Here is a 115,343-nt window from a genome sequence, read left to right as displayed (position 1 = left end):
TCCGATCTCCCCATCAGTCAGCCTTGGACGAGGCCACGATGCGTTATCAAGATCCGTCGACCCGCTCCGCTGGGCTCCCTGCCGATGCGGCCGTTCGCGAGCCAGCGAGCGCTTCGCCGAATCCGATCCGGGTCTCTTCCTGGGCCGAAATCCAGGACGTGCTCTTCGCCGATTCCTGGGTGCCGGAGATTGGCCGTTATCGCTCGCGCTATGCCTTTCGGGGTCTGTCCGACGCGAACTATCCGCTGGAGACGACCCTGATGCGCCTCGGCGGCGGCTACGCCCAACTCGAACGGCACCTGCTGCGCAATTTCCGCAAGTATGCCCATCGGCGGGTGGTGGAGCGGGATTCGGTCTGGCACTGGCTCTCGGTCGCCCAGCATTATGGCCTGCCGACCCGGCTCCTGGACTGGACCTATTCGCCCTTCGCCGCGCTGCACTTCGCCACGTCCAATATCGACAAGTTCGACCGGGATGGCGCCATCTGGGGCGTCAACTATATCGCCGCCCATCGCATGGCCCCGGAGCTGCTGCGCTCGCGGCTCGAATACGAAGGCGCCAATGTCTTCACCGTCGAGATGCTCTCCGAGAGCGTCAAGACCCTGGCCGAACTGGATCAGCTCCGCGACGAGCCCTTCACGCTGTTTTTCGAGCCGCCGTCCATCGACGACCGCATCGTCAATCAGTTCGCGTTTTTCTCGATGAGTTCGGACCCGACGCTGGCCATCGACCGCTGGCTGGCCGACTATCCGGATATCTGGATGCGAATCGTCATCCCCGCCGAGTTGAAATGGGAGATCCGCGATAAGCTCGACCAGTCGAACGTCACCGAACGGGTGTTCTTTCCTGGTCTGGAAGGACTGACCGCCTGGCTCACGCGCCACTACAGCCCGCGGGGCTGATCGCCCCTTGGGATTGACGCTCACGGATGTTGCGCTGCATCATTGTAGGGGCGAATGAATTCGCCCCTACTGGCTTGCATCCTGCTCAAGGGATGGAGATCCCCTTGATCTCCATGCTCGTCCCACACAACGAGAATTGATGAACAGGCTCTAGAACAGTTGTGCGACATGCGCCTTCAGCGCAGCCGCATCCTCGCGGGTGAGATCCTTCGTGACCTCTTTCTTCACCGCGCGTCCCAGCGCGTCGCTCATCCGCTCACGTAGCAGACCGAGAAAATGCGGCGAGGCCACCACGTTCAGCGCCTCGAAGCGGTGCTCGTGCAGGCCCGACTCCAACTCGTCGACCACCCGTCTGGCAAAGCGGATGGAACTTTGCTCCTTCGGATCCACCGGCGTCTGGGTGGCGTGACGCTGACCGCCCAGCGAGTCGAACGCCCGCCCAGGCTTGTCGGTCTTGAGATCCTTGCCTTGCAGCCGGTTTTCAGGGTTCACCAGATCCAGCACCTCATTCAGGGGTGCGTTCCGGTTGGCAACCTCGAACAGTCGCGCGCGCGCATCGCTTGCCACGAGCATCCAGGTCTTCATAGGAAACCTCCCGCTGTCGACTCACGAGGGTCTCCGCATGCGAACGGCGCCCGCCGTTCGACGGGAAACTCCTGATTTAACTGTAGTCAAGATCCGCCAATCATCCAATCTCCGCCGGACTCGATGGATCGAGCCACACCCGCCCCTCGTCGACCGCCAATCGATAGGTGCGGATCGGTTCGTCCGCGGGCTCGTCGAGCGGCGCGCCGGTCGCCAGGCTGAAACGGCTCCCGTGCAGCGAACACTTGATCCGGTCGCCGTCCAGACAGCCATAGGACAGCGGATAGTCCTCATGGCTACAACGGTCCTCGACGGCATAAAAGTGTCCGTCCACATTGGCGACAAGGTAGGGTCGGTCCTCGATCACGACTTTGATGAATTTTCCGGGCGGAATGGCGTCCGTAGCGGCGACGGCAACGAATGGCTGGTCCATGATCAACGCACCCGTTGCGCGGCCTTGCCGGAGTCCAGAATGTCGCGCAGCCGGTCGGCGGCGACCGCGAGCGACGCCTCGCGTCCAAGATGCCAGAGGATAACCGAGCCGGCGAACACGAGGCTGTCGTAGGTCGGCCCTTGGACGCCATTCAGCGCGGCCATGCCCGCCTCGGCGGCGGCGCTGGCTGTCGCCGGGACATCCACGGCGACGGCGATTTCGTCGCCAGGGCGGGTCGTCTGCGGCAGATTCTCGGGCAGCGGAACGGCGCGGACCGATTGCGCGATCCCGAGTTCGGTGGGATCGATCTCGAAGGATTGCTCCTCGGAGTGATGCTGATAATTGAAGCTGGTGCCTTTCTGTCGCAGCGAGGGAATCACGCCGCCCTCGACGCCGCGCACCAGCAGGGCGGAGTCGAATCCGGCATGACGGGCAAGCAGGGCATAGATGCGCGGATAGGGCTTATGGACATAGCCCGTGACCAGATGCGTATGTTTGCGACCGTGAATCGGTCGGGCCATGACCTCCACCGTCGTCACCGCCTGCCGCTTGACGATGGCCGAGCGCAGGTCGACCAGATTGTGCAGCGGGGCGCAGAAGGCGCGCTGATCGACATAGCTCCAACCGAGCGTCGGATCGGCCAGACGGTCGGCGGCTTCCACCGGGGTCAGATCCACCGGCGCGCCGGCGGCCTCCAGCACATGACGATGGGTGACGCCGAATTTCGGCCCCACGGCATGCGCGCCCTGACTGATCGCCGCCACGCCGTATTCGGCGAGCAGCGGCATCAGGAAGGGCGCGGCGGGCAGACAGCGATTGTAGCCATCGTAAGGGTCGGCGATATCGACGACATCGTCGACATCCGCCACCACATGGCCCGTCACCTCGCGGATCGCGTCCAGAATGCCTTTAAACTCCTCGTCGGTCTCGCGCTTCATGCGAAGCGCGATGAAGAAGATGCCGGCCTGGACCGGATCGACCGCATTGTCGAGGATCGCGCGCATGCCGATGCGCGCCTCTTCCATCGAGATGTCCTTGGACAGCTCGGGGCCGGTCGCGATGCGCTGAATGATGGAGCGCATCTGAAGTCGTGCCTCGTCGGTGGCGGTCGTGGTGCTGCTCATGGCTGTCCTCCGGGACGGTCGTTTTTGTGAAGACTGGAGAGTGAAACGTGGGATCGAACCCCAATAAAAAACCCCATTGAGAATCCTATCGGGATTCTCAATCGCGGTAACGCAGGTTCAGATCGGTATAGGCGTCGATGCGCCGATCGCGCAAAAAGGGCCAGACGCGCCGGACCTGTTCGGTGCGCGACAGATCGACCTTGACGATCAGCAGCTTGGGCGCCTGATCGTCGGCTTGCGCAAGAATTTCGCCCTGGGGTCCGCAGACGAACGAATGGCCCCAGAAGCGGGCGCCGGCGCTGACGCCGCTGGGATCGGGCTCGAAGCCGACCCGATTGCAGGCCGCGACCGGGAGACCGTTGGCGATCGCGTGGCTGCGCTGGATCGTCATCCAGGCATCGAGCTGACGGGCCTGTTCCGCTGGCGGATCGTTCGGATCCCAGCCGATCGCGGTGGGATAGAGCAGCAGTTGCGCGCCGGACAACGCCATGGCGCGGGCCGCCTCCGGAAACCACTGATCCCAGCACACCAGCACGCCCAGGCGCCCGACGGCGGTATCCACCGGATTGAAACCCAGATCGCCCGGCGTGAAATAGTATTTTTCGTAATAGCCCGGATCGTCGGGGATGTGCATCTTACGATAGATACCCGCCAGCGAACCGTCCGAGTCCAGCACGACCGCCGTGTTGTGATAGAGCCCAGGGGCGCGGCGCTCGAACAGCGAGCCGACGATCACCAGTTCCAGTTCGCGTGCCAGCGCGCTCAGGCGCTCGGTGGTCGGGCCGGGGATCGGCTCGGCAAGATCGAAGACCGCAGGATCCTCGGTCTGGCAGAAATAGGGATCGTTATGGAGTTCCTGGAGCAGAATCAGCCCGCAGCCGCGAATCGCCGCCGTGCGGATGGAGGTTTCGCAATCGTCCAGGTTCGCCGCGGTGCTGCCCTGGTCGGACTGCTGAACGAGTGCGATGGTCAAGGATGGCCGGGGCATGAAACTGAACCTCAGGGTAAGGAGTTGGCGCTGTATTATCCGCGCAAATCGCCGTTCGTCCTAGAAAGCGGGTTTCAGTCGGCAGTTGGCAGATACCGAGTCTTCCGAATTCCTGACGGTCCAACTGGAGGCGATGTTCGCGGCAAGTCACGGTTTGCGATCCCGCGACTGCAAACACGTCCGTCAAACGCGAACAGGTTAAACTGCTCTATGCCCGCGCCCGAACGAATGCCGACACCTGACATCTGAAAACCGCCCCCGCTACTCAACTCTGAATTTTCAGCATGGCCAATTTCCAAACACATCTGAATGTCTGCATCGTCGTGAGTGCCGCTGTCACGCTTGGCTTGCACACGGCCGGTCTGATCCAGGGCGATCAGGCGCTGCCGTATTTCGTGCTCGGCGTCCTCGGCGGCATGCTGCCGGATATCGACTCGGATCGCTCCAAGCCGGTCAATGCACTCTTTAGCGTGCTCGGCGCGGGGTTGGCATTCGTCATGACATTGCCCCTGATCGAGCGCTTTCCGCCGCTGGAGCTGACCCTGATCTGGGGTGGGGTGTATCTGTGCGTGCGCTACGGGTTCTTCGAGATTTTCTCCCGCCTCACGGTGCACCGCGGCATCTGGCATTCCTGGCTCGCGATCGCGGCCGTGACGCTCGCGACCGTCAACATCGCCTCCTGGCTGTGGCGACTGCCGCCCGAGCCGGCCTGGCTTGCGGGTCTGATGGCGGGCATCGGCTATCTGACCCATTTGAGCCTGGACGAGATCTACAGTGTCGATCTTTTCAACGCCCGACTGAAACGCTCCTTCGGGACGGCGCTCAAGCCTTTCAGTTTCAACAATCCCTGGAGCAGCCTGGCGATGCTGGCAACGGTCCTGGCGCTGGCATGGCTGGCGCCACCGGCCGATTCCTGGTCGGGGAGGTTCAGTCTGGAAATGCCCGTGGATCTGGACGCCGTGCCAGGTATGATCCAGGATGCCGTCGAGCAGGTTCGTATCCAGGCGACTGTCTGGTGGACACGCTTGACGGGTTGACGCGGACTCCGATTCCAGGCGGCGCTCGCCCTTCGCGGGTTGCGTCGAACTGTACTCGAAGCTTGGGCTGCGCTAGATTGCAGCGTTCGCCGAGCTTCGCCGACGCACCGCAAGCCACTTGAGGAAAGCGCCCATGTCGATGGCCCAACCGCTGTTTTCAGATCCCGACTGGCCGGCGGGCGATCCGCCGGAGGGGATGCCGCCGGTTCCGCCCACACAGGATGAACTCCCTTGCGACGATGGAGAACCCATGGAGACGCAACGGCACAAGTGGCAGATGGATCTCCTGATCGATGCGCTCGATCTCTGGTTGCAGGAAAAGGGCGAGGGCTACACGAACGGCAACATGTTCGTCTATTTCAGCCTGGAGCAGACGCGGGGTCGGCATTTTCGTGGGCCGGATGTCTTTGTCGTCCTCGGCGTGCCGCGCGGCGAACGTAAGAGTTGGGTGGTGTGGGAGCAGGGCAAGGCGCCGGACGTGGTCATCGAATTGCTTTCGCGGAGCACGGCGGCCAGCGATAAAGGCGAGAAGAAAGAGATCTATCAGGACCGGATGCGGGTGCCCGAGTATTTCTGGTTCGATCCCTTCAATCCGGAAGACCGCGCCGGGTTTCAACTGACCGATGGCGTCTACCAGCCGATCGAGCGCGATGGGCAGGGTCGTCTCCATAGCCCGCTGCTGGGTCTGACGCTGGTTCTGTGGCAGGGCGACTATCTTGGCATCGAGGGCACCTGGCTGCGCTGGGCGACGCCCGATGGCGTACCGTTGCCAACCCATGCCGAGGCGGCCTGGAATGCCGCCGAGGACGCGCGCCAGCGTGCCGAAACCCAAACGCAACTGGCGCAAGAACAGATGCGACTGGCCGAGAAACAACGTCGCTTCGCCCAAGCGCAACAGGTTCTGGCCAGGACCGAAAGAGAGCGTGCCGAGCGCGCGGAGACCGAGCTTGCGCGCCTCAAGGCGCTGCTTGAGGGAGATAAACCGCGCTAACGCGCGGCGATGCTTGATTTCAGGCTCATTGCAGCCATAAAACAACAACGATGTAAGGGTTATGGACCTGAATTTGAATTTTCTCGATTTTGAACAACCCATTGCCGAGCTTGAGGCGAAGATCGAAGAGTTGCGTCTGGTGGGCCACGATAACGAACTCAACATCCAGGAAGAGATCGAGAGACTCCATACCAAATGCGTGGCGCTCACCGAATCAATCTTCTCCGCGCTGACCCCCTGGCAGATCTCGCAGTTATCGCGCCACCCGCAGCGGCCCTATCTGCTCGACTACGCGCGACGGCTGTTCGACGACTTCCATGAACTCCACGGCGATCGGGCCTTTGCCGACGACCGCGCGATCGTCGGCGGACTCGCGCGGATCGACGGTCGGCCGGTCATGGTCATCGGACATCAAAAGGGCCGGGATACCAAGGAAAAGATCCTGCGCAACTTCGGCATGCCGCGCCCCGAGGGTTATCGCAAGGCGTTGCGTCTGATGGAGATGGCCGAGCGGTTCGGGCTGCCGATCCTCACCTTCATCGACACCCCCGGCGCCTATCCAGGCGTCGGCGCGGAAGAACGGGGTCAGAGCGAGGCGATCGCCCGTAACCTGCGCGAGATGTCGCGGCTGCGCACCCCGATCCTCTGTACCGTAGTGGGGGAGGGCGGTTCGGGCGGCGCGCTCGCGATCGGTGTGGGCGACTGGCTGGGGATGTTGCAGTTCAGCACCTATTCGGTGATCTCTCCCGAGGGCTGTGCATCCATCCTCTGGAAGAGCGCCGACAAGGCTCAACTCGCCGCCGAGGCGATGGCGATCACCTCCGACAAGCTGCTGGAACAGGGGCTGGTCGACCAGGTCATCAAGGAACCGCTCGGCGGCGCCCACCGCGACCCGGACGCGGTCGCCAAATCGCTCAAGGCTGTGCTGGTGGAACGCCTGGACGCGCTCACCGGAATCCCGCCAGAGACGCTGATCGCGGCACGCTACAAGCGGCTAATGGGGTACGGACGGTTCAAGGAGGCATGACGGGACGTTGTCCACAGATGCTCGGTTTGCCAGACCTCACGAGGTAACGGCATGGCGATCAGTCACGAAGAGATCCTGGAGTTGTTTCGGGAGGTTGCGGAAGCGCAGAAAGAGACCCAACGGATATCCCGGGAGACGAAGCGGATGTTTCAGGAAACCGAGCGTCTGTTTCCGCAGTACGCCGGCTATCGGCTGATGGGTGCGGTCGCGGCGATGGTGCTGCCCGATGAAGTGGCGCGTTTTGCCTACCGCCAGAGCCTTTTCGTGCTGACCCAAAGCGGGGACGCCATCCTCATCCGCAACGACGACCGTTTCACGCCGAAGGAGTGGTAAGGTTTCGGGCGTCCGCGCTATGCGCCGGCACCTCGCCGTCGCCGTTTCAACCACTGCCAACAGCCAACCGTATGACCCCCTTCGATCCAGGCAACCTGGCGGCGTTGCTCGCCCGCTTCCAAAACGTCTCTCGCTGCTGGATCGGCTTCAGCGGCGGCCTGGATTCCAGCGTACTCCTGTCCGCTGCCGCCAGCGTTCGCGAGCGTCTGCCCGGCGCGTTGCAGGCCGTCCATCTCGATCACGGACTCCATCCGGACTCGGCCACCTGGGCCGCCCACTGTCAATCCCAATGCGATGCCCTGGTCATCCCTCTCACCATTCGATGTCTGCATCTGCAACCCCATCCCGGCGAGAGCATCGAGGCCGTTGCCCGCGAGGCGCGCTATCGGGCCTTCTCCAGCCTGCTTGGCCCCGGCGATCTGCTGCTGGCCGCCCACAACCGTGACGACCAGGCCGAGACCCTGCTGCTTGCGCTGTTGCGCGGGAGTGGCGTTCAGGGTCTGGCCGCCATGCCCTTCGAGATGCCCTGCGGCCCCGGCCGTCTGATCCGTCCGCTGCTCGATACGACGCGGGAGACGCTGACCGCCTATGCCCAAACTCAGGGGCTCGACTGGATCGACGACCCCAGCAATCGGGTGACGTCGCTGGATCGCAACTATCTCCGGCATCGGGTACTGCCCGTCCTGCGCGAACGCTGGCCGGCGCTCGCGACGACGCTCTCGCGCAGCGCCAGCCATTGCGCCGAGGCGGCCGAACTAACCGACCGACTCGCCGCCCAAACTCTGGACGGTCTCGGCGGCGCGCATCCCGGCACGCTCGACATCCCCGGCCTTGTGCGCATCGACCGCGTGCTTCAGAAGTCGGTCCTGCGGCTGTGGCTCAGGCGTCGTGGCTTCGTCGTGCCGGACACCCGGCACCTTCGGCGCATCCTGGATGAAATCCTGACGGCCCGCGCGGACGCCAATCCGCTGGTCGCCTGGTCCGGCTGCGAGATCCGACGTTACCGCCGGGATCTGTTCGCCCTGCCGCCGCTGCCCGCTCCGCCGTCACCGGCCAGCGCCATCAACTGGTCCGTCGGCGAGGAAATGACGACCCTGGAACTGCCGTCCGGTCTGGGCCGGCTGGAATGGCATCCAACGGCCAAAGGTGATCGTCTCTCGGTCATAAAAGGCGACGAGACCGGGCAAAAGACGCTCAAGGTACGCTTCGGTCTGACCGGATTGAACTGCCGGAGACCCGCCGACAGTCATACCCGTTCGTTAAAAAAGCTGTATCAGACGCTCGGCATTCCGGTCTGGTGGCGACCCTACATCCCGCTGGTGTTCGACGGCGATACACTGATCGCCATCGCCGATGTCTGCCATTGCCGGGAGCGGGACGCGGGCGTCGAAACGATGGGCGAACTGCGTTGGCGGGGGACTTTCCGCGAGAAATCCGCATCGCTGGACGCGGTTACTCTGTCGGGAAAAATGCCGGATCCAGGGTTTCTTCCAGCGTGAAGGGGGCCTCCGACGGAAACGTCGACTCATCGAATCGCGTCTCGTCGGTGGCCAGAATGCGCGCCTTGGCATACGCCCTGACGCACAACTCCGCCAATTCAGGCTTGAGTCCGGGGTTATCGCCGAGCAGGTCGGCCACTTCGATGCGCTGGATTCGGATGGTTCGCCGCCAACTGTTTCCCTGTCGTTCCGGTTGATAACGCCACTTCAGCAGATGCGCTAACAGCACCGCCAGCCGGTTGACGAGTTCGCGCCGCTCCCTTGCCCCCATGCTGTCGAGTTCTCCAATCAGGTTGGCGGTATCCAATTCGCCGAACTGACCGGCTCGGAGCAACTCGGCCTGCCGGCGCGTCCAGGTATAGAAATCCGATTCGTGCAATGGCATGGGCATGTCGGACCACTTTTTTGAAATTCGGGAGAACTGAAATCGCTTAAACCGCGCCCCCTCCGTCAGTCGCAGAGGCTGCCGAGGTTGTTCCAATCCAAAAACAGTGCTTGCCCCGCTGGGCGCGGTTTAATAGAGGATATTCATCATCCTGGCCCGATACCGGGCAACCAGATCGCCGCTGCCGCCAAGCAGATCGAACACCGCCAGCATGCCCCGGCGCCCGGCGTCATCCTCGAAGGCGCGGTCGCGCTTCATCAATTCCAGCAGATGTTCGAGCGCGCCCGCATAGTCGCCGCGCAGCACCTGATGGGCGGCGAGCTGATAACGGGCTTCGCTATCTTTGGGATCGGTGGTGAGTCGGGCCGTCAGCTCCGCCTCGGGCGGGGCGTTTTCGAGGGCGTCGACAAACCGCAATTGTCCACGCAGCGCGAGCGCCTCCGGATCATTGGCCAACTCGATCGGAAGTCCGGCGAGCAGGGTTCGGGCCTTCGCAATCTCGCCCTGCGCGACGGCGAGCTGTAACTCGGCGAGCGGAAGACGGAGATTATTGGGATCCTCGGCGCGGGCTTCCTCGATCAGCGAGCGAGCCTCGGCGAATTCGCCGACGGCCATCCGATCCAGTGCCAACGTCAACAATCCATTCGACGCCTGCGGGAGGTGACGGTCGAGAAACTCACGGACCTGCGACTCCGGCAGGGCGCCCATGAACTGATCCACCGCGCGTCCGGACTGGAACAACTGCACCGTCGGCAGGCTACGGATGCCGAATTGGGCCGCCAGCGCCTGTTCTTCCTCGGTATTGACCTTCGCCAGGAGAAACCGGCCGCCATACTCCTCGGCCAGCTTGGCGAGCATGGGCATCAGCATGCGGCAGGGCGCGCACCAGTCGGCCCAGAAATCGACCAGCACCGGGCGCTCGAACGAGCCGTCGAGGACGACGGACTGAAAATTTTGCGCGGTGACGGTCACAACAAAGGCGGATTGAGTCATGATTGAGAAACTTCGATGCTTGGAAAGCGGATACGTCGACCGAAAATAGCCATCGAGTCAAGTCGATTCAAGTTTTTCTTCGCCAATGCCGCGCGATTTCAGCGAGCGTTGGCATGGCGCCGGGGAATTTTCGTGATGTCCGATGATGTGCATGTTGTTTGTCCCGCCTGCGATGCGGTCAACCGGGTTGCCAGCCATCGTCTGGGTGCGGGCGCCAAGTGCGGCAAGTGCCATGGGCCGTTGTTCACTGGAAAACCGCTGGCGCTCGACGAGGCCCGCTTCGCCCGTCATCTCGCGCGCAGCGATCTTCCGTTGCTGGTCGATTTCTGGGCGCCCTGGTGTGGCCCCTGCCGCATGATGGCGCCGGCCTTCGAGTCCGCCGCCGCCAAACTGGAGCCGGCGATGCGGCTGATCAAGATCAACACCGAGGAGGCTCAAAGTCTGTCGGCGCGGCTGGGGATTCGCAGCATTCCGACCCTGGCCCTGTTCCGCGGCGGCGCCGAGGTCGCGCGTCAGGCTGGCGCACTGGACGCGAACGGCATTGTTGCTTGGGCGCGGCGGGGGTAGCAAGGGGCAAGGGGCAAAAGGGGCAAGGGGCAAGGGGCAAGGGGGGCCGAAGGATTTCCCGTTCGTCCTGAGTTTATCGAAGGACGAACGGGAAATCCTTCGGCCCCGGGCCTGAATCTGCTCATGACCCACCCCGAACGCCTTCAAACTCACTCCGAACGCCTTTATGCCACCTTTGCCCTGATTTCTCGGCAGAGAAGGCGAAACGATCAGGCTCAAACCGAGAATGGCGACGCGGAATTTCAGGGGTCAGAGACGATGACACGGAAACGATACTTCGACGGCTGTGTCGGGGTCGCGGTTTGCCTCCTTGCGACGGCCGGGGCGTGGGCGGACGATCCGCCACCAGTGCCCACCGTCGCGCCTCCGGTGGACGAACGTCCGTTCGAGGACGCGCTGGCGGCCTATCGGAATCTCTCCGCGAGCCAATCCCGCAACCATGACCGCGCGCAGGACATTACGCCCCGCCAGATGCTCATTCTGCTGGAAGTCTGCGAGCGCACCGGGGCCAGCCTGGGGCAGGCGCTCGCCACCGGAGAGCACGAAAGCGCCCACACCTGGAACGATTACATCCGCCCCCCCTTGCGCAACGGTACTCTGGGGGCGGCGACCGGAGTCTGGCAGTTCATGCCCGGCACCTTCCATCGTATCGTCCAGCGGTTCGGCGCGCGACTGCTGACCGCGAGCGAGGCCGAGACGACGACCGGCCGCGAGCGTCTGGATCTGGGGGATGGCCCTTTCTCCGATGAGCAGGTGCGCCGTTTGATTCAGGAAACCGTGGACGGTCGGCGCGGCGCGAACGACGAGGAACTCCAACTCCTGCGTCACAATTTCGCGGTGCTGGCCTTCGCGAAATACTATTTGAGCCTGGACTCGGGGGCCACCACCCCGGAAGAAGACTATCTCTATCACTTTCTCGGGGCCGGAGAGGGGCGGCGGGTGTTGGCACTGGCACGAGGGGATGCACGCGATACCCTGTGCGTGAAACCGGTCGAGGAGCCGACTCCGCTGGTCGATACTCCGCCAGCGCTGGTCACGACCGACGCCCGCGAGCCTGAGCTGATTGCCGCGGCGATTCTCCGGGCCAGGTCGCTGGCGGCTGCCGAACCCAGTCTGCAAGCGGACTTCGCTCCACTGGCACCATCGCGCCCGTTGCCCCAGTGGCGATTCGACGCACCATTGCAGCGACCCGAATACGGCCCTTCGGTGACGGTGCGCGAACGGAACGCGGACCCTTTGGGAGTCCCGCGGCCCTCCATCGAACCCGCGATCTGGTTCCCCGTGGAGCCCGTGGAACCCGAGATGCCACCGCCGGTGTCGTCGCAGTGGGGATTGCCCGCCGACTCTCCCGTCGTGACCGGCAATCTTGGAATGTTCTACCGCGACGGCAAGGGCCAGAGCCAGCCCTATACCTGGGCCGAGTTCATGGAGCATCTGGCCCGTCGTGTCCGGGCCAAAGACCAGCCAGCGCTGGTGCGGGCCAAATACGGCGTCGGTTTCGCGCTGCCGGGAGGCGATCTGCCGGAACGGACCTTCGACCCCGAGCAGACGTCGCCGGCCGCCGCGTTTTACCACGCGATCAGTGGCGACCTCTTACTCCCCGAGGCACTGGCGCTCGGCCCGCTCGATCCGGCGGAAACCCGGCAGTACAAGCGCCGCCTCGCCGCTCTGCTGAACCAGGGTGAGGACCAGCCGCTGGAGACGCTGCCGCCGGAGGCGGTGTCCGCGCTGCGTCACCTGACGCTGCTGCCCCCGAACGGACCCGATCTTGGCGCCACTCCTTTCGAGGTAGAGCGGGCGCTGCGTGCGTTCCGCGCGCGGGTCGGCAAGCAGGAGCCGGACGACCCGGCGCATCGCAACCGTCTGATGCCCGCCGAGCGGATCGCACTGGAAATCTACGAGCAGCGCCTTGCCCGATACGCCGCCTTGCAGGCCGGTCAACAGGCGGCGCTGAACGACGCCGCCGACCTGAACCGTCTCCGAGAGATGCCGACCGGGTGGCGCAAGACCGCCGCCCCGCGCATTGCGATCCTGCAAACCACGCTCGCCGAGCAGGGACTGCTCAAGCCGCTGACCCGGAAAGTCGTCTGGCGCGACAAGAAGCGCAAAAAGCATGTGAGCCATCAGACAGTCCCGTTCACGGGCTTTCCGGGCCAGGCAACGGAGGCGGCGCTCGACGCCTTTCAGTGGCGCAATGGCCTGCGCAAAACGCAGGGTGTGCTCGACGGCGTCACCTTAGCCATGCTCGGTCTGCCGCCGATGGGTCTGGACCTCTTTCTTCCTCCCGCCGGTCCTCAGTGCGCCATCGACGTATCGACCGAGACCGCGCCCCTGTGCGAGCGCCCGATCCAGAAACGCCCAGGCGAGATCGACGCTCTCCGCGCGCGTGGGGCGCGTGCGCTTCCGGCATGGTGGTAGAGCGTGTTTTTCGGATGAGGTGAAACGCGACCTGGCACGGTTGGCGGGCGTTTTCTTTTTTGGGTTGAAGACGTTCGTGTTGAGCCTTTCGTCCTTTCCTGAAGCCGTTCGTGGTGAGGCACTCGCCCTTCCTGAAGCCGTTCGTGGTGAGGCACTCGCCCTTCCTGAAGCCGTTCGTGGTGAGGCACTCGAACCATGAACGGCTTCACGCGCCGAGTTCCGGATTTCCCGTCCATCTCATTCGACTAGGCTCATGACAGGCTTCGAGAGCCTCAGGACGAACGGGAAATCCTCCGGCCCATCCCTTGTCCCTTGCTCCTTATCCCTCCTCAACCCCTTGCCCCTTCGACAAGCCTGTTCGCCCCTCGCAGGGAGCGAAACTGAAACACTCGCGGCTCGAAACACTGTCGAACTCGCTCCCCAAGGTGTTATCCTGATCCGCGCCATGGCGTGGCGATCGATCAAATTTCCCGCGCCGAAAGGGTAGGGTAGCAATGGAGACTACGTCGTTTACGGAGAAAGTACCATCAGATGCTTCCGCCGGAAACCATCGCCGCCATCGGGTAGCAATGGAGACTACGTCGTTTACGGAGAAAGTACGTCGTGATGCAAAAGGCAGGAACCGGATTCAGGCCATGCCAAGCATTTTTCATGCGGGAGGAGTGGCCTTGAACGTTCCCCCTAACCCACTGTATTTCGATACCGCCGCCAGCACGCCCATCGCGCCGGAGGTGCTGGCGCGCATGGTCGAGTACCTGCAGGGCGTTGACGCAAATCCCTCGTCAACGGCTCACAGGCCCGGACAGGCCGCCGCTGCGGTCGTGTCCGCCGCCCGCGCCGAGATCGCCGCCGAACTCGGCTGCGAACCCGACGAGGTGATATTTACCTCCGGCGCCACCGAAGCCAACAATCTGGCCCTGCAGGGCGTGGCGCGCGCCCATGCCGACCAGGGCCGGCATTTGATAACCTCGGCCATCGAGCACAAATCCGTCCTGGCCTGCTGCGCCGCCCTCGAATGCGACGGCTTCGAGATCACCCGTCTTCCGCCCAACCGCGCCGGCTGGATCGAACCCGAGACGGTGCGGCAGGTTGTGCGGCCCGACACCCTGCTCATCTCCATCCAGCACATCAACAACGAAACCGGCGTCCTGCAGCCCATCGAGGAGATCGCGGCGCTGGCGTCCGAGGTCGGCGTGCTGCTGCATGTCGACGCCGCGCAATCCGCCGGAAAATTCGCCATCGATCTTGATAAGACTCCCATCGATCTGCTCGCACTCTCGGCCCATAAATTCCACGGACCCAAGGGGATCGGTTGTCTGATCGTCCGTAACCGTCGTCAGCTCCGGCTACAACCCCTGATGTATGGCGGCGGGCAGGAATTCGGCCTGCGCCCCGGCACACTCCCGACGCATCAGATCATCGGCCTGAGTCGCGCACTGACATTGGCGGCTCGCCGTCGGCAGACCGATCTGACGTGGGTTGCGGAATTGAAGCGCCAGTTTCTGGAACAGCTCGCCGCCCATCTGACGTATCGGGTACACGGCGATCCCGCGCGGAGTTCGCCCTACATCGTTAATAAAATGAGAAATCCCCCGGCTTTGCCGGGGTGACAGTAGCAGTTTGACATTTCCGGGAGTCCATCGGGGACACTCCGCAGCGTGAGCCGCCAAGCACACGACTGAGGAGAGTCCGATGGACGCATTTGAAAGCCTAAGCCACTCCAAGTGGGAGTGTAAATATCCTGTTGTCTTCATTCCGAAGTGCCGTCGCCGCGTGTTGTATGGGCAGTTGCGCACGCATCTTGGGGAGGTCTTCCACAAGCTGGCGAGGCAGCGCGAAAGCGTGATCGAGGAAGGGCATTTGATGGCGGATCATGTGCATATGCTGATTGCGATTCCGCCCAAGTACGCCGTGTCCCAGGTGGTGGGCTACATCAAGGGTAAGAGTGCCATCCACCTGGCGCGGGTCTACGGAGAGCGTCAGCGCAACTTTCGGGGACAGCATTTCTGGGCACGCGGGTATTTTGTGTCGACGGTCGGTCGGGATGAAGCAACGATCCGTGCGTACATTCAGCACCAAGAGCGCGAGGACAAGCGACTCGACCAGCTCAATCTGTGGGACTGATTTGCCGCCTTTAGGCGGCCCAAGAACCGTGGGGCCGCGTTAGAGGGTGTAGACAAAATCAAACCGTTGTGGTCAACCGCCGCAGCAGGATGCGCGCCTCCGCCAGCCAAACCCAGGTTTCGGAGACCGCTGGCAGACGGTCATGATGCATGATCAATCGACGGGCACGCTCATTCCACGCATGGGTGCGCTCGACAACCCAGCGCTTCGGCAGCGGAACGAAGCCGTCGGCGTTGGCGATCACCACTCGGTCAGGCGCCCCGTCCACGTGCCAGGAGCCAACGCTTTTTGTTGGCTGGATGGCGCACGACTTCCACGCGGATCGCGTGGGTCTGCTCGGTGGTTTGGGCAAATTGACCGGCGTAGGCGCTATCGACAAACAGCGTGTTGATCTGGGGGTACTTGGCGGCCGCGTCAGCGACGGCGCCCGAGGCGGCATCGCGGTCCTGAAGATTGGCCGCGACCACGCTCACCGCCAACACGAACCCCAAGGTATCGACCACCAGGCTGCGCTTGCGCCCCTTGACCTGCTTGCCCGCATCAAAGCCGCTCGGTCCACCCTGCGGCGAGCCGCGGGTCGATTGCGCATCCAGCACCGCCGCCGTCGGCGCGATCTCACGCCCCTCGCGTTCGCGCCATTGCCCCCGCAGTCGATCATGCATCTGCTCAAACTTCCCAGCCGCACTCCAACGGCGAAACGTCTTGTAGACATTCTGCCAAGGCGCGAAATCGTGCGGCAGCATCCGCCACGCGCACCCCGTGCGCACCACGTAGCAACACGCCTCCAGGATGCTCCGGCGCGACACGCGGGGCGGTTGACCCCGCCCGCCCGGCATCTCAAAGAGAGCGGCGACCAAGTCCCACTCCGCATCGGTCAGACAACTTGGGTAGCTTTGGTCGGGGTCGTGGCGACGATGCGCATCCGTATACCCATACCGACGCGGCGTTGCGCGCGCTTGCGCCTCGAGACCACTCTCGCCCCGGAGGCGCGTGACGCCCGCCTCCCGCAAGGACTTGCGAATCGTTGCTTCATGAGCCTCGATTCCCGTCCGTGCCGCGAGTTCCCGGGCAATCTCTGACAGCGTGGAGGTCGGGCGATCCGTGACAATTTGACGCAATACCGCTTGCTCCGCCTCGTGAATCTTGGGGGGACGACCAGCTTTCGACATCAGCGCACACCAGCTCAGTTGTAGACTGGTATACAAATAGCAGCTCAATTATTTTTGTCTACACCCTCTTAGCGACCCCTTGCCGCTTTGAGCGGCTCACGAATTCAAAGCCCCCGGCTCTGCCGGGGGATGGTTACTCTCTCCATCGATGGGATCGGCAGCGATGCATTGATTAATCAGCTTGCGCCCGACCTCGCTATCGCCTCCGGGTCCGCCTGTGCCTCCGGCACCGTCGAATCGTCCTCCGTTTTGCGGGCGATGGGCGTGAACGGCGCCGCTTTAAATGGCGCGGTTCGCGTCAGTTTTAGCCGTCATCAGACCGACGATGAAGTCTCCGCCGTAGTCAACCGCATGGTCGCGGCGGTGCAGCGCATGCGCGCGCTGGCGTAGAGCACACGTTCGTGGTGACATGGCCGCCGTTCGTGGCGACATGGCCTCCGTTCGTCCTTCGATAAACTCAGGACGAACGGAAACTCGGTCAAGGCTGCGACAAGGCTCTCCTGGGCGAAGCCGAAGAGATCAGGACGAACGGAAACTCGGTCAAGGCTGCGACAAGGCTCTCCTGGGCGAAGTCGAAGGGCTCAGGACGAACGGAAACTCGGTCAAGGCTGCGACAAGGCTCTCCTGAGCGAAGCCGAAGAGATCAGGACGAACGGAAACTCGGTCAAGGCTGCGACAAGGCTCTTCTGAGCGAAGCCGAAGGGCTCAGGACGAACGGAACATCGCTCAAATCTTTCCCGAAAATCGCCTAATGACAGTCGATCCCAGACGGCGATTCCAGACAATTCCAGGGCGCAAGGCAGCCCCCCATGCACCGACAACCCCCAGCGCACTGGACGCCATTTCATTGAAGCTCAATCGCGATAAGACCGCCTTCGGGCGCCACGAGACCTTTCCACTGCGCTACGGCTGGTTGACCAAGGGATTCGAGACCATCCAGAAAACCCCGGACCTGTTCACCCGTCCCGAGCAGGCCATGGTGGATCTGGGCGTTGGCCGCAACATGGCGAACGCCATTCAGTATTGGCTGCAAGTCACCGGCATCGTCGAATTCGCCGACGGCATCGGCACGCCCACCGAACTCGGCGAGGTCTTGCTGGGCGAGACGGGCGATCGTTATCTCGAAGACGAGGCCACGCTCTGGATCATCCACTGGCTGATTGCCTCCAACCCCGAGATGGCGACCGGCTTTTTCTGGTTCTTCGACCGCTTCGCCATGCCGCGCTTTCAGGAGCAGGAGGCGCTGCAAGCCTTGAGCGAATTCGTCGCGAAAGAACTCAAGGCGCGCCGCTCGCACAGCACCCTGAAATCCGACATCTCCACCCTGCTGCGCATGTATGCGCCCCAGGTCGAGCGCGGCGACGATCACCTGGATTCCCCGCTCGCGCATCTGCAACTCATCGAGGTCGACGCCGGGCGCCAGTACCGCAGTCCGCGCCTGCTCCGCGCCTTTCTGCCGCCCGTCGCCCTGCATTTCGCCCTCGCGCAACGCTTCCGGGCCGATCCCGATCAGCCGGCGCTGCCCATCCGATCCCTGCTCCAGGGCGGCGACCAATGGGCCGCGCCGGGGGCGATCTTTCGGCTCAGCGAGGAAGGGCTGATGCACAGCCTTGGACAGCTCATGGAGCTTTACCCTCAGAGTTACGAACTGCGCGATACCGCCGGCGTCCATCAGCTCTACCGCCCCGACGTGCTCGCAGACCCGCTCGACCTGCTCCGCGCGCACTACGGGAGCCAGACGGCATGACAACCCTGGACCAACGCATTCGTATTCAGGGCGCCTATACCCGCTCGATCAACCTGCCGCGCGACTGCGACCGCCTGGAACTGATTCAAGCCTATCTGCCCACCTCGCGGGCGCTTCAGGCGCTCGCCCAGATTCTCGACGGACTGGAGCAGGAGACCGGCGGACGCGCCCAGGCGCTCATCGGCCCCTACGGCACGGGGAAATCCGCGTTCGGACTCTTCCTGTCCGCGCTCGTGAACACGGAGCAGACGCCCACCCATCAGGCTGCGCTCGCCATCCTGCGCACGCATAGCCCGCCGTTGGCCGACCGCTTTCAGCACGCATTGAAAGGCGCGCGCGGATTTTTGACGATCCAAATCAACGGCATCCCCGACTCGCTGACGCGCCAGTTTCTGCTGGCGCTCGGCGCGGCGGCCCAAAAACGCAGCTTGGGCTCGCTGCTGATCAAGGAGATTTTCGACGCCGCCGAACCGGGCCATCCGATGGATCGCGTGCTGACCCTGATCCGGCGCGTGCAGCGCGTGTGGTCGCAGCAAGGCGGCGACGGACTCCTGATCGAGATCGACGAACTCGGCAAATTTCTCGAATACGAGTCCTATCACCCCCAGCACCGCGAGATCCATCTGCTGCAATTGCTGGCCGAGCAGGCGCAGGAACCGAGCGCCGCGCCGCTGCATCTGGTGGTCATGCTCCATCAAGCCTTCGAGCACTACAGCCACCGCCTGAGCAAAACGCTGCGCGAGGAGTGGCAAAAGATCCAGGGTCGCTTTGGCGCGATCGCCTTTCTCGAACCCGCCGAGCAGGCCCTGCGCATCGTCGCCGCCGCCTTCGCGCGCGAGGGCGACCTGACCGCCGACCTGACCGACCAACTGGCGAGCGCGACCGCCACGCTCGACGCCGAGGGCGCGCTCCCGCTGGGGCTCGAACCGGCGCAGGCGCGGCGGCTGTTCGCGCGCTGTTATCCGCTGCACCCCTTGACCCTGCTGATCCTGCCGGTCCTCTGTCAAAAAGTGGCGCAGAACGAGCGCACCCTGTTTTCCTACCTGGGCAGCCGCGAGCCCTTCGGACTGACCGAACGACTCGGCACGCTTTCCATGGGCGACTGGATCGAGCCCTGGGAGCTGTACGACTATTTCATCCTCAACCAGACCGCCGGCTTCTCCGACCCGCTCACCGCTCATCGCTGGGTCGAAGTCATCACCGCGCTCGAACGCTTCGACGCCACGCCCGACGATGCCGCCGTCAAGCTCCTGAAAACCCTCGGCCTGCTCAACCTGATCGGCGCGCAACGCGGACTCAAGGCCAGCCCGCCGCTGCTCGCCAACCTCTTCGGCGACGCGCTCGACAGTCTGCTGGCACGGCTCGAAGCCGCCTCGATCATCCAGTTCCGCCACTACAGCCAGGAATACCGCGTCTGGGCCGGCAGCGATTTCGACCTGCGAGGCGCGCTCCAGGAAGCCATCGCCGAACAGATCAACCTGCCGCTGGTCGACATCCTCAATCGCATCGCGCCCTTCAAGCCCATCGTCGCGCGCCGCTCCACCATCCTCACCGGCGCACTGCGCAGCTTCCTCCCGACCTTTATCGCCCGCGACCGCTGGCCGCCCACGGCGGAGGAGGGCGGCGAATTGCGTCTCTGGTTCTATCTGGCCGAGGAGCACGAAGATGCGCCGCTGGACGACATGCCCGCCCGCGCGGTCGTCGCGCGCTGCGGGTTCACCGACAGCCTCCGCGAAGCCGTCGTCGAATGGATGGCCTTGCAGGAACTGCCCAAGCGACACGCCGCGCTCCATCAAGACCCCGTCGCCCAGCGCGAGCATCGCGCCTGGCTCGCGCATGCCGAGCGAGAAACCGCCCAACTCATTCGCACCCTGTTGGACGCGCCCGAGACCCTGACCTGGTTCTGGGGCGGCGACGAACGCCCGGTGCGCGACCGGCGCGATCTCCAGCGCCAGCTCTCGCAGTGGGTCGACACCCGCTGTTATCCGCAAGCGCCGCGCCTGCGCAACGAGCTGATCAACCGCGATCAGCCCTCGGCCAGCGCCAATACCGGACGCAAACGACTGCTCGCGGCCATGCTGAACGCCGCCGACCAGCCCGATCTCGGGATCGCCAAGACCCCGGCGGAAAAGAGCCTCTATCTCTCGGTCTTGAAAGAAAGCGGCCTGCATCGCGAGGTGGACGGACGTTTCGGCTTCCATCCGCCGCCGGCGTCCGATCCCTGCCGGTTGCGCCCGCTGTGGCAGGCGATTACCGACATGCTCGGCGAATCGGGCGGCGCTCACGTCGCCCTGACCGCGCTCCATGACCGGCTGCAACGCCCGCCCTATGGCGCCAAACTGGGACCGCTGCCGGTGCTGATCGTCGCCTATCTGCTGGCCAGCCGGCGCGAGGTCGCGCTCTATCAGGAAGGCGTCTTCTGCGACGCACTGACCATCGAGCAGGTCGAACTGCTGTGCCGCCGACCGGCGTTGTTCGCGCTCGAACGCTTCGCGATCACCGGCCTGCGCGGCGAACTCTTCGACCGCTACATCCGCTCGGTCGTCGGTCAGGTGCGCCCGGATGCCACGCTGCTCGCCCGCTTGTGCGCTTTATCGCCGATCTGCCCGACTACAGCCTGCATTGCGCCGGACTCAGCCCGGAGTCCGAGCGCGTGCGCGCCGCCTTCCGGCAGGCCCGCAGCCCCGGCGTCCTACTGTTCGACGCCTTGCCCGCCGCCTGCGGCTTCACAGCGGAAACCTTCGCCACTGACGATCCCACGCTCGCCGAGCGCTTCATCCAGACCTTGGTCAAGGCGCTCCACGAGCTGAAAAACGCCTATCCCGCGCTGCTCGACGGCTGGCGGCAACAACTCGGCACCGCCTTACTGGAAACCGACACCGTCAGCCTGAGCGATCTGCGCCTCGCCGTGATCGAACGCTATCGCGGCCTGGACCGCTATACCCCCGACCGCATGGGACTGGGCGCGCTGATCCGGCGTCTCAGCGATCCGGCGCAGCGGACCGATGACGCCTGGCTGGAATCGGTCGCGACCCTGATCGGCAAGTCGCCGCCGGCCAAATGGCGCGAGGAAACGCGGCTCGCCGCCGAATTGCGACTGCATGAACTCAGCGCCCAACTCCGGGATCTCGAAAAGCTACGGCTCGCCATGCCCGACGCCACGCGCCTGCAACCAACTTCAGGACGCCCGGTGTGTCATGCTCGCTCGGGCTGATGAGATTTTTTCAATCTTGGTGCGACAACACGCCAGGAGACAGCAAGACATTGAGCCACTGCTCATCGGATCGACCTGGTCGCCGGTCATGGGTAATCCAAATTTCGATTGGCGCCAAAACGCCAGTATCATGCAACAGGCTCTTCAGACTGGCTGCGTTAAAATCCGAGAAATGCCGCCCATGATGGAAACGCTCGCCCTGCCCGTACTTGAACGAGGCATAGAGGACGCCGCCTGCTCGGAGCGCCCGCGCCATCCGGCGCAGAACGTCGGGTAGTTCAGTCATCTTGACGTGTAGCAGGCTTGCACAAGCCCAGATGGCATCGAATTCACATCGCCAGTCCAACGCCTGAAAGCTCAGGCAGTGAACGGACTGCCCAAGCTCAAGGCTTGCCAGATGCACCATCCGGGGCGAGGCATCGAACGCCGTCACGCGAAAGCCCAGATCGAGGAAGGCGCGCGAATCCCGTCCCGAACCGCATCCCGCATCGAGGATGTGCCCGTCAGCGGGAATCCGTGCCAGGAAAGGCGCATACAGCGAATGCATGTCGATTGCTCGCGTTTCGGTCACGAACGTCTCGGCGTTGACTTCATAAAACTGCCGCGTGGGATCGGGGTTTGCTGTCATATACTGAACGCTCCGGCGCGCTCGCAACCGCAATCAGGATGGGAATGAACCTTCAAAACGACCGCAGCGCCCAGTCCAGCGGTGCCGAGGATCTCTTCGTCGACCTCTTCGCGCAGGTCTTTGGTTTCGAGAAAACGCAACTCCTGGTCCCTGAATATCCCGTGCGTGACTTGCTGGGCAACTCACGCTTCATCGATTTTGCGATCAAAAGCGCCGCGCGCAAGATCGCTTTCGAGATCGATGGACCGTCGCACTATGGGGGAATGGAATTCTCCGTCTTGACCTATGAGGATGACCTGCTGCGGCAGAACAGTCTGATTCATGACGAATGGCAAGTGTACCGCTGGACGGATCGTCAGCTCGCCCACGAACCTGATGCCGTCAAGGAGCAACTGGCGTTCTTTCTGGCCGGCATTCCCGGCCTGCTGAGTCTCGACGATTTTCTACCCAAGCAATCCGGGGCGGCTTCGAGTCTCGATCTGCGCACCCACCAGCAGGAGGCGCTGGACTGGCTGGCGACGATTCGGGTCCAGGGACACACCCTCGCGCTTCTGGACCATGCCACAGGATCCGGCAAGACGTTCGCGGCCATCCGCGATGCGCAACGCTTCGGTCCGCGTGTGCTCTACGTCGCGCATACCCGGGATCTGATCGAGCAGACGGCTGCCGAATTCCGCGCGCACTGGCCCGAAGTCACGCACGGACGTCTGTTGGGGGGCATCGAGGAAACCGATTGCGACGTGTTGTGCGCAACCATTCAATCGATTTCCAGACGTCTGAGCGACTTCGCCCCCGATGCCTTCCGTTATCTCATCATCGACGAAGCGCATCATGCCGCTGCCGAAAGTTACCGCACGCTGTTGGGATACTTTCAGCCGTCGTTTACTCTTGGCTTGACCGCGACCCCGGAGCGCCCGGACGGTAAGCCGATCCTGGAACTGTTTCGCGATGCGGCTCACCGGCTGTCGTTGCAGGAGGCGATCCAGCGCGGCGAATTGGTGCCGATCCGTTGTGTCCGGGTCAAGACCAACGTCGATCTGTCGCGCGTGCGCTTCAACGAGGTCCAGTACAACCGCCGCGATCTGGAGCAGACGCTGTTGGTTCCAGCGCGCGATCAACTCATCGTCGATACCTATCTGGAGCATGTCAAGGGACGCAAAGGCGTGGCCTTCTGCGTGAATGTGCGTCATGGCGAGGAGTTGGCGGCCCTGTTTCGTCAGCATGGCGTCGCCGCGCGCGCGGTTTCCGGCGTCATGCCCAACGCCGAACGCGAAAAGGTGCTCAAGCAATACGCGCTCGGGCAACTTCGGATGCTCTGCGCCTGCGACATCCTGAACGAAGGTTGGGATTGTCCGGACGTGGAAGTGTTGCTGATGGCGCGTCCGACTCTTTCCCGGATCATCTATATGCAACAGTTAGGACGCGGGACGCGGAAATCGCCCGGCAAGGAAAGTTTGCTCGTGTTCGATTTCGTCGACAATCCAGGACGTTACAACGCCTCGTTCAACATTCATCGTCTGACCGGAACCAAGCACTATCGAAAGGGTGGCCTGGTCGTGGCGCCCGACGCGGATCTGGAGCGGGAGCGAGCGCTCTTCGAGCGTGGCGAAGCGCCACCCATTGTGCTCAATCTGGGGCTCTGGGCGGAAGACTATGAAGAAGTCGACCTGTTCAACTGGCAGACGGCGGCTCGGGACATGCTCACCGTGAGCGAACTGGAAAGTCGGCTTGGGGTCGCCGAGACCTTTTTTTGGCGCAAGGTCCAGACCGGCGAACTGCAACCCGATCACCGGCTTGAGATTGGCCAGCGGACTTATAGCTATTTCCGCAAGGACCGCCTTGACGAGATCCGCCAACAGTTTGGCATCGAGCCGGTCACGGCCGATACGATCCACAAGCGTTTCATGGACTTCTGCGAGGATATGGACATGAATGCCTCCTATAAGCCGGTCTTTCTGCGGGCACTGTTCGCTTCCGTTGACGCAGAGGGAACCGCCGACATCGAAAGTTTGTCGCGATCCTTTCGCGATTTCTATGCCGCACGTTCCGCCGATGGCCAATTCGTCGAACGGGCGAAGATGCGCATGTCTCGCATACAGGATCTCTCGGATGCCGATGTGCAACTCCTCATGCTGCAAAAGCCCTTTCGTCAGTTCGCGCAGCGCGGCTACCTGTCTTATGGGCGGGACGTTGCCCGCGTGCGTTTCGACAAACGTTTGTGGCGATGCTTGAGCGACGACGACCGTCGGCGGCTTGGGGACATCGCAGACGCAAATATTTGGAGCTATTACACAAAGCATGACCCGGATGCAGGGGGTACGCCCTCATCATAATTCATGGCATGCCTTGTCGATGTCGAGCCGATCCGTCGCTATCCGTTTACGGGAGCAGTGGGAAAAGAAGGTTCCGCTGACGCTCGCGTTCGACCCCGATACCATCAAACTCGGTCGGAGCAAGGCCCGGCCCTATGTGCGCTTTGACGTGACCGTCAGCGCCGAGGCTGGAGAACGCACGCTTACCAAGCCGTATCAATGGGCGTTCGAGTCGACCCATCCGGAGCGGGTCCGCTATCAGAGCGCGATGGCCGTGCGGAAGTGTTGGGATGAGTGCGCCACCGCGCCGAACCTGCTCCCGGTCTTCCAGTTGCCGACGGTCAATATGACCGCGCTCTATTATGCCGCCGATGAAGAAGAGGCGAATCGTCTCGTCAACCAGGCACTGTCCGAGTTGAAGCTGGTCAATCTGCTGGATGGTCTGGCACCCAATTTACTGGATCCAAGCTTGTGGCTGGCGACTAAGCAGTTGGCCGAGGCTTATCGAAAGTGGCTGGGGGCTTGTGTCGATCTGGGGTTTTATCATGCCAATCGAGACGGTTTTTTACCGCTGCTGACCGTCTATGTGGCGTTGGCCGAGCGGGTGCTGGATGTCAAGGTGAGCGGAAGCGCCGAACTGCTGCGCCGGTTTTATAAGGCATTTCTGCTCGTTGACGAGAGTCTCGCGCCGAATCATGGTTTTCTGCGTTCGGCGGTTGCCTGGGGAATCGGTCCGTCCGTGCTGGAGTTGACGCATGCGCGGACGCGGTTTTTATGCGACGGCTTTCCGGAGGTCGCGGCGGATCTGGCATTGGGACGGGACGCCGATGCATCATTCCAGAAGTTGCTGAATCTGGCGGAAATCCACCGTCCGCTGGCGGGTCTGGTGGTGGATGCGCAGGCCAATCTATCGGCCAAGATCAAGTCGTTCGGTCTGCTGCATTATCTCGGCGAAGCGCCCAATGTGGAAAAAAGCCTGGCGGTGCAGACCCTGCTGCGCGAGGACGCCAGCGATGCCGACGAAAAGGTCAACGAGCTGGTCCGTCCGCGCGACGAGAGCGTGATCGTGGCGCAGATACTGAACGATTATTTGCGGCTTTTTCCCTTTGCCGAGGATGGTTTGCGTCTTCTCGCGCTGCATGTCGAGGAGTTGAGCATCATCCTGTCCGGCGTCGATCGCTTTCTGCGCGACTATCTGAAGCGAACCTCCGCGGACTGGCCGGCATTTCATTGCGAACTGATGGTGTATACGACATCCGCGTCTCCCATGGCGATGGAAAACCGCCTGATGGCCTGGCGCGACGATCTCATGACGCGCTATCGCGAGCGCGGGCGTCCGCTGGTGCTGGCGGTGGGTCATCGTTTTGCGCCGACGCGCGCCACGATGCTCGACTTGGTGCAACAGGAACCGCGCCGGTATGACATCGCCTTTCTGTTCCGTTTCCTGGCGGGCGAGCTGACTGGCGATGTGGAGCCGGCGTCGCCCTTCGAGTTCGATTTAAACTCGAACAATCTCAGTCCCTTTCCGATCTGCGAATACCCGCGCCCGATTCAGCCTGGCGCCGCCTTGCTGCGCCAGAGTCTGTTGAGCAATCGGCGCCTGCATATCCAGACCCGGCATGCCGATCTGTCGGCGCGGTTGCGCCATCCGCAAGATACCCATGCCGATCATCTGATTTTCGGCCGCATCAATTTCGAGCCCTGGTGTCCGCTGATCGAGTGTCTGCACCAAAAGGCCCATTGGGTGGCCTGTATCGATCCCTTTGTCGATCAGCGGCTGTTACGCACCGCCGAACGGCAGACGCGGCGGAAGATCGTCGGATTCACGTCTGGATTGGGCGCCTCCGGCGAGTTGAATCTGTCGATCTCGACCGAGCAGGATACCTTGGCGCAACTCGCCGAACTGGTGCGCGGCGAGTTGATCGAACTGCTGCCGTTTCAGCCCGCGAGCGGTTTTGCGACGATGGCGGCCAGCGTGGTCGAAGAATCCGAGGAGATTATCGGGCTGTCCGCGTTGCGAGCGGCGGTCGGAGAGGGCGAGCGGATTCGGGAACTGGTCGGATTCGCGGCCATTCGCCGTCTTCTGGCGACGCCGGACGCCCAGATGTCGCAGTTGCTGCCGGTGGATTCATTGCTGCATTGGTTTGCCGGAAGCGACACGGTGCATCGCCCGGATCTGTTGCAGTTGTCGTTGAGTCTGCGCGAAGGCGACGTGCCGCTGATCCGGGCGATGGTGATCGAGTGCAAGCTGGCGCAACAAAACTCCGAGCATCTGTCGAAGGCGGTCTTGCAGGTGCAGGATGGCTTGAGTCATCTGACGCAGCTTCTGGCGCCGAATCGCCGCGATCTTGCGCGGGTGAGTTTTGACCGGCGCTACTGGTGGGCGCAGTTGCAGCGCGCGATGACCTCGCGAACCGTTGTCAACCTGTCTGAATATGAGTGGCGCAAGCTCGACAAGGCGCTTGAGCAGATCACCGAGGGTTATTTCGAGATCGCCTGGCAGGCCGCCATCTTTACCTTCTGGACCAATGCCGAGGGGCCAGCGCCGGTATTAACGCCGATGGCGCTGCCGGCTGGCGTGGTTGCGGAGCCGTTGCGGGTGCCGGAGGGATTCGCGATCTGGCATGTGGCCTTGGGACATGATGGGCTGGTGAGTGTGTTCGATGAGACCAAGGCGCCGGCGGCTTTGGTATTGGATGAGACGGCGATTCATGTGCGGCCGGGGGGCGTCAATGGGCCTGAGATCATTGACCGGATCGAGCCAGAGCCTGTCGATCCTTCGCCTTCTCCTGATCCAGGGAAGATGGATCCGGTGCCGCCGGTTGTTGTGCCGCTACCAGTGATCGAGCCACCGCCCACGCCGATTGTTGTGTTACCGCCGGTTGTCGATCCGACACCGATTGTCGTGCCTCCGGTACCGACGGTTCCGGAGAAACTGCTGATTGGGACGCGCGCGAATGGCGATCCTGTGTATTGGCATTATGGGCATCCCAACCTGCCGAATCGGCATCTGCTGATTTTTGGTGCTTCCGGCTCCGGCAAGACCTACGGCATTCAGTGTCTACTGGCTGAAATGGCGGCGCAGCGGCTCCATTCGCTGATTCTCGACTACACCGACGGGTTTCTGCCGAAGCAAATCGAAGCGCGCTTCGATGTCGTCGCGAAGCCGAAAAATCATTTTGTCGTGACGGATAAATTGCCGCTGAATCCCTTCCGCCAGCAGGAATATACGATCGATCCGTCGATTCCACGAATCAAGGAAAGTCCCTATCAAGTCGCGTCGCGGGTGGCGAGCATCTTCATTTCGGTCTACGAGAGTATCGGCGATCAGCAAAAAGCGGCCTTGATGCGGGTGCTGGAGGAAGGGATTGCCGAGGATGTTCAATTCACGTTCGATAAGCTGCTGTCGCGTCTGCGTGAGGACAGTCAGTATGGCGAGAGTCTGGCGAGCAAGCTGGAGCCATTGATCAAGTCGCAACCCTTCCGCGAGGGCGCGGAATCGGCATGGGAGGGGATGCTGTCGGCGACCGATCATTGGGTGGACGTGCTTCAGCTCAAGGGTTTGGGGCGCGATGTGCAGAAGCTCGTGACCGAATTCGCGCTGTGGGATCTCTATGATTTTGCGTGCAATAACGGCAGCAAGAATCGCCCGATTCCAGTCGTGTTGGACGAGATTCAGAATCTCGACCATAGCAGCGATTCGCCGATCGACAAGATGTTGAGCGAGGGGCGCAAATTCGGGCTGTCGTTGCTGCTGGCGACCCAGACGACGAGCCAGTTCGATCAAGAGGGTCGGGATCGTCTCTTTCAGGCCGGGCACAAGCTCTTTTTCAAGCCCGCCGATACCGAGGTCGACCGATTCGCCACGCTCCTGAGCCAGTCGACCGGCGAGTCCAAGGCGGAGTGGCGGCAACGCCTGACGGCCTTGCAAAAGGGTCAATGCTGGTCGCTGGGGCCAGTGCTGACATCGGCCGGAAAACTTCAGGAAAAACCTATTTTGGTCTCGGTGACGCCGCTGGAACAGCGTCAGCTTGGGCCGGGTGTTTGATCATGCGGGGACGGGAGGATAGTCACAACGGACGCAATCTGGGTACGCGCTTTTCCAACAGTCACCTAAAACATCAGTCAAGACGGGCTGAACCCCATGACTATCGCCGAACGTATTTATGAAATCGTGAAGAAAATGCCGGAAGATCAAGCCGCCGAAGTGCTCGATTTCGTGGAGTTTTTACAGGCGAAACGCGCGACGCCACCGCCAAGGATGCCTGCGGAACAAGCCAGAATACTGCGTGCCGAATGGCAAGCCCTCGTCGCGTCACAGCCCCTGCAAACGGAGAGCGCCGAAGACATGGCGAATCGGGGCGTGTGACCATTCCAACCGATTGCTCGCGCGACACGAGAACTCCGCCATGCCCATCGACTTTGATCAGGACAAGCTGCAAGACCGACCCATTGATGACGATCTGCTAGGTCAGCGCCCGATTGGTTTGGCCAAGGGGATGTTCGAGGTTCCCGCGAGCTTTTTCGAGCCGCTGCCGGATGATTTGCTGGATGCCGTTCGAGGGGTATCGCCTTTCTGGGCAATTGTTGAACGGAAAATGAAGCAATGACACACGTCACCATCACGCTGGAAGATCAGGTTGTCCAAGACCTGCACGCGCGCGCCCGGACGGAAGGTCTGAATGTCGAGGAATGGATCGAACGCCTGGTGCGTCGGCATGTTCACCCGGAGTGGCCAGAGAGTGTGCGGACATTGGTTGGCGCTTGGCCCGATGCGCCCACGGTGGAAGAACTGCGTCAGAGTCACGGACAGGATCTTGCGCGGGAGCCTTGGTAAATCAGCAAACGTGCGGGAATGCGGGAATGCGCCCGACCGCTACGCCGCCAAATGGCGTCTGGCCCGCCTGCTCTATGAGCACGACTGGGACCGGCAACGCATCATCGACCTGTTCAGCGTGATCGATTGGATGATGGCGCTGCCCGACGAGTTGCAACGCACGCTGTGGAATGAACTTGAGGAACTGGAGAGGACAAAACGCATGCCTTACATCACTTCAGTCGAACGCTTCGGGATCGAGAAGGGGATCCGAATTGGCGAACAGCGCGGCGAACAGCGCGGCGAGCAGCGCGGCGCGGCAAATCTGTTGCTCCGGTTGATCGAACGCCGTTTCGGACCACCGGACGCGGCGACGCGCGAACGCATCCGCGCGAGCGATCCCGACACCTTGCTCAATTGGTCCGAGCGCATCCTGGATGCCAAAACCCTCGACGAGGTGCTGCATTGAGACGATGCGCGACGACCCCGCCACGCCAATCGATGACTACGACAGCCCCTGGAAAGCGGCGGTCACGCACGCCTTTCCCGAGTTCATGGGGTTCTACTTTCCGCGCGCCGCCGCCGAGATCGACTGGGCGCGGGGCTATGACTTTCTCGACCAGGAACTCGCGCAGGTGGTGCGCGACGGCGAATTGGGCCGGCGTCTGCTCGACCGGCTGGTACGAGTGCAAACCCGCGACGGCGACGAGCAATGGGTCTACGTCCATATCGAGATTCAGGGCCAGCGGGATCCCGACTTTGCCGAGCGGCTGTTTGTCTACAATTATCGTTTGTACGACCGCTATCGTCGGCCCGTGGCCACGTTGGCGCTGCTGGCCGACGCCAGCCCCGGCTGGAAGCCGCGCGGTTTCCGCTACCGGCGTTTCGGCTGTCATGTCGCCATCCGTTTTCCGGTCGCCAAGCTGATGGACTACCGCACGCGTCTCGACGACCTGTTGACCGGGGCGAATCCCTTCGCCCTGGTCACCGCCGCGCACCTGCTGACCCAGCAAACGCGCGGGAACGCACCGGACCGCTACGCCGCCAAATGGCGTCTGGCCCGTCTGCTCTATGAGCGCGACTGGGACCGGCAACGCATCATCGACCTGTTCAGCGTGATCGATTGGATGATGGCGCTGCCCGACGAGTTGCAACGCACGCTGTGGAATGAACTTGAGGAACTGGAGAGGAAACAACACATGCCCTACATCACTTCGGTGGAACGCTTCGGGATTGAAAAGGGAGTCCAGATTGGCGAGCAGCGCGGCGCGGCAAATCTGTTGCTCCGGTTGATCGAACGCCGTTTCGGACCACCGGACGAGGCGACGCGCGAACGCATCCGCGCGAGCGATCCCGACACCCTACTCAATTGGTCCGAGCGCATTCTGGATGCCAAAACCCTCGACGAGGTGCTGCATTGAGACACCAGCCAGAGGCGCCCCCAGGTTTGTCCCCCGACGTTCGGGCCGGGGACAGCCGGCGGTGTTCTGATGTGTCCAGCGCCAGCGGACTCGACGGCGATCCGCTGCCGTTGAATTTCCCGCAAACCTTTCTCCCTGATCGGCGCTTGCTGGGGCGGTTGATGGCCTTCGCCGCCGCCGATGGGCGCGGCGATAAGGAGACGATCGGCGCCGCGACCGGCATTCCGACCGGCAAGAGCACGGGTAAGGTCGAGCCGATGATCCGCTATGCCCAGGGCATGGGGCTGATCCGGGCCGCGAAAACCGATGGGGTCTGGCGCTTGAGTCCGACCCTGTTGGGGCAGGTGGTGCGGCGGGAGGATCCCTTTCTCAGCGAGCCGGTGAGTCTCTGGATGCTGCATCTGCTGCTGTCGCGACGGTGCGGACGCACGCTGCCGGCGGTGGGCGTGGCCGATGCCTGGTTCGCGCTCTTTGCCGAGGGTCGGTTTCGGCCCGAGCAGCGGTTCGCGTACTCGGATTATCTCGATTTCCTCATCGCCCGCCATGGCGAGAAGGGCTATCTCAAGCCGCTGTCGACGCTGGCGCCACGGATGTATCTGGAAGACAGCAGCTTCGAGGCGATCGGCGCGCTCACGGTGGAAGGGACGGCGTCGGAACCCCGACTAGCGCGGGCGGCGGCTCCTGTCGAGACGCGCTTTTTCCCAGCCTATGCCGCCTATCTTTTTCTCGTGTGGGACGATCAATTTGGCGGCGACCGGCAATTGATCTTCCAGGAATTCGCGCGCGAGACCCGTTTGCTCGCCGTGCTGGGCTGGAGCAATGTGCAGGCACGGCGCTGGCTGGAGTGGATGGTCGACCGGGGGCTGGTGCAGATCGATCGCTATACGGGCGATCCGGTGCTGCTGCGGTTGAAGGAGACGGGGGAGGTGGTGAATGCGCTTTATCGCGAATTGGTTTGATGCAAACTTTGTACGAGGAGACGCCATGCTTACCAGCAAACTCACCGATCAGGCCCAGACGACAATCCCTCAGCCCGTGCGGGCCGCGCTTCACTTGGCTGAAGGCGACGAAATCGCCTACGTCATTGAGGGTGACAGGGTCGTGCTGACCAAAGCGAGCGTGGTGACACGCGATGATCCGTTCGCGACCTTCGGCGAATGGAATAGCGAAGCGGATCAACGCGCCTATGCCAATCTTTAACCCCTGGGACATCGTCAAGGTTCCTTTTCCATACACTAATCGGCCGGTGCAGCAGCGGCGCCCCGCGCTCGTCGTGTCTACCGGAGAGCATCTGCTGTGGGTGCTCATGATCACGAGTGCCGAGAATCGTGGATGGCCAGGGGACGTGGATGTGGACAATTTGATGTCAGCGGGATTGCCGAGCGCGTCGGTGGTGCGCACGGCGAAGATCGCGACGATCGAGGCACGCAGCGCGGAGCCCCTCGGAAATTTATCATCCGCGGTTGCTCGCTCCGAGGTTGCGCGTCATCTGCGGATGGCCTTGGCGGTGATCCTCGCTGAACCGCTCTCCTGAACGGGTCGGCCTGCTCAATGAGCCGCGCCTGTTTCCATGATCGATTACTCAGGAAGACGTCTGATGAACATCGGAGAGTTGGTCCAGTTTCATTCCGAGCATTTTTTCGAAGGCGCGGTGCAACTGCGTTGGGTGCGGGAACGCGCGGCGCGGGCCGAGGAGGTCGCGCGGTCATTCGTCTTTCACGGACCGCGTTATCACGGCGCGGGCGAGGCGGATCAGGAGGGCGTTGACCGCCACTATCGACTCAAGGATAGCGCGAGCTTTGTCGCCGATCTGCTCGATTCGATCCTGTCCGGGCTGGCTGGCGCGGAGCGCAATCCCTATCTGCTCGTGGTCGCCGGCTATGGCGCGGGCAAGTCGCATCTCGCGACGACCGGTGCGGTGTTGCTGGGTGCTCCGCAAGGGCCGGTGGCGACGGACATCGTGGCACAGATCGCCCAGGCGGACGCAGCTATCGGGCAGGCGGTGGAGGAGCGGCTCGCGCGGCTTGGCAAACCGGTGCTGGTGCTCTGTCTCGATGGCATGTCCGGCTTCCATCTGGGCGATGCGCTAAGAGGGTGTAGACAAAAATAATTGAGCTGCTATTTGTATACCAGTCTACAACTGAGCTGGTGTGCGCTGATGTCGAAAGCTGGTCGTCCCCCCAAGATTCACGAGGCGGAGCAAGCGGTATTGCGTCAAATTGTCACGGATCGCCCGACCTCCACGCTGTCAGAGATTGCCCGGGAACTCGCGGCACGGACGGGAATCGAGGCTCATGAAGCAACGATTCGCAAGTCCTTGCGGGAGGCGGGCGTCACGCGCCTCCGGGGCGAGAGTGGTCTCGAGGCGCAAGCGCGCGCAACGCCGCGTCGGTATGGGTATACGGATGCGCATCGTCGCCACGACCCCGACCAAAGCTACCCAAGTTGTCTGACCGATGCGGAGTGGGACTTGGTCGCCGCTCTCTTTGAGATGCCGGGCGGGCGGGGTCAACCGCCCCGCGTGTCGCGCCGGAGCATCCTGGAGGCGTGTTGCTACGTGGTGCGCACGGGGTGCGCGTGGCGGATGCTGCCGCACGATTTCGCGCCTTGGCAGAATGTCTACAAGACGTTTCGCCGTTGGAGTGCGGCTGGGAAGTTTGAGCAGATGCATGATCGACTGCGGGGGCAATGGCGCGAACGCGAGGGGCGTGAGATCGCGCCGACGGCGGCGGTGCTGGATGCGCAATCGACCCGCGGCTCGCCGCAGGGTGGACCGAGCGGCTTTGATGCGGGCAAGCAGGTCAAGGGGCGCAAGCGCAGCCTGGTGGTCGATACCTTGGGGTTCGTGTTGGCGGTGAGCGTGGTCGCGGCCAATCTTCAGGACCGCGATGCCGCCTCGGGCGCCGTCGCTGACGCGGCCGCCAAGTACCCCCAGATCAACACGCTGTTTGTCGATAGCGCCTACGCCGGTCAATTTGCCCAAACCACCGAGCAGACCCACGCGATCCGCGTGGAAGTCGTGCGCCATCCAGCCAACAAAAGCGTTGGCTCCTGGCACGTGGACGGGGCGCCTGACCGAGTGGTGATCGCCAACGCCGACGGCTTCGTTCCGCTGCCGAAGCGCTGGGTTGTCGAGCGCACCCATGCGTGGAATGAGCGTGCCCGTCGATTGATCATGCATCATGACCGTCTGCCAGCGGTCTCCGAAACCTGGGTTTGGCTGGCGGAGGCGCGCATCCTGCTGCGGCGGTTGACCACAACGGTTTGATTTTGTCTACACCCTCTAAGTCAGGCGGTCTTTGCGCAACTGGAGCGCTATGGCGTGGACGCGGGCGCGATTCGCGCGCTGTCGCCGCGCTTCCAGACCGCCGAGCAGTTCGTGCGGCGCAATTTCGCGTTCCGCGCCGAGACCTTCGCGCGGCATCTGCCAGGGCTGGACGCCGAGGCCATCGGCGCGGGTCTGCGCAATCAGGACGAGACGCTGTATAGCGCGGTCGATGCCATCTACACCGACGCGAACGGTTCGCCGATTCCGGTCACCGGGCAGGAGTCGGCGCAGGAGCTGATCAATACGCTGTGCGAGGTCTATTGCGGGCCGGACGGGGCCTTTGCGAGCGTCGTCATCCTGTTCGACGAGTTCGGGCGCTATCTGGAATACGCGGCGGACAAACCGCAACTGGCCGGCGATCTGGCTCTGCAACAGATCTTTCAGGGCGTGCAGGACAACAGCGGCAAGGTCCGCTTCATCGGGTTTATTCAGTACGCGCTGAAGACCTATCTGAATCGCTTCAGTAGCGCGGGTCTGCGCCAGTTGCAGCGTTACATCACCCGCTTCGATACCGCCGAGAAGGCGTATCTCTCGACCAATCTGGAAACGCTCTTCGCGCACTTGATCGGCAAGGACGAGACGCGCCTGGCCGAGGTCTGGAGCCAGTCGCGGGCGGATGGGGCGCAACGCATCACCTGGCAGCGGATGTCGCGCGGCTTGCCGGGCTTCGAGCGTTTTCCGGTTTGGAACGAACCGGAGAAGTTCGCCCGTGTCATCGCCCAGGGCTGTTGGCCGCTGCATCCGCTGGCGACCTGGTTTTTGACCCGCCAGAGCGATGTGGTGCAGTCGCGCTCGGCGCTGACGGTCGTCAAGGAGGCCATCGAGCGCATCGGCGCGGAACCGGCGATCTCTGGGGGCGAGCTGCGCCAGGTGAGCGCCGCCGAGCTGTTGCTGCGTCATCTGCTGCCCGAGATGCTCGCGGCGGAGCGCGGTTCGGGCGCGGCGGTTGCCGAGACGCTCCAGATCCTGCTGGAAAAGTTCCAAAGCCATCTGACCGCCGATCAGCAATTGGTGCTCGCCGGCGTGGCCATCCTGGAAAAGATGCGCGTCGGCAAACAGACGCAGACGGCGATGGACGAACTGCTGTGCGAGGCGACGGCACTGGATGCCGCCGCCGTGCAGGGCGCCGCGCGCGCCCTGGGCCAGGAATTGGGCGCGATCGAATGGAATGCCGACCTGGGCCAGTACGAGCTGATCGCCGATGCCTCGACGCGCGGGCAGTTTCAGCAGTGGCTGCGGCAACGTCAATCCGCGCTGACGCCCGAGGCGGTGCGCGATCTTTTTGTGCGCAATGCGGCCAAGGATGGCGATCTGGTCGACATCCCGACGGATTTCGGCCATCTGCATGATATCGCGACGACCGAATGGTTCTTCGAGGCGCGCTGGGCGTCTGTCCAGACGGTCGAGAGTGTCATCAAGACGGCGGTTCAGGAGTGGGAGAAGGCGATTCTGCCGAAGGAGGCCAAGGGACGGGCGATCTACCTCTATCTCCAGGCGGACGACGATCTGGCGGCGGTGGACGCGACGATCGAGCGCTGTCTGCGCGAGGAGACCCGGCGCGTCGGTCAGGCGGCCCTTCCGGTGTGGGTGATCGGCCTCGTGGACGGCGAGGGCGCGGTCGCCGAACATCTGGGGCGGATCCACATCTTTACCGAACCGCTTGCCGCCGAGGAGCAGGAACGCTTTCGCCGCTTCGTGCCCGAAGAGCGCGAGCGCAGCCGTCTGGCGCTGAAGGAGGCGCTGGCGGGGATGATTCGGGAGCGCCGGTTCTGGATCGCCGGGTGCGAGGAGATTCCGGACGGACGCTTGAAAAACGTCGGGGAGGCGATCTTTGCGCGGGTCTATCCCAAGGTCACGCCCTTTCCTTCGATGGCTTCGCGACCGCGGCGGGCGGCGGTCCCGCCGACGCGGCGCAAATCACGCGCAGTCTGATCGCGTGTCAGGTCGACGGTCCCTGGGTGCAAGCACAACCCAAGCGGTTGCAGAATCGGGTGCGGTCGATCCTGGTGGACAGTTGGCGCGTGCTGGCGTCCAGCGGCAAGTTGACCGCGCCGGGGCATCCCGATCTCAAGGCAAGTCCGAGGCGTCGGCGCTCAAATTGCGCCAGTTCCGCGCCCAGCTCGATGAATGGGAAAAGGGCATCGAACGTGCCGAGCGGCAGAACAATGTTGGCGAACTGTTGCGGTTGTCGACCCTGTTGTTACGGCAGAAACAGGAGGTCGGCGATGGGGTCCGCTGGTCGCCAACCGCCGTCGACGCCTGCGATGATCTGCTGATCCCGTTGCGGGAAATGGTGTCGCAACAGGTCGCGGGGTGGATTCCGCGCCAGAGTTGTCACAACGCCATCGATGTCGGAAGTTTCCGCCATCGGATCGAGAAGGCGATCGGGAGCCTCAAGGATCTGGCTTTTGAGTCGGAGGCGCGGGCGCTGGAACAGCAGTCTCGGCGCGCGATTCTCCAGGTCGAGAAACGTCAGCGCTTCGCCCTGACGCTGGCCGAAAGCGACGATTATCCGCGTCAGCCCGAGCCGTCCGAGTCCACGCCGGTGCGCGATCTCCATGACGACATCGAGAAAGGCGAGCGGCTGATCGAAGGGGTTCAAGCTGCGCAGGGCGTTCTGGAGGATCAGGAGATTCAGGCGCGCGTGGACGCGATCAAGCTGCGGCTGCAACAGTTGCGGGCCGCGCTGCAACGCCAGCGCGCGCGGCTTGGCGAACTTTATGATGTCGCGCTGGACTCGGATGAGGCGCTGAAGGATGCCTTGCTCAAGGCCAACCGGTTGCGTCACATCTTTCTGGGAACCCCCGACGAGGGCGGGGTGGGCGAGATGGTGGTTCAGTTGGAGCGCGTGCTTTCGGATGTGGCCGACTGGGAGTCCGGCGAGGTGGGCGTGGAACGTCTGGAGACCTTGCTGAGACAGCAGTCCGCCCAGCAGTTGGCGGAACTGGAGACCTTTCTGGCCGACAGCGACATCGAACCGGCCTGGACGATGGGGGCGATCTATCAGGGGCTGGTCGAGTCGCGTCTATCTGGCGCGCGGCGGAGGTCGGCGGAATGGGTCAGGCTAAGATTGAAGAGCGACAACCAAGTCGCGGAATTGGGAGCGGAGGCTTGTGTCATGCTGGAGCGGGAGTTGAAGAACGCACCCGCGTATCTGGCGGACGATGACCGCGCCCGGATCGAACAGCTTGTGGTCGCGGTCCGTCAGCGGCAGGCCGAACACGCCGAGCAGAAGCGCCGCGCGCGAGTGATCGCCTGGCAGCAACGTTTCTGCGCGCTCGGTTCCATGGAACAGATCGACAGGCATGCCACGGAAGAGCTGTTGAAGACGCTTCGCGGTCCGCCGGATGAACTCCTGCCATCCGAGAAGGCCATGCTCGATCCCGTGATGGCGGCGTTGACGGCACATCTCGATCAGATGAGCATGGATGAAATCGTGGCGCGGATCGAGCAGTTGACCCTGGAACGCCAGCGTAAGCTGTATCAGCGGCTGGCGGCCCGCTTCGCGGATACGGATGTGGAGGCCGAAGCCGTTTGATCCAACGCTCGGGACTCTTGAGATGACGGAACGTCTTTGAGCAGCGACGACACCACCACGTCACTTGTGAAACCAACCCTGACACCTGCAACTATGTTCTGGAATGCCTTCCTCCTCGCCCTGCGCGAAATCCGCCGTAACGTGCTGCGCTCGGTGCTCACCATCCTGGGCATCGTGATCGGGGTGGCCGCGGTCATCGTCATGGTCACCCTGGGCGATGGCGCCACCCGTCAGGTGGCCAGTCAGATCGAAAGCCTGGGCAGCAATCTGCTGATGATCCGCATGGGTCAGCACATGGGGCCTGGACAAGGACCGAGCGCGCCGCCCTTCAGCGTGGCGGACGCGGCGGCGGTTGGGCGCGATGTCCCGAGTATCCGCGCGGTCTCGCCCTCCGCGAGCCAGTCCTTGACGGCGATTGCCGGCAACAGCAACTGGTCGACCTCGGTGACCGGAACCGACAACGCCTTCTTTACGGTGCGCAACTGGACCCTGGAGGCGGGGCGTCTCTTCACCGAGAGCGAGCTGAACGGCGGGCGCGCGGTGTGCGTGATCGGCGCGACGGTCCGCAAGGAATTGTTCGGTTCCCTGGATCCGCTCGGCGAGAAAATTCGTCTCAAGACCCTGTCCTGCGAGGTCATCGGTTTATTGAAGAGCAAGGGGCAGAGCGCCATGGGATCGGATCAGGACGATCTGGCGGTGATGCCGCTACGGACCTTCCAGCGACGGATCGCCGGCAATCAGGATGTGACCCTGATCCAGGTGTCGGTCCACGATGGCGAATCCACTGAACGTGCCAAGGCGGATCTGGAGCGGCTGATGCGCGAGCGCCGCCATATCCTGCCGTCCGAGCAGGATAATTTCAGCGTGCGCGACATGAAGGAGATCGCCACCATGCTGACTGGAACCACCCAGATGCTCACCGCCCTGCTGACGGCGGTCGCCGCGGTCAGTCTGCTGGTCGGCGGGATCGGCATCATGAACATCATGCTGGTCTCGGTGACCGAGCGTACCCGCGAAATCGGCATCCGGCTCGCCATCGGCGCGCTGGAGCGCGAGGTTCTGCTGCAATTTCTGGTGGAGGCGGTGGCCCTGTCCTCGCTCGGCGGGATCCTCGGTATCGTCCTTGCCATCGGCGCTTCCATCGGGCTTGCCGGATTGTTGCAGGTTCCCTTCGTCTTCAATGGCGGTATCGTGCTGATCGCCTTTTTCTTTTCCGCCGCGGTGGGGGTGATCTTCGGCTACTTCCCCGCGCGCCGTGCCGCCCGGCTCGATCCCATCGAAGCCTTGCGGCGGGAATGAAAGGGGCAAGGGGGGCAAGGGGCAAGGGGCAAGGGGCAAGGGGCAAGGGGCAAGGGGCAAGTGAGAGATGATCGGCGCCTCAGATCCCCAAGTCCATGCTCAATGCGCTTGGCTAAAATAACGATCATGGCCGAATACCTTCCCGTTCGGCAAACGATAGCCATTTGGCGTGATAGGCATTCACGCTCTTTCGATGACGTGCCGCAGATCAATGGCCCCTTGCCCCTTGCCCCTCAATACCGAACCCGCAGGATGTACAAATCCGCCCCCCGGCGCTCGAACAGAAACTCGATGACGTTCGCTTGTGTCGCCAGATGCCCTTGGGCGTCCAGATAGCTGACCTGGAAGATGGCGATTGCCGCGCAACGCGACGGGTTGGCGGTCGGTTGCACATGCAGTTGCTCGAAAACGATCCGGCGCGCCGTGGTTTTTCTGAACCAGTCGGCATAGGTGTGACGAATGCTTAACCAGTTGACGAGTTCGTTTTCGCGCGACTCCGGACTGTAGAGCGCCATGAGTTCGTTCAGCGCGCCGGCTTCGTATGCGCGCTGAAATTTTTCCAGAAGCTCGGGTACGGCGCCGCAGTCCAGCGCCGCGGTATCGGCAACTGGGGCGTTGGCGGGAGCGAGCGGGGCGGCCAAGCTCGCGAGCGCGGGCGGGTTGGGCTGCGTCGGCAACGCGGGCGCGCTTGGCGGCGAGACGGACGGAATCGTCATTCGGGGGCTGGTCGGCATCGGCGGGGGCGCGGGCTCCGGCAACCTTTCCGGCGGGACAGGGCGGGGCGGTTCCCGCGCTTGATCCGGCGGCCGCTTGACGGATCCCGCACCGGCTAGAGTCGACGCGCTCGGCGGTTCCGACGGTTGGGTTGCCACGCTCTCCCGGAGGATCGGATGCGCGCGTTCGGCGGGAGGTGGCGCCGCAAGCTCGGCCGGGGCGACGATGGGCGAGGGCATCTCTGACGCAACCATCGGTTCGGCCAGCGTCGGCGCGGTCTCCGGGATTCCCGCCTCCGGTTCCGGGCGTGACTGGGGCAGTGGTTCAAGGCTGTCCGCATACTCGCTCCGCATCGTCATTCGGGAAGACTCTTCGGGCTCAAGCCTTGGTTCGACCGGAGTCCGCGCGGGCTCGCGATCCGATTCGACCGACTCAGCCGGCGTGTCGGGCGCCTTGTCGGCCTGGCTCGCGACCGCAACCGCGGAGTTCGCTTCCGGGGTCTCTGCCGTGTCCGCCCACGGTTCGCTCCGAGGCGTGGGTTGAGGCAGCGTTTCCACGCTCGGGCGGATCGCTCTTGGGGCAGGGACGGGCCGGGGCTCATGGGAAAAGAACACGACGCCGATCACCAGCAGGCCAGTCAAGGCAACGCCAGCCAATAAGCGCCTCCGAAAACCCTTGGCAATCTCCAATGACCGGATGAGCCAGGACCAGACCGCCGGCCCGATCCAGGTCGGTGCAACGCTTTCTCGTTGCGCACGGGCGCCGTCGGTCGGATCGGCGGCGGCGCTGCGGCTCGGCCATCCATTGGTGCCCCGTCGATGGGCATCGAAAGCGAGATTGATCCGCTCGGTGCGATGCGTCGCCCAGGCGACTTCTGTCGGGTGTCGATCAGGATGATAGACCTGGATCAAACGCCGATAACGCTGCTTGGCCAGGGTCGGATCGGCGTCCGGGGGAAGGCCCAGCGTGCGCGGCGAGGGCCGGTCGGAATCGGCAAAGAGCCGCTGGTCGAGTAGCTCATAGGCGCGCGCGGCGGCTTGCCGTCGGCTTAGACCGGCCCGGCGGATCGCGCGGCACACCTCGGTTGCGCGGGGATTGTCCGGGTTGCTCAGCCACAGCAGGAGCGCATCGAGGTTCGATTCAAGCGTTGTCGTCGGCCGTCCAGTCGCTAAAGCGCGTGCGAGCTGGTGGGTCCAGTGCGAGGTCATGGGCAAGCGCGGCGAATCCGCGAGTCGGGCGAGACGAAGGTGCGGGGCAAGCGAGTCATCTGGTTTGTCGAAGGTGCTCGTTCGGAAGAATTCCCGCGCCCGCGTTCGGGATTCAAATTCGCCGATTCAGGACTCGTCCGCTGAGTCCCGACCCGGTTTAGGCTATTCTTCACTTGGGTGCAACCCGCGCCGCCGGCGGATCAGGTTCATGACCCTGCGTCAATATCTCCGTCATCCATCCGATGTGCCGATCGCCTATCGTCTTGGGGAGGTGATTGCCGATCATCAGCATTATCTTCGCAACATCGGCAAGGGCGGGCTGTGCTTCTCGTCGCGAATCGCCATTCCGCCGGGCGCGCATATCCACATCGAAATTCCGATCATCGAGCCGGTGTTTAACGCCGATGGAATTGTCGTTTGGTGTCATCCATCCGGGGACGATTTCGAGGTCGGGGTGCGATTCGAGGGGGTCGATGACGAGTATGGACTCCGGATGGTCGAACAGGTTTGTCAGATCGAACACTACCGCCATGAAATTTTCAAGTCGGAGGGGCGGCTCCTGAACAGTGAGGAAGCGGCTCTGGAGTGGATCCAGAAATATGCCGCGCGCTTTCCGCAGTGATCCGCCCCAAGGCAAGCCTTGTTGGCATTGCCATTAATCCTCAAGCCGCCGGGTATTCGCCGAGACGACGCCCGACCAAATGGGGAACCAGGTGATGCCCCGGAAAATGGCGGTGCCGAACATCCGTCGACGAGGGTTTTGCCCTGATCTGCAGGATGGTGTCTAGGTGCTGCCTTCATCGATCTTGACGCATAACACATCGCAGGTCGAGTGACGCAGCACCGTCCGCGCCGTGGATCCAAATAATCCGAGCAGGCCATGACGACCGTGACGGCCAAGGATCACCAGATCAGCGCCCAGTTCCTCGGCGACATCGTCGATGACATGCCCGGTGGCGCCAACCCTGACCAAGCGGTCGGGCGCCGCGACATCGAGTTGTTCGCCCAGCTCATCCATCTGGCGCACGGCCACCGCTAGCAGTTCCGCCTCAAGCTCGCGGTTCTCCGGCAGGGCGATTTCGCCGGAATAGCCTAGAGTCAGATACTCCATGCTCGGCGGGATATGCTCGATCACATGCAACAGGGTGAGGCGGGCCCCCGTCAGATGACGCAACCGTTGGGCGCGCGCGACGACGACCTCGCTTTCCGGCTCGAAATCCACGGCGACTAACAGGTGTGTATACTCTCCGGCGTTCATCGCGCACCTCATTGGTTGTTCGCTCGTCAACCGCGTTCGGCATGGTCTGCGTGAGTTTGGGAGAAGGCTGCGTTTGCTCCTCCGGACGCGGTTGTAGGGGCGAATGAATTCGCCCCTACGGATTAAGTATAAACAACGATTTGCTGTCTTGATCGCACGGCTCGGAACAGCGACCACGCGAGGACGATTCACGGGAATGGCGCCATGCTTCAGATTACCCACCGCATCCAGATCGACGAGTCCGAGCTCTGGGAGCAATTCACGCGCTCGCCAGGTCCGGGCGGGCAGAATGTCAACAAGGTCGAGACGGCGGTGCAATTGCGCTTCGATGTGGCTGGATCGCCATCGCTGCCAGAGGATGTTCGGCAGCGGCTGTTGCGCCTGGGCGGGAGACGGGTGGACTCCTCGGGCGTGCTGATGATCGAAGCCCATCGGTTTCGCACCCGCGAGCGCAACCGCGCCGATGCGCGCGAGCGGCTCGCGGCGCTCATCCTGCAAGCGGCGCATCGCCCCAAACCGCGCATCGCCACCCGTCCGACCAAGGCGTCGAAAGAGCGGCGGCTCAACTCGAAACGCCACACGTCCGCCAACAAACGTCTGCGCACGACCCGGCCAGGCGAGGATTGAAACCGGACTATTCGTCGATCTCGACCAAGATCCCCGAGCCGTTTGGCGCCTTGACGATCACCAGCTTGCCCAGGGTGGGGTGGCGGGCCGTATAGACCGTCACGCCCGCGACGCTCTTCTCGGCGACGATGTCGCTTTCGTCCTTCAAATCCTCGATGATGGTCGCTTCGGCATCGATTAAGCGCATGGGGAAAATCCTCGGATGTTGCCCGTCATGAGCGAGGCGATCACGCTACATTGCCATGTCCAGATCGTCCTGGATCTTGGCGACCCCGGCCAGCGCGCACGCCTCGTCATCCGCGCCATCCGGCGCGCCGCTCACGCCCACGCCAGCGGCCAGCGCGGATCCGCCGACCAGCACCGGCACGCCGCCGGCGGACATCACCAGACCTTCCACGCGCCCGATCGGCGACTCGGCGCGGGTCGCCATCGATGAGGTCGCGGCATTGAAGTTGACGGCGGTAAAGGCCTTCATGCGACTGATTTTGAGCGTAATGGGCGCGGCGATGGTGTCGCGTAGGGCGACCTGGACGTTGCCCTCGCGATCGACCACCGTGACCGCGATCTGAATCCCCTTCTCGCGACAGGCATCGATCGCGCCCTGGGCAACCTTGACGGCCGCATCGAGCGACAGCCGCTTCAGCGGCACCGTCAACGCCTCTTCCGCCAGCACCGGCGCCGTCACGCAGAACGCGATCAAGCCTGCCATCAAACGCTTGTTCATCTTGATTTCCTCATGATGTCCGTCGTTGGAGCAATCGATGAAAACGGACGGAGGCGCACGCAACGCCAGCCGCCGGATTAGTCTCCTGGCCGCGATCCCTGGCCATAATGAGCCTCGATATAGTCATCCACCATGCGCTTGAACTGCTCGGCGATTCCCTCGCCCTTGAGCGTCGTGACCTTCTCCCCATCCACATAGACCGGGGCGGACGGCCGCTCGCCGCTGCCCGGCAGACTGATGCCGATATTGGCATGCTTGCTCTCGCCGGGACCGTTGACCACGCAGCCCATGACGGCCACCTGCATGGTCTCGACGCCAGGATACTGCGTGCGCCATACCGGCATCTGGTCGCGCAGGTAACCCTGAATATTCTGGGCCAGATGCTGGAAGGTATCGCTGGTGGTCCGACCGCAGCCCGGACAGGCGGTGACCATGGGCGCGAAGGCGCGCAGTCCCATGGTCTGAAGGATTTCCTGGGCCACCACCACCTCGCGGGTACGCGCCTCGCCGGGGGCCGGTGTCAGCGAAACCCGGATGGTATCGCCGATCCCTTCCTGCAGCAGCACCGCTAGCGCGGCGGTGGAGCCGACGATTCCCTTGGAACCCATGCCGGCTTCGGTCAGACCGAGATGCAGGGCATAGTCGCCACGCTCGGCCAGTTTTCGATAGACCGCGATCAAATCCTGTACGCCGCTCATCTTGCAGGACAGGATGATGCGGTCCTTCGGCAAGCCTAGCGCCATGGCGCGCTCGGCGTTGGAAATCGCCGATTGCACCATCGCCTCGTGCATCACCTGTTCGGCCTCGCGCGGGGCGGCGGAACGGGCGTTCTCGTCCATGAGGCGCACAATCAGATCCTGGTCCAGGCTGCCCCAATTGACGCCAATACGCACTGGCCGCTCATAGCGGCAGGCCAGCTCGATCATGGTCGCGAACTGACTGTCTTTTTTCTCGCCGGTGCCCACGTTGCCCGGATTGATCCGATACTTGGCCAGCGCCTGCGCGCACTCGGGATAATCGGTCAGCAGGCGATGCCCGTTGAAATGGAAATCGCCCACCAGCGGCACCTTGCAACCCTGCGCGTCGAGCGCCTCGCGGATGGCCGGGACGGCTTTTGCCGCCGACTCATGGTTGACCGTGATCCGCACCAGTTCCGAACCCGCCCGCGCCAGATCGGCGACCTGACGTACCGTGGCCTCCACGTCCGCGGTATCGGTATTGGTCATGGACTGCACGACGATCGGCGCCAGACCGCCGACGGTCAATGGGCCAATGGCCACGGGAACGGTGATGCGTCTTTTGATCGGTTGTCGAACTGGGCTCATGGTGCCTTTCCCGCAAATACGATGAAAACTCTATTTTGACAGTTTTAGATGGTTTTTGCCTGCCTAGGGCAAATCCGCGCGCAGCCCCCGAAGAATCGCCAGATACTCGGGATCGTTCTGGGGAATCAGGCCATGGCGGATCAAAAAATCGATAATGACCAGATTGCAATTGAGCTTGAACTCCCCGGTGTCGCGAACCAGCTCGCGCACCTCTTCCACCGGCATCCGATAAAAGGTTTCCACCTCGCCATCGGTGCAGCGCGGCTCGAACTCCTCGGGCAACTCCAGATCGTAGCAATACATGACATCGGGTTTGAGGCCACGCTCCGAGTCGCGACAATAGGTCACGGCACCGACCGGCACGGCCCGGTCGGCCAGTTCGGCGGACATCCCGGCCTCCTCGGCGCACTCCTTGCGAAGATTCTCGGCCAGCGTCAGCCCATGGGGAAGGCCGCCAGCGACCAGATGATCGAGACACCGGGGGTAAAGCCGACGGTTCGCCGAGCGTCGACCGATCCACATCTCGATTCCGCGCGGGGTTCGGACAAAGCCATTCAGATGCTGCCCGAACGCGCGCATCCCAAAAAAAGGCGCGGCAGCCCGATCAATCAGACAGCACGCCTGCTCCCGACGATTCGCGGTGACCGGATACAGCTCGCCATGGAGATGACTGACACCCCCTTCTTCCGCCAGACGCTGGACCACCTCCGACAGCACCGCAGTCCGTCCGGCGAAATCGGCGGGCGCGCCGACCCAGCGCACCCCATCGTCCGCGCACTGGAAGCGATCGGGCCAACGCCGGAGCTGCTCGGCGGCAGGCGCCCGGAGACTGCCGATCCGCTCGCCATCGAGCAGAAAAGGCAGGAAATCCTGCGGATTCCAAGTGTTGCAAGCCTTGATTTTCTCAAGAAAGCTCATCGCGCCGTCAACCCCGTGCCACGCAAACCCTCTACACATGCACGCATCAGCATTCCTCTGTTTTCGCCAGAGACCAAAGCCTCTCCATTTCGTCGCGCATCGCCAGGCTCGGCTCCAGCCCGCGTGCATGCAGCGCCGCCTCGATCTGCCCGAAACGCCGCTCGAAGCGACGATTCGCCGTCCGCAATGCCTGCTCCGCATCCACCCCCATGTGACGCGCAAGATTCACGCAGGAGAACAGCAAATCGCCGATTTCATGCACGCGCGCGCCGGGATCCGCCGGCTCGGCCAGGGTCTCGCGACATTCGTCGAGTTCCTCGATCACCTTATCGAAAACGCCGTCGATGGCGTCCCAATCGAAACCGACCCGCGCCGCGCGCCGTTGCAGTTTCTCGGCGCGCACCAGGGCGGGCAAGGCATGCGCCACACCCGCCATCAGACCGACCGTCTTGCCGTCGTGCTTGGCCGACCGCTCCAGTGCCTTTTCGCGCTCCCAATTGGCATGCACCGCCTCTGGATTCGGCAGATTCGCCGTGCCGAAAACATGTGGGTGACGACGTATCATCTTGTCGCAAATACTCTGAATGACCTGCTGAAGCACAAAGCTGCCCTGTTCCTCGGCCATGCGCGCATGGAAAACCACTTGCAGCAGCAGATCGCCAAGTTCCTCGCGCAGAGCGCTCATATCGTCCTGCTCGATCGCCTCGGCGACTTCGTAAGCCTCTTCCAGGGTAAAGGGAAGGATCGTGCGAAACGTCTGCCGCAGATCCCAGGGGCAACCGCCATCGGGATCGCGCAGCCGCGCCATGATGGCGATCAGATCGTCGAGCGAAGCCGACTGATTCATGGATTCGTTCATGGATCGATCACACCATAAACCACGCTTCCTGGACACTGGAATTTAAAAAAACGGGACAAAGGCATTGACAGTAACCCCAGTTATCTGAATAATTCGCTGCTCGCAGAGTTTGCGCATTCTGTCTCTGGCTCACTCTTTTCAGCTTGTTGGAAGTGTGCCAGTAAACCAAAATCAAGTCATCAAGCGCCCGTAGCTCAGCTGGATAGAGTACCTGGCTACGAACCAGGTGGTCGGGAGTTCGAATCTCTCCGGGCGCGCCAAATAAAACAAACGGTTAGCTGAGAAATCAGCTAACCGTTTTTCGTTTCTGCCGGAAAAATCATTTTGTAGTCGCGTCTGTAGTCGCGTACGGCACTCGCCACCCCTGGCGTGATGGTCGCGCGCGTTCTGGCGCCGGTTCGCTCGATGCTTGGGGCGAGGGATCGAGCGCACGTCAGATGGCCTTGATCTGCGCCCAGAAGAAGAACGGTCGCGCGCCGTCGATCACGCTGTCGTCATCGATGGCAGACGTCGGCCCGGCCAGCGATTGGCCGAGTCTGGCATCTTCTGCGTTGTTCAGCCGCCCCCGACAGGCGATCGCCGTTTCGCGCTCGGTGCGTTGGCGGCGTTCCGACACGGGACACGCAACCTGAGGTTCCCCTGAAATTTCGTCTTCCAAGGGTGACGTAAACTGACGTTCACACTGGAGACGATGATGCAGAAGATCCCGCAACCGGAATACACCACCGAGTTCAAGGAACAGGCGGTCAAGCGCGTCAAGGATGGCAAGACCGTGGGCGCCGTGGCCAAGGAGATGGGGCTGGTCGAGCAGACGTGACGCAACTGGGTCAAGGCATCCGATGCGGGCAGGCTTGATGACCCTGGCGCCCGGAAGGTGACGCCGGAGGAGATGGAACTGTCGCGTCTGCGCGCGGAAGTGATCCGCCTCAAGCGCGAGGTCGACATCTTAAAAAAAGCGACGGCGTACCCTTCGGCTGCGCTCAGGACAGGCTTCGCGAGGGATGCGCTGTTCAGTCTGCCCTGGATTGACGCGCAGCGCCCGACGTTCGACCTGGTCGCGATGTGTGGGGTGCTGGCGGTCAGCATCAGCGGTTATCGCGCCTGGAAACGCGGTGGCCACCCGGAACGCCGATGGCTCACGGATCTCCAAATGATCGTCCTGATTCAAGCGATCCACGCCGAAGTCAAGGGCGCCGACGGCAGTCCACGCCTGCTGCGGGAGCTGCATGCACGGGGCTTTCCGGCCAGCAAAGAACGGGTGGAGCGACGGATGCGCGAGAACGGCATCCGCGCGCGCCACAAGCGCCGCTACAAGGCCACGACGGACTCCAAGCACGCCCTGCCCGTCGCCGATAACCTGCTCGCGCGTGATTTCACCCCGAGTGGCCCGAATCAGGTCTGGACCGCCGACATCACGTACCTGTGGACCGATGAAGGCTGGCTGTCTCTCGCCATCGTGCTGGATCTGTTCAACCGCGAAGTCGTTGGTTGGTCGCTCAAGCCGCGCATGACCGCCGATCGCGTCACCGATGCGCTCACCATGGCCTGGTTCCGACGCAAGCCAGCCACCGGCCTGATGCATCACTCCGACCGGGGCAGCCAGTACGCCAGCCATTGTTTCCAGGACAAGCTGACCGAAGACGGGATGGTCTGTTCAATGCGCCGCAAGGGCAACTGCTGGGACAATGCCCCCACCGAGAGCTGGTTCAACAGCTTCAAGAACGAGCGGGTCTTCGGCGAGCGCTTCGCCACGCGGGAAGCGATGAAGGCCACGGCTTTCGCGTACATTGAGGTGTTTTACAATCGCAAGCGGCGGCACTCGACCCTCGGTGACCACTCGCCGGTCCAGTTTCTGAAAGACTGGCTCAACGCTCAGCAGAGAGAAAAACGGGTAGCATGAGCACACTCCCTTGGAAGACGAAAAACCGAGGGAACCTCAGATTGCCCAGCCTCGGGCGTTGGGGATGGCGGTCAAGCAGACCGGCGGGGGCGAATGATAACTGCGGGTGACTTTCCGGAAGAGGGCGCGGGATGGACTTGACAGAGGCGCACACCTTGGCGCTCTAGGAACTCGGGCGCTTCCCCGAACTGGCGGCTTGGTCCTTTGGCTGGAATCGGCGCAAGCGCGCGCATGGGCTGTGCCGCGATGATCGGCAACGGATCGATCTGTCCGCCCCGCTGACGGCGAGCGTGCGATAGCATCCCACCTCGCGCAGATCCCGCCGACTGCGCATCAGCCTGGCCTGCCAGGCCCACAGGCGTTCGTGTGACAGCGGCGCCTGACAATGCCGGTAGAGGTCGACCATCATCTACGCCATGCCTTGTTCGGCGGGCGCCACGCGCCGGTGATCATGCGCGAGGCCAAACTGACGCAGGAGCGCGGCTTGGAGGCGACGCGATCACTTGGCGCAACTGGGAACGAGAGGGAGCCGCACCGTCACGTTGAGCTGGGGTCTTTCGGCGTCTCCGGTCGGCCACGAATAAAATCCATTTGACGTTGCGAAATGACATGACCATTGGCGGCGGCCTTCGCGATGTAGGCAATGCCAAGGTTATCGTTCTTCGGGACGCCGTTCCCCTCGATGTAGCAGGTTCCCAGCAAGTTCATTGCATCGGCATGACCATGCTTGGCGGCGAGTTCCAACCAACCAATCGCCCATTCTGGCTTGCCCTCGGTTAAAAACAGTAACGCGACCTCGTTTTGCGCGTCCGCATCCCCCGCGTCCGCTTTTGCGAGCACAAGTGCATCCTCTGGCGAAAGTGAAATGCACAGGTGAGGCTGAACGAGATCAAGCGGAACCATGGAACGTCCGCTGGATGTTTCGCTCTTGACGATATGACCGGAAAATCGCCGCCAAACGGTTCGTTCGCTCCAACCGGTCAGCATGGCGGTTGCTGTAACGCTGATGAGCATGGCGTGTCTCTCGATCAGATGCGCTTCGAGGCGCGTGTGAAATCTCGGGAAGCAGCGATTCTACAGCGCCAATGTCGGCGGTGTCATAGCTCCAGGTGTGTCAATGTCGGCGGTGTCATGGCTTTAGGTGTGTCAATGTCGGGGGTGTCATAGCTTTAGGTGTGCCAATGTCGGCGGTGTCATAGCTCCAGAGGTGCTAATTTCAGGATGGCAGGCATGTTGGCAGGTCATTTTGGGGATGCGTTCGATTCCGTCGTTTTCCCACACGTCATGTCGTCGCGCGCGAAAACAAAAAATACCCTTTCAGATCAATAAGATAATCGAGAATATGGCGAGACGGATGGAGCGGCGGAAGCCACGCCTGAGCGATTGGCATACGAACTGCTGTATCGGGATCGGGAGACCTCGGAAGGGCGGCGATCCAGATTCAGAGCCGATTGGCCTCCCCGTTCAGACGGTTTCATCACCCATTGCGGAGAGATTCATGAAAAAGTTCCAACAAGGCTTTACCCTGATCGAACTCATGATCGTCGTGGCGATCATTGGTATTTTGGCGGCTATCGCCTTGCCGGCTTATCAAGACTACATCGTGCGTTCCAAGGTTTCCGAGGCCATTATCGCGGCATCCTCGGCTAAGTCCTCCGCCAGCGAAGCATTTATGAGCGACGGCGTGACGGGCCTCGCTGCCGCATCGGCGGCTTGGGGTCTCATCCCCGCGGCTGAAAAAGCAACCAAATTCGTCGCGGATGTGACCATGGCCGCTGGCGGTACGGTGACCGTCACCACGGCGGGTACGGCCGCTTCCGGGTTGCCGACCGCTGCGGCTGGTATGACGCTTGTTTTCTCGCCAAACGTCCAAAACGCCGCTCCCGCCGCTGGCGTGACTGGTGGGATCGACTGGGCCTGCGGTTCAACCACCGTAGCAACAGCCGGTACACGCGGCTTGACTAACGCCAACACTGGTACCATGCCCGCCAAGTATGCTCCGTCCGAGTGCAAATAGTCGTGACTTAGCGCGTTCGGACGCTAGCCGGATGCAAGAACAAGTCCTCGGCTCGTCGATCTGCGCTTGGAGCAAACGCCCTCGGAAACTCCGAGGGCGTTTTTGTATCCATGAGCCAACACGTGCGCCAGCCTCGCAGATATCGCAAGTCTTGATGTCACAGCGTCACTTTAGGAAGATAAAAAGACATCCTTCTGGTTGGGATTTGCGATGATGCTGGTTGGAATCCTCTATCCCCCCCAGTGGTCGCACTGGTGAACGACATCAGGTTAAACGCTGGTTGAGCGTTAAACGCTGGTTGAGCGGAGGAAAGCGACCGAAGAGGCAATGAGCAATGGGACTATTTTTCTGGAACCGACAATCAAAGCGCGTCGAAGCCTTCGCGATGGAATTGGCCACCGACTTTTTCGGCCAGGTCTCGCCGGAGGCGCTCGCCGGATTCTTTCGGGACGAGCGACTGGACAAAAAAAACCGCAAACGTATCGATGCGCAAATGCAGAACCTCGTACTACGGCTCATCCAATTCAAACAGTTACATAAGCTTGGGGTCTATGGCAAAGCCAAGTTTCACCAAGTGTTCATTGGCCGGCTTGAAGAGCTTGGCTATGATGCCGCAGCGATCAGGGAACTCAATACCCTCCTGATGCTTAAGACCCCGTAAATCCAGGGTTTCCGCCTGTATCTCTCTAACCGCTAAGACGGTTCCAGGAGGCGAGACGAAAGAAGGATTTTTCCACCTTGCCGCCGTGCGCCTGAATTTCGTTGAAATAGGGCCGCGCGCAGGGACCAAGCGCTCGGACGAGTTCGCTGATATAGGGCGCGTAATGGATCCAGCGCTGCTTTGAGCTGGTGTAAACAGGCTGGCGCACCTGCCACAAGCTTGCCGTTGACACCGCGCGCTTGGCGCGATGAAAATCCAGGCAATCGTCGTCCCACTCAAGTCCGCAATGGGCAATGATGCGCTTGGCTTCGCTGGCCGTATCCTCGATGAGGGTTTCATACTGAACATCAAGAATACGGCTCTTTGGAAGCACTGAACGCCAATGCGCGATCATGTCCTCGTTGAGCCGATAATACTGGCCGATCCAAGCGAGGTCGTAACTCCAGGGCGCCTCTCGAAAGGGTTGGAAAAAGCACGACAGGCTGGTATCCAGCGGATTGCGCACGGTATGAATGATGTGCGCCTTGGGGAAAATTAAGTCGATGAGTCCGATAAAGAACAGATTGCCCGGAAGTTTATCGACAATCCGTACAGCGCCCTCGCCATATTGCCCCAAGGCTTCGAGATACTGGCTGGCGATTGCATCGGCCATTGTGCGATCTAGGTTTTTAAAGCAGTCAGGGAAGACTGGTTTCTTCCCTGCGCTTTCTAAGCACAACTTTTCACTGAGACGCGGCAGGACCGGCATTTCACCTGCCGTCACCACCTGCGGATGGCTGGTAAGGATCTGCTCAATCAGGGTCGAGCCTGAACGTGGCATGCCTAGGATGAAAATGGGTTGCTCGGTCTCGCTCCCCAGACCAGTGTGGCGTTCGAGAAACCGGCGGGTAAAAAGCTTTCTGGTTCTTTTGGCTAGGATGACCGTGCCGGTGAAATCAATCGCGCGTTTGCCGACGAGATTCGCCCGCCGATAGTGTTGGAACGCGAGTTCCCATTGCTTCAGATCGTCATGAATTTTCCCGAGTCCGAAGTGGAAATAAGCGCGTCGAGCAGAAGGCATGTCACCCTTGAGTTGCTGCTCGACCCATTCCATCATCTCGCCATCGGGTTCCCGATACTTTTTGATCGAGGCGAAATGAAAGAATGCCTCGCCGCTGGTTGGATCGAGCTTCAGTGCGCGCCTGAAATGCCTTGATGCCTCATCAATGCCGCCGTCGTTGGCGTAGACCAGGAAGCCAAGGGTCTGCTCCATGTAAGCGAGGTCGGAGCATTGCATGCGAATCGCGGTGCGGGCATGTTCGATGGCCTCGCGAAGTTCTCCGAGGGCGAGATAGGTGCTCGCGAGATTCGCATGCACGTCATTGGCGTAAGCCGGATGTTTTGCAAGTACTTCTTCAAGCAGCGTAGCGGCGACGCGGTAGTCCGCATGCTTCATGAAGGCTAGCCCGAGGTTGGTCTTGGCCCAGTTGTCGCGTGGATTAAGCTCCAACGTTTTGAGCAGAACCGGAATGGCCTGCTCAATCCGACCTGTATACATTAAAGTCTCGCCAAGCCCGCTGAGATAGTTTGGATCTTCCGGCACCGCTGCGGCCAAAGCGGCAAAGTGCTCCGCAGCCTCTGCGAAGCGTTGGCTGCGCAACTCGATACGACCGAGTTGGTAAAGCGCGCCGAGGTCGCCCGGCGTCTTGGCGAGAAAGCGCTCGACAAGCATGCGGGCGTCTTCAAGCTTGCCCGCTTGAAGCAGCTTTTCGGCCCTGGAGAGATTAAACAGATTGTCGATGCTTTGGGTTTCGCTCATGCGCGTGCTCATCCATTCACTGTGGAACCAAAAACGCCCACCAAGGTACCGCAGCGTTTGTGATGAGGCGGGCATCACGGTCATCTTTCGTCACTTAGCCGGATCCGTTCTCGGGTGTACTAGCCCCAACCGCGCTTGGGGTAAATCTGTCGTGCGGCCAAACGCTGAGGGCATGGAGCCATTGCAAGACCAAGTCGTAAGAGTTGGCTCTCGGCGCGTCCTTACCATAGGCATCCCAGATTGATTGCGCCGCCTGCGGCTGCCCTTGACTTAACAACCCCAGCATCGTCAAACCCACTGCCATGCGGATCTGCTCAGGGCGCGTCAACACAGCCCCGCGCTCCAACAACTCGCGCCCGGAGGCCGCCATGGACGGCGCGTTACGCATGGCCGTGGCTTTCCATAGCGTGATTGGACGGCGCTCTCGGTCATCCAACCGTTGATAGCAAGAGGTTGCCTCGATCCGACTCCACAGGCCCGTCGCTGCTTCAGGGGGAAGATAGGGACTTGTTGTGACGAACAGCAGGTACGCCGCATCGAGCCAGGTGGACCGGACCGCAGCATCGGAGCACTGCGCGTCATCGAGATCGAGCAACAGGACGGCCTGCCTGATCCCCGGTCTCAACCCTTCCAAGTGCCCGTCAATCACGGCGTTCCGGATCGCCAAGGCGGTCTGCGACTCCGGGCTTTGTCTTTCGAGATCAACGGCCCTCCCGTTATCAAGCACATCCAGGAGCGGTATCGGGACCGAGCGAACCGTCGTCAATGCGCTCGCGTTACGGTTGAGAAAACGCATCCGAGGGGAAGTGTAATCCACGAACGGAAAGTAATCCGAGTTGGTGGGAACCTGGTACGACCGGAACAGCGGATCGAGGAGCGCTTTGTTGCCGATGCGCAGGTGCTCGATATCCTCTATCGAGTGAAGACCCACCCGGGCCAGATCCGTCGCCAACTCCGGCGCATCGAAAAGAGAGGCGCGCAAGGGACCAATCGAACCCTCGCGGACTGCCACCACGATCATGTCGGAGGTGCCTGAATCATAGATGACATAGTCCGAAAAATGCTTAGACAGCGCATTCATCACCGAGGCCACCACTGACATATCGGTTTCGTACATCTGTAGCCACTGAACGAAGATGCCGTCCGCCTTAAGATATTGGGTGACACGCTGGTAGAACTCGTCCGAAAACAAGGTCGCGACGCCGCTGACCCAAGGGTTGGATGGCTCGGAGACGATGACGTCGTACTGTCCCTGTCTGGTGGCGAAAAAGGTCTTGGCGTCCTCGAAGTGGATGTGGCTGCGAGGATCCTCGAAGAGATTGCGAACGCGCGGCATAAATGCTTGGTGGGCGGCGCGGGCCATGAGGGGCTCGATCTCCACGGTATCCATATCGGCGATTTGATCCGTGATCAGGAGGGTATGGGAGGTCAACCCAGAGCCGATGCCGATATTCGCAACCTGGCGCGGTTGCGGATGCAGGCCGAGGGGCAAGGCTCCGGCAAGGATCATGGTGACCTCATCCGCGGACGTTGCGCCACCCGCCATGTTGATATTCGCATCCGCCTTCCCGTTGGTGAGGATCCCGATCTTGCCATCTGGGGATATGAGCAGACTGACCGTCGCCGTCTTGCCGTCGCGGTGAAACGGCACCTCGGACCCGGCGGGAGTCAGGGCGAGACCGGTCCGAAAGACTCCCGCTGCCATCCGCCTGGGATCCAACTCGACCATGGACATGATGGCGATCAAAGCGACCGACCAAGCGAGCGCCGCGGAGACTGTCCGGGTATGACTCGTTCCCCTCGCCGAGCGGACGAGGAAGGCGAGGCCAGCCACCATGTGGAGCGCGGCGCCCGTTAGGACCACGCCCTTGACGCCGACGACGGGCATCAGGAGATGAATTGCCGCCATCACACCGATGATGGCCCCCAAGGTATTGACCGCGTAAACACGACCAATCGCGCGTTCGCCATAACGGGCTTTCAGGAGCGAATGGGTCATCAAGGGAAGGGTGATGCCCGCGCAGAATGTCGCGGGGAGCATGACCACGGCCGCGATGGCATGACTGACCAGATTGAAGGCCGCATAGCCCTGATCGTTTCGATTGAGGGCCTGTAGGGACTGGGCCATCCATTCGAAACTCTGGCCGTAGACGACGATCGTGGCGGCCGCCAAACTGCCCATGACGATCATGGTGACACCGAGGAACCGCTGCGGATCCGACAGGTTGTCCGCGCGCCGACTGATCCACAGGCCACCCAGGGCTAGCCCCAGGATGAAGGCGCTCAACATGAGTTCGAACGCATGCGTGGAACTGCCCAGCACCAGGCTCAGCATGCGTATCCAGGCGATTTCGTATAGGAAGGAAGCGACACCGCTGAGGAAGGCGGCGAACAAGATCCAGGCAGCGAATGACGTCAACGCTCGCTGGTCCGATGCCGTTGTCGATGGCTGAGGCATTGGCACGGGCTCTGGCGCGCGACGGATGATGAGCCAGACCACGAGGGCTAGCAGGACGTTCAGGATGCCCGCGGTCATGATGGTCCCAGGTAGGCCGACGCTGGGTATGAGGGCAAACCCACTGACCAAGACCCCGATCGCGGCTCCGAGACTGTTGGTGAAATAGAGCATCGAGACGGTTGCGCCGGGTCGATCCGAGAACCGGCGCAGGATGCCGCCGCTCATCAGCGGAAAGGTCATGCCCAACAGAATCGATTGGGGCAAGATCAGCAAGGAGGCAACTCCCCACTTCACGAACGGCACCCAAGCGGATGCGCCAAGTGCGGGGATTGCACTAGAGAAGATGATGTCGGTGGTCGACACGAAGCCTTGGTGAAACACCAGCCCCAAGAGTCCGATGATGCCCTCGACCGCGACATAGATGAGCAGCAGATTGCGCCACCGCTGACCACGGCGCGCGATGACCCATGAGCCAAGCGCCATGCCACCCATAAAGATGGCGAGCACCAGGGTTTGCGCGTAGGCGGCGTGACCGAGAAAAAGCTTGAGGTAGTGCGACCAGATGGATTCGTAGATCAGCCCGGAGAAGCCTGATACGGCGAAGATTGCAAAGAGGAGATACTTGGAAAAGATGCTTTGGTTCATTTCGTGGGCTTTCCCAACGATGGTGACGGCTTCGAAAAGTGAGGAGATCCGCGCCAGCGGGACGGGGTATTCACTCCGCCCCGCACGTTTCCGGCGGCACAGTGGTGACGTTCAAACCATTTCGGACGGGACGAATGCACCGTTCGGCTGGGTTGCGCGTTCGTTCTATTGAATCGACAGTTCGGTCGGGGCAAGCATAGGGGCCGCTTGGCACACTGTCGAGTGAAATGGAGCACGGATTATCGCGTGGTTTTCGCCCGGCGATGGCCAGGTTGCCTGGCTCGGCGACCACCGCGCCAACGCTTGACGGTTTGAGGTTCCCCTGAAATTTCGTCTTCCAAGGGTGACGTAAACTGACGTTCACACTGGAGACGATGATGCAGAAGATCCCGCAACCGGAATACACCACCGAGTTCAAGGAACAGGCGGTCAAGCGCGTCAAGGATGGCAAGACCGTGGGCGCCGTGGCCAAGGAGATGGGGCTGGTCGAGCAGACGTGACGCAACTGGGTCAAGGCATCCGATGCGGGCAGGCTTGATGACCCTGGCGCCCGGAAGGTGACGCCGGAGGAGATGGAACTGTCGCGTCTGCGCGCGGAAGTGATCCGCCTCAAGCGCGAGGTCGACATCTTAAAAAAAGCGACGGCGTACCCTTCGGCTGCGCTCAGGACAGGCTTCGCGAGGGATGCGCTGTTCAGTCTGCCCTGGATTGACGCGCAGCGCCCGACGTTCGACCTGGTCGCGATGTGTGGGGTGCTGGCGGTCAGCATCAGCGGTTATCGCGCCTGGAAACGCGGTGGCCACCCGGAACGCCGATGGCTCACGGATCTCCAAATGATCGTCCTGATTCAAGCGATCCACGCCGAAGTCAAGGGCGCCGACGGCAGTCCACGCCTGCTGCGGGAGCTGCATGCACGGGGCTTTCCGGCCAGCAAAGAACGGGTGGAGCGACGGATGCGCGAGAACGGCATCCGCGCGCGCCACAAGCGCCGCTACAAGGCCACGACGGACTCCAAGCACGCCCTGCCCGTCGCCAATAACCTGCTCGCGCGTGATTTCACCCCGAGGTGGCCCGAATCAGGTCTGGACCGCCGACATCACGTACCTGTGGACCGATGAAGGCTGGCTGTCTCTCGCCATCGTGCTGGATCTGTTCAACCGCGAAGTCGTTGGTTGGTCGCTCAAGCCGCGCATGACCGCCGATCGCGTCACCGATGCGCTCACCATGGCCTGGTTCCGACGCAAGCCAGCCACCGGCCTGATGCATCACTCCGACCGGGGCAGCCAGTACGCCAGCCATTGTTTCCAGGACAAGCTGACCGAAGACGGGATGGTCTGTTCAATGCGCCGCAAGGGCAACTGCTGGGACAATGCCCCCACCGAGAGCTGGTTCAACAGCTTCAAGAACGAGCGGGTCTTCGGCGAGCGCTTCGCCACGCGGGAAGCGATGAAGGCCACGGCTTTCGCGTACATTGAGGTGTTTTACAATCGCAAGCGGCGGCACTCGACCCTCGGTGACCACTCGCCGGTCCAGTTTCTGAAAGACTGGCTCAACGCTCAGCAGAGAGAAAAACGGGTAGCATGAGCACACTCCCTTGGAAGACGAAAAACCGAGGGAACCTCAGTGGCGGCATCCATCAGATGTCCCCCCAAGCGTCTGCGTCTGAAGTTTCTGAGCCACTGTTTGGCCCTGACTCCCTTCGGTCCACTCGTTCCGCGGCCTGAATCCGCTCGGCGATCCATGCGCAGCCGTTCGCTGGCGAGTGGTTATCCGTGCAAAAACGCAAGCCTTGGACGCCACTCGTGCGACTCTGCGGATGCTGTTTATCGCTCAAGGGGGTTGTAAGCCCAAACCGCCGAAAATTCCGTCAGCCCAAATCCAGTCCCGCCAGGATCGCATCCAGGTCAATGATCTGGCCGGTACTGCGGAAGGTGTAGTGCCCATTCAGATGGACGTGGCGCCACGCCGCAGGTGAGGTTGTTTTGATCAACGCCAGCGCTTTCGCATTGCCACTCGCCTCGTATCTGTCGAGCAGGCGCGAGAGGATGGTGGAGTTGTAATAGAGGATGGTGTTCGCGATCAGGCGCGCACACTGATTGCTGATCTCGATGGCGATGTCGGTTCGGCCCGTGAGTTCCTTTTTGCCACCCACTTGGGCGATGGCCGAGCGGAGCTGGTGATAGGATTCAATCCGGTTCTGCGAGCGGTGCACGTTGCGCTGCAACGTCGAGTCACGCAGATAGCGCAAAGTGTAGAGGCTGCGAATCAGCTTATCGAACTCGAAGATGGCTCGTCGCGTCGGGTTGGGAGCAGTGTAGGTGCACAGCTTGCGGATCAGCGTGCCCTGGGTCATTTCCTTGAGGCCCAGCGTGGCGACGATCCGGTCCATGTTGGCTTTCTCGTCCGCGATGGCTTGCAAGTCGAGCTGCCCGACAGGGCCGATCAGGCACTTGTCATAGAGCGCCAGATCGTCGGCACAGTAGAGGTGCTTCAACTGCGCCTGCAGATCGGTGAAACGCGGCTCGAAGCTTCGCCCGAACCAATGCAGGATGGCGAAGTTCGCCTTGTTGATGCTGTGCATGTCGCCGGTGATCACGGTCGGCATAATTTCGGACGTGTTGCGATACCAGATATCGAACACATGGTGGGCCTCAAGCTCATGCGCGCCGATGAGCCAGCCCTGCAGCGGCACATGGTTACACAGCAGGGTGTAGGCGACGACGCCCTTGCCGCGGCCGAAATATTTGCGCGAGTACCGCGCCTTGACGGTCGGCCGCTCCACGGCGAATTTCTGGCCGTCGACCGCGCCGTAGAGCGTGCTGAGGCCAAACGCGTAGTGCGGGAAGATAGCCAAGTCGGCGATGGCATTGCTGATCCGGTCGTTGGCCGCCTGCAGCGAAGCCTGGCGCAGGTACTGCTGGTAGGTCGCCTCCAGCACGTGGGAGGGAATGTCGCTCGTCTTCGCCATCACGAGGTTGCCGTGGTTCATCGCCTGGGCAATGATGACGGCCATCAGGTTGTCCGCGTCGGCGCCTTGCTTGGCGTAGCGCGGCTGCAGGGGCGTCAGCGCCGAGAGGAACTGGCATTCGTTGTTCACAAAGCGGAAGACATCAGCGACGTCGCAGTACGCCAACTGCTCATAGAAGCTGTCCTGGCGTGCCGCCTCCTGTGCGGCCTTGGGCCGGCGCCAGACCAGCGTCTTGGTTTCGCGGTTGTAGTCGAGATGCTTGAGCTTTCCTTGGCGCAGCTCGCGGTTGAACGCCAGCCACTGCGTCTTCAGTTCGCCCGTCAGCGCATCGAGCTGGGTTTGAATCGGCTCTCGCAGCCAAGGGATGTCCATCTGGCGGAGGACGTCCGCCTGCTCCTCCAGGGAGACCAGCTCATCGCTGAAGCGGCGGTGCTGCAGGCTGTCGTCGAGGTAAAGCTCGCCTGACTTGAGGCGCTTTCTGAGCTGCCGGTACAGCCAGAACTCGTAGCGATCGGCGTGTACGCCCGTGGGTTTCCCGTCGGCGTCGAACGTTAGCAGATAAGGGCGTAGGCGCGTGGGCAGGGTGGCTGACGGGCATTCGGCGAGCGGGCGCTACGAGAGGCGTTGTTGGTTGGCGAACACCTCTTTGAGCCAGGCGAGCGCCGTGAGCCACGGGTTATCTGGCACGACCCCGGAAAAGTCGAGCGCGCCGTAGAGCGGGCGCAGATGACGGCGCAGGCGGGCGGCCAGTCCATCGATCACCTGCCAGCGCACGGCCAGCTTGCGCGTGGGCTTGACGCTGAGACGCTGGCCGGCGCTCTGCAGGGCCTCCTTGGGCAGGATCTTGAACGCGCGTTGGCGCACCTCGCCAAAGGGTGTGGTGTCGGACACCGTGTCGTCGACATAGAGCAAGAGGACGCGTCCGACTTGCGGGATTTCCTGCGTGTACCGCGCTTGCTCGGTGATGAACTGCTTGTTCGCCCGCGCCTTGCTCTCCTCTTCGAGCTGCTTCATGTGGTAGCCCAAGGCGTCGACGAGATTGTCGGTGAGCTGCCGATAGCGCTGCCAGGCGTAGCACAGCAGATACAGATAGGTCTGCTCGGGCCTGAGAGCTTGTGAACAAACCTCCCGACCCTGTGCGAGGCGGTGGGTGGGGAGTATAATGGCCCCATTGAATTGACAGTCGGTAATCGACGAGCGATGTCCAACGAGCGGCAACCAAGTCTGTTTGACGCTGCCCCCAGTCTTGCGGAACGGCCCCCGCCCGTCGCGACGACGGTGGCCGCGGGTGTGGCGCGGGTCCTGATGCCGAATCGGACGCAACTGGAACGGCGCCCGTGCGACCTGGAGGCGCCGTTGCCCGCAGGGCATCGGGCGCGCCTGGTCTGGGCGCGGGTCGAGCGGGCGGACGTGAGCGGCATGTATGCGGTCATCCGTGCGTTCGAAGGCGGTAGCGGACGCCCCGGAGATCCTGTTCGCGCTGTGGCTGTATGCGACGCTGGAGGGGGTTGGCAGCGCGCGGGCGGTGGCGAGGCTGACCCAGGAGCACGACGCCTACCGGTGGATCTGCGGCGGGGTGCAGGTGAACGACCACACCCTGTCGGATTTTCGCACGGCGCATGGCGAGGTGCTCGACGCCTTGTTGACCGACAGCGTGGCGGCCTTGCTGGCGGTGGGGGCGGTGACGCTCAAGCGGGTGGCCCAAGATGGGATACGCATCCGCGCCAGTGCCGGGGCGGCCTCGTTCCGGCGTGGCGAGACGCTGGAGCGGTGTCTGGAGGCGGCGCAGGCACAGGTCGAGGCGCTCAAGCGTCAGTGCGAGGATGACCCCGGCGCTACGACCCGGCGACAACAGGCGGCCCGTGAACGCGCGGCCCGTGAGCGGCAAGAACGCATTGAGCAGGCGCTCACGCGTCTGCCGCAGATGGCCGAGATCAAAACCAAACAGGGCAAGAAGGCAGAGGCGGCGCGGGTTTCCACGACCGATGCCGAGGCGACGGTGATGACGATGGCTGACGGCGGTTATCGTCCCGCCGACAACGGCCAGTTCGTCAGCGACACGGCATCACACGTCGTTGTCGGCGTGGAAGCGGCCACGGCGGGAACGGACATGGCGCAACTGACCCCCATGATTGAGCAGGTCAACGAGCGCTATGGGCAGGCCCCTGACGAGTGGCTGGTCGACGGTGGCTACCCGGCCCACGAGCAACTCGAACAAGCCGCCGCGTCGACCGTTGTGTATGCCCCGCGCCGAAAGACGCGCAGACCGATCCGCACGTCGCCAAAGCGGGCGCCAGCGAACCCGTCGCCGCGTGGCGCGAACGCATGGGCACCGACGCGGCGAAGGACCTCTACAAAGAACGGGCATCCACGCCCGAGTGCGTCAACGCCCAGGCGCGCGAGCGCGGCCTCACCCGTGTGCGGGTCCGCGGCACCCCCAAAGCGCGCTGTGTGCTGCTACTGCATGCCCTGGCTCATAACCTGATGCGCACCTTCGCCCTGGCGCCCGATCTGCTCGGGTACGGGAGCGGTGCGTCTGCGGAACCGGCTATGGCCACATAACAGATTGATATAACGTGAAGCGCCGTGTGGGGCCGCCAATCGGCCCGTGACGGACCACCGTTTCGCGACGCCCAGGCGGATAATCGTGTACGAGACCATCTCGTCAGGACTGGGGCGTTTGCATCGCCGCGATGCCGCGAAAATCGAATTGTTCACAACCTCTGAGGGCAGTCGTGGCGCGTGGCGGATCGGCGGCGGATGCGCATCTCGCGACCGAGGTATTCAGTGCGATCCTGGGCATTTCCATCGCAGAGGCGCCTGATCTCGGATCGGACATCACGGTCGACAGCGAAAAGCGCATGGTCGATCCCTTCAGTTTTTCAATCACAGTCCGAGCCGAGGGCGAAGATAATCCATTCGCCGGATTACGATTTGCCGCGATGGAGCCGGATAAACTGCGGGAAATCCATCAGCGGGCCATCGACACGGCCGTGAGCCGGATCAACGCGGCCCGATCTTCCGGTGCAAGCCTCTATCTTCGCGACGTCGATGCATCAGACTGCGTCCCGATCATCAAGCATGAGCCAGCTGTGATCGAGAGATGGCTGGAAGGCGCCGAAGAGGTTACTTCCGATTTCAAACGTCGGGTGCGGCTCGCTGAAGGTGTCTACCTGGCGCTCTGCGAGGCGCTTCTGTCGTGTTCACCCGACCAAGGCATGGCCCTGTGGAACGGTCTCCGCAAAACGCTTATCACCCGCTACGAGGGAAAGGCGCATGTCGAAGAGATGATCAACATGCTCTTCCGTTCGTCCCACGTGCCTGAAGCGCTTCGCGAGGAACTGCTCAGCCTGATGTCGACGAATGCTGATCAGGCGTTACTTGAAGTCGCCATCGCAGCCAACGTGAACGGAGCGCAGGGGTGGCTCGATCACGTAATCGCCGCCGATTTGGCTTCCTGCGTCGTCTGGCGCAAACAGCGCGCCGGCAAACTCGCCGGATTTACCACAGGCAACGAGCTACCCGTTTCGGAAGCTTGGCCCGAGGGTCTAGCTGTGGACGGTCGCACCTCCCGGCAGAGGGAAACAGCACACTGGCAGCACAAGGAAGCCTGTGCCCGACACTGGTGGAACGTCTACTGGCGAGCAGCATCCGACATCGACGCCTATGCTGCATGGGTGCTCTTTCTGGAAACCACCGACCGCCGCGCGTACGAATGGATGGAATTCGAGGAAGGTGCGCTGGACTACGCTAACCCTGCCACTCAACGGCGGTTAGCGCATCTCTATGTCAACAAGGGCAAGCTGAAATCAGCGATGGACAAGCAGGAAAAACAGTTGAACCAGCACTTCCTGGGACGGAAGATCGTTAAGGGGATTGGGCCCTGGGGAAAGGTGAGCGGCTAACGGCACCGCGTATTCCCTGTTGCGTCACCGCAGCTCTGGCGCGTGATCGAATGCGCTCCGGCTTTGTCAATTTGAAGAGAAACCTGAGCAGGCCGTGAAATCGGTAGCGTTGTTTCCTACCCTGCGAACCGTTAGACCCCGGATGATCGGTTTCCATCTCTGAGCTGCCAAAGGCCGCAGCACGGCGAGTGTTAGCTCTGGGGCGTGACCTGCTAATAGTAAGGCAGGCAGGACTTACCGTTAACACTTTATGTGGTCTCTGCTGAGAATGTGTATATAGCGGCAAAGCACCGCTAGGCCGTCGTCAAGAACCATCGCCGCCGGCGAGACGACATTGACAGACTGGCGCGTGAGAACGGCTCCAAACAAGCCATGCGCAGACACTCAAAGCCGAGTCGTGGCCAGCGATGCCTTGGTCAGGGCCACGCCCCGTCGAACCGGGTTACTGCGCCGCCTCCATTAAGGGGGCATCAACGAAGTCCTGAACTCGGTCTTGGTCCTGGGGTCGCTCAGCCTCCTGGCGGGTCTCGCCGAGCGTCAGCTCCCGAAGGCGCCTCTGGACCGCCTCCTCGATAAAGACGGAGAGAGCCCCTTTCTTGAGTCCGCGCTGCGCGAGAAAGGTTCGCAAGGCAATGTCCGTCTGCTGGGAGACTGTAACGGTCCAGCGGGTCTGGTCATCGTTTGGCATGGCATTGCACTCTGAAGCGGATAAACGTCTATCATGGTAACAGTTTTGAGTGTGAGCCGCTTAGACCGAAAATTGGCTATCAATCTAATCTTTCCAACACGTTGCCATTAGACATACTAACAACCAATCAGGCTAGATGTTTTTAGGCTTTAGTGGTTATCCGCCGATCCTGTTAGCCGGTTAAGCGTTTAAGTGTTCTGGTCTGATTCTGCTTGATAAAAGGGATTATCATGGAGGGCCGTGGCGGGGGAGGGAGGATTGAAGGTGGCTATCGGGAAGGAGCAAAGGATTGGCTTTCGGCGGGGATCGTTTGAGAATTGCTCGGATCAATCGACAGTGATTAGTCGATTGATTTTTGCGGTTCCGCAACAGGATTGTCCTTATCAATACTAAACGCGGAAGCGATTGCTCCCTGGAGGAGGCCGGGAGGGTGGCGCGTCCCAAGCCTGCCGAGACGAGGTGCGCGGTCTGGATCCCGATTAGGCCGCGTGACGCAGATGCAGCTCGACGTGCAAGCCCGCCGAGGCGGCCATGTTGACCAGCGTATCCAGGCTAAACAGGTGGATTTTGCCGCGCAGGAGGTCGGAGATTCTGGGTTGGGTCACCCCCAGTTGCTGCGCGGCTTGCGCTTGCGTGAGGCCCGCGTGGGTCAGATGGTCTTTCAAGGCCATCATCAAGGCGGAACGCAGCCGCAGGTTCTCGGCCTCCTGGGGCGTGTCCTCCAGGGCGTCCCAGACACTGGTAAAACGGTCGTGGCTCATGGGGTTCGCTCCTGGATGAGGTCTCGATAGCGTTGCTCGGCGACGTTGAGGTCCGCCTGACTGGTTTTCTGCGTTTTCTTCTGGAAGCAATGCAGGACGTAAACGGCTTCCGGGAATTTCGCGACGTAGAGGAGTCGAAAGGCCCCGCTGGCGTCCCGAATCCGAATCTCCTGGACGCCGGAGCCGATGGTGGTCATCGGCTTCCAGTCATCGGGGAGGCGACCCTGCTGGAGTTGGTCGAGTTGATGCCCTGCTTCACGGCGCGCGGCGACGGGGAAGGCGCGCAGGTCATCCAGGGCGCTGCCGCAGAATGCAATCGGTTTAGGGGCAGACATGACGAAACTATACAAAATTTTAGATGAGCTGCCAAGGCAGGCAACCGGGATCGGCATCGCCAACGCCGCAGGCCAGAATCGGGATGAGTGGGGCGCGGGGAGCGTGCAAAACAGAGGGGCGCGGAGGGTTCGCGCATGACACAATCCTTGATTCAGGTCGGCGGGGCCTCGGTGACCCTGCCGGCGCTCTTTGTCCCGACCCCGGAGGCGGGGAAGCGGTTCATTGAATTTTTTACCGCCAACATCCGCAATCCCCATACCCGACGGGCCTACACCCGTGCCGTGGTCGATTTTTCGCTCTGGTGCGAGCAGGCCGGATTGACGGCGTTACGGGAGATCGAGCCGGTCCAGGTCGCGGCCTATGTCGAGACTCTGCAGAGGGGTTGTAAGCCCAAACCGCCGAAAATTCCGTCAGGGTTCGTGCGGCCTCATCGAAAGCGACTCGATCAGATCCTGGCGGATTGATGGAGCCCTCGTTTGTTGGGTGATTTTGCACAAACGGACAAAAACTCTCATAGGCACTCTGTCGGCCCGGTTTTCCAGGTGTCGGGGCTAAATTCATGGCGCGCGCGGTGGGTCCACGCCAGAAAGCGCGACGGGAACCGCGGTCAATCCGATGGAATCGGCCATCCGCTCGTCCGAGAAATCGAACTCGCCGTGCAGGTTGAAGTGCTTCCAGGTCGCCACCGAGCCCTGGCGGAGCGCCTCGATCAACTCCGCTCGGCGCGCCGGGTCATTCTCCGCCGCGAGGATCCGTGACAAGGACAGGGGGTAGACCCAACACTGACACTGGTGGCGAATTCGTCTCCATGCCCAGGCGGCTGCCGTCGCAGCATTCCTCCAGGTTGCGCGGTCCACGGTCTCATGCCGGCCAGACGGCTTGCCGCCACAACTTCGGAGACGACCCATGTCGCTGCAACTGGGCACCGCCTTTGAGATTCCGTCCGAGACCCGTCGCGTCGCGCTCGCGGCCTTTTCGCACGGCACCCTGTGCTTACAGTTGGCCGAGCACGTTGGAGCGCTCTACGCCGATGAGCGCTTTGCCGATCTCTTCCCGCGCCGCGGTCAACCCGCCGAAGCCCCCGGCCGCTTGGCCTGAGTGACGGTCTTGCAGTTTATCGAGGATCTGTCGGACCGGGCGGCCGCCGACGCCGTGCGCAGTCGCCTCGACTGGAAGTACCTGCTTGGGCTGGAACTGACCGATCCTGGCTTCGATCACACGGTGTTAAGTGCGCGCGACCAGTATGAGATGTTACAGGGCCGACGTGAGGAGCAGGCCACCGAGGCGTTTCGTCGGCAGTATGCAGCTCGCGCGGGTGTAGAAAGCACCCATGAGCAAGCCATCCGGCGCAGTGGCCTGCGACAGTGTCGCGACATCGGGGAGGCAAAAACCCATCTGCAACACCTCGCCACGGCCGTGGCGATCAACCTGATTCGAGTCGGGGAGTGGTTGGGTGGAACCCCCATCGCGCCAACCCGCTGTTCGCGGTTTGCCGCGCTTCAGGGCGCGGGGTGAACTGGCCGAATGAATGAATTCGCCACCAGCGTCACTGTTGGGTCTACCCCGATGAGACGGATTGACCGCCTCATTAGGGTTTTACCCGGCAATCTGAGACACCAGTGGACGACGATCTAGACCTGAACGAGACGGTCGACGGGCTTACCTAAATTTTCTGTTCCGTTGCACATCAAACCCCGCGTTCCATGCCTCAGAGGTTGTGAACAATTCGATTTTCGCGGCATCGCGGCGATGCAAACGCCCCAGTCCTGACGAGATGGTCTCGTACACGATTATCCGCCTGGGCGTCGCGAAACGGTGGTCCGTCACGGGCCGATTGGCGGCCCCACACGGCGCTTCACGTTATATCAATCTGTTATGTGGCCATAGCCGGTTCCGCAGACGCACCGCTCCCGTACCCGAGCAGATCGGGCGCCAGGGCGAAGGTGCGCATCAGGTTATGAGCCAGGGCATGCAGTAGCAGCACACAGCGCGCTTTGGGGGTGCCGCGGACCCGCACACGGGTGAGGCCGCGCTCGCGCGCCTGGGCGTTGACGCACTCGGGCGTGGATGCCCGTTCTTTGTAGAGGTCCTTCGCCGCGTCGGTGCCCATGCGTTCGCGCCACGCGGCGACGGGTTCGCTGGCGCCCGCTTTGGCGACGTGCGGATCGGTCTGCGCGTCTTTCGGCGCGGGGCATACACAACGGTCGACGCGGCGGCTTGTTCGAGTTGCTCGTGGGCCGGGTAGCCACCGTCGACCAGCCACTCGTCAGGGGCCTGCCCATAGCGCTCGTTGACCTGCTCAATCATGGGGGTCAGTTGCGCCATGTCCGTTCCCGCCGTGGCCGCTTCCACGCCGACAACGACGTGTGATGCCGTGTCGCTGACGAACTGGCCGTTGTCGGCGGGACGATAACCGCCGTCAGCCATCGTCATCACCGTCGCCTCGGCATCGGTCGTGGAAACCCGCGCCGCCTCTGCCTTCTTGCCCTGTTTGGTTTTGATCTCGGCCATCTGCGGCAGACGCGTGAGCGCCTGCTCAATGCGTTCTTGCCGCTCACGGGCCGCGCGTTCACGGGCCGCCTGTTGTCGCCGGGTCGTAGCGCCGGGGTCATCCTCGCACTGACGCTTGAGCGCCTCGACCTGTGCCTGCGCCGCCTCCAGACACCGCTCCAGCGTCTCGCCACGCCGGAACGAGGCCGCCCCGGCACTGGCGCGGATGCGTATCCCATCTTGGGCCACCCGCTTGAGCGTCACCGCCCCCACCGCCAGCAAGGCCGCCACGCTGTCGGTCAACAAGGCGTCGAGCACCTCGCCATGCGCCGTGCGAAAATCCGACAGGGTGTGGTCGTTCACCTGCACCCCGCCGCAGATCCACCGGTAGGCGTCGTGCTCCTGGGTCAGCCTCGCCACCGCCCGCGCGCTGCCAACCCCCTCCAGCGTCGCATACAGCCACAGCGCGAACAGGATCTCCGGGGCGTCCGCTACCGCCTTCGAACGCACGGATGACCGCATACATGCCGCTCACGTCCGCCCGCTCGACCCGCGCCCAGACCAGGCGCGCCCGATGCCCTGCGGGCAACGGCGCCTCCAGGTCGCACGGGCGCCGTTCCAGTTGCGTCCGATTCGGCATCAGGACCCGCGCCACACCCGCGGCCACCGTCGTCGCGACGGGCGGGGGCCGTTCCGCAAGACTGGGGGCAGCGTCAAACAGACTTGGTTGCCGCTCGTTGGACATCGCTCGTCGATTACCGACTGTCAATTCAATGGGGCCATTATACTCCCCACCCACCGCCTCGCACAGGGTCGGGAGGTTTGTTCACAAGCTCTAAGAGGGTGTAGACAAAATCAAACCGTTGTGGTCAACCGCCGCAGCAGGATGCGCGCCTCCGCCAGCCAAACCCAGGTTTCGGAGACCGCTGGCAGACGGTCATGATGCATGATCAATCGACGGGCACGCTCATTCCACGCATGGGTGCGCTCGACAACCCAGCGCTTCGGCAGCGGAACGAAGCCGTCGGCGTTGGCGATCACCACTCGGTCAGGCGCCCCGTCCACGTGCCAGGAGCCAACGCTTTTGTTGGCTGGATGGCGCACGACTTCCACGCGGATCGCGTGGGTCTGCTCGGTGGTTTGGGCAAATTGACCGGCGTAGGCGCTATCGACAAACAGCGTGTTGATCTGGGGGTACTTGGCGGCCGCGTCAGCGACGGCGCCCGAGGCGGCATCGCGGTCCTGAAGATTGGCCGCGACCACGCTCACCGCCAACACGAACCCCAAGGTATCGACCACCAGGCTGCGCTTGCGCCCCTTGACCTGCTTGCCCGCATCAAAGCCGCTCGGTCCACCCTGCGGCGAGCCGCGGGTCGATTGCGCATCCAGCACCGCCGCCGTCGGCGCGATCTCACGCCCCTCGCGTTCGCGCCATTGCCCCCGCAGTCGATCATGCATCTGCTCAAACTTCCCAGCCGCACTCCAACGGCGAAACGTCTTGTAGACATTCTGCCAAGGCGCGAAATCGTGCGGCAGCATCCGCCACGCGCACCCCGTGCGCACCACGTAGCAACACGCCTCCAGGATGCTCCGGCGCGACACGCGGGGCGGTTGACCCCGCCCGCCCGGCATCTCAAAGAGAGCGGCGACCAAGTCCCACTCCGCATCGGTCAGACAACTTGGGTAGCTTTGGTCGGGGTCGTGGCGACGATGCGCATCCGTATACCCATACCGACGCGGCGTTGCGCGCGCTTGCGCCTCGAGACCACTCTCGCCCCGGAGGCGCGTGACGCCCGCCTCCCGCAAGGACTTGCGAATCGTTGCTTCATGAGCCTCGATTCCCGTCCGTGCCGCGAGTTCCCGGGCAATCTCTGACAGCGTGGAGGTCGGGCGATCCGTGACAATTTGACGCAATACCGCTTGCTCCGCCTCGTGAATCTTGGGGGGACGACCAGCTTTCGACATCAGCGCACACCAGCTCAGTTGTAGACTGGTATACAAATAGCAGCTCAATTATTTTTGTCTACACCCTCTAAGTGACCTCGCTGGATAATCTACCGCCGCGCGAAACGCTCGGAAGCTCAGAAACGCGAGTCTCACCTGAAACAGTTGGGATTCATTCGAGGTTTTGTGGAGATAATGTGGAGACCGAAATTAAAGGTGGAACTCCATGACCTTGCGCGCAGCAGACTTGAGTTCGTCCATGCGATCCAACCAGGCGTCCATGTCGCAAGCGCTGATCCTCATTGCCGAAGACGAAGCTGAAATCGCCGAGATTTTGACCGCTTATCTGGAGTGCAGTGGGTTGCGCACGGTCCACGCCGTGGATGGGCACGACGCCCTAGCGAAACATCAGAGCCTCAAGCCCGATCTGGTGTTGCTCGACGTGCAGATGCCACGCATGGACGGCTGGCAGGTGCTCAGCGAGATTCGCCATCGCGGTGAAACACCGGTCATCATGCTCACAGCACTCGACCAGGACATCGACAAGCTGGTGGGATTGCGCATTGGCGCGGACGACTATGTGGTCAAACCCTTCAATCCAGCCGAGGTCGTCGCGCGGGTTATGGCGGTGTTGCGGCGCGTGAAGGCAACGGGGGCCGACGGCGCAAGTCTGCTGCGTGTCGGCGTGTTCCAGATCGACCTGGACAACCATGAAGCCAGCGTGGATGTCGATGGCCAGCACCGCGTACTGGAGCTGACCCTTACGGAGTTCAAGATTCTGACCAGCCTCATGCGTTCGCCCAGGCGCGTGTTCAGCCGTGCCGAGTTGCTTTTCTCCTGTTTACCCGAGGGCGACACGCAGGAAAGGACGGTGGACAGCCACATCAGCAAGCTGCGCAAGAAACTGGAGAGTCTGGGGATTCCCAACGTCCCGGCAAGTGTACGGGGCGTGGGGTATCGTTTCGGAGGTGACGCGTGAGCCAGTCGCCGGGGTTGCGCAGGCAGATCATTCGATCCTTGATCGTGATGGCCCTGGGCATCATCCTGCTCTCAATAGTCGGCACGTACGTTTTCTATGCGCTCATCTCCAAGTATCTGCCTGACAGCATCTCCGAAACCTGGGTTCCGTCACGTATCGAGTTGACCTGGATCCTGGGCACGACAATCGCCTCACTGACCATGGCTGGTTACGTGGCGATTAGGCTCTCGCGCCGCATTCTTACCCCCTTGAATTCGGTCGTTCACAACCTGCGCGAAGTTGCACAAGGCAACCTGCAGGCTCGCGCAACCCTGGATGAGCATGCGCAGGGCGAGACGGCCCAGCTGGTGCGCGACTTCAACACCATGGCCGAACGCTTGCAGAGCGTGACCCGTGAGCAGGAGTTCTGGAACGCTGCCGTCGCCCATGAACTGCGTACACCGTTCACGATTCTGCGCGGGCGCCTGCAGGGATTGGCGGAAGGGGTTTTTGCCCCCACCAGCGAGGTGTTCAGTGGGCTGCTGCGCCAGGTGGAGGGGCTCGGTCGATTGATCGAGGATCTGCGTGTGCTCAGCCTCAACGAAAGTGGCCATTTGAAGTTAGATCTGGCACCGGCCAACCTAGCTCAGGAAATCTCACTTGTCGTTCATGCGTTCGCTAGCAGCTTGGAAACCCGAGGCCTTCGCATTCACGTCGAAGTGAGCGAACAAACTCAAGTCGTGTGCGACGCATTTCGCATCCGCCAGGCGCTCATTGCGCTGCTGGAAAATGCCCTCAAATATGCGGAGCCTGGGGAATTGCGCGTTAGCGCCAACGTCTCGAAAGGTGTCTGTCATGTGAGCGTCGAGGACAACGGCCCCGGCATTGCGCCGGAGATCGCTGCTCAAGTATTCGAGGCGTTTCGTTGTGGTGACCCATCGAGATCCCGGATTAGCGGCGGGAGTGGCCTGGGCTTGGCGGTGGTCAAGGCCATCGCCGAGGCCCATGGTGGCCAAGCGGTTTGCCGACCTTCCGGTGCGGGAGGAACTGCTTTAGTTCTCCATTGGCCCATTGAACTTAAAGACAACGAATGACAGCTTTTGTTAATGGGTGGGCGAAACGAGCCTCCCGAGCGCCGGTCATCGCTTGATCGTTGGCTATTTCACCGCTGAGGCGCGCGCCGAGGCGCTGCCCCCGGGGACGAAGCCGCAGCGCACCGGGGTTTTTACCTCCGGGGTGGTGGCGCAGACGATCAACGGCCCGATCGCCTTCTTCAAGACCGGACCCTGCCACGCCTGATCCAAATGTCCGATGCCCTGGCGCGCAATCGACCCACTGAGCATCCGACGCAGGCCGCCTCCTGCATTCCTCATGGGAGAAGGAAGTTCGTGGAGGCCTATGACGCCGCCTTCGTCCTGGAGACCCTGCGCCCGGTGTTCCGGACCGACCAGCAGGCCAAACAGCAGGGGCTGTCTCCCGAGGCACGCCTGCGCTTGCCGGCATTGCTCGCCAACGGCGCGTTGGCCTGCGCGCAGGTCTCGCGCCAGGCGCTGATCTGCGCGGCGAATCAGCCCTTGCCACGACAGTACGCCCCCAGCTCCAACTCGTTGAGGCGCGCCGTCTCCATCACCATGGCGAACTTCGCCTCACTGCCGAGCGTCCCCGCCGGCACCGCCGCGGACGCTGGCTGACGCGCTTGGCCCAGGGCCTCGCGGCGCCAGCCGTAGAGCGTGTCGCGCGGCATGCCGGTCTGCGCGGCCAACGGCGGTACGCCGACGTTGTTGGGCGGCAGCCGCTTCATCACCATGCTGTCTTTGAATGCACGCGAAGAGGTCTGCATGTCGGGTGGGCGACGGTTCAAACGTCTCGTGAGCGATCCTCGCCCCGTTAGAGTGTGCCGCGCGTAGTTTGGGATTTGGTCCTGGTTTTCTTTCAAAAGGGACGGCTAACGCCATGCCTCAAACGCTTCAAAAACCTGTCTATACTGCCGCAGAGCTTGACGATCAATTGCCATGACAAGGCGCTTTGCTGGAGAACCGCGCCGAGGCGACCATCGCGCACCCAGGATTTCTTCGACGGCCGCTGACCGGTCAGCAGTAACCGAAAGAGTTTGCTCTCCACGGCAAGTGCGCCACGTTCCTGAACTTTGCTCAGGACGCTCTCGATATCTTGAACGGTGATGTCTCTCGCGAGTTTCCCGCGCAGGAACGTTGCGATATTTTTCCCGAAACTTTGCCGCGCATCCGCCGCTGTATCGAGATCCAGCGTGAGAACACCGTAGGCGCCGAGCGTCATCAGTCGCTTGCGCCCTTGGCTGCGGTAGGACTGCGCATTCCAAGCCATTCGGCCACCCATTCCACCGGCATCCGGCCGTTGATTCCATGAGCATCCGCCTACTGGTTTCACGTCGATTCGGCCGGGCCGTCGGAGCGAAGCGACGCAGTGTTGCATTGTTACTCGGTGACGGTGGTGGCGGTCAATGGTCGAGCCTGTCGCTTGCGTAGCCGTTTGCACGGCGCGGCCAACCTCTTCCATTTTCGTTGGCGGGAGCGAGCATTCCGTGCTTCGCCAGCGGGCCACCGGGGTTTGTTATCCGACTGCGGCCAGGAGAATCCTTCTATGCGTCAACTCGTCCCACCGTTCCTGACGCACGTCGACCCCGGTGGCGACGGCGGTTTGGAGATAGCGTTCCGGGAGGTCGAGCGCCACGCGCTTGTCCCAGGCGGCCAGAATGTCCTCTTCCCGTCATCCATTCTGGTTGTGTGGCTGAGAATTGCTGGGGTATTCGCCCCGTTCGGAAGGCATTGGTTTTGTGACTGCGGTCACGCTTTATGCCGAGCCGGCGCTTGGATCGTTTGAGAAAAGATAGCAGTGGCCGATAACTTGCCTTGATGGGATTGCGCGGGGACGGGGTTAAAGATTTCAGCCCAGTGGCCGATACCGAGAGCGAACCCATTCGATTCCCCCACGGCCCGCCGCTGATGCCCAACGGTTCGCCGGTTCGTCAACGACAGGAGATCAGTCATGTCCTTGGTTATCAACACCAACGTTGCCTCGCTGAACGCGCAGCGCAATATCACCAAGTCCCAGTCCAGCCTGAGTCAGTCGATGGAACGGTTGAGCAGCGGTCTGCGCATCAACTCCGCCAAGGACGACGCGGCGGGTTCGGCCATCGTCAGCCGTCTGACCTCGCAGGTGAAGGGACTCGATCAGGCGGTGCGCAACGCCAACGACGGTATCTCGCTGGTGCAGACCGCCGAGGGCGCGTTGAGCGAGTCCTCCAACATCCTCCAGCGCATGCGCGAACTGTCGGTGCAGTCCGCCAACGGCACCTACACCAGCGGCAACCGCACCACCCTCAACGCCGAGACCCAGCAGTTGGTCAAGGAGTTGAACCGTATCTCCGAGACCACCAACTTCAACGGACTGAATCTGCTCGACGGTTCGTCGGTCGATGTCAAACTGCAGATTGGCGCCGAGGCCAATCAGACCATCGGCGTCAGCATCGGGACCATGGACGCAGCCTCCCTGGGCGTGGCGGACTCCGCGGGCATCGGCTCCGTGACCCGGATCGGCACCGGGGCCGCAGCGACGACGTCCGCCGCCAGCGATGTGGCGGTGAGCATGGCCGCGTCCGCCACGAACGCGGGGGTCTTGGCCGCGGGCGATCTGATCATCAACGGCATCTCCATCGACGGCGCCACCTCCTCCTCCGATACCGCCTCGGCCTACGGCAAGAGCAGCAGCGCCATCGCGACCGCGGCGGCGATCAACGAAAAAAGCGCGCAGACCGGCGTCACGGCGGTGGTGGGCGAGACCAAGCTCGGCGGCAACAGTATGAGCGCCGGGGCCACGACGGGAACCATTCAGCTCAATGGCGTCAGCATCGCGCTGGCCACCACGGACGACACGACGACCACGCGCGCCGCCGTGATCCGGGACATCAATCTGGTGTCGGAGCAGACGGGCGTCACCGCCGTCGATAGCGGGACCGACATGGGCGGTATCACCCTGACGGCGGCGGACGGGCGCAATATCTCGCTGATCCAGACCGTGGGCAGTTTGACCAAAGCCAACACGGGTCTCGGTTTCGCTGGCGCCTCCCTGACCTCCGCCCTCGCCACCGGCACCGTCACCCTGGTGGCCGACGGCGGCAAGGAGATCGCCATCGCCTCGGGCGCGACCGGCAACGCCAAGGATGCCGGCTTCAGCGAGGGCACCTACAGCGGCACCGCCACCCAGGTCACCTCGAATCTGGCCGACTCGACCACTGCCATGGCGGCCGGCAACCTGCTGGTCAACGGGGTGCAGGTGGGTCCGTCCTACGCCACCGACGACACGGCCTCTACGCTCAATCAAGACGCCAGCGCCATCGCCAAGGCAGCGGCCTTCAATCTGGTCTCCGACAAGACCGGGGTGACCGCGACGGTCAACGCCAACATCGCCAAGAACACGACGGTCCAGGCAACCGCCACCGCGGCCGTATCCGGCACCATCAACGGGGTCGAAATCACCGGCTTCACTTCGGTCGCCGGCAACGACGCCCGGAGCGCCAACCGTCAGTCGCTGGTCAACGCGATCAACGCCATTAAGGATCAGACCGGGGTGCGGGCGATCGATACCGGCGAGGATGGCTCGGCGACGGGCGGCGGCGTCCAGCTCATCGCCGACGACGGGCGCAATATCGTCGCCAATATCACCGCTGGCGCGAATGCCGGCTTCAATAGCGCCGTGGCAACGGCCTATGTTGGGGAGTTCACGCTCCACTCTGACAAGGAGATCGTGATCGAACGGGGCACGAACGACAATCTTGCGTTAACGGGCCTGACCGTGGGTACCTACGGCGGCGGCAAGGACGGCCAGTCGCTCGCCAGCATCGACATCTCGACCATTGAGGGGGCGAACAAGGCGATCGTGGCCATCGATAACGCCCTCGAAAAGGTCAACAACGTGCGCGCCGACCTGGGCGCGGTCAATAACCGGCTGGACTTCACCATCAACAACCTGTCCAGTATCTCGCAGAACGCCACGGCCTCGCGCTCGCGCATCCAGGACGCGGATTTCGCGTCGGAGACGGCGATGCTTTCCAGATCGCAGGTGTTGCAGCAGGCGAGCTCGGCCATGCTGGCCCAGGCCAACTCGGCGCCGCAACAGGTGCTGTCGCTCCTGCGGTAAGCTAAAGTAGGATGGGTAGAGCGCTAGCGAAACCCATCCTGCCCACTCCGAGGTTTGCGGGATGGGCACGCCGCGCCCTGCCCATCCGATACCAAAGCAGCCGAACCAGGGATTCAAGATCATGGCCAGTGATTCTTTCAATGTCGCGGCGATCAGCCCAATGTCGACGGCTGCAACGCCGTCGCGGGTCGCGCAACGCGACACGAGCCAGGCAACGACGCCGCCAATCAATCAGGCAGCAGCAACGACGGCGGCGGCGCAGACCAGTGCGACCGCCGAACGAGCGTCGACGGGTCCGGGCGACGCCAATCCGCTCAACAGAGACCAAGCGGGTTCGGTCGAACAGATCGCCCGGGCGGTGGATCGCATCAACGAGATGATGCAAAACGGTAAGCAGGCCCTGTCGTTTCAGCTTGACGATGACTCCGGGCGCCTGGTGATCAAGGTGACGGATGCGCAGACCAAGGAGTTGATCCGTCAGATTCCAAGCGAGGAGACCTTGCAGTTCGCGCAGTATGTCGATGGCTTGGCGGGGTTGATTTTTAACAAGAAGGCTTAGCGGCATTGCCGCCGGTTCAGAGTCAAGAGGGCGATCGTCATGGATACCAACATCATCGGCTCGCTCGGCGCCGGATCGGGGATCGATATCGCCAAGCTGGTCTCCCAACTGACCGAAGTGGAGCGCGCGCCCCAGCAACAACTTATCGATACCCGCCAGAAGAAGCTGGAGGCGCAGATTTCCGGCTACGGCCAGCTCAAGAGCGCGCTCGATACGCTCAAGACCGCGATGGGGTCGCTGGGGACGGCGGACATCTTCAATGCCCGCTCGGTCGCGGTGCCCACCTCCGATGCCATTACCGCCGATAGCGTGTCGCCCGGCGCCCAGACCGGCAGTTATAAGATCGACGTGCTGGCGGTGGCAAGCGCCCATTCATTGGCGACCCAGGCCCAGGACGAGCGCGATGGCGCGCTCGGCAAGTCCGGGAATCTGACGATCGGCTTCGGAGAGTGGACCTACAACGGATCCGATGAGCCGACCGGCTTCGCCACCAACGCCGAGCGTGCCGCGCTCTCGATCGAGGTGGAGGCGACGGACTCGCTCGACAGCATCGCCGCGAAGATCAACGCACAGAATGCGGGCGTGCAGGCGGCGGTGCTGAAGGTCGACGGCCAGTATCAGCTCACCCTGACCGCGCCCTCGGGCGTGTCCAATGCCCTGCGCGTCAGCGTTGACGATACGAGCCTGAACGCCTTTGCCTTCAACGAGTCGCAGTTCGACCAGGTGGCCGAGACCCAGCAGGGCGCGGACGCCAGCCTGAAGATCAATGGTCTCGCGGTGACGCGCGAGAGCAACTCCATCGACGATGTCATCCAGGGGTTCGCCTTCACCATTAATAAGATCTCCACCGAGAGCCTGAACTTTTCGGTCACGGCGGACAAGGGCTCGGCGGAGGAGGCGGTGCGCGGCTTCGTCGAGGCCTATAACGCCTTTCAGGAAACCACCCAGAAGCTGATCGGCTATTCCCGCGACGACGATAACAATCTGGTGCGCGGCGATCTGGCCGGCGACAGTGCGGCGCGGACCGCGATCAGCCGTCTGCGCGAGCAGATCGGCGGTGCCGTGCCGGGCATCGCGAGCGGCTTCACGGCGCTGACCAATGTCGGCATTCGCACCGAGCGGGATGGCTCGCTCAGCATCAGCGAGGACGAATTCACCGACGCCTTCGCGAAGAATTTCGACTTGATCGGGGAACTGTTCGCGAGCAAGACGACCTCGGCCAACAGCGCGGTCAAGGTCAATCAAGGCACCTTTGCCGCGAGCGCGACCGCCGGAACCTATGCCGTCAAGATCGACCGCGATCCGACGCACGGACAGACCCAGGGCACGCCGATCACTGTTGGCGGTTTCAATGCGGGCACGGATAAATTCGACACGCCCTTGACCGCCGCCGGCGCGGCCTACAGCTTTAAGATCAATGTGGATGGGACGAACTCCAATCTGATCGAGCTGAACGGAACCTACAATTCGGCCGACGATCTGCGCGCCGATCTGCAATCACGGATCAATGGCGATGCCAGTCTGAAGGCGGCGGGTATTGCGCTGGATGTCGGCTACGACGACACGACCGATAGCTTCAGTTTCACCTCGCGCGACTACGGCGCGATCTCTCAGGTGAAGTTCACCGAGACCGGCGCCAGTCTGGGCGCGTTGGGCATCGCGCTCACGCAGGCGCGGATCGTTGGGGATGCGGTGAGTCAGGAGTCTTTCGATGCGGCAACCGAGACCTTTACCACGCCGCTGAATGCCGCGACCGGGGATTACAGCTTCAAGCTCAGTGTCAATGGGGTGGCATCGGGTGCGCTCCAGCTCAGCGGCACCTACACGGACGCCGAGACCCTGCGCGCGGATCTCCAGACGCAGATCAATGCCGACGCCAATGTGGCATCGGTCGGCGGGCTGGATGTTACCTACGATCCCGCGACCAACGCCTTCAGCTTCGTTTCGCGCACGGGCGGCGCGGCATCCGCGGTGGCCTTTACCGAGACCGGCGACGACATGGCGAAATTGGGCATCGGTCTGGCCATGACCGGAACCAGGGGTGTCGACGTGGCCGGCAGCATCGACGGCGTGGCCGGTTTCGGCGCCGGTAACGTGCTCTTGCCCGACATCGACTCTAAAGCCTATGGATTGAATCTGAGCGTGAGCGCCGGGGCCAAGGCCCAGAGCGAGGCCAGCGGGACGGCTGGCTTCGAGATCGGCTTCTCGCGCGGCTTCGCTGGCGAGCTGTCCAAACTGATAGACAACTTCCTCGGCTCCACCGGCATCGTCAAGACCCGCGAGGACGGCATCCAGACTCAGCTCGACGGTCTCGACGAGAACAAGACCAAACTGGATCGTCGCATGGAAGGCGTCTCCGCCCGTCTGCTCGCCCAGTTCACCGCGATGGAGAATATCGTCAACAGTCTCCAGGGCACCGGTAGCCAACTGGAGGGTCTGGTCGATCGATTGCCCTTTACCGCATCGTCAAGTTGATCTCCATTGCGGAAGATGGGTCGCGCGACTGAGCAACCCATCGACCGTCCCACCAAGAACGCGGCCTGCCGCTAACCGTTCAGCTATCTCCGCAAGGATGCGCGGTCGGGTGTCGCTCCGGAATTCAAACGTACATGCCCCGGCTCAAGAATCCCGTTCGCCTGCCGTTACCTTCATCATGAGCGGAGCACGGCCACGCCAACTCCCTGGCGGGGAATCGGAAGAGCCGAGATCGGTTGGTCATCGCGGAGCGACTTGATAAGGTGAATGTTTCCGGTTCGATCCTGGTTGTCGCTTGCCCGCGAATGATGAGGATGTCCTCATGATTGAAACGATTCCATCCCTAGTCGGGGCGACTGCCAAAACAGTGCCTTCGGCCGCGCAACTGGAGGCGAAACGCACCGATGGTCAGTCGGTTGCCAGTCCGCCGCCAGTGTCTTCCAATGCGCCCGAACAACCTGCGCTAATGAGGAACCCGGCGCGGGAGGAAACGATCGGCCGAGGACAGGCGCAACCAGACACCAACGAACTGAAGCAGGCGGTCGAGTCGATCAACGGTTTTTTGCAGAACCAGAAACGCGCGCTGGAGTTCAGCGTGGACGACGAGACCGGACATGTCGTGATTACCGTCATGGATGTCGATCGCAAGGAAGTCATCCGCCAGATTCCGTCCGAGCTGGCGTTGAAGCTCATGGCGCAGGTGCGCGAGGGCGGCGGCATGCGCGGGATCGGTCTGAGCGAGAAGGCGTAGCCGCCGCCAGTTGTTTGTCGATCAATTGATTATCTTTAACCACTCGTCGGGAGTGAAGAACACCATGTACGCGATGCGCAGAGAATTGAATCAATATCGCCAGGCCGGGCACATGGCGGAAGCGTCCGTCGCCAACCCTCATCGCTTGATTCAAATGTTGTTCGAGGGTGCGCTTGAGCGGATCGCCGTGGCGCGGGGCGCGATGGAGCAGGGCAATATTCGTGTTAAGGGCGAAAAAGTGAGCCAGGCGATCGCGATTATCGACGGTCTGCGCGCTTCGCTCGACCACGGCAAGGGGGTGGACTTGTCGGAAAAACTGGATGCGCTCTACGAGTACATGAATCGACGTTTGCTGGAAGGGAACGCGCGTAACGATCTGGATGCGCTGGATGAAGTGAGTCGCCTGCTACGCGAGATCAAGTCCGGCTGGGATGCGATCCCGGAGATGTTGCGGCGCGCGTCCTGACGGGCGCGTTTCGGCTGTTGGGTTGACTCGGTTCGGGCGTCGGCGGGGGCTACCCCCGACGTCTCCCGCCGCTGGCCGGACCGAGGTTTTTCCTGCTCGAAGACGGGCACTGAGGCGAGATGGGGGATTCACCCCGACCGCTGTCGCGGCGCCCGCACAAAACATTCCAAAAACAACCTCCCCCGGTATCGGCGTCGCCCGCAAGCGGGCTCCTACGAGGTGCGTAGGAGCCCGCTTGCGGGCGACTTGGCCGTCGATCGCTCTTTATCTTGTATAGTGACGCGCGTTTCATTGGCATTGTTGAATCCTGGAGGATCGATGTGGAAGTGATCACGGCGTGGGTGGGCGCGTTGAACGGTTTCGTCTGGGGACCGCCAATGCTGGTGCTGATTCTGGGCACCGGTTTTTTCTTGATGATCGGGCTGCGCTTCATGCCGCTCGCCAAACTTGGGTTCGGTTTCCGCATGCTCTGGCGGGGCCGCGTGGCACAGGGGGAGGGCGATATCCCGCCTTTCCAGGCACTCATGACCGTGCTGTCGGCCACGGTCGGAACCGGCAACATCGCCGGGGTGGCGACGGCGATCTTTCTGGGCGGTCCGGGCGCGCTCTTCTGGATGTGGTGCACCGCGCTGGTGGGCATGGCGACCAAGTACGCCGAGGCCGTCCTGGCGATGCACTACCGCGAGGTGGACGGGCAGGGCAACCATCTCGGCGGCCCCATGTATTACATCAAGCTCGGACTGGGCAGGAAATGGCTCTGGATGGCTACCGCCTTTGCCCTGTTCGGACTGCTTGCCGGCTTTGGTATCGGCAACACGGTGCAGGCCAATTCGGTGGCGCACGCGGCGCAGAGCGCCTTTGGCGTCCCGCTCTGGATCAGCGGGGTCGTGATGGCGGCGTTTGCCGGGCTGGTGCTGATCGGCGGAATCCGGCGCATCGGCGAGGTCTCCGCGGCGCTGGTGCCCTTCATGGCGGTCACCTATGTGATCGGCGGGCTGGTGGTGCTGGCGACCAATCTGGATCAGATCGGACCCGCGCTGGAGCTGATCTTTATTCAGGCATTCTCGCCCACGGCCGCCGCGGGCGGTTTCGCCGGCGCCAGCGTCGCCGCGGCCATTCAGTTTGGCGTGGCGCGCGGGATCTTCTCCAACGAGGCCGGACTCGGTAGCGCGCCGATCGCTCACTCCGCCGCCCAGTCCGACGATCCGGTGGCGCAGGGGACGGTCGCCATGATCGGCACCTTCATCGACACCCTCATTATCTGCACCATCACCGGGTTGGTGATCGTGGTCTCCGGCGCCTGGACCTCGGGATTGACTGGTGCCGCGCTGTCCACCGCGGCCTTCGAGCAGTCGCTTCCGGGGGTCGGTTCCTACATCGTGGCGTTGGGGCTCGTGCTGTTTGCGTTTACCACCATCCTTGGCTGGAGTGTCTACGGCGAGCGGTGCGCCGAGTATCTGTTCGGCGAGCGCGCCATCACGCCGTTCCGTCTGCTCTGGGTGCTCATGATTCCCGTGGGCACGCTGCTTCAGTTGGATTTTATCTGGCTGGTTGCCGATACCCTCAATGCGCTGATGGCGATTCCGAACCTGATCGCGCTGCTGTTGCTCAGTCCGGTGGTCTTTCGCCTGACGCGGGAATACTTCGAGCGGCAACCCTCGTTGGTCGACGAGACGCCGCCGCCCTGAACTCGGATTGAGGCGGGTTTACCTGTGCGACTTGCCCTGAGCCAAGCCGAAGGGAACTGAAGCATGGAGAAAATGGGACATCCGCAGCCTCGGAGCGTGAAGCCGTTCGTGGTTCGAGTGCCTCACCACGAACGGCTTCAGGATAGGGTGGGTGCCTCACCACGAACGGCTTCAGGAAAGGGCGAGTGCTTCGCCACAAACGGCTTCAGGCGGGGGGCGTCAGGAATTTTGGCGGTTGGATAACCTGGCGGTCAAACGCTCGGAGGATTTCCCGTTCGTCCTGAGGCACTCGAAGCCTGTCATGAGCCCAGTCGAATGGGACGGACGGGAAATCCGGGCCTCGGCGCGTGAAGCCGTTCATGGTTCGAGTGCCTCACCACGAACGGCTTCAGGAAGGGTGGGCGCCTCGCCACGAACGGCTTCAGGCAGGCCGCCGAGTGCCTTGCTACGAACGGCTGCGGTTCGACCGTTAAGGCGATTTCCCGAAACTCGTCTAACGCGCTTTCGAGCCCCCCATGCAGGGGGGCGATTCGGGGGCTCCACCTTTCGCATACCATTCCTCCGGCGTCCAGGTATGGAGCGTGAGCGCATGCAGTCCGCCTTGAAGCTCGTCGGCAAGGAGTTGATTCAGTTGCCGATGGCGCTCGATCACCGGGATGTTTTCAAATGTCTCGCTGACCACCAGCACCTTGAAATGCGATTCCGCTCCCGCCGGGACCGCATGCATGTAGCTTTCGTCGACGAGATCCAGGTGCAGGATGGGGCTCAGAGCAGCCTTGAGTTTTTCTTCGATGCGTTGTTTTCGATTCATGGTGTCGCCTCGGAATCATCCGCCCCTCGCGGGGCTTTGTGGGTCGAAAAAACCTGGGCCGCGGCGATGACCCTGGCCAGGTGTTCGGCCAGTGACGGGGCCGTGAGCGCTCGGCGGTCGACCCCCTCGATCCGGCCATAGAGACTCAGCCGCAGATGCTCGACCGTGCGCGCATGGAGTTGCAGATCGTGCAGGAGATGCGTGAATTCGCTGCGGGTCGGCGCGCTATCGAGCGCCCGAAACAGCTCCGCGAGTGCGTCGAAGAGTGACTGGCCAGCTTCGTCGAGGCCGAAATCGCTCGGACGATAACTCGCCTGACGTTCCGACAGTCGGCCGATCCAGACCCGGAAACTCTCTTTCTGCAGCGCGTGATAGAGCGGTTCTTCCGAGATCAGGAACAGCAGCAGATGGCGCGGATTCGCGAAATAGCGGCCATCGAGGACGGTCCAGGAGGCGTTACGGACCAAACGATGGATGCGGATATGTTCGCGGAAATCGGCCGCCTGCAGTTGGTCGAGAATCAGCACCGTCGGTTCGCCCTCGCTCTGGGCGCAGGCCTCGCTGACGATCTGATCCAGCGGGTCGATCGGCGGCTCCTCGCGGCCCAGCTCATCGCGGCTTGGCGGTAGGATCACCTCCGGCAGCGGCGGATGCGCGTCGGTAAAATCGTGGTAGAGAATATGAGGATAGCCCAGCGCGTGGGCCAGTGCGTTGGCAAAGGCCGTTTTGCGGCGCTCGCCATCGCCTTCGATGTTGAGTGTCCGCACTCCGCGCGCGGGGCTTTCGAGAAGACAACTGAGCTGGAATTCGTAGTCGTCGTTGGACTCGAATCCATGTTCCGCCAGTTTTTCGCGCAGACTCGGCATTCGCGAAGCTTAGCGCGGACAGGGCGCCGGTCCAAGAAGGATTGCGTGTCTTCCGCGTCGCGGTTCAGGATTTTCCAAGCCCGAATCGCTTATCTGACCGATGACTGAGCTTGATCCGCCGCTTGAAGCAGACTGAGCGCCTCGGCGTATCCGCCCTCGCTGGCCCAATCCAGGGCGGTCTTGCCCTTGAAGTCCTTGAGCGTGCGGTCGGCGCGGTGACGCAGCAGGGTCTCGACGCTCCTGGCGTGGCCCTGTTTGGCGGCCCAGATCAGGGCGGTCCAGCCCTCGGTGGACTCCTGATGGTCGACCATGGCGCCGCGCTTCAAGAGCAGATCCAGAGCCTCGGCGTGATTGTTCGAGGCCGCGAGCATCATGGCGGTGTAGCCGCCCTTGTCCATGGCGTCGACGCTGGCGCCGGCATCGAGCAGGCGCGCGACGACCGGCGTATGTCCGTAGAGCGCGGCCTTCATGAGCGGTGTCCAGTCGCAACTGTCCCGAACGTCGGGTTGACGATGCTTCGCGAGCAGTTGGTCCAGGGCATTCAGATCGCCTTGTTCGGCGACCTCGAGCAGGGCCGCGCCGGCGCTGCCCGACGCGTTGTATGAATCCGACGGCCCGCAGGCGGCGAGGCCCGCCAGGGCGATGGCGAAAGCGATGGAGTGTGTGAGTTTCATGCTGGGGTATTCTCCGTGGCTTGGGGCCGACGACCAATGAGAATGCGCAACGCATGGCGGGGTTCAGGGACCGGTCGTGCAGTCTCCGTAACGGCACCGCACGCTGATCCGGGAGCCGTCCCGGCAGAAGACCCAGTGTCGTTCCCAATCCTGGCCGTTCGATTCCAGTTGCGTCGCCCGTTCGGTCAGTTCGCACCCGCGACTCTGGGCGTAGCGTTCCGCGGCATAGGCCCAGGTGCCGATCGGTTCGGCTGCCATCCGGCTGGAATCAGGCGGAACGCCGCCGTGAAAGCGGGATGACGGCGCGTTGGGCAGGCTGGCGGAATTCCCGCGCCAGGCATCCCATTTGGCTCGCAAGGATGACAGCGCGTTCGCCAAGTTGTCGGCATAGCGCCCCGTGACATCCGCCATCCACTCCCGATCCGTCTCCGGCCATTCCACCTCCTCGGCACGCAGAGAGACGCGAACGCCATCCGACTCCTCGGCAAATTCCGCGCGGATTCGGAGCAGACGCTGGACGACCAGGATGGCGTCCGTTTCCTCGCCGTCGAGAACCTGCTCGAACAGGGCCGCGTTCGCGGTCACTTCCCGAATGCTCCAGCCCCGACGCGAGGCGTGTTCGACGGCGAACGCGCGGGCGTCCGTCAAGGTGGCTCCGAAGAGCAAGACCGCGGGATTTTGCAGCGCCTGGGAGTCGGCGAGGTGCAACAGCAGAAGCCCTGTCGCCAAGAGCTTGAGATGCCAACCGTTCACGCTTTATGACTGACGTTGAAGCGAGTGGCGCGCTGGATGGGCCAGCGCGCCGTCGCGGTTATAACAGCCCCTGGCAGGTTCCGTTCTGGCACTTGACCAGGAAACTGTCGCTACCGACGCAGGGAACCTTGTGGACTTCGCCATCCGTGCGCGATTCGATGAGTTCGGTGCCCAGTCCGCCCACCTGACAACCGCGTTGACGTGCGTACTGTTCCGCGTAGGCGGCCCAACTGACGGAGCCGGCGACCGGCGAGCGGCTCGGGAGCGCCATCATGTTGTCCTGGCGAGGGATGGCGTTCGGGGGTGCGCTGGGTGGCTTCGGGGCAGCGGGCGCGCTGGTCGCGGACGTGGCAGCGGGGGCATTCGTCGTCGCATCCACGACCGGAGCCGCGCCTGCGGCGAGATAGCGCGGTTCGGGAGCGGAACGCAGAGGCGCTGGCCGTTCGGCGATCCATTGGCTGGGTTGGGGGTTCGATTCCGTGACCGGTTGCGGAGCGGGCTGCGCTGCGTAGACCGGCGGCGCGGGCTGTTTCGGTGGCTGTGGTTGTACGGTTCGGATTGCCTCGGTTTGGCCGTTGTCGCGGGTTGCCGGCTCGGATGCCGGGTTTGCGCTCGCGGCGGCGCCGGTCGGCCGGTTGCCCCAGGCATCCGCCCAGCCATCCGCCGGCGGGGTGGCGCGGGCGATCCGGCCACGATTTTCCGACCAGGAGTTCCGCAGGGAGGTCAGGGATTGCGTGAGCGAATCCCGGAAGTTTTCCGTGTAATCGGTGCGTGTCGGCCCCTTTTCGCGCGGTGTCGGGTTCACCAGCTCGGCCTTGCTCGCGACCTTGACCCCGCCGGACTGCTCGATGAAATACGAGGTGACTTCGAGCCGCGAGCCGGGGCCGACCGCCGGACCGGGGGCACCGGACGCGACCGTCGCCAATGCGGTCGCGTCGATCGGGCGATGGACCACCAGGCGGTCGGTCGATGACTCGGCAATGCCCCAGCCCTTGCTGCGAGCCGCGCCCATCGCGAACGATTTGACCTCCGAGCGGATCGCGCCAGGCAGCATGATTTGCGGCAAACGATCAAGATTTATTGGTTCCGCCGCGACGGCGGGCTCCGCCTCTCTGGGTGGATTGACCGCACACCCGGAGAATCCTGGACCGATCAGCGCAAAACAACAGATTGTGGCAAAAAAACGCACGTTCACCTAAAAGCCCCTCGCACAAATAACGGATCGAGCGACGCAGCCTATGCGTCGAGCCAAAAATTTGGTTACCCGTGAAATGCTAACACAGTGCCGCAAGCGTCGGCGGTTCGAGGTGCGACGGCTCATCACCTATCAGTTACTCACGGGCATGAAAAGCGGGCAACGGGAGGTCGTTTTGAAGGCACCGCTTCAGACGGCGCAGGCCGCGCGTGAACCACGAGACCAGGCTACGATAGAGTTTCCTGAAGCTCCAATGCGCGGGGTCGTTCTGCGCCTGGACTTTTTTTCGAGTGGTGTCGGATCGTTCAGCCCCTCGTCTCGGCCGGCGCGAACACACCAGTACATGGCCAAGGCCATGATGAGCACCAGTCGCTCCAAACGCTCGGCATGCTGGAGTTGCGAATCCTCCAAGTCGAAGCCCCGGCCCTTGACGTCGGAGAACATCGGTTCGATGGCCCAGCGAGCAGCGTCGTCAAGCACGCTTGCCCGTGTCGGGGCGGCGTCCATGGCAATGATCCACGGCTCGGGGTGGCCATCCTCGTGCAGGATCCCGAGGTTCGTGATCACCCCCTGCGCAAACAGGCGCACACCGGTGAAGTAACGTTCCGTCACCCCGTGTGCCAACGCGCCCGTCGTCGTCTCATCGCCCTGCCCGGTATCCGTTAGCACGTTGCTCTTCAGGCGCAGCCGGTCGCTCCAGCCCCGGGCTTGGAGCCACCCGAACAGGCCCGCCGACGGATAGAACCGGTCCGCCGATAGCAGCACGCGCGCCCCGGACGGCAGCCAGGCCAGGAGCGGCTCCAACACCACCTGCTGGCCCGCGAAGCCGAGATTGGCCGCCCCTTCCTCAGAGGGTGTAGACAAAATCAAACCGTTGTGGTCAACCGCCGCAGCAGGATGCGCGCCTCCGCCAGCCAAACCCAGGTTTCGGAGACCGCTGGCAGACGGTCATGATGCATGATCAATCGACGGGCACGCTCATTCCACGCATGGGTGCGCTCGACAACCCAGCGCTTCGGCAGCGGAACGAAGCCGTCGGCGTTGGCGATCACCACTCGGTCAGGCGCCCCGTCCACGTGCCAGGAGCCAACGCTTTTGTTGGCTGGATGGCGCACGACTTCCACGCGGATCGCGTGGGCCTGCTCGGTGGTTTGGGCAAATTGACCGGCGTAGGCGCTATCGACAAACAGCGTGTTGAGTCTGGGGGTACTTGGCGGCCGCGTCAGCGACGGCGCCCGAGGCGGCATCGCGGTCCTGAAGATTGGCCGCGACCACGCTCACCGCCAACACGAACCCCAAGGTATCGACCACCAGGCTGCGCTTGCGCCCCTTGACCTGCTTGCCCGCATCAAAGCCGCTCGGTCCACCCTGCGGCGAGCCGCGGGTCGATTGCGCATCCAGCACCGCCGCCGTCGGCGCGATCTCACGCCCCTCGCGTTCGCGCCATTGCCCCCGCAGTCGATCATGCATCTGCTCAAACTTCCCAGCCGCACTCCAACGGCGAAACGTCTTGTAGACATTCTGCCAAGGCGCGAAATCGTGCGGCAGCATCCGCCACGCGCACCCCGTGCGCACCACGTAGCAACACGCCTCCAGGATGCTCCGGCGCGACACGCGGGGCGGTTGACCCCGCCCGCCCGGCATCTCAAAGAGAGCGGCGACCAAGTCCCACTCCGCATCGGTCAGACAACTTGGGTAGCTTTGGTCGGGGTCGTGGCGACGATGCGCATCCGTATACCCATACCGACGCGGCGTTGCGCGCGCTTGCGCCTCGAGACCACTCTCGCCCCGGAGGCGCGTGACGCCCGCCTCCCGCAAGGACTTGCGAATCGTTGCTTCATGAGCCTCGATTCCCGTCCGTGCCGCGAGTTCCCGGGCAATCTCTGACAGCGTGGAGGTCGGGCGATCCGTGACAATTTGACGCAATACCGCTTGCTCCGCCTCGTGAATCTTGGGGGGACGACCAGCTTTCGACATCAGCGCACACCAGCTCAGTTGTAGACTGGTATACAAATAGCAGCTCAATTATTTTTGTCTACACCCTCTGAGCGGCAGTTTGCCAGAATGTGATAGGTGATGAGGTGCGACGGTTCGTTTTTGCATCGCGGCGAGTACTTCCGTGCGTGCCGGACGTCAGGATTCGGGAAACCCATAGGGCGGCGCTTGCAGGCTCAGTACCGGTCCCTGGTCGCCAAGTCGCACCTCGCCGCCCTCGGCCGCGCTGACCTCGACAACCGCGAGCAGCGCATGACGTCCAGCGTCGAGGGGCGCGGCATCGACCACCCAACCCGCGGCTTGCTGGGAGGTACTGGAGGACGCGTGGAGTTCCTCGCCCGGTTGCGGCGGCGCGGGCGCGTCGACCTCGGCGAGATACATCCTGCGTTTGAGTTTGCCCAGATGCTGCATGCGCGCGACCACCTCCTGGCCGGTATAGCAGCCCTTGTGGAAGCTGACGCCATCGATCAATTGCAGATTGATCATCTGCGGGATGAAGACCTCGGCGGTCCGGTTGTAGACATTGGGAATTCCCGCCTGAATATCGAGCCGCGTCCAGTCGAGGCGGTTGGCGGGCGGGGCTTGATTGGCGAGTCCGTCCCAAAGTTGGCCGATGGCCGGGAATGGACCGAGGATCTCGCAACGCGGGATCGCCCCAGGGAGTCGGATCACGGACAGCGTCTCGTTGCTGACGCAAGCGTTGTCGCGTTCCGGCAGTATAAGACCCTGACCGGCGAGCAGATCCGCGAGGCGAGCGCTGGCGATACCGATGCGAATCAGATCGTCGCTCGCGTCTTCCAGGGTCACCTTGCTGCGCAGAATGAAGATGCGCAAGCGTTTGAGTGCGTCGGGTAGCCGCTCGGCGGGTGTCTGAAGATAGAGTGCATCGGCGATGCGCATGACCCGAAAACTCGCCAGGAGGCGCCCCTTTTGGCTACAGTAGCCGCTAAACTGAGTATGGGTCGCGGAGACTTCGCGAATGTCGTTGGTCAACTGGCCTTGCAGGAAGGCGTCCGCGTCCGCGCCGCGGACCGCGATCAGCCCCAGATGCGACAGGTCGAACAACCGGCTGTCCCTCGGACCAGCGACCTTGGGAAAGCGGATGCCGCCGTCGTCTTCGAGATAGGCATTGCGTGCGGTGAGAAATTCTCGCCATTGATTCGTCATGCGGTCAGTCCTCGAACGGTTAGCGCCTGAAACGGATGTCGGTAAGGTGGCGCATTTCATACGATACTCAAGCTGCGCCATTCCTTCGTCTGGCCATCGGCGCCAAACATGGTGATAGATGCAGATCCCCGGTTTATTGATTCCGTCCTCCTATCCGCTGCCCGTGGAGCAGCGGCTGGAAAGGGATGCTCGGGTGATCCCCTTCGTTCCGTCGCAGGCGCGGACGCAGGTGCCCTTGACCCCTCGTGCCGTGCCGAATATTCAGCAGGCGGAGCCGATGTCTCTCGGTCTGCGCGCTGCCGATCCGATCCGACTGGCGGCGGGCAATCCCCATACGCGGCGCGCGCTCTTGGCGTATGAATCCGCTCAACGGGTGCAGGTCCGCGAGGATCTTCGCGCCTTCGTTGGTATCGATGACTATGCGTGACCGCGCGCCTTGTCTTCTGTCATCGTGGAGCCGTGCGGTACGTCTCGCGGGCCGGCGATCCGCTTGATCCGACCTCTGAATCTTCTCCAGGCCGCTGGATGCGGTTTGGATCCTCAATTTTTTCATGATTCGAGCATAGCCTGTCCTAGTCCGCCATGAACCCTGACGGTCGGTGGTCTGGCATCCATTTGGAGTATACGCATGACCCTAGAGGGAGACTCCCACGACACCACGGTCGCCGAACGAATCGGCCTTGATGGACGACGGCCGGGCCGACGTTTCCGTTGGTTCTGGCTGGCCGCCCTGGCTGGACTCGGACTGACCCTGGCCGGCACGCTCCTGATGGGGAGCCAAAAAAGCGATCGGATCGGTTTCAAAACGGCAGAGGTGCGACGCGGCGATCTGACCGTCAAGGTGACGGCGACCGGACAGTTGCAGCCGGTGATCCAGGTCGATGTCGGCACCGAGGTGTCGGGCACCATCCAGAGCGTGGAAGTCGATTTCAACGCTCGGGTCAAGCGCGGACAGGTGCTGGCCCGGCTGGATCCGGACCAATCGCAGGCGAAGGAGCGTCAGTCCGCGGCGGCGCTGGAATTGGCCAAGGCGCAGGTCGACGAGGCCCAGGCAACGGTCAACGAGACGGCCAACAAACTAGGGCGCACGCGCGATCTGGTCGCCAAGCGTCTCGCCTCGCCGGAGGAACTCGACACGGCGGTCGCGGCGGCCGAGCGGGCGAGCGCCGCGCTGGCGGTGGCCCGTGCCAAGGTCGACCAGGCGCGGGCGCAACTCGATGCCGATCGGCGAACCCTGGAAAAGACGATCATCCGCTCGCCCATCGACGGCATCGTGCTCAATCGCGTGGTCGAGCCGGGGCAGACCGTCGCCGCCTCGCTACAAACGCCGGTGCTCTTTACCCTGGCCGAAAATCTCACGCAGATGGAACTGAAGGTGGCGGTGGACGAGGCGGATGTGGGACAGGTCGCGGAGGGTCAGTCGGCGACCTTCACGGTCGACGCCTATCCGCACCGGACCTTCCCGGCGACGATCACTCAGGTGCGCTTCGCGCCGGAGACGGTCAATGGCGTGGTGACCTTCGCCGCCCTGCTGGCGGTCGATAACGCCGATCTGTCGCTGCGTCCGGGGATGACGGCGACCGCCGATATCCTGGTGCGCGAGGAGCGGGGTCTACTGCTGGTTCCCAACCTGGCCCTGCGCTTCACGCCGCCCCAGCCCAAGGCGGAACAGAGCGGTCCGAATCTGGTCGGGCTCTTACTGCCAAGACGCCCGCCGAGATCCAAGCGGCAGACCGAGATCGGTCAGCGCAACGGCAAGGAAGGGCGCGTCTGGATTCTGCGCGATGGCGAGCCGGCCCCGATCACCTTCAAGATTGGCCTCACCGACGGGGTCATGACGGAGGTGCTTGGCGACCCGCTGGACCCAGGCACTCCGGTGCTGGTGGACGTCGAGCGTCCGGGACGCGCATCGTGAATCGGCCCGACGCGACCTCCACCGCAGGCGATCCTGCGCCATTGATCGAGTTCCGGCAGGTCGCCAAGGTCTATGGCAGCGGGCTGGCAGCGATGCGCGCGCTGGACGGGGTGGATCTCATCATTCGTCAGGGCGAATTCGTCGCCGTGATGGGGCCGAGCGGTTCCGGCAAATCCACCGCCATGAATATTCTGGGTTGCCTGGATACTCCGAGCGGCGGCTCCTATCGCTTTCGCGGGGTGCCGGTGGAGTCCCTGGACCGCGATCGGCGCGCGCTGCTGCGCCGTCATTATCTCGGCTTCGTCTTTCAGGGCTTCAATCTGCTCAACCGGACCTCGGCCCTGGAAAATGTCGAACTCCCACTCATCTATCGCCGCACCCCTCACGCCGAGCGGCATACCCGCGCGCGCCAGGCCTTGGAACGGGTCGGACTCACCGGCTGGGAGCACCATACGCCGGGCGAGCTGTCGGGCGGTCAGCAGCAACGGGTCGCCATCGCACGCGCCATCGTCACCCAGCCAAGCCTGCTGCTCGCCGACGAGCCCACCGGCAACCTCGATACCGCCCGCAGTCACGAGATCATGGAACTGCTGACCGGACTCAACCGCGATCAGGGGATCACCGTGCTGATGGTCACCCACGAGGCCGAGATGGCCGCCTATGCGCACCGGGTCATCCATTTCCTGGATGGCCGGATCGCCGACGCGGGACATCGATAGTTGGCGGTTCGAGCTCACCACGAACCCGGACGACAAACGTCAGATTGCCAATGCCGCTGGCACGCGATAAGTTAGCCGGCGGTATTCCAAAGGGATACATTCGCCAATCCGCCAGCGAATCTTCGATGTCGCACGCGCCTCCGTCGTGCAAAAAATCGGGATCGTCGTTTCCGAACACCGCCTTACCGATCAGGTCCATCAGACGCCCGTGACGCCCATCCAGATCCGCCGCATTCCGAACCATGCCGACATCGCCGTCGCCCGAAACCCCGTGGAACTGCTCGCCGCGCTTTATGCCAATCGCGGCCTGACCGATGCGGGCGAGGCCGCGCCGGGGCTCGGCGCGTTGGAGTCCATGGGCGCGCTGCACGGACTCGACCGGGCGGTGGCGCTGCTCGCGGACCAGCTCCGCGCCGGCGGTCATCTGCTGATCGTCGGCGATTATGACGCGGACGGCGCCACCGGCAGCGCGCTCGCCGTGCGCGGTCTGCGTGCGCTGGGCGCGGCGCGGGTGTCCTATCTGGTGCCGAGCCGCTTCGCCTTTGGCTATGGACTGAGTCCGGCGGTGGTCGAGGCGGCCCTGACGCAGCGCCCGGATCTTATCGTCACGGTCGACAACGGCATCGCCAGCATCGCCGGCGTTACACGAGCGCGCGAGTTGGGCATTCCGGTGCTGGTCACCGATCATCATCTGCCCGGCGACCAGCTCCCGGACGCCGCGGCCATCGTCAACCCCAATCAACCCGATTGCGCCTTTCCGAGCAAGCATCTGGCGGGAGTGGGCGTGGTCTTCTATCTGCTCGCCGCGCTGCGCGCCCATCTGCGCGAGACCGGTTGGTTCGAGGCCGGTCGGGTCGCGCCGAATCTGGCTGAGCTGCTGGATCTGGTCGCGCTCGGCACGGTCGCGGATGTCGTGATCCTGGACCGCAATAACCGCATCCTGGTCGAGCAGGGTCTGCGGCGCATCCGCGCCGGACGCTGTTGTCCGGGAATCCTGGCCCTGTTGCAGGTGGCGGGCCGCGATCCGAGCCGCGCGACGACGACCGATCTGGGTTTTTTCGCCGCGCCCCGGCTCAACGCGGCCGGGCGGCTGGAGGAGATGTCGCTCGGCGTCGAATGTCTGCTGACCGATGACACGGCGCGGGCCGTCGCGATGGCCCAGGAGCTGGACGGTCTCAATCGCCGCCGCCGCGAGATCGAAGGCGAGATGAAGGATCAGGCCGAATTGCTTCTGGATGCGCTCTGCCTGGATGGCGAGACGCTTCCGCTCGCGCTCTGTCTCTTTGGCGAGGACTGGCATCAAGGGGTGTCGGGAATCGTCGCGGCACGCATCCGCGAGCGTTATCATCGCCCCGTGATCGCCTTCGCCGAGGCCGGCGACGGTCTGCTGCGCGGCTCGGCGCGTTCCATCGACGGCCTGCACATCCGCGACGCCATCGATCGGGTCGACCGCCATCATCCGGGTCTGATCGAGCGTTTCGGCGGGCATGCGATGGCGGCCGGTCTGACCCTGCGAGCGGAGGGGTTGGAGGACTTTCGGGACGCCTTTATCGAGGCGGTCCGGGCGCAACTCGGCGATCTCCCGCGCCAACCCGAGATCCGTTCCGATGGCCCGTTGCCCGGCGGGTTGATGACGCTGGACACGGCGGAAGCCCTGCGGCTGGGCGGACCCTGGGGCAAGGGCTTTCCGGAGCCTTGTTTCGACGGCGGCTTCGAGGTGCTGCAGGCGCGGATCGTGGGCGAGCGTCATCTCAAATTACGGGTGGCCATGCCCGACGGCGAGCCGATCGACGCCATCGGGTTCAACCTGGGCGAGAAGCTGCCCGAGGCGCGGGGCCGGGTTCGACTGGCCTATCGGCTGGACGTGAACGACTATCGCGGCGTTCGCTCGCCGCAGCTAATCCTTGAGGATCTGCAGGCAGACCTCTGACCCAATGCCAGGATTTCCGAACCGATACCGATGATTGAACATCAATACGACCCCGACCGGGATGACGACGAACATCCGCCCGAAGGCCCAAGCAAGAGTCAGATCAAACGCGAGAAGCTGGCGCTGCAGGCGCTGGCCGAGCGTCTGGCGGGCATGCCGCGCGCCGAACTGGAGCGCTTGAAACTCAGCCAGGCAACCTGGGCCGCGCTCGACGAGACCGCGCGCATCAAGGATATGCGCGCTCTGGGGCGGCACTGGAAGCGAATTGCCAACCTGCTGGAGAAGGAGGACATGGCGGCTGTCCATGCGCTCATGGACCAGGCCGGGGAGCGCGAGCGCGAACTGAATGCGCGTCACCATGCGCTCGAACGCTGGCGCGAACGTCTGATCGCCGAGGGCGATGCGGCGCTGGCGGACTTCATCGAGCAGCGCCCCGAAGTTGATCGGCAGCAGTTGCGAACCCTGATCCGCGCCGCCCAACGCGATACCGAACGCGGCCGGCCGGACGCGCCGCGCAAGCTGTTTCGCTATTTGCGCGAGGTGACGGATGCGGTCGAAGATTGATACAACAATGGACGCGAACCCGATGAATGCTCCCGCTGACACCGGCTCCGGCGCCGAGAGACGACCTTCGCTCTCGATCGTCATCCCCATGTACCAGGAAATCGACAACGTCGAACCCATGGTGACGCGGGTCCAGCAGGGGCTGGCCGGCTACCGGGGCGACTGGGAGCTGATCTGTGTCGACGACGGCAGCCGCGACGGCACCGGCGCACGTCTGCGCGAGCAGGCCGACCGGATCGGCGGTCATCTGCGCGTGATCCGTCTGCGGCGCAATTTCGGTCAGACCGCCGCCATGCAGGCGGGTTTCGACGCCGCCCGCGGCGAGCTGATCGCGACCCTGGACGGCGATCTGCAGAACGATCCGGCGGACATCCCGCGCATGGTCGACGAACTGCTGGCGCGCGATCTGGATCTGTTACAGGGCTGGCGCCGCCGGCGTCAGGATGGGCTAGTGATGCGCAAAATCCCGTCGCGGATCGCCAATCGACTGATCGGTAAGGTCACCGGGGTGAGGCTGCACGATTACGGTTGTAGCCTCAAGGTCTACCGGGCCGAGGTCATCCAGGAGGTCACCCTGCTGGGCGAGATGCACCGCTTCATTCCGGTCTGGGTGGCCGGGGTGACGGCCCCGGAACGCATCGGCGAGACCGAGGTGGGCCATCGGGCGCGTCAGTTCGGCGTCTCCAAATATGGCCTTTCGCGGACCTTTCGGGTGCTCCTCGATCTGCTGGCGGCGTTCTTTTTTCTGCGCTTCGGCTCGCGTCCCGGTCATTTTTTCGGCATGATCGGGATCGTTTTCGGTCTGGTCGGCACCCTGATGATGACCCATCTGCTGGTGGTGAAATTCGTGCTGGATCAGAATATCGGGCACCGTCCCATGTTGTTCGTCTCGATCCTGTTGATTGTCGCCTCGATCCAGTTTCTGACCACCGGCGTACTGGCCGAGCTGCTCACGCGCACCTTTTATGCGTCCGGCGAGCGCACCCACCATCGTATCCATTGGCAATCCGATCCCGCGACGGCGGGCTGGAAGGTTCCGACATGACGACCATGACCCCGGAGTTGAACGCTAACCCCCTCTGGTTGAGGGCCATGGGCCGGGCGCTGACCTCGCCCTGGTTCCTGGTGCTGGTCGTGGCGCTGAGTTTTTTCTGGCAGTTGGATGCGGTGCCGCTCTACGATCTCGACGAGGGCGCCTTTACCGAGGCAACCCGCGAGATGCTGGACAGCGGCAACTTCATCACCCCGCACAAGGACGGCGAGCCGCGCTACGACAAACCGGCGCTCATCTATTGGTTGCAGGCCGCCTCGACCGAGAGTTTCGGATTCAACGAATTCGCCCTGCGCCTGCCCTCGGCCGTCGCCGCCACGCTCTGGGTACTGGCGCTCTGGGGTTTCGTGCGCGCGCGCCTGAACGCGCCGACCGCCACGGTTGCCGGACTGATCATGGTGTTGTCCCTTCAGGTCTCGCTCATCGCCAAGGCGGCGGTCGCCGATGCCGTGCTGAATCTCTTTATCGCGCTGACTTTCTTTGAAATTTATCGCTATTTCCTGGATCTGGACCCCAAGACCAATCGCCGCTTCATTCTGCGCGCCTATCTCTGGATGGGGCTGGGCTTTCTAACCAAGGGGCCAGTGGCGGTCTTCTTTCCGGTGCTGGTCAGCTTCCTGTTCTTTCTGTCCGAGATCCGCTGGTCCAAGCAAAGTCTTATGGTGGCGCTACGCTGGTTCAGGGCGGCCTTCTCGCCGCTCGGCTGGCTGGTGTTTCTGCTGGTGGCCGGCCCCTGGTATCTCGCCATCTATCTGGACGACGGCGCCGACTTTTTCCGCGGCTTCTTCCTGGAACACAACGTCGGACGCTTCGGCGAGGCGATGCATGGGCATGCTGGTTTTCCAGGGTATTACCTGGTCATGCTGCCGCTGATCCTGTTGCCCTTCACCGGCTGGTTTCTGAGTCTTTTCAAAGCATATCGAACCGCTTGGTCAGATCCGCTGGAGCGTTTCCTCTGGATCTGGTTTCTGACGGTTTTCGTCTTTTTCTCTTTCTCCGGCACCAAGCTGCCGCATTATCTGCTGTACGGTGCTGTGCCGCTCTTTATACTCATGGCCCGGCATCGCGACACCCTCACCAATCGCTGGCTGGCCTTTCTGCCGACGCTGCTCCTGTTTGCGCTGCTGGTCGCCTTGCCGCTGGTGCTTGATACCATCCTGCATGTCATCGAGGGGATCGCGACCAGTCCCTCGGCCGAGGTTCGGGCCATGCTGGAACTCAAGGCGCATGAATTGGCGCTGCTGACCGATGGTCGACGGGCGCTCGACCTTCCCTACGGGCTTGCCGTCCTGGCCGGTCTGGCGGCCATGTTCGTGCTGCTGCGCTGGTCGCGCCCGCCGCTCTGGCAGCGACTGGTGCTCGCCGGTCTGGTGCAGACCTGGGTGGTCTATGGCTTCCTGGTGCCGCGCGTGTTCGAGGCGCTGCAGGCGCCCGTCAAGGAGGCGGGCCTGATGGCCAAACAACTCGATCTGCCGACCGTGGTCTATCGCACCTCGATGCCGAGTTTCAGCGTCTACCGCGACGCCATCACGCCCAAGCGTCCGCCGGTCGCGGGCGAGCTGGTGTTTTTGCGAATCGACAAGCTGGACTCGCTGACACGGGATTATCCCGAACTGCGTCAGGAGATCGTCTATCGGCGCGGCGCGGTCGCGTTGGTGCTCATGCAAACCCCGTAGGAGCCCGCTTGCGGGCGACGGGTGGGCGCACGGAAGTCATCCTGGCGAGTCACGTCGCCCGCAAGCGGGCTCCTACGGGTAGGATCCGCATTAGGCGCCGCTGTACCAGACATCTGCCGGACCAGGCGTTGTAAAACCCCGCTAGTAACACGACTTCCAATGCATTCCGTCGTTTGCACTGGAGCATCCCATGCCTGCCGCCCATCTGACCGCCCCGAGTATCGACCCGGAGGAGGTCGCCTATTTCGAACGTCTTGCCCATCGTTGGTGGGATACCGAGGGGCCGTTCTGGCCGCTGCACCGTCTGAACGCCTTTCGGGTCGACTATATCCGCGAGCGACTCGCCGCGGCCATGGGGCGCGATGCGGATCTGGAACGCCCTTTCGAGGGTTTGAGGGTGCTCGATATCGGTTGCGGCGGCGGTATTCTGAGCGAGTCCTTGGCGCGTCTCGGCGCCCAGGTCACCGGGATCGAGATCACCGAAAAGAATGTTCGCGTGGCCGCGATGCACGCTCAGTGGAGCGGACTCGAGATCGAGTATCGGTTGGCGACGGCGGATCAGTTGGTGCGCGAGGGCGCGCAATTCGACGCCGTTCTCAACATGGAGGTGATCGAGCATGTGGAGCATCTGCCGGCGTTTCTCGCCGATTGCGCGCAACTGGCACGGCCGGGCGGGGTCATGTTCGTCGCCAGTATCAACCGTACCTTGGCGGCGCTGATCCTGGCGATTGTCGGCGCGGAATACATTCTGCGCTGGCTGCCCCGAGGGACTCATCATTTCCGTAAACTCGTCCGCCCTGCCCAGGTACTGGATCCGCTGAGCGAGCGCTTCGCTCTGCTCCACAAGACCGGGGTGCGGATGAATCCGTTCACTCGGAGCTTTGCCTTTACCCGCTGGATGGGGGTGAACTATATGCTGTTGCTAAAGCGGCACGCGACATAAGGATTTTTCAGCAAGCACCAGTTGAATGAATGAGTTTCCACGCATACCTTGTAGAAATCGCATGGAATATCGCGCGTCGTTCGTGCTAATGGCGCGTGTTCAATTCTAAACCGCGTCCAGTGCGGTATGCGATGTTCTTGGATTGGATTAACCTTGGCCGCATCGACGATAGTCGGAGCGGACGCGGTTTAAGATATTAAAAAATATAAAATTTTAAACCGCGTCTCTAGTGATGCTGGTGAAATCCCCAGAGCCAAACACAAATTGGAAATTACGCATATCGCGCTGGACGCGGTTTAGCATGTCGGCGCATCAACCGATGACGCCGAGAGAACGAGTCGTGGATGAGTGCCTGTCGTTGAGGCGAGGACTGACGTGATGGAGACAAAACAACAAGAGTTTGAACGCTGGGTCGCGTTCATGGTTCGCGGTGATCTGGGGTATACCTATTTGCGACTCTACGCGGATGCCCCGCCCTGGGTGCGGGATATGGCCGTGAATCGTTTCGGCAAGGGCACCGTGTTCCTGCCGTCCCAGCAGTCCAGGCCGCAAGCGGCCTAAACTGCCCCGTCGGATCAGGTGTCGGTGTGTTCGAGCTTGATCCGTGCCTTCTCAATGCCCTGGTCGCGCAACAAGACCGCCGCGCGTTGAACAAGCTCCGCCGGACCAGCAAGATAATAACGCGGTCGATCTGGCCCCGAATGATCGGCGCGCACCACGGCGATGACATCCTCGGGCCGACCGCTCATGAGCGGGGTGAAGCTGAAGTTGTCCAGTGCGTCCTTGAGCGCCCGTCCCCAGTGGGCCTGATGATGGCCATCGGGGTAGGTGGTATCCCAATAGAGATGAAAGGACTCGATGAGATCGATGGAGACGGCGTGCTCGATCAGGCTCTTGATGGGCGCGATGCCGTCGCCGAAGGCGATCAGGATGGCCGGTTCCGGCGCGTCCTCGACGAGCACGAAATCGCCCTGGGGACCGGTGACGGTGACCAGATGGCCGGGGTGCAGACTGTTGAAGACGCGCTCGGAGAAGGCGTCGTCCTGGCGTCTGACATAAAACCAGAGATTGCGCCCATTGCAGGGGCAGCTCGCGATGGACAATTCGCGCGTGGCGCCGTCTTCCAGCGTCAGGCGCGCCCGCTGACCGGCCATGAAGCGTAGCGTGTGGGTGCGCGGTGTCTGGATGTTCAGGGCGATCAGGTCGGGCGAGAGACGTTCGAGCTTGCGCAGGCTGGCCCGAATCTCCTGTTGCGGCAGGTCGTCGACCGACAGGGCCTCGGCGGCCTCGATGACCAGATCGGTGACGGCCGTTTGCGAACAGGAGAGGAGGTAGCCCATCGACTTCTCGCGTTCGCTGATGACATAGTCGTGATCGCGGATCTTCCGGGTTTCGCCGCTGATCAGACGAACCTTGCAGTCGCCGCAATTGCCGCTGGAACAGCCATAACTCAGTTTGAGCCCGGCGCGCACCGACGCATCCAGGATCGACTCGTTGCCCTCGACGAAAAAGTCGTGGCCGCTTGGAATCAGCTTGACGTTGGCTGCCATGATGCGCAGAAAGGTATCCTTGGCGAGGAGTTGGGCGCGCCCGTCTGGGACGGGGTGGAGTGCGAGCTGGCGCCGGGCGTCGACGAACCAGTCCTGAATCTCGCGTAGCGCCGCTGAAAGTTGCTCGGGAGGTTGGGCGGCGAGCCCTGCGAGCCGTGCGCCGACCTGGTCCAGCAAGGTATGGGCGAGTTCGTTGGCCGCGATGCGTTCCGCCAGGGTTTCGCTCAGACCGCGCAGACGCGACAGGAAGACTTCCGGGCTCGGCAGGACGGTTTCGCCCGCGTTGAGCTTGGGCAGGGCGTCGCGTTTGATGCGTTCGACCCGTTCCAGGGCGGCGTCATTGGTCAGGCTCACGGCCGGATAGGCCCGCAGCAGATCCTCCACCGCCACCGCTCCCTCGAAGGTCGCGATCTCGCCGCGACGGATGCGGCGTTGCAGTTCAGCCCGGGTGACGCCGGCGAGTCGGGCGGCGCGGGAGAGGCTCAGGTAGGTCATGGATCAGAGATCTCCGCTGGCGCCCGCGGCCATGATCTCGTTCATGGTGTCGCGGACCTTGGTGGCCATCTCCATCAGCGCTGGCGGCAGATCGGCCATCTGGATGACCTTGTTCAGGTCCAGCGTCACCAGCCAGGGTTTGCCCGCCTGATCCTCGATCAGGGTGATGCGGCAGGGCAGATAGGCCGAAAAGTCCAGGTTTTCGGCGATCATTTGGGCGGCGATCCGGGCATCGCAGAACTGGAAGATCTCGATGCGCTTGGTGGGGACGCCCATGGCTTCCAGTTCCTGGGAGAGCGGCAGACGGGCGACCAGCTTGAAGTTCAGCGCATTGGCGCGCAGCAGCATGGAATCGACGGCGTCATCCGTGGACACGCCTTCCTCCAGCGGGAGTTTGTAGACGGTGTCGGCGATGGTCATGCCTTCCGCGTGGCTGGCGGAGACGGGCAGGAGCATCGGCAAACAGGCGAGCAGGACCAGCCAGGGCGAGCGAATTCGGACGATTTTTCGCATGTCTTTCATCCTTCCGTTGCAGGGGTGTGAGTCTTTATGAGGGGGTTTCGTCGAAGCGATAGTGTTTTTCCACCGGCTCCAGGATCTCCCAGACGCAGGAGAGACCGGCCGGAAAGCTGATCAGGTCGCCCCGACCAAAGGTGAGCGGCTCGCCGCCGTCCGGCGTGACGACAAAGCGCCCGCGCTGGACGTAGCAGGTCTCGGTTTTTTCATAATGCCAGGGGAACGTGGACGGTTCTTTTTTCCAGAGCGGCCAGCCGTCGATCCCCATCACGTCCAGTTTGGCGGGTGACGGCTTGTGCTCGCAGCGGATGACGAGGTCATTCATGCAGTGATGGCTCCAGTCATGGCCGCCTGGGGCGGCGTTCGTCTCTAGATTGGCGAGAAACCAATCATGCGGGTATCGGGGTCGATTTTCCATGGACTGCGGCGTCCCATGCCCTTGGCCGACCGGAATTTCGGTCACGGCCATGTGTCATTTTTTCTATTTCGCGTCATGGCGCGCGCCCTGCTCATCCAATTCGACGACATAGGTCCATTTCAATTCGCGCAGATGAAGATACATCACCCAGAGCTTGCGATCCGCATCGAGCACGTTCTGTTGGCCTGAGTGTCCCGCCTTGATCGCCTCGACGATCGTCGCGTTGGAGTACGCGCGCAATCGCTCTTTGGGGAGATCGACGCCCTGGATCGTGTCCGGTCGGGCCTCGACCAGGATCTGACCCTGATCGTTCAACAGCAAGGCACGGACCAGGGGCAGTTGCGGCGTCAGCAGGATCTTTTCGACGTTTTTTTCCAGCGGCAGATCGATCTCGGCGACGCCGAAAAATTCGCCAGCGTTCGAATACAGGGCGACGCTGCAGGACATGATGAAAATGCTCAGGGAGGCGCTCACATACGGCTCTCCACATACCTTCCCGCCTTGCGCGAGCACGGCCTGCCGATACCAAGGGCGGGCGATTGGATCGTAGGTGGCGGAAAATCCCCCCAGCCCAGGGTAGCCGACCATGGCGCCCTCGCGGAGCGCGATACCCATCCAATCGACCGTGATGTCGTGGCGATCGAGCGTTTCGCGCACCTTGCGGCCGGACGGCGGCACCTCCTGTTCGTCGTGGGCTTCGAGGATGATGCGCTGAAAGAGTGCCTTCAGGGGGAGCAGTTGTCGGATCTTCCGCTCCGTTTCCGTGGGCACGACGCCTTGCGGGAAAAACACCACCGGAACGTCGGTGCTGATCGGTCGGTCCCGATACAGAGACGCGCTCGTCGCGAGATCCTTTGGTCCCGACCCCGGAGTCACAAAATCTTCATGCGTATAATAGCGACCTTCGGCCGGCTTGCCGTCTTCCAAGGCCAACTCGGCACCGACGGACAAGCCTTCGAGCAGGCCGAGCATGAACAGGAAATGTTTGACGATGATCTGCGCCTGCGCCGACGCAAAATCGAAATACCGCGCGGTCAGAATCTGGCGTTCATGGATTTTCTCCAGTTCGACCGTGTGGCGATACCACAGGGCACCCGTCGCCAGAAAGCCGATCAACAGGGTGGCGAGAAAGAGATTCAGCGCCCGCTGACGGTGATGTCCGATCCAGCGCAGCGTGCTCTGTAACGGGTTGTCCCGCAGCGCACTGACCGCTTCGCCTCGCAGGTGGTGACGCAGATCCTCGGCCAGATCCGCGGCGCTTTGATAACGCTCCGTCGGCTCGGCCTGGGTGGCCTTGTCGACGATGGCCTTGAGTTCGCGGGGGATGGAGCCGCGCGGCGAGGGCGCGGCGACGGGCTGGCGCTGGCCGCGTTGAATCCGATCGAGCAGGGTGCCGACATCGGGTCCGCCGAAGGCCGGACGCAGACAGATCAGCTCGAACAGGATCAGGCCGAGACTGTAGAGATCGCTCCGTTCGTCGAGTTGGTCGATCTCGCCCCGCGCCTGCTCCGGCGACATGTATTTCGGGGTGCCAAGCAGCGAGCCGCACTGGGTTGTCGCGATCCCATCCGCCGTTTCCATCCCGGCACCGACGCCCGAGCGCGCGCAAGACACCCGCTCCGCCATGTCCGTTCCAGGCACCCTGGACGACTCCAGAACCCGCGCGATCCCCCAGTCCATGACGTAGACTTCGTGAAAATGTCCGACCATGATGTTGGCGGGCTTGAGGTCGCGATGGATGACGCCCCGCGAATGCGCGAAGGCGATGGCGTCGCAGATCTTGAGGAAGTGATCGAGCAGGGTTTCCCGCTGCAGGCGAGGCGGCAGGATCCGGCCTGACTCCAGGGTCGAGCGCGCTTGTCGAATCAGCGACTCCAGCGTTTCGCCCTGAACCAGCTTCATGGCATAACCCAGTTGTTGGGCGTCTTCGTGCTCCAGCGAATAGAGCGGCACGACATTGGGATGATCGAGCTGGGCGGTGATCTGCGCCTCGGCGAGAAAACGCTGGACCATGTCCGGCTTCGCGCCGAGTTCTCCGCGCAGTCTTTTGTAGGCAACCTTGCGTCCGAGATCGCGGTCCCGCGCCAGCAAAACGACGCCCATGGCACCCTGACCGAGCGGTTCGAGCAGATCGAAGCGCGCCAGCGCGGCCCTGGTTCCGTCCGGTTGGGGCGCGGCGCGGTCGCGGGCGGGCGGGGGCCGCCCGCTCCCGTGGCTTGAGGGTGCGACCAGGATGGTCGCCTCCACGCCCTCGTTGGCGGAACCGCCGGTCTCGGGTGGCGGCGAACCTGGCGAGTGCCGCTGTCTCGGGCGCTCGAAGCTTGTTGCTTGTTCGGGGTCTTCGGGGGAGCGCGGCATCGCAATGTCATCCTCGACAGACAGCACTGTCTCGGGCGTGAAATCGAGTCGGGTTTCTCTTGAAAGATGCTACCCGTCATAGGGAAAATGAACAATGATCAAGGCGGCGGGCGGCGCGTCCGGGCACTGTCGCGAGAGGGGAACTGTCAACCGATGTCGGAATCCATTCTTCATGAACCGCTCGCGCCGTTCGCCATGCGGCTCGGCGAGCGGATGCGGTCTCGTGGTCTACGCCTGGCGACGGCCGAGTCCTGCACCGGCGGCTGGATCGCGAAGGTCGTCACCGATATATCGGGGAGCAGCGCCTGGTTCGAGCGTGGGTTCGTCACCTATAGCAACGCGGCGAAGCAGGAGATGCTCGGTGTCCGCGCCGCGACGCTCAACGCTTATGGCGCCGTGAGCGAACCCGTGGCGCGCGAGATGGTCGCTGGCGCGCTGGCGCATTCACAGGCACAGGTCGCACTCGCCGTGACCGGTATCGCGGGACCGGGGGGAGGCAGTCCGGAGAAACCGGTCGGCACTGTCTGGTTCGCCTGGGGGCAGCCGGATCGCGGGGTCGTGGCAAGGTGTCATTGCTTCGTGGGCGATCGCGAAGCGGTGCGGCATCAAGCGGTGCGGATCGCACTCGAAGGTTTGCTGGAGCATCTGCAAGCGCATGTCTGAACGATGGTTTTTTGCACTTTGGCCGGATCCCGCCGTGCGCGCGGCGCTCGCGGAGCCGCTTCCCGACCTGGTTCCGGAGCAGGCGCGGGCGACCCATCCGCTGGATCTGCATTTGACTCTGGTCTTTCTGGGCGAGTTGGCGCCAGACCGGTTGCGTTGCGTGGAATCGGCGGCCACCGACATCGGTGTACCCGCGTTCGCGCTCTCTCTGGATCGCCTCGGATATTTTGCCCGATCCCAGATTTTATGGCGTGGACCGACGTCGATTCCAGCGCCCTTGCGGATGCTCGTTCTGACCCTGCAGACGCGACTCCAGGCGTGCGGGATCGCGCCGGAGCAGCGTGCGTACCGGCCGCATATGACGCTGGCCCGCAAGGTCCGAGCGCCGCCACCGGCGGTGTCGAGCGCGCCGGTTGAATGGACGGTGAGCGATGTCGTGCTGGCCGCTGGACGCGGGGGAACGGTACCGCGTTACGAGATCCGGCAGCGCTGGATGCTGGACGCGCGCCCCTAACCCACGCGAGCGGCTCGAACGGCACCTGGATAAATGACGCATCCGGGTTGGCTATGCAATAATCCGCGACTTTCCGGACGAGAGAGCGGATTTTTTCGTCGACCGCCACGGTCAGCGCGGATTCGGCAATCCAGTATTTGGGATCAGATTTTACGGAGACTGAATGGACGAGAACCGCAAAAAGGCGTTGGCCGCCGCGCTAACCCAGATCGACAAGCAGTTCGGCAAGGGCACCGTCATGCGCATGGGCGACGTGGGTGCCGTGCGCAACATCGAGGCGATCTCCACCGGCTCGCTCGGTCTCGACCTGGCGCTTGGCATCGGCGGGGTGCCCAAGGGGCGCGTCATCGAGATTTACGGCCCCGAGTCGTCCGGCAAGACCACGCTCACGCTGCATATCATCGCCGAGGCACAGAAATTGGGCGGCACGGCGGCTTTTGTGGACGCCGAGCATGCGCTAGATCCGGTCTATGCCGAAAAGCTCGGCGTCAATATGAAGGAACTCCTGGTCTCCCAGCCGGATACCGGCGAGCAGGCGCTGGAAGTCACTGACATGCTGGTGCGTTCGGGCGCGCTCGATGTGGTGGTCGTGGACTCGGTGGCGGCGCTGACGCCCAAGGCCGAGATCGAGGGAGAGATGGGCGACTCGCACATGGGCCTGCATGCGCGGCTGATGTCCCAGGCGCTGCGCAAACTCACCGGGAATATCAATCGCTCCAATTGCTGCGTCATTTTCATCAATCAAATCCGTATGAAAATTGGGGTCATGTTTGGATCCCCTGAAACCACAACGGGCGGCAACGCGCTCAAATTCTACGCCTCGGTGCGCCTCGACATCCGCCGCACCGGCAGCATCAAGAAGGGCGACGAGGTGATCGGGAGCGAGACCAAGGTCAAGGTCGTGAAGAACAAGGTTGCGCCGCCGTTCAAGCAGGCCGAGTTTGATATCCTCTATGGACACGGCATTTCGCGCGAGGGCGAGATCATCGGACTCGGCGTGGAGGAAGGTTTTATCGAGAAATCCGGCGCCTGGTACAGTTACGAAGGGAATCGCATCGGGCAGGGCAAGGATAACGTGCGTAATTATCTCTGCGAAAACCCCGCCATCGCGCAGTCGATCGAGGCCAAGATCCGCGACAAGCGGTTGCCGAAGGCAGACGGCGAACCGGTGCCCGAGCCACCCGCGGCGCCCGTCGAGGATTGAAATTCTGAGCGTTCAGACCCAAGAGACGAGCGAGGCGGATCCGGCGGCGGCGATCGAACGCCTGGCCCTGAAGCTGCTCGCGATCCGCGAGCATGCGCGGCGCGAATTGGCGCGCAAGCTCGCCGCGCGCGGTTTTGCCGAGGCAGACATCGACGCGGCGCTTGATCGTCTGGCGGCCGAAGGCTCCATCGATGAGGCGCGTCTGGCGGAACACTATGTGGCCGAGCGGATGGGCAAGGGCTTCGGTCCATTGCGCATTCGCGGCGAGCTGCGCGAGAAGGGGCTTGAGGATGACCTCGTCGAGCGCGCGCTGGAACCGCTGCGGGACGAATGGCCGGCCTGTCTGGCCGATGTCCATGATCGGCGTTTCGGTGCCGAGCCGCCCGTCGATCACGCCGAGTATGGTCGACGCGCCCGCTTCCTGGAGCAGCGCGGTTTTCCCACGGATTCGATCCGGCGCGTCCTGCGCTGGCCTGACTGACCGGACCCTCGCAAGCGGTCCATTCGAGACTTCCCCATGATGACCAGTGCAGAGCTTCGAGCGAGCTTCCTTGACTATTTCGCGCAGCGCCAGCATGAGCGGGTGGCGTCCAGCCCCCTGGTGCCCGCCAACGATCCGACCCTGCTGTTTACCAACGCAGGGATGGTCCAGTTCAAGGAGGTGTTTTTAGGTCGCGAACGGCGTGCCTACCAGCGGGCCGTCAGTTCCCAGCGTTGCGTGCGCGCCGGCGGCAAGCATAACGATCTGGAGAACGTCGGCTACACCGCCCGGCATCACACCTTTTTCGAGATGCTCGGGAACTTCAGCTTCGGCGATTATTTTAAGCGCGAGGCCATCGGGTTCGCCTGGGACTACCTGACCCGCGAACTGGCCCTGCCGCCCGAGAAGCTTTGGATCACGGTCTTTACGGAGGATGACGAGGCGGCGGCGATCTGGCTGAACGAGATCGGCATCGATCCCGCGCGCTTTTCGCGCTGCGGCGCCAAGGATAATTTCTGGTCGATGGGCGAGACCGGCCCCTGCGGCCCCTGCTCGGAGATCTTCTACGATCACGGCCCCGAAATTCCCGGCGGACCGCCCGGCTCCCCGGACGCCGAGGGCGACCGCTATGTCGAGATCTGGAATCTGGTCTTCATGCAGTTCAACCGGGATGCCGACGGCAACCTGACCCCGCTGCCGCGCCCCTCGGTCGACACCGGCATGGGACTGGAACGCCTCGCGGCGGTGATGCAGGGAGTCCACAGCAATTACGATATCGACCTCTTCCGGCGTCTGATCGATGCGGCGGCCCAGGTCACCGGCTGCGCCGACCGCGCGGACAAGTCGCTGCGGGTGATCGCCGATCACATCCGCTCGGCGGCCTTTTTGATCGTCGATGGCGTGACCCCCGGCAACGAAGGACGCGGCTATGTGCTGCGGCGCATCATGCGGCGGGCCATCCGGCATGGCTACCGGCTGGGCTGCGCCGAGCCTTTCTTTCATCGTCTGGTGACCCCGCTGGTCACGGAGATGGGCGCCGCCTATCCCGAACTCCTGACCAGTCAGGCGCAGGTGGAACGCATCGTCCTGCTTGAAGAAGAACGCTTCGCCGAGACCCTGGAGCATGGCATGCGCATCCTGGACGAGGCGATTGCCGGACTCGCGGACGACCGCATCCCCGGCGAGACCGTGTTCAAGCTCTACGACACCTTCGGTTTTCCGACCGACCTCACGGCGGACATCGCGCGCGAGCGCGGCCTGAGCCTGGACATGGACGGTTTCGACGCGGCGATGGGTCAGCAGAAAGAGCGCGCCCGTGCCGCAAGTCAATTCGGCGCTACGCAGACGCTGGACATCCAGATCCAGGGCGAGACCGATTTCTGCGGCTACGAACGGCTCCGCGAAGAGGCGACAGTGGTCGCCCTATACTGCAACGGGGTCTCCCGCGACACCCTGGACGCCGACGAGGAGGGGTTGGCGATCCTGGATCTCACGCCCTTTTATGGCGAGTCCGGCGGACAGATCGGCGACCGTGGCTGGCTGACCGCGGAGACCGGCCGGTTCGAGGTGCTCGACACCCAAAAGAAAGGCGAGGGGGTCGTGATCCACATCGGGCGCGTCACCGAGGGTCAATTGGCCGTCGGCGACCGGATCGATGCGCGCGTGGACGCGGAACGGCGTTCGGCGATCGCACTGAACCATTCGGCGACCCATCTCCTGCATGCCGCCTTGCGTCAAGTCCTCGGCGAGCATGTCCAGCAGAAGGGCTCGCTGGTGGGACCGGAGCGTCTGCGGTTCGATTTTTCGCATTTCGAGCCGGTCACGCGCGAGCAGTTGCTGACCATCGAACGTCTGGTCAATCGCGAGGTCCGCGCCAATCATCTGGTCGAAACCCGGATCATGAATCTGGAGGACGCCAAGGCGTCCGGGGCCGTCGCGCTCTTCGGCGAAAAGTATTCCGAGCAGGTGCGCGTGCTGCGCATGGGCGACTTCTCCACCGAACTCTGCGGCGGCACCCACGTCAAGGCGGTCGGCGACATCGGTCTGGTCAAGATTCTTGCCGAGGGCGGGATCGCCTCCGGCGTGCGCCGCATCGAGGCCGCCACGGGCGCCGTCGCGCTGGACTCGGTCGAGGCCGACGAGGATCGTCTGTTGCGCCTCGCCGGACTGCTCAAGGGTGGACGCGAGGACGTCGACGAGCGCGTCATGCAATTGATGGAGCGCGCGCGACGGCTCGAAAAGGAACTGGAACAGATAAAATCCAAGCTCGCCAGTTCCGCCGGTCAGGATCTCGCCTCGCAGGCGGTCCTGGTGGAAGGCGTCAAGGTGCTCGCCGCCCGGCTCGATGGCGCCGATCCCAAGAGTCTGCGGACCACGCTCGATCAGATCAAGGACAAACTCGGGTCCGCCGTGGTCGTTTTGGCCACGGAGTCGGACGGCAAGGTCAGTCTGGTGGCCGGGGTCACCAAGGATCTGACCGATCGGCTCAAGGCCGGCGAGCTCATCGGACTGGTCGCCGGGAAGGTCGGCGGCAAGGGTGGCGGGCGGCCGGATATGGCGCAGGCTGGCGGGAACGATCCCGCGGGTCTGCCCGCCGCTCTGGAATTGGTGGATGGCTGGGTGAGAAGCCGGCTGGCCGGATGAAGCCGCCTGCGGGGCAACATTGAACTCTCTGAAAGACAGACGGATTAGGACGCATCGATGGCGCTGATAGTGCAAAAATACGGTGGAACCTCGGTGGGGAGCGTCGAACGCATCCACCGGGTTGCCGACCGGGTAAAACGTTGGACCGACCAGGGGCATCGGGTCGTGGTCGTGCTCTCGGCCATGTCGGGCGAGACCGACCGCCTGATCGGGCTGGCCAAGCAGATCCAGGAACGCCCGGAACCGCGCGAACTCGACGTGCTGCTGTCCACCGGCGAACAGGTCACCATCGCCCTGTTGAGCATGGCGCTCGCCGCGAAGGGCTGTCCGGCCCGCTCCTATACCGGCGGCCAGGTGCATATCCTGACCGACAGCGCCCATAACAAGGCGCGCATCCGCGACATCGACGCGGCGCGCGTGCGGGCGGATCTGGACGCCGGGCGCGTGGTCGTGATCGCCGGTTTTCAGGGCATCGACGAACACGGCGATATCACCACCCTGGGGCGGGGCGGTTCGGACACCTCGGCGGTCGCCATCGCCGCCGCGCTCACGGCCGACGAATGCCAGATCTATACCGATGTCGACGGGGTCTATACGACGGACCCGCGCGTCGAACCCAAGGCCCGCAAACTCGACCGCATCACCTTCGAGGAGATGCTGGAAATGGCCAGCCTGGGTTCCAAGGTTCTGCAAATCCGCTCGGTCGAGTTCGCCGGCAAATACCGGGTTCCCTTGCGCGTGCTCTCCAGTTTCGACGAGGGCGAGGGCACCCTGATCACCTTCGAGGAAGATATTGTGGAAGACGCCAAGATTTCCGGAATCGCCTTCAGTCGCGACGAGGCCAAGCTGACCGTGCTCGGCGTGCCGGATCAGCCCGGCGTGGCGCACCGGATTCTGGGACCGATCGCGGACGCCAACATCGAAGTCGACATGATCATCCAGAACATCGCCGACCAGGCGGCCACGACGGACTTTACTTTTACTGTCCATCGCAACGACTATGCGCGGGCGCTGGAAATCCTCCAGGGCATGGCCCAGGCTTTGGGAGCCCGTCAGGTGCTGGGCGACGCACGGATCGTCAAGATCTCGTTGGTCGGTGTCGGGATGCGCAGCCATGCCGGAATCGCCAGCCAGATGTTCGCCAGTCTGGCCGGGGAGGGGATCAATATCCGCATGATCTCGACTTCCGAGATCAAGATTTCGGTCGTGGTGGATGAAAAATATCTGGAACTCGGCGTTCGGACGCTTCACGAAGCTTTTGGGCTGGATCGCGATCCGACACTCTGAGTCATCGGGAGCGACAGTGGACCGTCGGTCGGAAAATCGTCCCGCGATGACCTTGCAAGTGATCGAATTGCCTAAATGTCATTGAAGGAGCGAAAAAAGCTATGGCGAAGCCAAGGCAATTGCTAGAATTGCATTATAAGGCCATGTATTAACACCTGGTCTGGAGGTGATTAAACTCACCGGAAAGCGGCGCTGCGGCAGGTCTGGCTTCCGGGACGAGGATCATCGAGTCGGAACTCAAGGAAAAAAGGGAGGCATTAACAATGTTAATCTTGACTCGCCGAGTAGGCGAAACCCTCATGATTGGCGATGAAGTCACCGTCACGGTGCTTGGCGTCAAGGGCAATCAGGTTCGTATCGGCGTCAACGCGCCCCGTGAAGTATCCGTTCATCGTGAAGAAATTTACGAGAGGATCAAGAGGGAGCAGGCAGATGTCGGGCAAGGCGTCATCCCAATGGAGCATGCCGGGCAACTCGATTGACTGGAAATATACGGCCGGGCATGTTAGAGTGCTCGGCCTTATCGAGACGAATCTCAAGTGGTTTGTTTGCAGTGTTCGGTCGCCAGACTGCCAATTTAGATTCAGCTATGATTTACCTGATCGCCAAGCGTCAGGTGCGCCGTTTACCGGAGAGATGGCCGAGCGGCTGAAGGCGCTCCCCTGCTAAGGGAGTATAGGCTTTAAAACCTATCGAGGGTTCGAATCCCTCTCTCTCCGCCAAAACAAAAAAACCTCGTTAAATCAAAAGTTTAACGGGGTTTTTGTTTGCCTGGACGCTTGGCTGGATCTGGAAAAAACGGTCGTTTGCGTCGGCGCGGTATTGCGTCATTACTGACACTTCAGTGCCTAATCTCTTGCTTGGAGCCGTATACTTGGGAAACCCCATTGCGCGTGCGGCAGTTCGTCGTCATCGGAATCCGCGGGCGAATCAACCGCACCGCATCAAGCATGACCGATCACGCTCCTCACGCGCCCCATCACGCGCAACGAGCCCATTCCATGGATACCCAAGACTTCGCCGCTCCAGACGCACCGGCGGCCAACCCGTATTCTCTGACCAACGGACGCTACCGGGTTAAGATCTCGGACACGGGCGCCAGCCAATCCTGCTATGACTGGATGGCGCTGACCCGCTGGCGAGACGATCCGGTCCAGGACGATCTTGGCGCCATCCTCTATCTGCGGGATCTGGATTCGGGCGAATTCTGGTCGCTGGGCTATCAGCCCACACGCACGCCCACCGCGCACTATCGGACCGAATGCGTCGACGCTTGCTTCCGGCTGGAGCGGGAGAATTTCGGCATCGCCGCGCGACTGGAACTGACGGTCGACCCGGACGCCGATCGCGAGCGCCGCAAGCTGAGTCTCGCCAACCGCTCGGCGCAACCGCGCCGCATCGAGATCACTAGCTATCTGGAGGTGGTTCTCTTCCACCCGGACGCCGATACCGCTCATCCGGCCTTCGCCAAGCTGTTCGTCCAGACCGAACGCGATCCAGCGACCGGTGCGCTCCTAGCGCGCCGCCGTCCGCGGGCGAACGACGAGTCCTGGCCCTGGCTGGCGCATGCGCTGATCGGCGCCGAGTCGCTTCAATGGGAAACCGACCGCATGGCCTTTCTGGACCGTGGCCGCACCGCCGCTTCTCCGCGCGCGCTGGTCGGGGGCGAGCCGCTGTCGGGAACCCTGGGCAATGTGCTCGACCCGGTTCTCGCACTGCGCACGGTCATCGCGTTGGCGCCCGGCGCGCACGCGGATCTAACCTTTCTCACCGGCGCGGCCCTGGACCGGACAGCGGCGCTAACGCTGGTGACGGACGGGACGGATAAGGCGCGGACGGCCCATCCCGCAGCCAGCGGGCTTGGGCTCGGCGCAATACACGTGGCCACTCCGGCGAGTACGGACAGCGGCTCGGAGGAGCTGCGTTTCTTCAACGGTCACGGCGGTTTCTCCTCGGATGGCCGGGAATACGTCATCCTGCTGCCCTGGGAGGGCGATGGGCTCAAGCGCCCGCCGCTGCCTTGGATCAACGTCATCGCCAATCCCCGTTTTGGCGTCCTGGCGAGCGAGACCGGGGCCGGCTATACCTGGTCGCGCAACAGTCAGGCCAATCGGCTGACCCCATGGTCCAACGATCCGGTCAGCGATCCGCACGGCGAGGCGCTCTATCTGCGTGACGAGTCGAGCGGAGCCGTCTGGTCGCCGCTGCCGGGGCCATGCCCGGCGCCGGTCGACTATCGGGCGTGTCATGGTTTGGGCTATTCCAGCTTCCGCTGCGAGCAGGCCGGGCTGATTCAGGAGACGACGCTCTTTGTCCCTCGCGAGGATCCGGTACGGATTCTGCGCCTCTGTCTCACGAATCGCGGAACCGAACCGCACGCGCTCTCTGTCTTCAGCTATCAACGGTTGGTCATGGCCAACCAGCCCCAGGCCGAAAGCGCCATCGTCACGGCCTACGACGACAGGCTGGACATCTTGACCGCCACCAATCCGCAGGCAGGCGACTTCGCCGGCGGCATCGTCTTCGCGAACGCGCGGGTCTTTGGCATCGAGGTCGAGGATCACGCCTACAGCGCCGACCGGTTGGCCTTCATCGGTCGTCATCGCGACCCATCCGCCCCCGCCGCGCTGGAACCGGGCGTGCGTCTGAACGGTCGCGTCGGTGACGGGCTGGATCCCTGTTTCGCCCATCAAGTCAGAATCACGCTCGCCCCCGGCGAATCGGCGATTTGTGTCTTCCTGCTCGGCGAGGTCATGGACGCGACCGAGTTGACGGCCCTGATCGGACGCTACCCCGATCTTGACGCCATCGACGCCGCCCTGGAGGATGCCCGCGCCTTCTGGACCGATCTGGTCAGCCGCGTGCAGGTGGAAACCCCCGAACCCGCCATCGATCTGATGCTCAACGGCTGGCTGACCTACCAGAATTTGGGCTGCCGGATCTGGGCGCGTTCCGCCTTCTATCAGTCTGGCGGGGCCTTCGGGTATCGCGACCAGCTTCAGGACGCCGCCGCGCTCGTCGCCATCCGCCCCGATCTGACCCGCGCACAGATCCTGCTGCATGCCGCGCATCAGTTCCAGGAAGGCGACGTGCTGCATTGGTGGCACCCGGAACCCTTGGAGCGAGGACTGCGCACGCGCTTTTCCGACGATCTGCTGTGGCTGCCGTTCGTCGCTGCGCACTACATCCGCGTGACCGGCGACGCCGCTATTCTGGACGAGAACATCCCCTTCATCGTCGCCGACCTCCTGGAACCCGGCGAGGACGAGCGGTATCTCCAGCCGCATCCGAGTGGCGAGAACGGCGATCTCTATGAACACTGCCGGCGGGCGCTCGATCGTTCGCTGACCGCGGGCGCGCACGGTCTGCCGCTCATGGGCACCGGCGACTGGAACGACGGCATGAACCGGGTCGGACGGGAAGGGCAGGGCGAAAGCGTCTGGATGGGCTTTTTCCTCTACCGTATCCTCGGCGATTTTCTGCCGCTCAGCGAGGCGCGCGGCGACCGGACCAGCGCCGAGCGTTATCGCTCCTATCGCGCGGATCTGGAGCAGGCTTTGGAATCCAGCGGCTGGGATGGCGACTGGTACCGCCGCGCCTATTATGACGATGGCACCCCGCTGGGATCGGCCCAGGATGCCGAATGCCGGATCGATGCGCTCGCCCAATCCTGGTCCGCGATCTCGGGCGCCGTCCCGCTCGCGCGGGCCGAACAGGCGATGGACGCGCTGGAGGCGCATCTGATCGACGAAGCGAACGGACTCATCCGGTTGCTCGCGCCACCCTTCGCCGGGACGCCGAAAGATCCCGGTTACATCAAGGGCTATGTTGCTGGCGTGCGCGAGAACGGCGGTCAATACACCCACGCCGCCTGTTGGGCGGTGATGGCGATGGCGGGACTCGGTCGACGCGAGCGCGCGGCGCGGCTGCTGGCGATGTTGAGCCCGGTGAGCCACACGTCGACGCCGGAGACAGTCGCGCGCTATCGGCTCGAACCCTACGCGGTCGCCGCCGACATTTACGGCACGCAGCCCCATGTCGGGCGCGGCGGTTGGAGTTGGTACACCGGTTCCGCCGGCTGGTGGTCTCGGGTTGCCCTGGAATCGGTGTTAGGGATTGAGATCGAGGGCGGGCGCACGCTGGTCGTTCGTCCCTGTATCCCGTCCGACTGGCCGGGTTATCGAGTCGTTTACCGTCTGCCGGACGGGGTGACGGAGTGCGAGATCCAGGTCGACAATGGCGGCCTGGGCGGGGTGATCGAGGTTTGGCTTGACGGCGTCGCGCTCGCGCTCGACGCGGGCGCGGCGCGGGTCAATCTGCCCTCGGGGGCAGGTCGGTATCGCGTCCAGGTAAGGCTTGGTTGAATCAGTTAGGATTGAACCCGCTAAACCGCGTCCAGAGCGATATGCGTAATTTTCATTTTGTGTCTGGCCTTTGGGGTTTGCGCGGCATCCGTGGAGACGCGGTTTAAAATTTTATATTTTTCATGTTTTTAAACCGCGCCAGCTCCGACAGTTGTGGATGCTGCCATGATTGATCCAATCCAAAAACATCGCATACCGTGCTGGGCGCGGTTTAACCATAAAAACGAACAGAGGACATTGCATGGATATCGCCGCACTGAATGCCGAATTCGCCATTCCCGACCACCTGCGTTTCACCGAGGGGCCAGGCGGTCTGGCCATGATCGAGATCGCGAACGCTCTCGCCACGGCCACGATCTCGCCCTATGCCGGTCAGGTGCTGGCCTATCGTCCCGCTGCCGCGCCCGATGATCTGCTGTTCGTCAGCGAGCGTGCCTATTACGCGCCGGGCAAGGCGATCAAGGGCGGTATCCCGATCTGCTGGCCCTGGTTCGGGCCGGATCCGGAGGACAAGGGGCGGGGAGGGCATGGATTTGTGCGGGCCTGGCCCTGGGAAGTCCGCGCGTGCAAAGCTCAACCCGACGGCTCCACGCTGGTCAAGCTGGGTTTAGCTGACGATGCGTCCACCCGCGCGATCTGGCCGCACTTTTTCAATCTCAGGCTGGAGGTCGTCGTCGGCGCGACCCTGTCCGTGTCGCTGATCACCCGCAATGCCGGCGATGCGCCAATCCGCATCACCCAGGGGCTGCATACCTATTTCAAGGTCGGCGACGCCACCCGGACGCGGGTCGAGGGACTCGACGGTTGTCGCTACATCGACAAGGCCGCTGGGGCGGGCGATGCGGTGGTTGTCCAGGAGGGACCGGTGACGGTGTCCGGCGAGGTCAATCGGATCTACGAGCAGGTTCCGGCTAGTCTGAGCATCGAGGATCCGGTGCTGAATCGTCGCATCCGCATCGACGCCCAGCACAGCCGCACCTGCGTGGTCTGGAATCCCTGGGTCGAGACGGCGCACGCCATGGATGACCTGGACGACTTGGACTATCTGCGCTTCCTCTGTGTCGAAACGGTCAATACCGCTTCCGAGGTGATCGAGATCCCGCCGCAGGGCGAGTCTCGGATAACCGCCGAGTATCGGATCGAATCCTTGACGCCGACCTCATGAGCGACGGGGGGCATTCCAATCCCGCGACCGAGTCCCATTGGCTGGACTGGCTCGGTTGGGCGAGCGAGCAGGGCGTCGCCGTTCCGGATGACGCCGCCTTCGCGGAGGCCCGCGCGCGGGTCTGGGAGGCGAGCGAATTTTTCGCGACCGCCACCGCGCGTCACCCGGGCGACTTCGCGGAGTTGATCGCGAGCGGCGATCTGGAGCGCGCCTATGGCGAAGGCGTGTTGGCGCAGCGGCTGGAGGCGGCCCTGGCCGGGGTCGCCGACGAG

General features: G+C 62.8%; 100 protein-coding genes, 2 tRNA genes and 8 pseudogenes (1 of these 110 running past the window's edge). 71 read left to right on the top strand and 39 right to left on the bottom strand.

Annotated features, from left to right (window positions below):
• The first annotated feature begins 38 nt into the window (after positions 1-38).
• Positions 39-902, top strand: coding sequence for an FRG domain-containing protein (locus THIVI_RS04150; protein ID WP_014777375.1), 864 nt, complete (start codon positions 39-41; stop codon positions 900-902).
• Positions 903-1,052: 150 nt separating this feature from the next.
• Here the strand turns inward: THIVI_RS04150 and THIVI_RS04145 are convergent, their stop codons facing one another.
• From THIVI_RS04145 to THIVI_RS04130, 4 genes are all read right to left on the bottom strand, one after another.
• Positions 1,053-1,487 carry a host attachment protein gene (locus tag THIVI_RS04145; RefSeq protein WP_014777374.1) on the bottom strand — a complete coding sequence of 145 codons (435 nt, stop codon included), beginning with the start codon at positions 1,485-1,487 and terminating at the stop codon, positions 1,053-1,055.
• Between the two features lie 100 nt (positions 1,488-1,587).
• Positions 1,588-1,920, bottom strand: a complete 333-nt coding sequence (locus THIVI_RS04140) for a Rieske (2Fe-2S) protein (protein WP_014777373.1) — start codon at positions 1,918-1,920, stop codon at positions 1,588-1,590.
• Positions 1,921-1,922: 2 nt separating this feature from the next.
• The gene (locus THIVI_RS04135) at positions 1,923-3,044 is read right to left on the bottom strand and encodes an anthranilate phosphoribosyltransferase (RefSeq protein WP_014777372.1); all 1,122 of its coding nucleotides are present in this window, start codon (positions 3,042-3,044) and stop codon (positions 1,923-1,925) included.
• Positions 3,045-3,141: 97 nt separating this feature from the next.
• Positions 3,142-4,032, bottom strand: a complete 891-nt coding sequence (locus THIVI_RS04130; protein WP_014777371.1) for a carbon-nitrogen hydrolase — start codon at positions 4,030-4,032, stop codon at positions 3,142-3,144.
• A gap of 284 nt (positions 4,033-4,316) precedes the next feature.
• Between THIVI_RS04130 and THIVI_RS04125 the strand changes: the two genes are divergently transcribed.
• The 5 genes from THIVI_RS04125 to tilS all read left to right on the top strand — a co-directional run bounded on the left by THIVI_RS04125 (position 4,317) and on the right by tilS (position 8,919).
• Entirely contained in the window at positions 4,317-5,069 is a 753-nt protein-coding gene (locus THIVI_RS04125) for a metal-dependent hydrolase (RefSeq protein ID WP_014777370.1), read from the top strand.
• Between the two features lie 133 nt (positions 5,070-5,202).
• Entirely contained in the window at positions 5,203-6,060 is an 858-nt protein-coding gene (locus tag THIVI_RS04120; protein WP_014777369.1) for a Uma2 family endonuclease, read from the top strand.
• A gap of 67 nt (positions 6,061-6,127) precedes the next feature.
• Complete coding sequence (locus tag THIVI_RS04115; protein ID WP_041447278.1) at positions 6,128-7,087, top strand: acetyl-CoA carboxylase carboxyltransferase subunit alpha; 960 nt, start codon at positions 6,128-6,130, stop codon at positions 7,085-7,087.
• Between the two features lie 51 nt (positions 7,088-7,138).
• Positions 7,139-7,420, top strand: a complete 282-nt coding sequence (locus tag THIVI_RS04110) for a hypothetical protein (RefSeq protein ID WP_041446821.1) — start codon at positions 7,139-7,141, stop codon at positions 7,418-7,420.
• 71 nt (positions 7,421-7,491) lie between these two features.
• Entirely contained in the window at positions 7,492-8,919 is a 1,428-nt protein-coding gene (gene tilS / locus THIVI_RS04105) for a tRNA lysidine(34) synthetase TilS (RefSeq protein ID WP_014777367.1), read from the top strand.
• Here the strand turns inward: tilS and THIVI_RS04100 are convergent.
• Together THIVI_RS04100 and trxA are read right to left on the bottom strand one after the other, a co-directional pair.
• Positions 8,873-9,304, bottom strand: a complete 432-nt coding sequence (locus tag THIVI_RS04100; protein ID WP_014777366.1) for a DUF29 domain-containing protein — start codon at positions 9,302-9,304, stop codon at positions 8,873-8,875. The two genes, tilS and THIVI_RS04100, sit on opposite strands and share 47 nt — an antisense overlap.
• Before the next feature lie 129 nt (positions 9,305-9,433).
• On the bottom strand, positions 9,434-10,297 hold the full coding sequence (gene trxA / locus THIVI_RS04095; protein WP_014777365.1) for a thioredoxin: 864 nt from the start codon (positions 10,295-10,297) through the stop codon (positions 9,434-9,436).
• A 135-nt stretch (positions 10,298-10,432) separates the two neighbouring features.
• Here trxA and trxC point away from each other — a divergent pair, with 135 nt between their 5' ends.
• From trxC to tnpA, 5 genes are all read left to right on the top strand, one after another.
• Entirely contained in the window at positions 10,433-10,864 is a 432-nt protein-coding gene (gene trxC, locus THIVI_RS04090; RefSeq protein WP_014777364.1) for a thioredoxin TrxC, read from the top strand.
• A 258-nt stretch (positions 10,865-11,122) separates the two neighbouring features.
• Complete coding sequence (locus tag THIVI_RS04085; RefSeq protein WP_157174358.1) at positions 11,123-13,282, top strand: peptidoglycan-binding domain-containing protein; 2,160 nt, start codon at positions 11,123-11,125, stop codon at positions 13,280-13,282.
• Positions 13,283-13,301: 19 nt separating this feature from the next.
• On the top strand, positions 13,302-13,481 hold the full coding sequence (locus THIVI_RS25040) for a hypothetical protein (RefSeq protein ID WP_169315560.1): 180 nt from the start codon (positions 13,302-13,304) through the stop codon (positions 13,479-13,481).
• Between the two features lie 469 nt (positions 13,482-13,950).
• Positions 13,951-14,892 carry a cysteine desulfurase family protein gene (locus THIVI_RS04080; protein WP_245537373.1) on the top strand — a complete coding sequence of 314 codons (942 nt, stop codon included), beginning with the start codon at positions 13,951-13,953 and terminating at the stop codon, positions 14,890-14,892.
• 82 nt (positions 14,893-14,974) lie between these two features.
• Positions 14,975-15,406, top strand: a complete 432-nt coding sequence (gene tnpA / locus THIVI_RS04075; RefSeq protein WP_014777362.1) for an IS200/IS605 family transposase — start codon at positions 14,975-14,977, stop codon at positions 15,404-15,406.
• A 58-nt stretch (positions 15,407-15,464) separates the two neighbouring features.
• On the opposite strand, the pseudogene THIVI_RS04070 reads toward tnpA, so the two are convergent.
• A pseudogene (locus tag THIVI_RS04070) lies at positions 15,465-16,575 on the bottom strand (IS5 family transposase).
• A gap of 129 nt (positions 16,576-16,704) precedes the next feature.
• Here THIVI_RS04070 and THIVI_RS04065 point away from each other — a divergent pair.
• From THIVI_RS04065 to THIVI_RS04055, 3 genes are all read left to right on the top strand, one after another.
• A complete protein-coding gene (locus THIVI_RS04065; protein ID WP_041446819.1) occupies positions 16,705-16,965 on the top strand; it encodes a hypothetical protein in 261 nt (86 codons plus the stop codon).
• 457 nt (positions 16,966-17,422) lie between these two features.
• Positions 17,423-18,322, top strand: a complete 900-nt coding sequence (locus THIVI_RS04060) for a DUF4007 family protein (protein WP_014777361.1) — start codon at positions 17,423-17,425, stop codon at positions 18,320-18,322.
• The gene (locus THIVI_RS04055) at positions 18,319-21,132 is read left to right on the top strand and encodes a hypothetical protein (RefSeq protein WP_052314953.1); all 2,814 of its coding nucleotides are present in this window, start codon (positions 18,319-18,321) and stop codon (positions 21,130-21,132) included. The genes THIVI_RS04060 and THIVI_RS04055 overlap by 4 nt, the downstream gene beginning before the upstream one ends.
• A 414-nt stretch (positions 21,133-21,546) precedes the next feature.
• Here the strand turns inward: THIVI_RS04055 and THIVI_RS04050 are convergent, their stop codons facing one another.
• Positions 21,547-22,164 (bottom strand): class I SAM-dependent methyltransferase, encoded by a 618-nt coding sequence (locus tag THIVI_RS04050; RefSeq protein WP_014777360.1) that lies wholly within the window; start codon positions 22,162-22,164, stop codon positions 21,547-21,549.
• Positions 22,165-22,208: 44 nt separating this feature from the next.
• Between THIVI_RS04050 and THIVI_RS04045 the strand changes: the two genes are divergently transcribed.
• The 15 genes from THIVI_RS04045 to THIVI_RS03975 all read left to right on the top strand — a co-directional run bounded on the left by THIVI_RS04045 (position 22,209) and on the right by THIVI_RS03975 (position 38,878).
• Positions 22,209-24,497 carry a DEAD/DEAH box helicase gene (locus tag THIVI_RS04045; RefSeq protein ID WP_014777359.1) on the top strand — a complete coding sequence of 763 codons (2,289 nt, stop codon included), beginning with the start codon at positions 22,209-22,211 and terminating at the stop codon, positions 24,495-24,497.
• 19 nt (positions 24,498-24,516) lie between these two features.
• Positions 24,517-28,524, top strand: a complete 4,008-nt coding sequence (locus THIVI_RS25285; protein WP_014777358.1) for an ATP-binding protein — start codon at positions 24,517-24,519, stop codon at positions 28,522-28,524.
• Between the two features lie 96 nt (positions 28,525-28,620).
• Positions 28,621-28,845 carry a DUF2281 domain-containing protein gene (locus THIVI_RS04035; protein ID WP_014777357.1) on the top strand — a complete coding sequence of 75 codons (225 nt, stop codon included), beginning with the start codon at positions 28,621-28,623 and terminating at the stop codon, positions 28,843-28,845.
• Between the two features lie 40 nt (positions 28,846-28,885).
• The gene (locus tag THIVI_RS04030; RefSeq protein WP_014777356.1) at positions 28,886-29,086 is read left to right on the top strand and encodes a hypothetical protein; all 201 of its coding nucleotides are present in this window, start codon (positions 28,886-28,888) and stop codon (positions 29,084-29,086) included.
• Positions 29,083-29,313, top strand: a complete 231-nt coding sequence (locus tag THIVI_RS25280; protein WP_014777355.1) for a hypothetical protein — start codon at positions 29,083-29,085, stop codon at positions 29,311-29,313. The genes THIVI_RS04030 and THIVI_RS25280 overlap by 4 nt, the downstream gene beginning before the upstream one ends.
• A gap of 10 nt (positions 29,314-29,323) precedes the next feature.
• Positions 29,324-29,761 carry a DUF4351 domain-containing protein gene (locus tag THIVI_RS25275; protein WP_245537372.1) on the top strand — a complete coding sequence of 146 codons (438 nt, stop codon included), beginning with the start codon at positions 29,324-29,326 and terminating at the stop codon, positions 29,759-29,761.
• Positions 29,762-29,765: 4 nt separating this feature from the next.
• A complete protein-coding gene (locus tag THIVI_RS04015; RefSeq protein ID WP_041446817.1) occupies positions 29,766-30,713 on the top strand; it encodes a DUF4351 domain-containing protein in 948 nt (315 codons plus the stop codon).
• Positions 30,714-30,784: 71 nt separating this feature from the next.
• Positions 30,785-31,672 carry a hypothetical protein gene (locus THIVI_RS04010; protein ID WP_157174356.1) on the top strand — a complete coding sequence of 296 codons (888 nt, stop codon included), beginning with the start codon at positions 30,785-30,787 and terminating at the stop codon, positions 31,670-31,672.
• Positions 31,647-31,913 (top strand): AbrB/MazE/SpoVT family DNA-binding domain-containing protein, encoded by a 267-nt coding sequence (locus THIVI_RS04005; RefSeq protein WP_245537371.1) that lies wholly within the window; start codon positions 31,647-31,649, stop codon positions 31,911-31,913. The genes THIVI_RS04010 and THIVI_RS04005 overlap by 26 nt, the downstream gene beginning before the upstream one ends.
• Positions 31,900-32,247 (top strand): type II toxin-antitoxin system PemK/MazF family toxin, encoded by a 348-nt coding sequence (locus THIVI_RS04000; protein WP_014777350.1) that lies wholly within the window; start codon positions 31,900-31,902, stop codon positions 32,245-32,247. Before THIVI_RS04005 ends, THIVI_RS04000 begins: the two co-directional genes overlap by 14 nt.
• Positions 32,248-32,310: 63 nt before the next feature.
• On the top strand, positions 32,311-32,823 hold the full coding sequence (locus THIVI_RS03995; RefSeq protein WP_014777349.1) for a hypothetical protein: 513 nt from the start codon (positions 32,311-32,313) through the stop codon (positions 32,821-32,823).
• 48 nt (positions 32,824-32,871) lie between these two features.
• Positions 32,872-33,981 carry an IS5 family transposase gene (locus THIVI_RS03990; RefSeq protein WP_041447215.1) on the top strand — a complete coding sequence of 370 codons (1,110 nt, stop codon included), beginning with the start codon at positions 32,872-32,874 and terminating at the stop codon, positions 33,979-33,981.
• Positions 33,982-34,035: 54 nt separating this feature from the next.
• Positions 34,036-35,973: a hypothetical protein gene (locus THIVI_RS03985; RefSeq protein WP_014777348.1), complete on the top strand. Its 1,938-nt coding sequence runs from the start codon at positions 34,036-34,038 to the stop codon at positions 35,971-35,973.
• 82 nt (positions 35,974-36,055) lie between these two features.
• Positions 36,056-37,579 carry a hypothetical protein gene (locus THIVI_RS03980; protein WP_157174355.1) on the top strand — a complete coding sequence of 508 codons (1,524 nt, stop codon included), beginning with the start codon at positions 36,056-36,058 and terminating at the stop codon, positions 37,577-37,579.
• A gap of 93 nt (positions 37,580-37,672) precedes the next feature.
• Complete coding sequence (locus THIVI_RS03975; RefSeq protein ID WP_014777346.1) at positions 37,673-38,878, top strand: ABC transporter permease; 1,206 nt, start codon at positions 37,673-37,675, stop codon at positions 38,876-38,878.
• A gap of 233 nt (positions 38,879-39,111) precedes the next feature.
• On the opposite strand, the gene THIVI_RS03970 is transcribed toward THIVI_RS03975, so the two are convergent.
• A complete protein-coding gene (locus THIVI_RS03970) occupies positions 39,112-40,806 on the bottom strand; it encodes a J domain-containing protein (RefSeq protein ID WP_157174354.1) in 1,695 nt (564 codons plus the stop codon).
• Between the two features lie 202 nt (positions 40,807-41,008).
• Between THIVI_RS03970 and THIVI_RS03965 the strand changes: the two genes are divergently transcribed.
• A complete protein-coding gene (locus THIVI_RS03965) occupies positions 41,009-41,422 on the top strand; it encodes a PilZ domain-containing protein (protein ID WP_014777344.1) in 414 nt (137 codons plus the stop codon).
• A gap of 162 nt (positions 41,423-41,584) precedes the next feature.
• Here THIVI_RS03965 and THIVI_RS03960 read toward each other — a convergent pair whose 3' ends face one another.
• Positions 41,585-42,058, bottom strand: a complete 474-nt coding sequence (locus tag THIVI_RS03960; RefSeq protein WP_014777343.1) for a universal stress protein — start codon at positions 42,056-42,058, stop codon at positions 41,585-41,587.
• Positions 42,059-42,262: 204 nt separating this feature from the next.
• On the opposite strand from THIVI_RS03960, the gene arfB reads away from it, so the two are divergent.
• Entirely contained in the window at positions 42,263-42,685 is a 423-nt protein-coding gene (arfB, locus tag THIVI_RS03955; protein ID WP_014777342.1) for an alternative ribosome rescue aminoacyl-tRNA hydrolase ArfB, read from the top strand.
• A gap of 7 nt (positions 42,686-42,692) precedes the next feature.
• Here the strand turns inward: arfB and THIVI_RS03950 are convergent, their stop codons facing one another.
• From THIVI_RS03950 to mazG, 5 genes are all read right to left on the bottom strand, one after another.
• Positions 42,693-42,872: a hypothetical protein gene (locus THIVI_RS03950; protein ID WP_014777341.1), complete on the bottom strand. Its 180-nt coding sequence runs from the start codon at positions 42,870-42,872 to the stop codon at positions 42,693-42,695.
• Positions 42,873-42,917: 45 nt separating this feature from the next.
• The gene (locus THIVI_RS03945) at positions 42,918-43,409 is read right to left on the bottom strand and encodes a GlcG/HbpS family heme-binding protein (protein WP_014777340.1); all 492 of its coding nucleotides are present in this window, start codon (positions 43,407-43,409) and stop codon (positions 42,918-42,920) included.
• Positions 43,410-43,486: 77 nt separating this feature from the next.
• Positions 43,487-44,734, bottom strand: a complete 1,248-nt coding sequence (gene ispG, locus THIVI_RS03940) for a flavodoxin-dependent (E)-4-hydroxy-3-methylbut-2-enyl-diphosphate synthase (protein WP_014777339.1) — start codon at positions 44,732-44,734, stop codon at positions 43,487-43,489.
• A 63-nt stretch (positions 44,735-44,797) separates the two neighbouring features.
• Positions 44,798-45,652 (bottom strand): DUF4743 domain-containing protein, encoded by an 855-nt coding sequence (locus tag THIVI_RS03935; protein WP_041446815.1) that lies wholly within the window; start codon positions 45,650-45,652, stop codon positions 44,798-44,800.
• A gap of 46 nt (positions 45,653-45,698) precedes the next feature.
• Entirely contained in the window at positions 45,699-46,511 is an 813-nt protein-coding gene (gene mazG, locus THIVI_RS03930) for a nucleoside triphosphate pyrophosphohydrolase (protein ID WP_014777337.1), read from the bottom strand.
• A gap of 183 nt (positions 46,512-46,694) precedes the next feature.
• Between mazG and THIVI_RS03925 the strand changes: the two genes are divergently transcribed.
• A tRNA-Arg gene (locus THIVI_RS03925) sits at positions 46,695-46,771 on the top strand.
• A 173-nt stretch (positions 46,772-46,944) separates the two neighbouring features.
• On the opposite strand, the gene THIVI_RS03920 is transcribed toward THIVI_RS03925, so the two are convergent.
• Positions 46,945-47,127 (bottom strand): hypothetical protein, encoded by a 183-nt coding sequence (locus THIVI_RS03920; protein WP_041446814.1) that lies wholly within the window; start codon positions 47,125-47,127, stop codon positions 46,945-46,947.
• 78 nt (positions 47,128-47,205) lie between these two features.
• On the opposite strand from THIVI_RS03920, the pseudogene THIVI_RS03910 reads away from it, so the two are divergent.
• Positions 47,206-48,411, top strand: a pseudogene (locus tag THIVI_RS03910) (IS3 family transposase).
• Positions 48,412-48,948: 537 nt separating this feature from the next.
• Here the strand turns inward: THIVI_RS03910 and THIVI_RS03905 are convergent.
• A complete protein-coding gene (locus THIVI_RS03905) occupies positions 48,949-49,425 on the bottom strand; it encodes a tetratricopeptide repeat protein (protein WP_014777335.1) in 477 nt (158 codons plus the stop codon).
• 484 nt (positions 49,426-49,909) lie between these two features.
• Between THIVI_RS03905 and THIVI_RS03900 the strand changes: the two genes are divergently transcribed.
• Complete coding sequence (locus THIVI_RS03900; RefSeq protein ID WP_014777334.1) at positions 49,910-50,428, top strand: pilin; 519 nt, start codon at positions 49,910-49,912, stop codon at positions 50,426-50,428.
• Between the two features lie 334 nt (positions 50,429-50,762).
• Positions 50,763-51,089 carry a hypothetical protein gene (locus tag THIVI_RS03895; protein ID WP_014777333.1) on the top strand — a complete coding sequence of 109 codons (327 nt, stop codon included), beginning with the start codon at positions 50,763-50,765 and terminating at the stop codon, positions 51,087-51,089.
• A 25-nt stretch (positions 51,090-51,114) separates the two neighbouring features.
• Here the strand turns inward: THIVI_RS03895 and THIVI_RS03890 are convergent, their stop codons facing one another.
• Entirely contained in the window at positions 51,115-52,971 is a 1,857-nt protein-coding gene (locus tag THIVI_RS03890; RefSeq protein WP_083845694.1) for a tetratricopeptide repeat-containing sulfotransferase family protein, read from the bottom strand.
• 10 nt (positions 52,972-52,981) lie between these two features.
• On the bottom strand, positions 52,982-55,990 hold the full coding sequence (locus tag THIVI_RS03885) for a fused MFS/spermidine synthase (protein WP_014777331.1): 3,009 nt from the start codon (positions 55,988-55,990) through the stop codon (positions 52,982-52,984).
• A 377-nt stretch (positions 55,991-56,367) separates the two neighbouring features.
• On the opposite strand from THIVI_RS03885, the pseudogene THIVI_RS03875 reads away from it, so the two are divergent.
• Positions 56,368-57,574 (top strand): annotated as a pseudogene (locus THIVI_RS03875) (IS3 family transposase).
• Positions 57,575-57,857: 283 nt separating this feature from the next.
• Here THIVI_RS03875 and THIVI_RS03870 read toward each other — a convergent pair.
• Positions 57,858-60,068, bottom strand: a pseudogene (locus THIVI_RS03870) (Tn3 family transposase); the annotation flags it as partial.
• A gap of 90 nt (positions 60,069-60,158) precedes the next feature.
• Between THIVI_RS03870 and THIVI_RS03865 the strand changes: the two are divergent.
• Positions 60,159-61,520: pseudogene (locus tag THIVI_RS03865) on the top strand (IS1182 family transposase).
• A 173-nt stretch (positions 61,521-61,693) separates the two neighbouring features.
• Positions 61,694-62,863, top strand: coding sequence for a hypothetical protein (locus tag THIVI_RS03860; protein WP_014777329.1), 1,170 nt, complete (start codon positions 61,694-61,696; stop codon positions 62,861-62,863).
• A gap of 442 nt (positions 62,864-63,305) precedes the next feature.
• Here the strand turns inward: THIVI_RS03860 and THIVI_RS03855 are convergent, their stop codons facing one another.
• From THIVI_RS03855 to THIVI_RS03845, 3 genes are all read right to left on the bottom strand, one after another.
• Positions 63,306-63,551 (bottom strand): ribbon-helix-helix domain-containing protein, encoded by a 246-nt coding sequence (locus THIVI_RS03855; RefSeq protein WP_014777328.1) that lies wholly within the window; start codon positions 63,549-63,551, stop codon positions 63,306-63,308.
• A gap of 479 nt (positions 63,552-64,030) precedes the next feature.
• Positions 64,031-64,312, bottom strand: a complete 282-nt coding sequence (locus tag THIVI_RS03850; RefSeq protein ID WP_014777327.1) for a helix-turn-helix domain-containing protein — start codon at positions 64,310-64,312, stop codon at positions 64,031-64,033.
• Positions 64,309-64,647: a type II toxin-antitoxin system RelE/ParE family toxin gene (locus tag THIVI_RS03845; RefSeq protein WP_014777326.1), complete on the bottom strand. Its 339-nt coding sequence runs from the start codon at positions 64,645-64,647 to the stop codon at positions 64,309-64,311. The genes THIVI_RS03850 and THIVI_RS03845 overlap by 4 nt, the downstream gene beginning before the upstream one ends.
• Positions 64,648-64,782: 135 nt before the next feature.
• On the opposite strand from THIVI_RS03845, the gene THIVI_RS03840 reads away from it, so the two are divergent.
• Entirely contained in the window at positions 64,783-65,112 is a 330-nt protein-coding gene (locus tag THIVI_RS03840) for a site-specific integrase (RefSeq protein ID WP_014777325.1), read from the top strand.
• Between the two features lie 93 nt (positions 65,113-65,205).
• On the opposite strand, the gene THIVI_RS24410 is transcribed toward THIVI_RS03840, so the two are convergent.
• Positions 65,206-65,409, bottom strand: a complete 204-nt coding sequence (locus tag THIVI_RS24410) for a hypothetical protein (RefSeq protein WP_169315559.1) — start codon at positions 65,407-65,409, stop codon at positions 65,206-65,208.
• 286 nt (positions 65,410-65,695) lie between these two features.
• On the opposite strand from THIVI_RS24410, the pseudogene THIVI_RS26250 reads away from it, so the two are divergent.
• A pseudogene (locus THIVI_RS26250) lies at positions 65,696-65,878 on the top strand (transposase); the annotation flags it as partial.
• A gap of 18 nt (positions 65,879-65,896) precedes the next feature.
• Entirely contained in the window at positions 65,897-66,163 is a 267-nt protein-coding gene (locus THIVI_RS03830) for a transposase (RefSeq protein ID WP_245537432.1), read from the top strand.
• 358 nt (positions 66,164-66,521) lie between these two features.
• On the opposite strand, the pseudogene THIVI_RS03825 reads toward THIVI_RS03830, so the two are convergent.
• Positions 66,522-67,883, bottom strand: a pseudogene (locus THIVI_RS03825) (IS1182 family transposase).
• Positions 67,884-67,993: 110 nt separating this feature from the next.
• Positions 67,994-69,103 carry an IS5 family transposase gene (locus THIVI_RS03820; RefSeq protein ID WP_041447215.1) on the bottom strand — a complete coding sequence of 370 codons (1,110 nt, stop codon included), beginning with the start codon at positions 69,101-69,103 and terminating at the stop codon, positions 67,994-67,996.
• Between the two features lie 205 nt (positions 69,104-69,308).
• On the opposite strand from THIVI_RS03820, the gene THIVI_RS03815 reads away from it, so the two are divergent.
• The 4 genes from THIVI_RS03815 to THIVI_RS03800 all read left to right on the top strand — a co-directional run bounded on the left by THIVI_RS03815 (position 69,309) and on the right by THIVI_RS03800 (position 71,731).
• Complete coding sequence (locus tag THIVI_RS03815) at positions 69,309-70,061, top strand: response regulator (protein ID WP_174284503.1); 753 nt, start codon at positions 69,309-69,311, stop codon at positions 70,059-70,061.
• On the top strand, positions 70,058-71,134 hold the full coding sequence (locus THIVI_RS03810) for an ATP-binding protein (RefSeq protein WP_014777323.1): 1,077 nt from the start codon (positions 70,058-70,060) through the stop codon (positions 71,132-71,134). Before THIVI_RS03815 ends, THIVI_RS03810 begins: the two co-directional genes overlap by 4 nt.
• A 16-nt stretch (positions 71,135-71,150) precedes the next feature.
• On the top strand, positions 71,151-71,339 hold the full coding sequence (locus THIVI_RS03805) for a hypothetical protein (protein ID WP_041446812.1): 189 nt from the start codon (positions 71,151-71,153) through the stop codon (positions 71,337-71,339).
• Between the two features lie 89 nt (positions 71,340-71,428).
• Positions 71,429-71,731, top strand: coding sequence for a hypothetical protein (locus THIVI_RS03800; protein ID WP_157174352.1), 303 nt, complete (start codon positions 71,429-71,431; stop codon positions 71,729-71,731).
• 241 nt (positions 71,732-71,972) lie between these two features.
• On the opposite strand, the gene THIVI_RS03795 is transcribed toward THIVI_RS03800, so the two are convergent.
• Entirely contained in the window at positions 71,973-72,383 is a 411-nt protein-coding gene (locus THIVI_RS03795; protein ID WP_041446810.1) for a DUF4102 domain-containing protein, read from the bottom strand.
• A gap of 681 nt (positions 72,384-73,064) precedes the next feature.
• On the opposite strand from THIVI_RS03795, the gene THIVI_RS03790 reads away from it, so the two are divergent.
• The 6 genes from THIVI_RS03790 to THIVI_RS03765 all read left to right on the top strand — a co-directional run bounded on the left by THIVI_RS03790 (position 73,065) and on the right by THIVI_RS03765 (position 81,154).
• Positions 73,065-75,215: a flagellin N-terminal helical domain-containing protein gene (locus THIVI_RS03790; RefSeq protein WP_014777319.1), complete on the top strand. Its 2,151-nt coding sequence runs from the start codon at positions 73,065-73,067 to the stop codon at positions 75,213-75,215.
• A gap of 61 nt (positions 75,216-75,276) precedes the next feature.
• Positions 75,277-75,774, top strand: a complete 498-nt coding sequence (locus THIVI_RS03785) for a flagellar protein FlaG (RefSeq protein ID WP_014777318.1) — start codon at positions 75,277-75,279, stop codon at positions 75,772-75,774.
• Positions 75,775-75,813: 39 nt separating this feature from the next.
• Positions 75,814-78,249, top strand: coding sequence for a flagellar filament capping protein FliD (gene fliD, locus THIVI_RS03780; RefSeq protein WP_014777317.1), 2,436 nt, complete (start codon positions 75,814-75,816; stop codon positions 78,247-78,249).
• Positions 78,250-78,715: 466 nt separating this feature from the next.
• Positions 78,716-79,000, top strand: coding sequence for a flagellar protein FlaG (locus THIVI_RS03775; RefSeq protein ID WP_052315102.1), 285 nt, complete (start codon positions 78,716-78,718; stop codon positions 78,998-79,000).
• Positions 79,001-79,064: 64 nt separating this feature from the next.
• Entirely contained in the window at positions 79,065-79,466 is a 402-nt protein-coding gene (gene fliS / locus THIVI_RS03770) for a flagellar export chaperone FliS (protein WP_014777315.1), read from the top strand.
• Between the two features lie 320 nt (positions 79,467-79,786).
• On the top strand, positions 79,787-81,154 hold the full coding sequence (locus tag THIVI_RS03765; RefSeq protein WP_014777314.1) for an alanine/glycine:cation symporter family protein: 1,368 nt from the start codon (positions 79,787-79,789) through the stop codon (positions 81,152-81,154).
• 493 nt (positions 81,155-81,647) lie between these two features.
• On the opposite strand, the gene THIVI_RS03760 is transcribed toward THIVI_RS03765, so the two are convergent.
• The 8 genes and pseudogenes from THIVI_RS03760 to ygfZ form a co-directional block, all read right to left on the bottom strand.
• On the bottom strand, positions 81,648-81,965 hold the full coding sequence (locus THIVI_RS03760) for a BolA family protein (RefSeq protein ID WP_014777312.1): 318 nt from the start codon (positions 81,963-81,965) through the stop codon (positions 81,648-81,650).
• Positions 81,962-82,831 carry a hypothetical protein gene (locus THIVI_RS03755; protein WP_014777311.1) on the bottom strand — a complete coding sequence of 290 codons (870 nt, stop codon included), beginning with the start codon at positions 82,829-82,831 and terminating at the stop codon, positions 81,962-81,964. Before THIVI_RS03755 ends, THIVI_RS03760 begins: the two co-directional genes overlap by 4 nt.
• 89 nt (positions 82,832-82,920) lie before the next feature.
• On the bottom strand, positions 82,921-83,505 hold the full coding sequence (locus THIVI_RS03750) for an ankyrin repeat domain-containing protein (protein WP_014777310.1): 585 nt from the start codon (positions 83,503-83,505) through the stop codon (positions 82,921-82,923).
• A 63-nt stretch (positions 83,506-83,568) separates the two neighbouring features.
• Positions 83,569-84,258: a hypothetical protein gene (locus THIVI_RS03745; protein WP_014777309.1), complete on the bottom strand. Its 690-nt coding sequence runs from the start codon at positions 84,256-84,258 to the stop codon at positions 83,569-83,571.
• Positions 84,259-84,316: 58 nt separating this feature from the next.
• On the bottom strand, positions 84,317-85,312 hold the full coding sequence (locus THIVI_RS22515; protein ID WP_157174351.1) for a hypothetical protein: 996 nt from the start codon (positions 85,310-85,312) through the stop codon (positions 84,317-84,319).
• A 330-nt stretch (positions 85,313-85,642) separates the two neighbouring features.
• Positions 85,643-86,317 (bottom strand): transposase, encoded by a 675-nt coding sequence (locus THIVI_RS03730; RefSeq protein WP_245537370.1) that lies wholly within the window; start codon positions 86,315-86,317, stop codon positions 85,643-85,645.
• A 2-nt stretch (positions 86,318-86,319) separates the two neighbouring features.
• Positions 86,320-87,430, bottom strand: a pseudogene (locus tag THIVI_RS03725) (IS5 family transposase).
• 156 nt (positions 87,431-87,586) lie between these two features.
• Positions 87,587-88,615, bottom strand: coding sequence for a CAF17-like 4Fe-4S cluster assembly/insertion protein YgfZ (gene ygfZ / locus THIVI_RS03720; RefSeq protein WP_014777306.1), 1,029 nt, complete (start codon positions 88,613-88,615; stop codon positions 87,587-87,589).
• Between the two features lie 118 nt (positions 88,616-88,733).
• Between ygfZ and THIVI_RS03715 the strand changes: the two genes are divergently transcribed.
• The 9 genes from THIVI_RS03715 (at position 88,734) to THIVI_RS03675 (ending at position 97,974) form a co-directional block, all read left to right on the top strand.
• The gene (locus tag THIVI_RS03715; protein ID WP_014777305.1) at positions 88,734-89,042 is read left to right on the top strand and encodes a hypothetical protein; all 309 of its coding nucleotides are present in this window, start codon (positions 88,734-88,736) and stop codon (positions 89,040-89,042) included.
• A gap of 201 nt (positions 89,043-89,243) precedes the next feature.
• On the top strand, positions 89,244-90,530 hold the full coding sequence (locus THIVI_RS03710; RefSeq protein WP_014777304.1) for an efflux RND transporter periplasmic adaptor subunit: 1,287 nt from the start codon (positions 89,244-89,246) through the stop codon (positions 90,528-90,530).
• Positions 90,527-91,249 (top strand): ABC transporter ATP-binding protein, encoded by a 723-nt coding sequence (locus THIVI_RS03705; RefSeq protein ID WP_014777303.1) that lies wholly within the window; start codon positions 90,527-90,529, stop codon positions 91,247-91,249. The genes THIVI_RS03710 and THIVI_RS03705 overlap by 4 nt, the downstream gene beginning before the upstream one ends.
• Positions 91,250-91,457: 208 nt before the next feature.
• Positions 91,458-93,179 carry a single-stranded-DNA-specific exonuclease RecJ gene (recJ, locus tag THIVI_RS03700; RefSeq protein ID WP_041447267.1) on the top strand — a complete coding sequence of 574 codons (1,722 nt, stop codon included), beginning with the start codon at positions 91,458-91,460 and terminating at the stop codon, positions 93,177-93,179.
• Positions 93,180-93,209: 30 nt separating this feature from the next.
• The gene (gene yjgA / locus THIVI_RS03695; RefSeq protein ID WP_014777301.1) at positions 93,210-93,743 is read left to right on the top strand and encodes a ribosome biogenesis factor YjgA; all 534 of its coding nucleotides are present in this window, start codon (positions 93,210-93,212) and stop codon (positions 93,741-93,743) included.
• 22 nt (positions 93,744-93,765) lie between these two features.
• On the top strand, positions 93,766-94,788 hold the full coding sequence (locus THIVI_RS03690; protein ID WP_083845813.1) for a glycosyltransferase family 2 protein: 1,023 nt from the start codon (positions 93,766-93,768) through the stop codon (positions 94,786-94,788).
• Positions 94,785-96,470 (top strand): ArnT family glycosyltransferase, encoded by a 1,686-nt coding sequence (locus tag THIVI_RS03685; protein ID WP_014777299.1) that lies wholly within the window; start codon positions 94,785-94,787, stop codon positions 96,468-96,470. Before THIVI_RS03690 ends, THIVI_RS03685 begins: the two co-directional genes overlap by 4 nt.
• A 190-nt stretch (positions 96,471-96,660) precedes the next feature.
• Positions 96,661-97,413 (top strand): bifunctional 2-polyprenyl-6-hydroxyphenol methylase/3-demethylubiquinol 3-O-methyltransferase UbiG, encoded by a 753-nt coding sequence (gene ubiG, locus THIVI_RS03680; RefSeq protein ID WP_014777298.1) that lies wholly within the window; start codon positions 96,661-96,663, stop codon positions 97,411-97,413.
• A gap of 378 nt (positions 97,414-97,791) precedes the next feature.
• A complete protein-coding gene (locus THIVI_RS03675) occupies positions 97,792-97,974 on the top strand; it encodes a hypothetical protein (RefSeq protein ID WP_014777297.1) in 183 nt (60 codons plus the stop codon).
• 14 nt (positions 97,975-97,988) lie between these two features.
• On the opposite strand, the gene THIVI_RS03670 is transcribed toward THIVI_RS03675, so the two are convergent.
• The 4 genes from THIVI_RS03670 to THIVI_RS22510 all read right to left on the bottom strand — a co-directional run bounded on the left by THIVI_RS03670 (position 97,989) and on the right by THIVI_RS22510 (position 102,750).
• Positions 97,989-99,458 carry a 2Fe-2S iron-sulfur cluster-binding protein gene (locus tag THIVI_RS03670; protein WP_014777296.1) on the bottom strand — a complete coding sequence of 490 codons (1,470 nt, stop codon included), beginning with the start codon at positions 99,456-99,458 and terminating at the stop codon, positions 97,989-97,991.
• 3 nt (positions 99,459-99,461) lie between these two features.
• Positions 99,462-99,971 carry a DUF302 domain-containing protein gene (locus THIVI_RS03665; RefSeq protein WP_014777295.1) on the bottom strand — a complete coding sequence of 170 codons (510 nt, stop codon included), beginning with the start codon at positions 99,969-99,971 and terminating at the stop codon, positions 99,462-99,464.
• Positions 99,972-100,005: 34 nt separating this feature from the next.
• On the bottom strand, positions 100,006-100,299 hold the full coding sequence (locus THIVI_RS03660) for a cupin domain-containing protein (protein WP_014777294.1): 294 nt from the start codon (positions 100,297-100,299) through the stop codon (positions 100,006-100,008).
• Between the two features lie 156 nt (positions 100,300-100,455).
• On the bottom strand, positions 100,456-102,750 hold the full coding sequence (locus THIVI_RS22510; RefSeq protein ID WP_014777293.1) for a serine/threonine protein kinase: 2,295 nt from the start codon (positions 102,748-102,750) through the stop codon (positions 100,456-100,458).
• A gap of 153 nt (positions 102,751-102,903) precedes the next feature.
• On the opposite strand from THIVI_RS22510, the gene pncC reads away from it, so the two are divergent.
• The 11 genes from pncC to glnE all read left to right on the top strand — a co-directional run.
• Positions 102,904-103,413, top strand: coding sequence for a nicotinamide-nucleotide amidase (gene pncC, locus THIVI_RS03650; RefSeq protein WP_014777292.1), 510 nt, complete (start codon positions 102,904-102,906; stop codon positions 103,411-103,413).
• Positions 103,406-103,927 (top strand): RNA 2',3'-cyclic phosphodiesterase, encoded by a 522-nt coding sequence (gene thpR / locus THIVI_RS03645; RefSeq protein WP_052314947.1) that lies wholly within the window; start codon positions 103,406-103,408, stop codon positions 103,925-103,927. The genes pncC and thpR overlap by 8 nt, the downstream gene beginning before the upstream one ends.
• Positions 103,928-104,090: 163 nt before the next feature.
• A complete protein-coding gene (gene recA / locus THIVI_RS03640) occupies positions 104,091-105,131 on the top strand; it encodes a recombinase RecA (RefSeq protein ID WP_014777290.1) in 1,041 nt (346 codons plus the stop codon).
• On the top strand, positions 105,127-105,612 hold the full coding sequence (locus tag THIVI_RS03635) for a regulatory protein RecX (RefSeq protein ID WP_425358605.1): 486 nt from the start codon (positions 105,127-105,129) through the stop codon (positions 105,610-105,612). The genes recA and THIVI_RS03635 overlap by 5 nt, the downstream gene beginning before the upstream one ends.
• A 36-nt stretch (positions 105,613-105,648) precedes the next feature.
• Positions 105,649-108,255, top strand: a complete 2,607-nt coding sequence (gene alaS, locus THIVI_RS03630; protein ID WP_014777288.1) for an alanine--tRNA ligase — start codon at positions 105,649-105,651, stop codon at positions 108,253-108,255.
• 57 nt (positions 108,256-108,312) lie between these two features.
• Positions 108,313-109,542, top strand: a complete 1,230-nt coding sequence (locus THIVI_RS03625) for an aspartate kinase (protein WP_014777287.1) — start codon at positions 108,313-108,315, stop codon at positions 109,540-109,542.
• 263 nt (positions 109,543-109,805) lie between these two features.
• Positions 109,806-110,024 (top strand): carbon storage regulator CsrA, encoded by a 219-nt coding sequence (gene csrA / locus THIVI_RS23335; protein WP_014777286.1) that lies wholly within the window; start codon positions 109,806-109,808, stop codon positions 110,022-110,024.
• A gap of 148 nt (positions 110,025-110,172) precedes the next feature.
• Positions 110,173-110,264 (top strand) — tRNA-Ser (locus tag THIVI_RS03615).
• Positions 110,265-110,543: 279 nt separating this feature from the next.
• Positions 110,544-113,906, top strand: a complete 3,363-nt coding sequence (locus THIVI_RS03610; protein WP_014777285.1) for a GH36-type glycosyl hydrolase domain-containing protein — start codon at positions 110,544-110,546, stop codon at positions 113,904-113,906.
• Positions 113,907-114,147: 241 nt separating this feature from the next.
• Positions 114,148-115,071: a D-hexose-6-phosphate mutarotase gene (locus THIVI_RS03605; RefSeq protein ID WP_014777284.1), complete on the top strand. Its 924-nt coding sequence runs from the start codon at positions 114,148-114,150 to the stop codon at positions 115,069-115,071.
• Positions 115,068-115,343 carry the 5' portion of a bifunctional [glutamate--ammonia ligase]-adenylyl-L-tyrosine phosphorylase/[glutamate--ammonia-ligase] adenylyltransferase gene (glnE, locus tag THIVI_RS03600; RefSeq protein WP_014777283.1) on the top strand. It continues 2,586 nt past the right edge of the window, so 276 of the gene's 2,862 nt are visible here — the first part of the coding sequence; the start codon lies at positions 115,068-115,070; its stop codon lies off the right edge, out of view. Before THIVI_RS03605 ends, glnE begins: the two co-directional genes overlap by 4 nt.

The sequence above is a fragment of the Thiocystis violascens DSM 198 genome (assembly GCF_000227745.2).
GTDB classification, from domain to species: Bacteria; Pseudomonadota; Gammaproteobacteria; order Chromatiales; family Chromatiaceae; genus Chromatium; species Chromatium violascens.
This window is presented reverse-complemented; position numbering and strand designations above follow the sequence as displayed.

What these genes read in the sequence shown, in the direction of transcription:
- THIVI_RS03790 (WP_014777319.1), top strand. Translation starts at nt 73,065, where the DNA reads ATGTCCTTGGTTATCAACACCAACGTTGCCTCGCTGAACGCGCAGCGC.
- THIVI_RS03820 (WP_041447215.1), bottom strand. Translation starts at nt 69,103, where the DNA reads ATGTCGAAAGCTGGTCGTCCCCCCAAGATTCACGAGGCGGAGCAAGCG.
- THIVI_RS03685 (WP_014777299.1), top strand. Translation starts at nt 94,785, where the DNA reads ATGACGACCATGACCCCGGAGTTGAACGCTAACCCCCTCTGGTTGAGG.
- THIVI_RS03990 (WP_041447215.1), top strand. Translation starts at nt 32,872, where the DNA reads ATGTCGAAAGCTGGTCGTCCCCCCAAGATTCACGAGGCGGAGCAAGCG.
- THIVI_RS25280 (WP_014777355.1), top strand. Translation starts at nt 29,083, where the DNA reads ATGACACACGTCACCATCACGCTGGAAGATCAGGTTGTCCAAGACCTG.
- THIVI_RS03845 (WP_014777326.1), bottom strand. Translation starts at nt 64,647, where the DNA reads ATGTCTGCCCCTAAACCGATTGCATTCTGCGGCAGCGCCCTGGATGAC.
- THIVI_RS04100 (WP_014777366.1), bottom strand. Translation starts at nt 9,304, where the DNA reads ATGCCATTGCACGAATCGGATTTCTATACCTGGACGCGCCGGCAGGCC.
- pncC (WP_014777292.1), top strand. Translation starts at nt 102,904, where the DNA reads ATGTCGGAATCCATTCTTCATGAACCGCTCGCGCCGTTCGCCATGCGG.
- THIVI_RS03900 (WP_014777334.1), top strand. Translation starts at nt 49,910, where the DNA reads ATGAAAAAGTTCCAACAAGGCTTTACCCTGATCGAACTCATGATCGTC.
- ispG (WP_014777339.1), bottom strand. Translation starts at nt 44,734, where the DNA reads ATGAGCCCAGTTCGACAACCGATCAAAAGACGCATCACCGTTCCCGTG.
- THIVI_RS03760 (WP_014777312.1), bottom strand. Translation starts at nt 81,965, where the DNA reads ATGAATCGAAAACAACGCATCGAAGAAAAACTCAAGGCTGCTCTGAGC.
- THIVI_RS03755 (WP_014777311.1), bottom strand. Translation starts at nt 82,831, where the DNA reads ATGCCGAGTCTGCGCGAAAAACTGGCGGAACATGGATTCGAGTCCAAC.
- csrA (WP_014777286.1), top strand. Translation starts at nt 109,806, where the DNA reads ATGTTAATCTTGACTCGCCGAGTAGGCGAAACCCTCATGATTGGCGAT.
- THIVI_RS04015 (WP_041446817.1), top strand. Translation starts at nt 29,766, where the DNA reads ATGCGCGACGACCCCGCCACGCCAATCGATGACTACGACAGCCCCTGG.
- THIVI_RS04140 (WP_014777373.1), bottom strand. Translation starts at nt 1,920, where the DNA reads ATGGACCAGCCATTCGTTGCCGTCGCCGCTACGGACGCCATTCCGCCC.
- THIVI_RS04045 (WP_014777359.1), top strand. Translation starts at nt 22,209, where the DNA reads ATGAACCTTCAAAACGACCGCAGCGCCCAGTCCAGCGGTGCCGAGGAT.
- THIVI_RS03690 (WP_083845813.1), top strand. Translation starts at nt 93,766, where the DNA reads ATGAATGCTCCCGCTGACACCGGCTCCGGCGCCGAGAGACGACCTTCG.
- arfB (WP_014777342.1), top strand. Translation starts at nt 42,263, where the DNA reads ATGCTTCAGATTACCCACCGCATCCAGATCGACGAGTCCGAGCTCTGG.
- THIVI_RS22515 (WP_157174351.1), bottom strand. Translation starts at nt 85,312, where the DNA reads ATGCTGCCTGGCGCGATCCGCTCGGAGGTCAAATCGTTCGCGATGGGC.
- THIVI_RS03905 (WP_014777335.1), bottom strand. Translation starts at nt 49,425, where the DNA reads ATGCTCATCAGCGTTACAGCAACCGCCATGCTGACCGGTTGGAGCGAA.
- THIVI_RS04030 (WP_014777356.1), top strand. Translation starts at nt 28,886, where the DNA reads ATGCCCATCGACTTTGATCAGGACAAGCTGCAAGACCGACCCATTGAT.
- THIVI_RS03795 (WP_041446810.1), bottom strand. Translation starts at nt 72,383, where the DNA reads ATGGCTTGGAATGCGCAGTCCTACCGCAGCCAAGGGCGCAAGCGACTG.
- thpR (WP_052314947.1), top strand. Translation starts at nt 103,406, where the DNA reads ATGTCTGAACGATGGTTTTTTGCACTTTGGCCGGATCCCGCCGTGCGC.
- THIVI_RS04000 (WP_014777350.1), top strand. Translation starts at nt 31,900, where the DNA reads ATGCCAATCTTTAACCCCTGGGACATCGTCAAGGTTCCTTTTCCATAC.
- alaS (WP_014777288.1), top strand. Translation starts at nt 105,649, where the DNA reads ATGATGACCAGTGCAGAGCTTCGAGCGAGCTTCCTTGACTATTTCGCG.
- THIVI_RS03665 (WP_014777295.1), bottom strand. Translation starts at nt 99,971, where the DNA reads ATGCGAAAAATCGTCCGAATTCGCTCGCCCTGGCTGGTCCTGCTCGCC.
- THIVI_RS04150 (WP_014777375.1), top strand. Translation starts at nt 39, where the DNA reads ATGCGTTATCAAGATCCGTCGACCCGCTCCGCTGGGCTCCCTGCCGAT.
- THIVI_RS03895 (WP_014777333.1), top strand. Translation starts at nt 50,763, where the DNA reads ATGGGACTATTTTTCTGGAACCGACAATCAAAGCGCGTCGAAGCCTTC.
- THIVI_RS03975 (WP_014777346.1), top strand. Translation starts at nt 37,673, where the DNA reads ATGTTCTGGAATGCCTTCCTCCTCGCCCTGCGCGAAATCCGCCGTAAC.
- THIVI_RS04055 (WP_052314953.1), top strand. Translation starts at nt 18,319, where the DNA reads ATGACAACCCTGGACCAACGCATTCGTATTCAGGGCGCCTATACCCGC.
- THIVI_RS03750 (WP_014777310.1), bottom strand. Translation starts at nt 83,505, where the DNA reads ATGAAACTCACACACTCCATCGCTTTCGCCATCGCCCTGGCGGGCCTC.
- THIVI_RS03710 (WP_014777304.1), top strand. Translation starts at nt 89,244, where the DNA reads ATGACCCTAGAGGGAGACTCCCACGACACCACGGTCGCCGAACGAATC.
- THIVI_RS04130 (WP_014777371.1), bottom strand. Translation starts at nt 4,032, where the DNA reads ATGCCCCGGCCATCCTTGACCATCGCACTCGTTCAGCAGTCCGACCAG.
- THIVI_RS03670 (WP_014777296.1), bottom strand. Translation starts at nt 99,458, where the DNA reads ATGACCTACCTGAGCCTCTCCCGCGCCGCCCGACTCGCCGGCGTCACC.
- THIVI_RS03890 (WP_083845694.1), bottom strand. Translation starts at nt 52,971, where the DNA reads ATGACCGTGATGCCCGCCTCATCACAAACGCTGCGGTACCTTGGTGGG.
- THIVI_RS03885 (WP_014777331.1), bottom strand. Translation starts at nt 55,990, where the DNA reads ATGAACCAAAGCATCTTTTCCAAGTATCTCCTCTTTGCAATCTTCGCC.
- THIVI_RS03775 (WP_052315102.1), top strand. Translation starts at nt 78,716, where the DNA reads ATGAGGAACCCGGCGCGGGAGGAAACGATCGGCCGAGGACAGGCGCAA.
- THIVI_RS04145 (WP_014777374.1), bottom strand. Translation starts at nt 1,487, where the DNA reads ATGAAGACCTGGATGCTCGTGGCAAGCGATGCGCGCGCGCGACTGTTC.
- THIVI_RS03965 (WP_014777344.1), top strand. Translation starts at nt 41,009, where the DNA reads ATGACCCTGCGTCAATATCTCCGTCATCCATCCGATGTGCCGATCGCC.
- THIVI_RS03995 (WP_014777349.1), top strand. Translation starts at nt 32,311, where the DNA reads ATGAACATCGGAGAGTTGGTCCAGTTTCATTCCGAGCATTTTTTCGAA.
- THIVI_RS04005 (WP_245537371.1), top strand. Translation starts at nt 31,647, where the DNA reads ATGCGCTTTATCGCGAATTGGTTTGATGCAAACTTTGTACGAGGAGAC.
- tnpA (WP_014777362.1), top strand. Translation starts at nt 14,975, where the DNA reads ATGGACGCATTTGAAAGCCTAAGCCACTCCAAGTGGGAGTGTAAATAT.
- THIVI_RS03715 (WP_014777305.1), top strand. Translation starts at nt 88,734, where the DNA reads ATGCAGATCCCCGGTTTATTGATTCCGTCCTCCTATCCGCTGCCCGTG.
- trxC (WP_014777364.1), top strand. Translation starts at nt 10,433, where the DNA reads ATGTCCGATGATGTGCATGTTGTTTGTCCCGCCTGCGATGCGGTCAAC.
- THIVI_RS03675 (WP_014777297.1), top strand. Translation starts at nt 97,792, where the DNA reads ATGGAGACAAAACAACAAGAGTTTGAACGCTGGGTCGCGTTCATGGTT.
- ygfZ (WP_014777306.1), bottom strand. Translation starts at nt 88,615, where the DNA reads ATGACGAATCAATGGCGAGAATTTCTCACCGCACGCAATGCCTATCTC.
- THIVI_RS04050 (WP_014777360.1), bottom strand. Translation starts at nt 22,164, where the DNA reads ATGACAGCAAACCCCGATCCCACGCGGCAGTTTTATGAAGTCAACGCC.
- THIVI_RS03945 (WP_014777340.1), bottom strand. Translation starts at nt 43,409, where the DNA reads ATGAACAAGCGTTTGATGGCAGGCTTGATCGCGTTCTGCGTGACGGCG.
- THIVI_RS04125 (WP_014777370.1), top strand. Translation starts at nt 4,317, where the DNA reads ATGGCCAATTTCCAAACACATCTGAATGTCTGCATCGTCGTGAGTGCC.
- THIVI_RS03785 (WP_014777318.1), top strand. Translation starts at nt 75,277, where the DNA reads ATGGGCACGCCGCGCCCTGCCCATCCGATACCAAAGCAGCCGAACCAG.
- tilS (WP_014777367.1), top strand. Translation starts at nt 7,492, where the DNA reads ATGACCCCCTTCGATCCAGGCAACCTGGCGGCGTTGCTCGCCCGCTTC.
- THIVI_RS03830 (WP_245537432.1), top strand. Translation starts at nt 65,897, where the DNA reads ATGTTACAGGGCCGACGTGAGGAGCAGGCCACCGAGGCGTTTCGTCGG.
- recA (WP_014777290.1), top strand. Translation starts at nt 104,091, where the DNA reads ATGGACGAGAACCGCAAAAAGGCGTTGGCCGCCGCGCTAACCCAGATC.
- THIVI_RS04120 (WP_014777369.1), top strand. Translation starts at nt 5,203, where the DNA reads ATGTCGATGGCCCAACCGCTGTTTTCAGATCCCGACTGGCCGGCGGGC.
- mazG (WP_014777337.1), bottom strand. Translation starts at nt 46,511, where the DNA reads ATGAACGAATCCATGAATCAGTCGGCTTCGCTCGACGATCTGATCGCC.
- THIVI_RS03625 (WP_014777287.1), top strand. Translation starts at nt 108,313, where the DNA reads ATGGCGCTGATAGTGCAAAAATACGGTGGAACCTCGGTGGGGAGCGTC.
- THIVI_RS04065 (WP_041446819.1), top strand. Translation starts at nt 16,705, where the DNA reads ATGGTTACTCTCTCCATCGATGGGATCGGCAGCGATGCATTGATTAAT.
- THIVI_RS04035 (WP_014777357.1), top strand. Translation starts at nt 28,621, where the DNA reads ATGACTATCGCCGAACGTATTTATGAAATCGTGAAGAAAATGCCGGAA.
- THIVI_RS03840 (WP_014777325.1), top strand. Translation starts at nt 64,783, where the DNA reads ATGACACAATCCTTGATTCAGGTCGGCGGGGCCTCGGTGACCCTGCCG.
- THIVI_RS04135 (WP_014777372.1), bottom strand. Translation starts at nt 3,044, where the DNA reads ATGAGCAGCACCACGACCGCCACCGACGAGGCACGACTTCAGATGCGC.
- THIVI_RS03815 (WP_174284503.1), top strand. Translation starts at nt 69,309, where the DNA reads ATGACCTTGCGCGCAGCAGACTTGAGTTCGTCCATGCGATCCAACCAG.
- THIVI_RS03610 (WP_014777285.1), top strand. Translation starts at nt 110,544, where the DNA reads ATGGATACCCAAGACTTCGCCGCTCCAGACGCACCGGCGGCCAACCCG.
- fliS (WP_014777315.1), top strand. Translation starts at nt 79,065, where the DNA reads ATGTACGCGATGCGCAGAGAATTGAATCAATATCGCCAGGCCGGGCAC.
- yjgA (WP_014777301.1), top strand. Translation starts at nt 93,210, where the DNA reads ATGATTGAACATCAATACGACCCCGACCGGGATGACGACGAACATCCG.
- THIVI_RS04085 (WP_157174358.1), top strand. Translation starts at nt 11,123, where the DNA reads ATGACACGGAAACGATACTTCGACGGCTGTGTCGGGGTCGCGGTTTGC.
- THIVI_RS03950 (WP_014777341.1), bottom strand. Translation starts at nt 42,872, where the DNA reads ATGCGCTTAATCGATGCCGAAGCGACCATCATCGAGGATTTGAAGGAC.
- THIVI_RS03855 (WP_014777328.1), bottom strand. Translation starts at nt 63,551, where the DNA reads ATGCCAAACGATGACCAGACCCGCTGGACCGTTACAGTCTCCCAGCAG.
- THIVI_RS04110 (WP_041446821.1), top strand. Translation starts at nt 7,139, where the DNA reads ATGGCGATCAGTCACGAAGAGATCCTGGAGTTGTTTCGGGAGGTTGCG.
- THIVI_RS03850 (WP_014777327.1), bottom strand. Translation starts at nt 64,312, where the DNA reads ATGAGCCACGACCGTTTTACCAGTGTCTGGGACGCCCTGGAGGACACG.
- THIVI_RS03605 (WP_014777284.1), top strand. Translation starts at nt 114,148, where the DNA reads ATGGATATCGCCGCACTGAATGCCGAATTCGCCATTCCCGACCACCTG.
- trxA (WP_014777365.1), bottom strand. Translation starts at nt 10,297, where the DNA reads ATGACTCAATCCGCCTTTGTTGTGACCGTCACCGCGCAAAATTTTCAG.
- THIVI_RS22510 (WP_014777293.1), bottom strand. Translation starts at nt 102,750, where the DNA reads ATGCCGCGCTCCCCCGAAGACCCCGAACAAGCAACAAGCTTCGAGCGC.
- ubiG (WP_014777298.1), top strand. Translation starts at nt 96,661, where the DNA reads ATGCCTGCCGCCCATCTGACCGCCCCGAGTATCGACCCGGAGGAGGTC.
- THIVI_RS25285 (WP_014777358.1), top strand. Translation starts at nt 24,517, where the DNA reads ATGTCGAGCCGATCCGTCGCTATCCGTTTACGGGAGCAGTGGGAAAAG.
- THIVI_RS03960 (WP_014777343.1), bottom strand. Translation starts at nt 42,058, where the DNA reads ATGAACGCCGGAGAGTATACACACCTGTTAGTCGCCGTGGATTTCGAG.
- fliD (WP_014777317.1), top strand. Translation starts at nt 75,814, where the DNA reads ATGGATACCAACATCATCGGCTCGCTCGGCGCCGGATCGGGGATCGAT.
- THIVI_RS03660 (WP_014777294.1), bottom strand. Translation starts at nt 100,299, where the DNA reads ATGAATGACCTCGTCATCCGCTGCGAGCACAAGCCGTCACCCGCCAAA.
- THIVI_RS03935 (WP_041446815.1), bottom strand. Translation starts at nt 45,652, where the DNA reads ATGAGCTTTCTTGAGAAAATCAAGGCTTGCAACACTTGGAATCCGCAG.